Here is a 115,343-nt window from a genome sequence, read left to right on the forward strand (position 1 = left end):
GCCTCCTACTAGGCATGGCAACCGCACCGCACCCGACGCCCACCCGACATCATCATCAGAGGAGCCGCACATGCCACCTACTTGGGACCTTCACGCCTTGCGGATCGGCGTGCTGTTCGGCGGTGATTCACCGGAACGACCCGGTTCCATCGCGTCCGCTGAAGCGGCCGGCAAGTCCCTGAACAGTCAGGGCCTGCACGCCGAACTGTTCGACCTGTCCGGTATGGACTGGACCGCGTTACCCGGGCAGATCGACGTCGCGCTCCTGGCCTCACACGGCCTGGGCGGCGAGGACGGAAAAGCACAGGGCGTACTCGACCTGCTGGGCATCCCCTACACCGGCTCCGGGGTGAAAGCCTCCGCCGTCGGCATGCACAAGACGACCACCAAGCGCGCCCTGACAGCCGACATGATCGACACCCCCCGTTGGCTCGACATCCTGCCCGAGTACTCCACCGCCACCGCGGTGTCCGCCGCGCGCATGACCCTCGGCCGATTCCCGGTTTTCGTCAAACCAGTCTCCGGCGGCGGCAGCCTCGAAGCAGGCATCGCACACGACGAGATCCAGCTCGCTGCGCTCCTGGACCAGGCCCGCGAGCAGCCCTACGAGCAGTACATGATCGAGGAGTACATCACCGGCACCGCCTGCAGCGTCGGGGTCCTGGAGATCAACGGCACGCTTCGGGCCCTGCCGGTCCACGCGGTCGAAACCGACCGCGCGTTCTACGACTACGCCGCCAAGCACGACACGGCGCTACGCCGCGAACGCTGCCCGGCCGGCCTGCCCGGAGAGCAGGACCGGCGCCTGCAGCAGATCGCGGTGCGTGTCCACCAGCTCCTGGGCGCGCACGGCCTCTCGCGGGTGGACTTCCTCGTAGCCCCGTGCGGACGCACACCCGTCCTGGAGATCAACACGGTGCCGGGGCTATCGGAGCGCGGAAATCTGGCGACCATGGCGGCGGCCGGCGGGATCCCTTACGACGAGATGGTCCGACACATCCTGCGCACGGCGTTCACGAAACCGGCGTACGTGCCGTAGCAGACTGATCCGTCATGAACCGCTTACCTGTCACACACCAGGTCCCGTACTACGCGCAGTGGGAATCCGCTGCGCTGGTGCCGCAATTCATCTCCGGCACCAGCGCGGCGGACGACCCGCTGTGGCAGAAGTCCGGCGCCGACACCCGCGAGGAGTACGCCTTCTGGGCACCGCGGATGTGCGGCGTGGCGTGCCTGCGCATGGCGCTGGACTTCTGGGGCCATACGGTGCCGCCGTCGGTACCGTTGCTGCGCGAGGCAGTGGAGGCGGGCGCTTACGTGCGCCACGGCGACCAGGTACAAGGGCTGATCTACGCACCGTTCGCAGCGTTCGCCGGCCGCCGCTGGGGCCTGCACGCGCAGGCCGTCCCGGATCTTGCCCCCGAGCGGATCGCGGACGAAGTCGGCGCCGGGCGTCTGGTGCTCCTGTCGGTCCACAAGTCCATCCGCACCCTGGACCCGGACCCGCCGCAGCGCGGCGGGCACCTGGTGTTGGCCGTGGGGGTCAGCGACACCGACGTCCTGCTCCACAACCCGTCCGGGCTGCCCGGACGCTCCCAGCAGTTCGCCCCCGTGCCCTGGGCGCACCTCGGCCGGTACTACGCCGGCCGCGGTGTCATCCTCGGCCAGCACAAGGAGATCACCGCGTGATTGCGCTGACGCTCGCCGAAGTGGCCGACGCCACCGGCGGCACCCTGCACCAGGTCACCGACCCACAGACCCGCATCGAGGGACGCCTGTCCTTCGATTCCCGGCACATCGACCCGGGCGGGCTGTTCGCCTGCCTCGACGGACGCAGCCGTGACGGCCACGACTTCGCCGTCCAGGCTGTCCGTGACGGCGCGGCAGCCGTCCTGGCCACCCGGCCGGTCGATGCCCCGGCCATCCTGGTCACGGACGTTCTGACAGCGATGGCCGACATCGCACGCACCATCGCCGCCCGCTACACCGGCACCGTCATCGCGCTGACCGGATCAGCGGGCAAAACCACCACCAAGGACCTCCTGCACAGCATCCTTGCGCCCGTCGGTCCGACGGTGGCCACCGAGAAATCCTTCAACAACGAGATCGGTTTCCCCGTCACCGTCAGCCGGGTGACTACCGACACCCACTACCTGGTGCTGGAGATGGGCGCCCGCGGGCCGGGCCACATCGCCCACCTGTGCCGGGTCGTTCGCCCCGCCGTCGCCACCGTCCTGGGCATCGGCTCCGCCCATATCGGTGAATTCGGCAGCAAGGAAGCCATCGCAGCCGCCAAGGCCGAAATCGTCCAAGCCCTGCCCCACGACGGCGTCGCGGTGCTGTACGGCGACGACCCCATGGTTCTGGCCATGGCCGCCGCAACGCCAGCGCGAATCGTCACCTTCGGGACCGGGCCCGACTGCGACCTTCGAGCGCACGACATTGAAGTCGACGAGCAGGGGCGCCCGCACTTCACCATGCACTGGCAAGGCCAGCACGCTGCCGTGCAGTTGCCGGTCCATGGGCGGCACAACGTCACCAACGCGCTCGCGGCAGCCACCAGTGCCCTGGCGGCCGGCGTCACTGTGCCCCAGGTGACGGCCGGCCTGGCTCACGCGACGCTTCCCAGCGGCGGCCGGATGGAAGTCAACCGCCGTCCCGACGGGGTCACCGTCATCAACGACGCGTTCAACGCCAGCCCCGAATCCGTTCTCGCCGCCCTCGACGCACTCGCCGACATCGCCGGCCCGCACCGCCGCACGATCGCGGTACTCGGACACATGGCCGAACTGGGCCCTGACGCCGACACCTGGCACGACACCGTCGCCCGCAAGGTTGTCGCGACCGGCGTCCACCACCTGATCACCACCGGCGGCCCCCACGCCCAGGACATGACACGCACCGTCCTGCAAGCCGGCCTCGACGCCCGCGACGCCGACCCTCACACACCCCTGACCGCTCAGATCAACGCCTTCCTACGGCCCGGCGACGTCGTCCTCATCAAGGGAGCCAACGCGCTGAACCTGGAAGCCGTCGCCAGGGAACTCGCCTGCCCCGATGCCCCATGAAAACGGGGGATGACTCGACACCGATCCGCCACCCGCTGCTGCCCGCCGAACCGGACAAGGGTGTGCGGCAGCCTTGGCCCCTGCTCCTCGTCGTTGATGTCGAGGGCAACGGGGCCATCCAGCCGGAACTGGTGGAAGTCGCCATCATCCCGATCGCCGACGGGGTTCTTCATCCCGAGCATCGGCGCGAATGGCTCATCCGTCCATCAGCCCGTATCCCAGACCACATCGTCCGCATCCACGGCATCACCAACGAATCCCTGGCCGGCAAGCCCGTCTGGCCGGAAGTCGCCGACGACATCCAGGAAGCCCTGAAGGGCGCCTGGATCGTCGCCCACAACGCTTCGGTGGAGTACAACGCCCTCACCCGTCTCCTGCCCGGGTGGCAGCCGGCCGGCGTCATCGACACTCTGCGCCTGGCCCGCAAGACCTACCCCGAAGCCGGAAAGCACGGCTTGGACCCCCTCATTGAGCACCTGCGCCTGCCCGTGGCCGGCATCCCCGGCCAGCGCCACCGTGCCGGATACGACGCGCACGCCACCGGCCTTCTGCTGCTCGACCTTGCAGCCCACTACGACACCTGGGACGAGCTGACCGCCATCGCCGTCCCCGACAATATGCCGGGCCGCCGGAGCGCACCGCCCGCCTATCAGGAGGAGCCCCTGTGGTAACCACGCCACCCCATACGGATCGCTGTCTGCGGCGCCCACTTCACCGGCAAGACCACCGCAGGGACCTCACATCGCTCCCATCCCGGGAAACAGTGCGCCGGACCAACCGCCCGCCTGATGCGGGTCATCAAGATCGCTGAAGAACTGGGCGAAGTCTCCGAAGCCGTGGTGGGCGCCACCGGCGGCAGTCCCCGCAAGGGGCTGTCCCACACATGGGCTGATCTAGAGCGCGAACTGTGCGACGTCATCCTCACCGCCATGATCGCACTGCGAACGCTCACCCCGGATGCGCACGCGGCCTTCGCCCAGCACCTCGACACCGTGGCAGCACGAGACCTGAACCCCTGAAACACGGGTCGGTGTAACGGATCTTGTTGGGCTGGCGTTCTTCGGAGCGAGTAGGGAGCTGCTCTTACGTCAAGCTTCCGCGGAGCCCGACGGAGGCACGGTGACGACCACCACGATCGCCCTCGACCTGTTTGGTGAAGATCCTGCTGTCTGGCAGGAAACCCTCTTCATGACCACGGCGATACGGCGGCAGGCCAAGGCCACGCCTGAGCTCACGTTGCCCGTTCCGGAACCCGTAGACCTCTCTCACACCTGGGTCGTGGCGGCGGAAGTCGTGGTGGAGTCCCGAATCGCGAGCGTCGCCGACTTTCGTGGCAGTTTCAAAGCCACCCCGGGCATGCGTATCGACGCCTTGGAGGTCTACTGCAAGGGGTGCAGGCGCCCGTATGACGACGTCAACGGGCAGGACTGCGCGGAGAAGATCGACAACCGGCACCTGATCGGCGGTGACCAGAGTGTCCGGGCCAAGCGGAAGATCCCCACCCCGCCGCCCAACGCAAAGATCATTCCTGGCGGAACGATGCAGCGGCGCGGAGTCAACGCCTACGTAGCGGGAGTCTCCCGCCCCCGCTGAGCCCGCGACGCAAGCCCTAACCGGTCCTTAGCTTCCGGCGCGTGACCACATCCGATCAGCCTCAACCCTCCCCGCACCGGCGTCTCGCCCGCGAAGCCGGCGGCCTGCTCCTGATCTCCTCGGGCGGCGTGGGACTGGTCGCCAGTGTGTGCGCCATCAACCTCCTCCTCGGGGTCACCCTCGCCGGGATCAGCGCGGCCGCCTCCGGCCTGTGGACCCTGCAGACCACATCCGCGAGCGTGGTCCGGCGGCGAATCCTCGGCTACGGGCCCCTCATATGTGGTTTCCTCCTCGTTCTCACCTGCGCGTTCCTCGCGTTCCCACAGCTGGGATGGGTGCTGCTGTCGGGCGTGACCATCGCTGCGGGAATCTCGCTGTCGAGCGAGGTGCAGTGACATGCCCCGCGAATTTCTCCCCGCCCTGCGCGGACTCCTCGGCGTCCGCCCTGAAGCACTCACCGAACTGCCGGAAGTGAAATCAGCTGGCCCGATCGGCGGTACCTACACTTCGGTCACCTACGCCGGAACTACCAACGCGTGGGGCACCGAGGGCCGCGCGGATGGCTGGGACATGGACCGCGTCGTCTCGGAGGGGTACGAGAAGACCATCTGGGTCTTCAAATCCGTGGAGGCCATCTCCAAGCACGCCAGCTCGCTCCCCATCGAGATCGGCCGCGGCGGGGACGAGCGGCGCTTCGCGGAGACCCTGACCGACCACCCACTACTGCGGCTTCTCAACGGGCGGGCAAACCCTCTGGAGACCGGCGAGACGTTCCGCAAGCGGCTGTCCGCACAGGTCCTGCTCAGCAAGAAGGGCGCCTTCGTCGAAGTCACCCGCTCCCGCATGGGCACCATGACGCGCCTGGACCTCCTCCCCCCGAACCGGGTCCAGCCCATCCCCGACCCGCGCGGGGACTACATCAGCCACTACGAGTTCACGACCCTGGACGGCCGGATCCGGGAACTGGACCCGGAGCGGGTGCGCTGGGTCCGCGACCCCCACCCCACCGATCCGTTCTCCGGTGTGACCCCCCTGGAAGCCGCGGGGATCAGCGTCGACCTGGACCTCAAGGCGCGCCTGTACAACGTAAATTTCATCGACAATGACGCCCGTCCCGGTGGCGTCATGGGTATCGACGTTGACCAGCTCGACTCTCGGGAGATCGACCGCATTCAGCGTCGTCTCGGCCCCGGCGCCCAGCACGCCGGTGAGATGACCGTCGTCGGCACCGGGCCCGGCGGAATCACCTACGTCGACACCAGCGCCAAGCCCCGCGACATGGCCTACGAGACGACATCCCAGACCTCGAAGGGCGAAATCCTCGCCGCGTTCGGGGTACCCGAGAGCATCGTCGGCAACGCCTCCGAACGCACATACGCGAACGCCGACCGCGAAGAGTGGAACTTCTGGGCCCACACCGAGTTGCCGCACCTACGGCTGCTCTCCGGCGCCTTCTCCATCGACGTCGAGGATGGGTGGCAGACCCGCTACAACACCACGACCGTCGAGGCGCTGGAGTTCCCGCGCAGACTGCGCCGTCAGGAGGCGCGCGAGGAGTGGAACGCGGGACTGATCACCGCGGATGAATACCGGGAGCTGGCCGGCCGGACCATTTTCGACGTGGCACAGACTCGAGCGCTGTGGATCAGCCCCGCCAAGGCGCCCGTACCCGCCCGCCCCGAAGATGCGGCAGTGCTGGGCATCACCAGCCAGGACGGAGCCGCCAGCACCGACGGTCAGGCTGCCCAGCCGCAGCCTTCTGCGGATGCGGCTGCCGCGCAGGCCGTGGCCGATGCTCGCCAAGCCGAAGCCGGCAACCCGCCCGCCACGGCCGCCGAATCGGTTGCGCAGGCCCGCCCTCCACAGGGGAACGCAGACCCAGGAGAATCCGCTGGCCAAGCCGTCACGGACGCCCGCGGGGCTCAGACACAGGCCCTCCCGGACTATGCAGCCGAGGACGTGGCAGCAGCCCGCACCGGGCAGACAGAAGCACTCCCGGGGCTGGCGGCCGACGACGTTGCCGCAGCCCGCACCCTTGAATCGAAAACCTTGCCGAACGGCAACAGCACAGGTTATGAGGTCGCCGACGGGGACTTCGACACCGTCCACTCGGCGGTGACCGCAGCCCTCAGCGCCCTGTTCGCCCGGCACGAGGGCATCATCTCCGCCCGTCTGCGTGCCCCCAAAGTCCGCAAGGGCACCCGCTTCTGGGCGCCGTCCGGGCCTGATGACCAACGCAGCGGTGACGAGCCCCTGAATGGGGCCCGGGTCGTCAGCGCACAGCGGTGGGCCGATGAGGCAGAAGAGACCCTGTCGCCCATCCTGAACCGGGCCGCGGCCGCCACCGCCACGAGCACCACTCAAGCCCTGACCGGGGTCGGGACCGTGCCTCCCGCTGTTGCCGCGGCCGCGCTGCTGTCGGCGGCGGCCGCAGGCGAGGCGACGTTCCGATTCCTCCACGCCCTGGCCGCCGACCTCATGCTCGTCCAGGCCGACGCCACCGGCATCGACGATCTGACCGCGCGGGCACGTGTCTTCTACGACGCCCACGCGCCGGCCACGGTGAGCCGGATTGCGGAGGCGGCCGCGACCGCGACGGTCAACGGTGCCTGCGAGAGCGCCGCCGCGAGCATCGGGCCCGGCATCGTCCGCACCTGGACCACCCGTCTCGACGACCGGGTCCGGCCCGAGCACCGCGCCGAACAAGGCGTCACCCTGCCCGTCGCCGTGCCCTTCACCGTCGGCGGATTCGCCATGCGCTACCCCGCCGACCCCCTTGCGCCGGCCGATCTCACCATCAACTGCCGCTGCCGACTGCGCTACCAAGCGCTTACCGACGGGGAGACCCTCTGACCTGGCGACTGAGCACGCGACGCTAACCCTTCGCACTGTGCATGGTCCGCGACATGCTGAATCGTCCCGCTGCTGCCTCCGTCGCCGGTGCCCTGAGCCACGACCTCGAAGTGAAGGTCACTCACCGCCCCTGGAACCCCTCGCTGCACCCGCGCGACAGCAAGGGCCGGTTCATTGAGACGGGCGGCGTCGTCAAGCTGTGGGGTGGCGGTCTGGCCCGGGTCCTACGCGCTCTGCCCAATGACCGGGTGCTCGTCCAGGACCTGCAGGGCAACAACCGCCGCCACAGTATGAGCGCCAAGTGGGTCACGATGGTGACCCGTCCGGACGGCTCTCGGCCGACGAAGTCCAAGGACAAGGTCGAGCGCGAAGACCTCAAGCGCATCGCGGATGTCCGCCGCGGTGACGGTGCCGCCCTCGATGACGACGGCACCCCGGACAGCCGTGACGCCCCGCACACCCACGACGACGACAACCAGCCGATCGGCGACGACACCGGGGACGGCCCCCACGCGGAAGACGACCAGGACGCCCCGAAGCCCCTCGCCAACCGCCGCGCACAGGCCGGCGCCCGGTTCGCCGACACCGCCGCCGTACGACGGCACTGGACGGACCGGGCCAACGACACCTCCTTGCCGATCGAGGAAAAGCAGCGCAACGCCCTCAAGGCCATGGCCGAGGATCCCGACCTGGAGATCACCCGCTCCGGTCATTTCGCACTGCGCCGCCGCCAGGCGGACCACGGAGCACCGCTGACCTGGTACCTCACGGCCACCGGCAACGGCCTGATGCTCCCGAGCAGCGACTTCGAGAAGAAGAACGACGCCGAAGCAGCCGCCGACTTCCTCCACGCCAGGATGCTCGGGAAGGACGGCAAGCCGCTCGACTTCTCCGACCCGGACGTACCGCTCCTTACCTGGCGATCGGACCGTAACGAGGACGCCGGGGCCGCCCTGGAACGCGTCCGCAAGGACCAAGCGCGCCGCAACGGCGCCGGCCTGCCCCCGCAGGAGCCTGCGGCCGCGCGGTCCACCGCTTCCCCCACGCCAACGCCGTCCAGCGCCCCGTTCCGTACGGTCGCTGCGGTACGCCAGCACTGGGCGTCCGGCAGCCGGGACCGCCCTTGGGCGCGTGACCCGCGCACCAACAACGCGAACCGCGCTCTGCCGGGCGCCACTTCCTCCGACAAGACCAAAATCCGGCTGCGGCTCTACTCCGGCAAGGTCGGCTCCGACCTGCACGCCACCGCGCAGCTCTCGCGCGACGGGCACTTCGTCGTCAACCGCAGCGGTGCCGGCAAGTGGTACGTCTACCACTCCCGCTCCGGCCTCCTGATGAACGACCGGGCCGGGCACACTTCCAAACGCGACGCACTGGCCTTCGCCAACGACCTGGAAGACGCCCGCACCCCCAACGGCAAGCCCTTCGACTGGGACTCCCCGGACGTCGGGGACCGGCTGCGCATCTACGACGGCCCCGGCACCATGAACGCGGCCATCGCCCGCGGCCACCAGGACGACCAGGAGCACAACGAGCCCGCCGCCGCACCGGCCCCACCCGTCGCCGCCCCAGAGCCGCTGCCCAACCCGGACACCAACCCAGCCCCGGGGCCGGCGCACGACGACGAGTCCGGGCGAGACCGCAGCGACAACCCGAACCGGTCGGCCGCGGAGCCCACTTCAGGGGACACCACGGATGACTCCGACGGAGCAGCCACCTCCGCCACAGAGCCCTACAGCATCGGAGGCGACCTCCGGGACGCCGAGGACAAGATCCAGGACGCGGGCAAGCGGTGGCGCACCATGCCGGCGCACGCCGACATGATCAACGCCCCGGACGACTCCCGCGCACACCAGCACGCCAAGGCCCTGGACCAGGCCCTGCGCGGCGCGGGCCACAGCGCCAGCGTCAAGGAACGCGCCCGGGAGTGGAAGACCGTCTCCACCGTGGCCGACGTCGTTCTCGATCACCTCGACCGCTCAGAGACCCGCGACCGTGACGCCACTGCACGCCAGGTCGTCCAGGACATCCGCGACCAGGCCGTCATCCACCAGCAGCGTCTCAAGGCCACCCAGGAAGCGAAACGGGCCCGCCGCAAGGAGAAGCAGAACCGCACGTCACCGGCCGCCGCCGCGCGCCCGGATAATCAGGTCACCGCCAGCACCACGACCGATACGGGAGAGACCACCGATGGCAATGAACAAGATCGGACGGATCGCGCAAGCGCACTGGGCGACGTACCGGCCGGCGGCGTACGCGGAGCTGGGGACCGAGGAGGAGAAGACGGAGTTCTTCGCGGAACTCGGCCTGAGGGTGGAGCAGCAGATCGCGGACCGGGCGGAAGAGCTGCGGAACCGGCCGACCGGGGACGGGTACGAGGAAGCGGTGAGCGACCGGATGCAGGCCCGGAATCAGGCCCGGGAACTCGTCATGAACGACGAAGTGTTCCTGCCGGCCGAGCCCGGGCAGGAGAACGCGGAGCTGCCGAACCACGGCGAGGTGTAACCGCACCGCGGTTCCGCCCGGCCACCCAGGGCGACCTGGCCCCGTCGGGGGAGAAGGCCAAGGCCCGCGCGAACGTCGAAGCCGTCAAGACGCTGCGCCGTATCCAGGCTGAGGACCGCCCCGCCACGGCACAGGAGCAGCAGATTCTTGCCCGGTGGTCCGGGTGGGGATCCCTCCCGGTGGTCCTGTCGGACAAGCCCGTTCTGGCGTCGTTCCGGAGCAAGGGCGGCCAACCCGCCTTTGAACGCGCGCTCAAGCGGTGGGAGTCCTTCGCCGCGGAGCGCGCCACGGTCCGCGACCTGCTGAACGACCGCGAATGGGCGGCGGCCAGTCGCAACGTCCTGAACGCCCACTACACCGATGCCGGCCTCGTCCGGGCGATGTGGGACGCCGTCCGGGACCTTGGATTCGAGGGCGGCAACGTCCTGGAGCCCGGCAGTGGCTCCGGCAACTTCATCGGCACCGCCCCCGACGGCGCGCACATGACCGGGGTGGAGCTCGACCCGACCACCGCGGCGATCTCGCAGCTCCTGTACCCGGATGCGCAGATTCTCAACGAGTCGTTCGCGAAGGTCCGGCTGCCGCGTGACTCCTTCGACCTGACGATCGGCAACGTCCCCTTCGGTCAGACTCGCCTCCCGGACGCGCAGGACAACCCGGGCGAGAAGCACGCGATCCACGATCACTTCATCCTCAAGTCGCTGGCCCGCACCCGCCCCGGGGGCCTGGTCGCGGTGATCACCAGCCGTCACACCATGGACAACGAGAACGAATCGGCGCGCCGCAGCATGTGGCACATGGCCGACCTCGTCGGGGCGGCCCGGCTGCCCGAAGGCGCACACGAGAAGGCCGCGGGTACCCACGTCGTCAGCGATGTCCTGATCTTCCGTCGCCGGTTCGGCGACGAGCAGCCTGGTGACTCCTCCTGGCTGCGGTCCCAACCGATGGACCTGAACGGGCACCAGATCCGGTTCAACCGCTACTTCCAGGACCACCCCGAGACGGTCCTCGGAGAGATGACCACCGGCCGGGGTCAGTTCTCCGACCACGAACTCACCGTCAAGGGCGACAAGGACGCCGCCACCCAGCTCCGTGCCGCCCTGGGCCGCATCAACGCCAGTGCGTACGGGGACCGGCAGCGCTACGTCCCGCCGATCGACGCGCAGGACAAGAAGTTGGAACTGGACGGGGTCAAGCACGAAGGGGCGATCGTCCACCTCAGCGATGGCACGCTCGCCAAGGTTGACGAAGGCCGCCTCGTCCCCCTCGATGTCCACCCCTCGCAGCAGGAGCAGCTGCACAGACTGCTGCGTCTGCGGGACCTGACGAAGCAGCTCTTGACCCTGGAGCGGGAAACCGAGTTTCAGGGCGAGACGGCGGAGATGCGGGACCTGCGCGCCGATCTGAACGCCGCCTACGACGACTACGTGGGCAAGCACGGGGCGCTCGACAAGCCGGGCCAGGTCCGGGCGTTCTCCCCGCCCGGCATGAAGGAGCGCGCTCTCGCTCAGGGGTACAAGGACGTCCCGGCGTCCTGGAGGGTCCCCACGGCCCTGAGCCTGTTCGAAGACGACCCGGGATCGGCTGTCGCGTTCGGCCTCGACCAGTGGGACGCGAACGCGAAGAAGGCCCGCAAACTTGCGATCCTCGACCACCGGGTGCTTGCCCCCCGCAAGATCGCGGACCGGGCGGAGAACCCCGAGCAGGCTGTAGCCCTGGCCATGGAGCACGACGGCGGCCACCTGAACATCGCCACCGTTGCCCGCCTGCTGAACACCGACGAGCTCGACGCCCGGGAACAGCTCGGTTCCCTGGCCTTCGACGACCCGGCAAGCGGCCGGCTCGTCGACCGCTCCGAGTACCTGTCGGGCAACGTACGCGTCAAGCTCGCCGCCGCCCGCGCCGCAGCGGCCGGAGACCCGAAGTACGCGGCCAACGTCGCAGCCCTGGAACCGGCGATTCCCCGGGATCTCGACCCTGCGGAAATCAAGGCGAAGATGGGCGCGCCCTGGATCCCGGAAACGGACATCACCGCGTTCCTCCAGGACATTCTCGGCACGCAGCGGGTGCGGGTCGAGCACGGTGGCGGCTCCATGTGGGAGGTGTCCGGGCCACGGGAAGGCACGAGCGCCACCGTCGAGTGGGGCACCCCCAAGAAGCCGGCCCCGGACATTGCGCAGGCCCTCCTGGAGCAGCGCTCCGTTGAGGTCACCCGCCGCATCAAGAACCCTGACGGCTCGTACACCACCGTCAAGGACGCTGACGCCACCGACGCGGCGCAGGCCAAGTCCAAGGAAATGGCCCTCCGCTTCGGCGAATGGATCTGGGAGGACCCGGAGCGCGCCCAGCGCCTGGCCCGGGTCTACAACGACCGGTTCAACAACCTCGCCATGCGCGAGTACGACGACTCCCCGCTTGCGCTGCCCGGTGCCGACAAGGACTGGAAGATGCGGCCGCACCAGAACGCCGCGATTCGTCGCATCGTTCAGGAGCCCACCGTCCTGCTCGCGCACGTCGTGGGCGCGGGCAAGACCGCCACGATGGTCGCCGGCACGCAGGAACTGCGCCGCACCGGCCTGGCGAAGAAGCCGGCCATCGTCATCCCCAACCACATGGTCGGACAGTTCCGGCGCGAGTACCTGGAGCTGTACCCGGACGCGAACATCCTCGTCGCGTCGTCCTCCGATCTGACCGGCGACAAGCGCCGCAAGTTCGTGGGGAAGGTCGCCACCGGCAACTGGGACGCGGTGATCATCACCCAGCAGGCTTTCAAGTCGATCCCCATGCGCCCGGACGCCCAAAAGGCGTACATGGCCGAGGAACTGGACCGGCTGCGCGAGCAGATCAACAAGGCGAAGCAGCGTGACGGCAAGTCCCTGACTCTCAAACGGTTGGAGGCGATGCTCGACAACGCCGAAGCGAAACTGGCGAAGAAGCTCGACGGGCAGAAGGACCACGGGGCGGTCTACTTCGAGGACACCGGCATCGACTACCTGATGGTCGATGAAGCCCACCACTTCAAGAACCTGTACACGGTCAGCCACATTGAGGGCGCCTCCGTCCAGGGCTCTTCGCAGGCTTCTGACCTGCACATGAAGCTCGGATACCTGCGGGAACGCAACGCATCGGGCCGGGTGGCGACTCTCGCGACGGGCACCCCCATCGCGAACAGCGTCGTCGAGGCGTTCACCATGCAGCGCTACCTGCGCCCCGACATCCTCGCTGAAGCCGGCGTTGACGACTTCGATCAGTGGGCCGCGACGTTCGGTGAGGTCATTCAGAGCCTGGAACTGGCCCCAGACGGGTCCGGATTCCGGAAGAAGGCCCGCTTCGCCCGGTTCCACAACGCGGCCGAGCTGCTGCGCATGTACCGGCTGTCCACGGACGTGCGCACCGCCAAGGACCTCAATCTCCCCACCCCGCCAGTCCGATCCGGTGAGGACGGCAAGCGCGGCGAAGTCGTCATCGTCCCCATCTCCGCTGAGCAGAAAGCTTTCGTCACCGCCCTTCCGGACGAGCCGTGGGTCCGTAAACCGGGCGGGATCCTCAAGGCGATCGGCCTCGCCTCGCGGGCCGCCGTCGACATGCGGATGGTCGGCGGACATGGGGAAGACGGCGGCAAGATCCATGCCGCGGTGCGGAGCATCGCGGACATCTATGAGGAGAACAAGAACCGGGTCTACCCGGTCTCTGCGAAGAACCTCACCCCTCAGGAACTCCCCGGGGCTCTCCAGATCGTCTTCATGGACCTCGGGGTGCCCGACTCTGCAGCCAAGAACGCGTGGGACGGCTACGCCGAGATGAAGTCCTCACTGATCGACGAGGGCGTGCCGGCCGAGAAGATCCGCTTCATCCATGAGGCCAAGACCGACAAGGCCAAGGCGAAACTCTTCGAGGACGCCCGCAGCGGCAGGATCGCGGTCCTCATCGGGTCCACGTCAAAAATGGGCACGGGCACGAACATCCAGGACCGCGCGGTCGCCCTGCACCACATGGACTTCCCCTGGCGGCCAGCCGACATCAGCCAGCGAGACGGGCGTATCGAGCGCCAGGGCAACCTGAACATGCCCGAAATCCCGGGCACCGCAGACGACATCCGCATCCTCAGCTACGTCACCGAGGAGACCTTCGACGCGTTCAAACTGGGCACCCTGGAGCGCAAGGCAACCTTCATCGCACAGATGGACCGCAAGGACTTCGACCTGCGCGAAATGGAAGACATCGGCGACACCGCCGTGAGCTTCGGCATGATGAAAGCCATCGCGACCGGCGACACCACCGTCATGGACTACGCCCAGGCCAGTAGCGACGCCGTCGACCTCCAGCGCCTGGACCGCAACTGGCAGCGCGAGCAGAACTCCCGCCGCAACACCGTCGCCGACGCCACCAACGTCATCAACGCCCTCAACGACCTGCTCCCCGCATGGCGCAGCGCACTGGCCACCCGCACGGACACCACCGGCGACAACTTCCAGATCACCCTCAACGGTGAGGAACACGAGAACCGCGCCGACGTATGGCCGGGCCTGGCAGCAGCGGTGACCACCGCCGTGAAGAACATGCAGCTGAGCGACGGCGACCGGGTCCCGCTGGGCACCCTCGGCGGCCACGCCTTCCACATCGAAATCGGCCACGACAAATACGGCACCCGTATCGCGAAGGTCCGCTTCGACTACCCGGAGTGGGAGAACCCCTACGACCCCGACACCCGCGGGGTCTACTCCATCCGGCAGCTCGACGACATGTCCGGCCGCGGCATCCTCACCTCCCTGGAACGCCGCCTAGCCAACCTCGACGAACAGGTCACCACCGGTGAGAGGAACCTCGCCCATGCGCAGGACGAGCGGGACAAGGCCGCGCGCGGTATCGGCGGGACCTCCCCGTACGGCGAGCACCTGAAAACCAAGGAGCGCCAGGTCGGCCTCCTCGCCGACCTCATCACCGCCAATGAACGGCTCAAGAAGAAGAAGGAGCCGCAGGAAGGCGAGGACAGGAAGGACTACGACCAGGCACGGGCCCACGTGGCGGGCCTCAAGGAAGAACTCGCCACCGAGGACAAGAAGGAAAAGGTCCTCACCGACCGAGCCGCGGCCGCCAAGAAGAAGGCCCGCGCCGCAGCACCGGTCACCCTGGACCCTGCCGAAGTCCGGGACCAGCTCGACGCGATCCGCCCCGAAGGCGCGAGCGCGACCCGCGACCCGCGGATCACAGCCGACCGCCCCCCAACCAACGATGAGGGCGACACCACCCCTGAGCCGGTAGCCCCGGACCCGAAGCAGGCGGATGCCGACCTCGACGCGAGGCGCCCCGAAGACACCGACACCCCGAACCAGGGCAATGAGCCGACTGTGGCCGATGACACGGCCGTCCCGCCAACAGGCACCTCCGGGGACACGGTGACGCTCGACCCTGACGCGGTTCGTGCGCAGCTCGACGCGATCCGCCCCGACGCCTCGCCCGCAGACGCAGAAGGCGGCGCGAGCACCCCCGTCGCGGAACCGTCGGCACCGAACGTCGACCCGGACGCCCCGGCCGCCGGCGAGGACTGGCGGCGCATGAGCCGGTCCGACTTCAACGCCGACACTGACCTGGAACTTTTCGACACCGACCGGATGCGCCAGCAGCAGCCCCAAGGCCCCCGGCCGCCCGATCCTTTCGGCACTCCCGACCTGTTCGCCGACCAGGAGGCACAGGCCGCCCCGGACGCAACGCCCAGCCACAACGACGAAGGCGAGGCCACAGCCCCGGCCACCGCGGACCGAGAGCCGCAGGCCGATCCGGACGCGACGCCCCGCACCCACGGCGAAGGCGAGACGGCAGCCCCGGCCGCCGCAGATCAAGAAGGCGCGACCCCAGGATCACCGGAAACCTTCGACGGCCTCGCTGAGGGGGACGAGGTGATCACCCCCGAAGGGCCGGGCCGTGTCATCACCGTCCACAACGGCATCGCCCTGGTGCAGACGGACAAGCGCATGCACCCGTGGTCCTTCGCTGACCTGCGACACCCCGGCGACGAGGCGACACCCATCGTTGACGCAGCCACTGCGGACAGAGAACGCCAGAACCGCGCCGACCTGGCGCAGGCGTCCACACCCGAGGGTCTGGAGCTGCGCTACGGCAACGGGAACCGGCTCAAGGATCTCGACACCGTCTCTGGGCACGGAACGATCGTGGACCGTGACGGGAACACGATCGGCTGGGTCCGCGCGCGCATGGGCGACGACGGTAAGCGCTACTGGTGGGCGCAGGACGCCGCTGGTGGATCACCGGACAACATGCCCTTCCACGAGAGGCTCCCCGCCACCGCCGGCGTTCCCGCCGTCCGAGCGGCCGGCACCATTCGGACCGGCATGCCCGACACCCGCAAGTTCGACGGCACTGTCGATGAGAACGGGTCGCCCAACCTCATCGCCGTGCGCCACATCGAGCCCGACCGGGCACGCAAGGAAATCGTTCTCACCACCGCACAGGTCCGCGAACTGGGCAAGCTCACCGTGTCCGGTACCTACGCCGACGGCAGTCCTCTGCACACGCTGCCCTGGAACCCCGGACACCGCTTCTACAGCCCGGACACGGCCCAGATGAGGGCCTTGGCTGAAGCCGCCCGGAACGCTGCCGCCGAACTGGGCGACGACACCCCGGAGGAACGGCGCAACAAGAAGGTGCTGCTGGGCGCTGCGGCGAAGCTGGACTTCGAGCAGTACGACGCAGGCCGCCAGTTCGCGTCCATGCCGCAGCCGGGCGAGCCCGACCCGTACAGCCAGCCCTTCGTTCCGCGCCCTGACGACGTGGAGGACGCTGAGGGGTCGCTGTCCACCACGTCCGACGAGCGACGTTTCACCACGGTCGATGATGTGCGCGGCCACTGGGCCAGCGAGACCGTGCGCCCGGCGGCTCCGTTCAGCGCCCTGCACAAGCCTCAGCTTTCGGACACCGGCGCCTTCGTCATCGGAAGGGTGACCGGGAAGTCCGCCCGAGGAATGGATGGCTACTGGGCTCTCCACGCCGACAGCGGTCAGCGTCTTGGCATGCCGTTCAACACCCGGAAGCGCGCCGAAGCGTACGCCCGGGAACTGGAAGCCCTGTGGGTGGACGGCAAGCCGTTCGACTGGACAACACCAGGCTCTTACGACCGCCTCAACAATGAAGCCGTCGCCCAGGACGCTCTGGCCCGCAGCTCGAATGCCCGATCGACTGGCGCATCCTCCTTCCACACCAACGACGGATGGCGGCGCGCTCTCGGCGACGTTGAGTCGGCCTACAACTCGCTCAATCTTGCTGCCGCCCAGGTGTGGCAGGGCAACACGATGCCGGAAGAGGAGGGACGCATCCGCCGCGCGGTGAACACCGCCGTCGCAGCGCTGGAGGACAACGACCCGAGCGCCGCAGAGGCGTCTCTGAGCGGGGCGCGTGAACTGGCTGCGGCGCTGCTGGGCCGGCTGGACCAACGACAGCGCGAGGCGGAGCCCGCACTGCGCGGCTTCCTCGACGAGATCGACCGCTTCCTGAAAAGCCACCGTCTGACGGTGCAGCGCCGTGCACGCGAGGATGAACAACACCGCCGCGCAGACAGCGCCTCCCGGGCCCAAACCGAAGAGTTCCTGCGCAACCAACCGCAGGCCCCGAAGCCGGCTGGCCCCCAGGATGAGACCATCCCGGGCGGCACCGGCCCGGACGTCTCACCGACCCCGTCGGGCACCGGCGCTGGTGTGACGCAGCCCCGCTATGGGGGCGACATGGTCCCCACGGAGGAACTCTCCGAAGGTGACTGGGTATCGGTCCAGACAACCGAGAGGGGCGAGCCGGTTCGGATGGTGGGCCGCGTCCATGACATCCGTGTCGTCTCGCAGCCGAACGGCCCCGATGCCATTCAAATCAGCATCGAGAGCAAAAATCCCGGCGGCCGGGGAACGTTTGTCGAGCGCGCCTATCTGCAACCGGGTGACCTGGTGGAGCGGCTGCAGGAGGGGAACCCGGGCCGGGAAGACACCTCGGACCTCGCCCGCCGTCTGGTCGACATGGAACGGCGCCAGAAGGCCGCACGAGTCCGGGTGCCGGAAGGCTGGCATGCCCCCCAGGGGCACATCCTGCCGCACCCTGGCGACCGCTTCCGCATCGCTGTTCGCGACAGCCGCGGCGTGACCTACCGCGACATCGAGACGGGTGAATCCGCGGACTACCGGGGAGACGGCTACTGGTCGCGTGCAGGCGAGTCGTGGCGCTACCACCCGAGGGACATCGTGGCCGTCCCGGACGGCGCCGAAGTCCAATACGTCGACGGCCCGGAACCCTTCGACGCGGCAGACACGACCCGCAACGGATCGCCCCCAGTCTCCCGGACCAGCATGACCGAGGACGACATTCGAGACCTGCCTGGTGCGACGATCGAGTCCCCGGACGGTCCCGCCGTGGGCGACATCATCCGGGCCAAGACGCAGAACACCGCAGGCAACGTCGTGGTCCGTGAGGGGCACCTGCTCGACACGCCCACCCAGATCACCGCGACCCGTGACGGGAAGCGGGTCAAGGCGTGGCGCCTGTACCTGTCCCAGCACTCCGAGCAGGCGCCGGGTGACCAGCGCAACGCCGTCATGGTGCTTCCCGGCGACGCGATTGCCCGCCTGGAACAGCCGACCTGGGACGGCGCCCCCACAACGGTTCCGAACGCTGCGGATCTTCCGCGCACCACGGAACCGGACAGCAACAACGGACCCTCCGCGGGCACCCCGCCCGCCACCGCGCCGGAAGACCTCTCCGGCCGCGCCTTGGCCGAGGAACGCCACTCCCTGCACCAAGCGTTCCTGAACCGCGGCACCCTCGACACGTCTCCCGAAGGGATTGCTGATGAGGCCCGCCGTGCGGCCCTGGACGCCGAGACACGCCGTCGCTACCCGGACCCGGAGACGGCATTCGACGCGGACCGGGCCGAGAACGTCGCGCCGGAAGACCTTCAGGTCGGCGACCTGATCGGTGTCTCCCGCGGCGGAAGCCGAGGGCGCTTCGGGTACCTCCTCGCCGAGCCGGTCCGGGTCAACGACGGCGAGGGCGACAGTTGGCGGTTCGTCATGGGTGACAGCCCCGACACGAACCCCGAGCACCCTCACCTGCGGACGGATGTGTCTGCTGGGAGCCTGTCCCTGCAGCGCGACCCACAGGGGCACCGCGACGCAGAACGCTCCGAGCAGGCCGCAACTGGCGCTCCGGACCTCAACGCGGACGAGCCGCAGACGGACGACAGCCAGGTCCCGCAACAGGACGAGCGGCCTGCCGCTGGGAACGACGCCCCGGAGCAGACGAACCACAATGGTGAGCAGCACGACGACCCCGCCGACGAGGACCCGGCGGACCAGGGCGGCGAAGAGGAACGTCGTCGGCGCAGACGCAGGCGCCTCCGCAACCGGCCCGACGGCATCGGTCTCGACGGTCCCGGGCTGCCCGGTGCCCCCGGCCTTCCACTCCCCCACCTGCCCGCCGGAACCACCCCAACCGGTGGCATCAGCGACGACCGGTCGCCCCGGCTTGCAGGCGGTCATGACGTAGTGGAACGTCTGCGTGCTGCCGCACGCCGTGGCGAACTATTCGGCCCCACCATCGACCGCGCGCACCAGGCATTTATGCGCGACCTCGCCGAAAATCCCACCCTGGTCGCGACACGGGGCGGGGGCCTTGTCACCTGGTCCGACGACGGCCGCCTGTGGCACTTTGCCCACGCCCAGACCGGCCGCGCCCTTGTCCTTGGCGGCAAGGACCGCCTGTACTCCGCCACCCAGGCCGACGCGCTACGCCTCGCCGAGCAGTACGAGAACCTGCAGGACGCGAACGGGCAGCCCTTCGACTGGGCAGGAACCCTCGACCCCGAGCACGCCAAGTCGTGGCGCGACGCCCAGGGCAGGACCCTGTTGCAGGCCATCGGGGCAGCGAACCGGGACTTCCAGGACGCGCTTGACACAGATGCGGCCGCCAACGTCGACGGCCAGGACGCCGACACTCCGGCGGCCCTGCCTGACGACCTGACCAGCCTGTCCGACGAGGACATTGCCGCCGCGTGGAGCGCGGGTCTCAGCGCGCACGATGCTGCCCGCGCCGTGGACGAGATGGACCGCCGCGACGCGGTAGACGCCCGCGTGCGAGCCGTCGTGCCCGAGACGCCGCCCGCCAACGAGGATGAACAGTTCGCCCGTGGTGCCGCCATGGACGAGACCTTCGGATTCGGCACCGTCCCTATCGCCGATGGGCCCTCGCCTCGCCGCCAGACCAAGGACGAACGGCTGCGCCGGGAGTTCATGGAATGGGAAGAGTCGCAGTTTCAGCTCGCTGAGGACATCACCAACGGCTACATGCTCAGCCGCGAAGGGCAGAAGGCCGGGCTGTCGCACCGTGAGGTCTTCTCCAGCGGCCGGCTCTCCGGTGACCGGTGGCGGCCGTACGCCTCCGAGGAACTGATCGAGTGGTTCGCCCTCCACCCGCGCATGACGTACAACCAGTGGCGCGAGCGGCAGCGGGACAACGACCGCATCGACCGCGAGCGCTACGCCGACGACGTCGCGACCCCGGAGAGCCCCCAGGGTCCGGGCGAGACGCCGGAGCCCGACCTGCCCGCCGCCCCTGCCTATGATCCGAAGGTGCCGCGCTTCCACAGCGTGGAGGCGCTGCGCGATCACCTGCGCGCGGGCAACTTCGACGCCGCGGGTCCAGGCGATCGGTGGAACAACTTCGGCGACTCGACCCCGTGGAGGGATGTCGCCGACAGCAAAAAGCTGTTCCTGTCCCGCGACAAGCGGCTGGCAGTGTTCTACAACCCGGCCGCCACATGGGGTCACTGGTCTGTCGCAGTGCCCGGCAGCATGCGCCGCATCGTCAACGACACTGGGATGGACGGCGGCGGCGGCTTCAACTCCAAAACGACGGCGATGAAGGCGGCCAGCACCCTCGAAGGGATCAAGGACGCCGACGGCAACCCCTTCCCGTGGGATGCGCCGGACGCCCCAGAACGGGCTCTCGCTTTCCGCGGCCCGGACGGCGAAACGCTCGCCGAAGCCATGCTCCGCGCGATGCTGGGCGACCCCCCGCACGAGTACTTCGTGACGCATGCTGGTACCAGCCGTGTGAAGGCCCGCCGCGCTTTCCGGCACCACGCCCAGGACTGGTACGACTCGCAAGCGGCCGACGGCTACACGGTCCCCTTCGACTCGGCGGACATGCCGCAGGTCGGAGACGAGGTCTCCTTCGTCGCCGACGACCCGACGGGCAACACCCTCCTGTCGACTGCGCCGACCGTCAGCGGCACCGTGCGGGGGACTATCACGCGCGCCGGTCACGGATCGTGGGACAACAACGGTGTCGCTGCTCTGGGTTCCGATCCCGGCTGGTTCCTGAACATGGACGACGCCGTATGGACCGGGCCTGACGGCACCACCCACCCCTACCGGTATGTGCTTGCCCCGTGGCCTGAGGCGTTCCGCCGCCGCCCGCGCAGTGACGAACGCGCCGGAATTTTGACGCGCGACGACGGAACCGGCACGACGCCTACGGACGGATCCCAGCACGAACCGCAGCAGGCCAGCCTGGTCAGCACTCCCCCGTCGGACGGGCCCGCCGTACGGCCGAAGCCGGCCGACGAACCTCAGGCGGACCGCAGTACTTCGCCGGAAGAGAAGCCGGCTCCCGAACCGATCGGCGGACGCCCCGCCCAGTGGGCGCGCGTGGAAGACCTCGTCGCAGGCGACGTGGCCCGCGTCGAAGGCACCACCAAGGGGGGACGCCCCGTCACCCGGGCCGGCTTCGTCATGAGTCCTCCGGTGCGGATCGCGGTCACCCGCCGCGGCCACACCGAGGACATGTGGCGCACCCACATCTCCGAATCACCGGACGCCAAATCCGGAGTTCGGGGCGTGGTCTACACCCCGCTCGACGGCGCCGCGGCGAAGGTCGACGCGCAGGACATCATCCGCCCGCAGGGCGCCCCGGCCACCGGCGCCGAAGGCGACGTCATCGCAGGCAACATCGCGGACAGTGTGCCCGCCGACGCCGCCGGCCACGGGGTGTTCCCCGGTTCCACGGTCACCGGCACCGACGGGCGGGAGGGTGCCGTGCTCGGCGCCACCTCGACCTCCGCCGATATCCACTGGGCAGGAGACGACACCCCGGACGACGGGGTCGCTCCGACGACCCTGAACGTCACCGACGGCGGCGCTTCCCGCCCCACGGGCTGGACCAGCAACGGCCAGCGCGTGAGGCCCGGCCACGTAGTCTCCGAACCTGACGGCTCCCTGCTGGGCACGGTAGACGCCGTCGACGGCGACACCGTCACCGTCTCCACCCCACAGGGCATCCAGCACCGGCCGGCCAGCGGCGTACGCGTGACGGGCGAGGTACGCGACACGGCCCCGCAGGGAGCCCCAATCGCCGCCCTGGTGCCCGACACGGTCGGCGACATCAACGAGCACGATGTTGTCCTCCTGGACCTCGACGGACAGCCGATCACCGCGGAAATCACGGGAACGCACCGAGACGGAGACCGCGTCACCCTCGACTACGTGGACACCACCACCGGGGAGATGGGCACTCTCGAGGCCGATGCGTCGGCGGTCATCACCCGGGCCACCGGCCCGAACGGCGGCGCTCCCAACCTCGGACCCGCCGATGCCCCGGCAACCGGCGGCGACCTGACGGTGCACGAACCGCCGCACGCCATGGACTCCGTCACCGGCCCGGTCACCGACCCGCCCCTAACTCCGGCCGACCGGGACGCCATCGACAGCCACGGCGAGGCACCCGAGGACGACCCGGATGCACAACAGGCCGCGGCCCGGATCGCCGATGACCTCCCCATCACCGCACAGCAGGCCGGGGCACTCGCCGATTCGCTGCGCACCACCGCCGACCCCGCCACTGGTGAAGGCCGTGCTGCCCGCCGGGCCGCGGACCACCTCGACGAGGCCACGGGCCGCACCCCCGCCCCGGACAGCACTACCCCCACCCCGGGCACCGTCAGCGACATCACCGACGGCGACCTCGTCACCATTCCCGAGCCCGGCGCAGCCACCACCGAACCGGAGCGGATCGTGCGCACCGTCCCTGGCCCCGGTGGAACCCTCACCATCACCAGCGAAGACGCTGACGGCAACCGCACCAGCCGGACCCTGCCCGGCTCCACACCCCTGTTCCAACTCCCCGACCCGCAGGGGCCGCCCGCCCCGGCCGCACCCACCACCCGCGACCCGAACGCCACCCCGCCCCTCGACGACATCGTCCACAACCATGCCGGCGCGGTCATCCGCGCCCTGATCAACGCCGCCATCACCGGCACCCAGCAGCCCGGCACCATCCATGCCCTGCGCGAGCAGATCGCCCAGGCCCTGGACGCCGGCGCCGCTGCCGACCTGCGCCGCATCCAGCGGGACACCCTTCAGGCCCTGGACCTCGCAGGCATCCAAGGGGCAGACCGCGATGCCGCGATGCGTGCCCTGCGCGAGGCCACGGCCAAGGCCCGCACCGCGACCCGTCTCGCCGCAGTACGGACGCTGGACGACTTGGAGCCCCTGCCGGGCGAGACCCCGGAGGAGACGGCGGCACGCGCCGCCGACCTGCTGCGTCGAATCCCCGACAACATCGACGTGGCCGCCATCGCCCGTACCGGCCAGCGGCCGACCGCGCGGGTTCGTGCCGACAGCACCGTTGCCGGACACGTCAACGACGTCCTTGGCCGCGCCCTGGCAGACGCCGCCACCGCGGCGGGCGAACGCCGCCTGACCAACGCCCAGGTGGCCGTGATCGCCAACCGGGCCGTAGCGGACATGCAGGCAGCCCAGGCCGCTGCCGCGCGGCGCATCCTCGCGGGCGTGCCCGCCGCACAGCGCCAACGCCTCCTGCCCGGCATCCTCGCGCTTCTGGTGCGCATCGCCCGCAAGATCGGCGCAATCCTCATGGCCGCCCTACGGGCCCTGGTGGAGCGGTGGCGCAACCGGGACCGGGACCGTCTCGCACGGCTCCGCCGCCGCCTGGTCACGATGCTCCCGAAGTGGCCAGAGATGCGGGCCATGCGTCAGCTCCTGGACGGCGCCTCCGATCTGCAGCAACCGGACGACGGCCAGGACCTGGCCGGCCGGGTCGCGCACTGGGCTCACCTGCTGCCTGCCCCGGGCCAGTTCGGACGCACCCCGGTCCGGCGCCGCACCTTCCGCCCCGCACCGGTCGCCGACCTCCGCGCCGGGATCCTCCCGGCCACCGATGACCAGACCCGCTGGTCGATGGACCGCGACGCGGACGGCGGGCCAGGCCGAACCGCCCTACGGCACCTGGCCGCGCTGCGCGCCGCAGGCGCCGAGATCGACCAGGACGTTAGCCTCCGCATGCAGGCCGCCGCACCCGACCTCGGCGCGGACCCTCACGCCGCGGCACGGTTCGCCGCCCACTACGCGGACGCGGCTGAACGCCGTCTCGCCACCCTGATCGCCGCCGGCGAAGGAGGCGCTGACGCGGACCTGGAGATCGCGGCGGCACGCGCCGAAGCCCTTGCCGGGCGGGCCGATGCCGACCGGCTCACCGCGTCCTACCGGGCCGCGGCCGCGGATGCCGTCCTGGCGGCACTCGCCGACGTTCGCCCCATGGGCCCCGACGCAGAGGCCCAACTGCGCCTGCGCGGCGGCGCGACCGCACGGAACAGCATCGGCCGTGCCGCACAGTTGCTCCCCACGGACTGGGTGCGCGCTGTCGGCGGAACACGAGTGACGGCCGCCACCGCCGACAGCGGTTCCTACGACCCGCAGAGCGGCACCCTGACCGTCGCGGATCTCGGCGACGACGGCATGGGAACAGCCCTGCACGGCCTTGCCCAGTTGCTTCAGGACCGGCTGCCGGACGTCGCGGCCGCCCAGGAGCTGTACCGGTTCGCCCGCACCCACCAGGGACGACCCGGCCGGCGGCGCCCCGACCCGGACAACCCGTTCAGCCGCCTGTTCTCGCACCTGACGGAAGGACAGCAGGAAGACATTCTGGCTCGTGGTCTGCAGGCGATGTTCGTCGGCGACTGGTACGAGGACGATGACCTGCGCGCCTTCCTCCTCGGCCTTCTTGGAACCCGATGACAGGAGACTTCATATGCCCTTCACCGTGACCGGCGCCCTCGACGATGGCGCCGCCTACCGGGTGCAGGTCACCGGCCAGCAGGAGCGGCCGGTGACCGGCTCCCGGCGCATCCGGGCCCTGGTCCAACTATTCGAGGGGCGCTCCGTGATGCTCACGCCCACCGGGCCGCGACGGGCCCTCGATCCCACGGACGAGGCGACGGTGCTCGCTTTCCTGCGGCAGCACACACGTGTCCAAGAGACGGGTGCCGGAGCCCCACGCAACGCGCGCGTGAATTGATCAGAAGGTCACTGCTACGGGCGTGCTGGTTGGGCGGAGGTCCCTCGTACATGGACATCTCGATGATCCTACGGACTGGGACACAAGCGCAGCGCGTCCTTCAATCTCCGGCGGTGACCACATATGGATTCGCCACCAAGGCCCTGCCCCACCACCTGGACGAGGAGAGCGACGAGGAGAAGGCGAAACGGGAGGAACTCGACAGCGGAACGGCGCCGCAGGGCCGCCAGACTCTGTCCTCGGCCACGCCTACCAGCCCCACACCGCCAACACCGCCGGAGCCGCTGCCCGACGCTGCCACGCCAGGCACCCAGAAGCCACCGACGGACGACGCGGCGGCTGAACCCCCGCCCGCGGACGACGCCCGCCCGTGGGCCGGCGACGCGTACGACGAGGGCGACGAGACCGACCCCGCGCAGGCGTTCGCCGCCTACAGCGGCGACACGGGTGAGGAAGCCTGGCTGGATCAGGCGTCCGACGGCACACTCACCGGCTGGATCCGCGACAGCGACGGCCAGGTGTGGCGGTACGCCGACGCGGACGCATGGGCCATCGACGTGGACGACGCGCACATGACGCGTACACGCGGCGAGGACTCCGTCGACGCCCAGAACCCTGACACCAGCGCCGACCCGCCAGGTAATGATGTTCCCGACACCATGAACCTGACCAGCCAGTGAGGAGGACCCACCCCATGGAACTGAACCGCGCGAAGTGCCTGAGCTTGATGAACGAAGGCCGCGCCGCACAGCAGGCCGGCGCCGAATCCACAACGTGCCCGTACGACCAAAGGGGCGACACCGAGCAGCAGGTCAGCCACCGGTATTGGACCCGCGGCTGGGTTGATGCCCGCGAGGGCGCCCGAGGCACAGCAGGACAGTAACCGCCCGGGGGCGGCACGGTGCCGGGGCTCACCAGGCCCCGCTTCCGGAGAGGTACCACCGTGCCGAGTCCCCCGCCCCGCAAACCTGCGCCCCGGCAGGGAATCTGCCGCGCGATCTTCGCCGTCACCGGCCTGGTCGACGACGTCGGGGACATCATTCTTCCTGGCGCGTTCGCCGTCACCCTGGCCACCCGGCAGGTCAAGTACATCTGGCACCACGAATGGCGCCACCCCGTCGGCGTGGTCCTCCAGATCGAAGAGTGGAAGCCCGGAGACCCACGCTTCGCCGAGATCCCCGGCTGGCCGGCCGCCGCCGGGGCCCTGGTCGCCACCGTGCAGTTCAACCTTCGGACAACCCAGGGCCGCGACGCTTACGAGCAGGTCCTGCAGTGGCATGAGCACGGGCAGGCCCAGTTCTCCATCGGCTACAAGGTGCCGCTCGCCGGCGCGTCCAAGCGCGCCGACGGGGTCCGCATGATCCACCGCCTCGACCTGTACGAGGTCTCGCCCGTCTTGCACGGCGCGCACCCGCTGACGCGCTCCCTGGAAGTCAAGGCCGCCCCGGAGGCCGCCGGAATGGAGCACAAGACCACCTGGTCGTCCGTGGACCTCGAAGTGAAGACCGCCGAATCGAACGTGGACAACGGGGTCATGGTCGCCCTGTACCCGGCACGGGACATCGCCGCCCGGATCGCCCACCCCGACGGCACACCCCCCGCCGAACTCCACATCACGCTGGCCTACCTGGGCGATGCAGATCAACTCCCCGGCCACCCCGACGACCTCCCCGACCTTGTGCGGGCCGCAATCACCAACAGCGAACCACTTCAGGGCAGCATCGGCGGAATCGGCCGCTTCCCCGACACAGGATCCGGGGTCCCCACCTGGATTCCCATCGACGTTCCGGGGCTGACCGCGTTGCGGGAACGGGTGGCTGACGCGCTGGCCGCATCTCCACTGTCCGAAGCCGTCCGCACCGACCACGGATTCACCCCCCACCTGACCCTCGGCTACGACCTGCCCGACGTAGCGGACGTCCCAGCGATTCCCCTCCAGTTCAACACCGTGCATGTCGTTCGCGGCCACGACCGCATTCCCATTCGGCTCACCGGCCCGCCCGCTGACACGGAGATCGCGCCAGCGCAGACGCCCCCGCCCGAGCCGTACGCCGTGGAGGCGAAATCCGCCGCCGCGCTGGTCGCCGAAGCCAAGGCCCTTCGGCCGGCAGCCGCGTCGGCCCGCGCGGTCGTCACCGAAGCCAAGAGCCGATTCCCCGCCGTCTCCCCCGAGGAAGCCCCCGTGACCCCGTACCAGCCCCTCAGCGAGTCGTATGAGCAGATCCGCAGCCGCATCACGGCCGCCGCCCGCGAACTCCTGCAGGGCAACGAGGAGGACTCCTTCACCTGCGTCGAAGCGACGTATCCCGATCACGTCATCGTGTGCGTGCGGGACGGGCCGGGGGACGAGATGACGTACTCGGTGCCGTACCGGCTCGAAGGACGGGACGTAGCCCTGGGCACCCCGCAGGAGGTTGAACTGACGACCTTCGTCATTCCCGCACAGGACGGCGAACCGGAACGGGCCGCCACCGATGAGGAAGACCTCGACGCTCGTGTGGTTCAGCCGTCGGTTGAGTCCATCGGTGACGCTGCCGCCCGCATCAACCTCTCAGACGCGCGAGCGGAAGAGCTGGAGAAGATCAGACCCACCGTGATCAGCCTCCTTTCCGCTCTGTCGGCGAAGGGGCTCGACATCGAGCCGGACCCGGATCCTCAGCAGGCATCGCTCGGGCTGTGGGACGACGAAGACGATCTGCTCGACGACGAAGGCATCAACCCCGAGTCCCCGTACGACGAGGTCGACGCGGACGACGACCCGGATGAGGACGCGGGCCCTCAGCCCAAGGGCAGCGTGCGCCTGGATGCCGCAGAGGTGAAAGCACAGCTCGCTGCCCTGCACCCCGCATAGCCGCGGGCAGGTTCCCAAAGCGGCCGTCCAAACCCCCAAATCGCCATGGTGCTCCCTGCCCCGACTCCTGGGGTCAGGGAGCACGCGACGTTAAGGGTGCTCTCCCATTCCAATGCCTCACGCGTTGAGGCGTCCCGGTGCTGGCCGGGCGAGCGACGCACGTCAACTGCCTACCAGCATCAGGGAGAGAACCGACCATGGCAGACAAGAGCCTCCTGAAGAGCCTGCAGACCCAGCTCGCGGAGAAGAGTGCCGAAGCCGACCGCATCGCCTCCACCTTCAAGGTGGAAGACGGTGGTCAGTTCGTCGTATCGACCGAGCAGGCCGCCGCCTTCAAGAAGGTCTCCTCGGAGGCCACGGAGATCAAGTCTCTGATCTCCGCAGAGCAGGGCATGACGGAGATCAAGTCCTACCTGCAGGAGCCGGACGGTCCGTCGGCCGCGGGGCTCCACTACGGCAATCGTGGGGAGCTTGAGGCCAAGTCCCTCGGTGACATGTTCATCGACAGCGACGCGTTCCAGCGGGCTTCCGCGGGCGGCTTCGACGACCGGCCGTACGTGCGGGCCGCGATGGAGGGGAAGTCCATTTTCTCCCTGTCCGGAGGCACCGTCACGCACCAGACGCTCGGCTCCGCCCAGAACCTGGGCATCGCTGAGCGCGCCTACCGCAAGTGGCACATCCGGGATCTGTTCCCGAAGTCGTCCACCAAGCAGCCCGTGCTCTACGGGGCCCGGGAGACCGGTTGGACCAACAACGCCGCGCAGGTCAAGGAGCGCTACGGCGCCGACGGCACGTCTCCGGCGACCGGCGCTGACACCGACACCTGGGGCCGCGCCAAGCGCTCCAAGCTGTCGCTGACGCCGGTGATGTACCCCGTCGCGGAAGTCGCGCACCTGCTCGACGCGCACAAGAACATCCTGTCCGACGAACCACGCCTTCGGACCTTCATCAACACGCGCATGGTCGAGGGCGTCAAGTACGCCGAAGACTGGGACCTCCTGCACTCCGTCGGTGACGGACAGTCCCTAACCGGCCTGTTCAACACCCCCGGCGTCCAGCAGTACGCCGGTGCGCCCACCGACAAGTACTCGGTGCAGATCCGGCGCTCCATCACCAAGGCCATCCTCGCCGAGTACGACCCCACAGGCATCGTCCTCAGCCCCACCATGTGGGAGCAGGTCGAGGTCGAGGAGGACAAGAACGGCGCCTTCCGCGTCGCTCTCGCCGTCGCCGTTGGTGCGGAGAAGAAGGTCTGGCGGCTCAACGTCGTCGAGACCACGGCCATGGAGGACGGCAAGTTCCTCGTCGGCGCGTTCGGCCTGGGCGCGCAGCTCCACGACCGGGAGAACGTCTCCGTCACCGTCTCCTCGGAGAACGCGGAGAACTTCGAGAAGGGCCTGATCACCTTCCGCGCGGACGAACGCCTTGCGCTGGAAGTCCCGCGCCCGGAGTCCTTCGTGATCGGCACCTGGACACCTCCGACCGGCTGATCCCCGGCAACAGCGGCCGCGGCCGGCGCTCAGCGGAAACCATCCGCCGGGCGCCGGCCGCCCCCCGTTACCGGCCGCTCAGGACGCAAGAGCCAGCCGGCCCTTACGTTGCGGCCCCGAACGAACGGAGGACACCGGTGATCGAGAAGTGGACGGACCTGGCCGGGGAGCTGGACGCACTCGTCAGCGACCCCCCGGCCCGCAGAGGCAGCACCTGCACCGTAGGGCGGATCCTCGCCGGAGCCGACGAGAGCACCGCGGCCGCCCTGCAACGCATCCTGGACACCCCGACGGTGACAGCCCGACAGATCGCTGACGCCCTGACCAAGCACGGCCACGCCGTCAGCATGGGCGTGATCATTCGCCACCGCCGCCGCGGCGCCGAGACCGGATGCCTGTGCCCGCGATGACACTCACCAGCGACCTACAGGCGCTCCTCCAGCCCGCTGCCGCCGACCAGGCCGGACCCACCCAGATCCTTCGCCCCGCCACGACCGCCCCCAAGGGGTGGGAGGCCGGGGTGAAGTACGAACCGAACGGGGCGATGATCATCACCGCGCCCGCGGGTGAACAGCCTCCGCAAGACGAACCCGGGTGGCGCCATCACGTCGAAGACCTCGGTCTCACCGTCCCCGACGGGTTCCGGGTGCGCCTGGTCGAGGCCAAGCACGATCCGGCCGCCTGGCACCGTGACAACCAGGGTGACGACGCAGTGACCCGCGCGGTCTGGCGCTGCCGGTACAGCGTCGAGCCCTCCACCCCCACCTGGGCGTCCGCCGGCGATATCGACGCCTTGATTCGCGACGCGATGCGCCGCCGCCGCACCCCCCGCCCCGCCGTGGACACCACGGACCGGGCCCTCGTCGTCGTTTACGCGGACGCGCAGGCCGGGAAGGTCGGCCGCGACGGCGGAACCCCTGAACTCATCGCCCGCGTCGCGGACCGCTTCGACCGGCTCGACGACCACATCCGCGATCTCAAGGCCGTCGGCCGTGGCCCCACCGCGGCGTACTGGCTCGACGCCGGCGACTGCATTGAGGGCCAGGAGAACACCGCCCAGCAAGCATTCACCAATGACCTGACGATGACCGAGATGGTCCGAGTTCACCGCCGCCTCACCTTCGAGGGCCTGGACCGTCTCGTCGGACGGTTCGGCCGCGTCGTGGCCGCGACCTGCGGCTCCAACCATGGCCGCGTCCGCCGGGGCAAGGAAGCCATCGGCCCGCCGGTCGACGACTGGGGCATTGAAGTCCTGTCGCAGGTTGCGGACGCGTACGCCCGCAACGCCGACGCGTACGGCCACGTGTCGTTCGTGATCCCGGAACGCTGGCGCGACACCGTGTCTCTCGACGTTGCCGGCACCACTGTCGGCCTGGCACACGGCCACCAGTACGCGCGCCCCGACAAGGCCGGGGACTGGTGGCGAGGCCAGACATTCGGCCGGCAGCCCGTCGCCGACGCCTCGATCCTCATCACCGGCCACTTCCACCACTGGCGCACCCAACAGCTCGGCCAAGGGCGGCTTCACATCCAGGCCCCCACGCTGGACAACGGGTCCGACTGGTTCACGGTGCGGTCCGGTGAGGTCAGCACCGCGGGCCTGATGGTGTTCAGCGTCGGTCCGACCGGATGGGACGACCTCAGGCTGCTGTGAGCCGCTGGAGGTCAAGGAGCGCCCACAGGCGCCGCCCGTCCGGGGCGGTGTCCTCCCCGCAGGTGGTGACGCCCATTGCGGCGAGGCCCTTGAGGACACTGTCGTCGGCAGGTGCCAGACCGGCTTGGTGGCTGAGCACCAGGACGAGCGCCTGCTGGTCCTGGTCCGCCAGATGCAGGCTGACCCGCGAACCCCCGTCGCCCACCGCTGTGGTCACCAGGAACTTCGCCACTTCACCCACGGCCGGCCCGTTGCCGTATCCCCACTCGCGCAGCTTGGCCTCAACCCTGCGGGACGCGCCCAGGGCGACCCACGGTTGGGCTTCCATCGTCCAGTTGGCGCCGCGGCGGTTCGCCACGGTCAGACGCTGGCGGCGGGTCGATGCGATCCCCGCCTTGCCGATCGGGGGTCGCGGCGGCTGCACCGGCCGCTTGGGCGGCGGCGGGGTCTTCGGCGGGTAGCTCGGCGGGTCCGGAACCTGGTCAACGGACGGATTCACAACGGCCTCCCGACGCCGGGGCGGACAGGCGACTGCCCGTCACCCATCGTAGGCCCGCCCTCACTCCCCGCGCGACGCCTTCAGGTAACCAGGATCGCCCGCAGACCGCGACCTTAGGCCCGGCGCTCTCGCATCCTGCGACCACTACCAACCCCGAGGAAGGACACCACCATGAGCGGTCTGTACAAGGCGGACGGCACCCGCATCGCGAAGGCCAGCTTCCCGGCCGTGGCCGTCGCCGACCCGGAGAAGCACGTCACCGAGGACATCTTCGTCACCGAGGCGTACGGGCGCGGCGACGGGCGACCCGAGGGATCCCGCAGGCAACTGCTCTATCAGGGAGGCACCACGGTCCGGCAGTCCACCATCGACCGTCTCTACACCCTGGCGACGATCCTCACCACGTCTCCGGCCGGTGGTCCCGTCGCTGGCGGCACGGTCGTCACGATCACCGGCACCGCCCTGGACGGTGTCGCAGGCGTCAACTTCGGAGCGACCGCCGGCACGAACCTGCGGATCGACTCCTCCGAGCAGATCCGGGTCACCAGCCCGGCCGGCGGGGCGGGCGCCGTCAACCTCGTCCTGGCCGACGACGCGGGCACCGTCACCAAGACCGCCGGCTTCACCTACGCCTGATCCGCCCCTACCGAAGCCCCCCACGCCAATCCGCGCGGGGGGCCTCGCGCACGGCGGGCGCAGCGCGCGACGCAAGGCGATTGCAGCGGTCAAGGTTCGCGCGACCGGATCGACCGTAGGAGAGGACCTTCACCGTGGCCACCCGCACCCGTACACCGAACACCACGCCCGAGCAGGCCCATACATCCGCCCCGGAAGCGGCGGATACACCGGCACCCGATCAGACCAACACCGATTCAGGGCCCCAGGCACCCGACGTGGCGCCCTTGGAGCCGCCGCCTGCTCCCGAGCCCGCGCCCCCGGCTGCACCGAACTCATACGTCTCGCCCACAGAGGTCATCCCCGACGCGGAGCACCTGGCCGACGTGATCCTCGACGACGCCACCAAGCAGCCACCGGCCGACCTGGAGGCGGTATTCAGGCCGCTCACCGCGTACGGATCGACCTTGCAGTGCACCGTCCGGCTGGTGGAACGCACCTTCCTAGGCCCGCATGCGAACCCTATCGAGCGTCTGCTGCTCCCGGCCGGAGCTGTGGTGTCGGAACAGATCACCACCCGGATCCGCGAGCGGCTTGTCGCGCAGGCAGCCCGCTCTGCAGCCGGGCAGTAGGCCGCCCTGGTCGAGCGAGAAAACGCCCCCATGATCATTCCCCCCGGCATCGCCATCGTCCAGGTGACCGGAAGATTCCGGCACCCAGACGGAACCCCCTTCAAGGGAACGGTGGTCTTCGAGGCCCCAGCCGTCATCGAACTGGCCTACGCCAGGACCGTCGTCACCGGCCGGGCGACCGCGGTGCTGGATATCAACGGTGAGTTCGTCGTGCTCCTGGTCGCGACGGACAACGCTGGCATGCAGCCGACCGGCTGGGCGTACACCGTCACGGTGCTCCTGGACGACGGCGCACCGTCCCGGACCTTCTCCCTCGCACTGCCGTCGGCTGAGCCGGTCGTGGACCTGGCAATCAAGATGCCCGCGGATCCAAGCCGGCTGAACTACGTGCCAGTGCCGGGGATCAAGGGCGATGACGGCTCCAGCGTTCTGTCGGGGAAGGGCCGCCCTCCAGTCGGGGCGGGCCTGGACGGCGACTTCTGGATGGACACCTCCCAGCCCACCGTGTGGACCTTGTACGGGCCGCGCGAGAACGGGGTGTGGCCGGCCAGCGGCCTGAACCTCGGCGGGGATCCCGCTGGGCTCATCGGCGCGTTGAACGACCACCGCTCGGCCCCCGACGCGCACGGAGACCGAGCCTGGGCGACGGGCAAGTTCCTGGACAAGACGACTGGGGGCACGGTCACCGGCCCGGTTACGGTCGGCGCCCTGACCGCATCCAGCCTGACCCTGCCGCCCGGAACTGTCACCTCCAGCAAGACGGTGGTGTTCCCGTCCCCGACGGGTGCAACGGCCTACGCGGTGTGGCGGGCGTCGCAGCCCTGCACGGTCGTGGCGGTACGCGGTTACCGCGCCGGCGGCACCGGGGGCACGATCAACGCCCAGAACAATGCCTCAGACCTCCTGCCCACGGACCTTTCCCTGTCCGTGGCCGCGACGTGGATGTCCGGGCCTTCCCTGCAGAACACGGCGATGGCTGCTGGCGACACCCTCACGGTGAAACTCACCGGCGTCACCGGCTCACCATCCGCAGTGACTCTTCAAGTTGATGTGCAGGGCGCCTGATGGCCGCTGTACTGGTTGTTCAGGACGATGACACTCGATACTCGAAGCCGTCCACCGCCCTGACAACAACCGCGGTACCCGGTTCTCCAGCGCAACTGCAAGTCTCCGATGCTCAGGGGGTCCTCGCCACGCTGACAGTCGGGGCGAAGACCGTCACCCTGCGCGGCCCGTCACGGACCTTCACCGAGCAAAAGCGCCCGTTCGTCGACAACTTCACCCGCACATACAGCAACGGATGGGGCCTGTCGCCGGGCGGTGGCCAGTGGCTGAACCTGGCGGGCAGCAACGCTAACTTCTCCGTCAACGGCAGTCAGGGTGTGATCCTCCTCGACACGGTGAACACCGGCCGCTATGTGTCCCTGAACGACGGCGACATCGGCGACGTGAGCGTGACTGCCGCGATCACCTTCGATGAGGTACCCACGGGGGCGTCCTGTTCTGCCGCCATCACCTTCGGCTACCAGGACTCCAGCAACCACTACCGTGCCCGGCTCCTGGTCAACACCACGGGCACCGTCCAGTGCGCCTTGGAGGTCGTCATCGCAGGCGTTACCACCACCCTTGGCGCCGCCACCACCGTTGGAACGGGGTTCGCCGCCAGCCAGCTCTGGCACATCCGGGCCGAGCGGGCGGGCACCACTGTCCGGTGCCGGGCCTGGAAGGACGGGGCGGCCGAGTCCGGCACGTGGACCTACTCGGTCACCGACAGCACTTTCTTGACCGGGCGGATCGGGCTCCGCGCCCTGGCCTCCACCGGGAACACCAACATTCCCGTCAACACGATCATCGACGACTTCACCGTCACCAGCGCCACCTGGGCCCACCCGCCGGTCGTCACTCACGGCACGTGGGTGCGCGTCCTCGCGGCCCCGTACAGCGGCACCTGGACCAGTGCCCTCGCAGACCAGGTTCGGCAGTGGGCGGTCGACACGAGCCCCGACGTAATCGGCTACGCGATGATGTTCGCCTTCCAGGGTTCCACGGTCACCGACCCGGCACTCAGCGGGAAACGCATCTTTGGTGAGGCCCAGTACGGGCCGCTGGCTGCCGACGGGTCCCGCATCGAATTCTCCGACTGGAACGACTTCAGCGGGATGGGCTGGACGTACCCCAATGGCGAAGTTCGGACGTTCCCGCACGGGTCCGTCACCACCTCCGGGGGCATCGACTGTTCGGGGTTCCTGCGCTCCGTGTGGCGCCACATGGGCATCCCGCTCACGTTCGACCTGAACTTCGACGGCCTCAACCTCCCACGGCGGACACGGGACATCGGACCGTACGGCCCGGGAGTCATCGTCCAGCAGGCTACGGGCACCGCTCCGTCGCTGACCGGACTCCAGATCGGGGACACCGTGCTGTTCGACGCCGACGCTACCGAGCCCATCGAAGGGCAGATCGACCACAACGGGATCTACCTTGGCGTCGACAGCAACGGCAACAACCGGTTCATCTCCAGCCGTAAGACCGTCTCGGGGCCAACGTTCGCGGACCTCGGCGGCCCTTCGATCATCAACGGGACCGGAACGTTTGCCGCCCGGCTGCGGATCATCCGCCGGTTCTGACAAGCCCCGTCCACCCCCGCGACGGTAGACCAGCCCGCCCGGCACCCTGCACACCCACCATTCGAAGAAGGAGGCGACCGTGGGTTTGTACCACTACACGCCCGTCTGGGCGGGGGCCATCTGCGATCCGCTACCGGCCGGCGGCGAGGTCACACGCCTCGACCTGTATCCCACCCCGGCCCGCGACGGTGTTCCCCTGGCCGGCGCCGGCCCCTCCGTACGGGTGCGCCCTGAGGTGTACCGGTTCGATGTGCCGGACACCGTGCCGCCCGGCCGGTACTGGACCGTCGCGACGTTCACCCCGGCCCAAGGCGTTCCGGCGGTCGTTGACCGCAGCCGCCACGTCGACCTACCGCTCGATACGGGACTGGCCGCCTCCCCCGAAGCCGTCGCGGACCTCCTTGGCACGCCGCTGCCCCTGACCCCGGCGCAGCGGGAGCGCTACGCCGAGAGCATCGCCGACGCGCAAGCCGATGTGGCGGGCTACCTCGGCCGCCCCCTCGTTCCGCGCCGGTTGGTACTGACGGACGTGACACCGGCTTGGGGTATGCCGCTCGACGACCCGTCCGCATGGCCGACCGGGCATCTGGACGACTTCGTGACCGTGCTGACCTACGCGGCGCAGCCAGACGGCAGGTATCGCGTGGATGTTCTCGTGGGGCTGGACGCCGCACAGGAAGCGCCGATCCGCCGCTACGTGGCCGCACACGCCGCCGAGTCGCTGCGCAACAGGCCCGCGGACGGCGAGGACAGCACCGGTCGCCGTGTCTCCTCTGTATCGGCAGAGGGACAGTCGATCAGTTACGAGGCTGCCCCCGCGACCGGCCAAGCCGGGGCGCTGCCCGGCCTGGAATCCCTGTCCGGGTTCCGCAAGCTCACCTACCGGCCCATCACTAGTTCGCCCACCGCCCCCTGGCCCTACTCCAGCGGCCGCTACGGCCGCCGGTGACCCCGGCCAACACCGAAGGGAGGCCGACCATGGCCGTTCTGCTGGCTGACCGCTTGCTCTCCGTCCGGGTCCTGCCGCACCCCTGGACACGGGACGCCAACGGCACCCCAGTACCCCCGAATCCCGCCACCCCGCCGCAGATCCGCGGCACCTGGCCAGGAGCCGCCACCGAACAGCCCGACGGCTCCTGGTCCCTACGCCTGAACCCGGCGGCGTGGCCGGTGCGGGAAGGCGACACCGTCACCGACGATGCCGGCCTGTCCTGGACGGTGACAGCCGCCCGCAACCAGCGAGTGCCCGGCTGCACCGCAGCCGACTACGTGCAGGTGACCGCCACACTCAACCCGCCCAAGGAGCTGTGACATGGCCAAATTCACGGCCGTGCCCGGCTTGGACGAAGCGGTTGCCCTCATGATCGCGCCCCACGTCCGTCGTCTCGCGCAACAGGTCGAGACGGAGGCGAAGCGGTTGGCGCCCCCCACGAAACGTTGGGTGACCATGGGCGATGACAAGGTGCGACCCACCCACGTGGCCGCTCAAGGTCAGACCGTCCCGGACAATTTGCGGTTCACGATCAACTCGATGGACTGGGACCGCCACCACCGCGGTGTCGGCCCCTACACCTACATGCACGCCCCGAGAGACGAGTCATCACGAGCCGTAGCAAACCTCAAGAACTGCCGCTGCACGACCTACAGCGACCCCCACGGCATCGCCCGGCACATCAACACCAGCGAGCCGGTGATCACCGGCAAGAAGGTCACCGTCACCGTGTACGCGCAGGGCCCGATGGTTGTCGAAGCCGAGGTGGGAACGGTCTACCCCGGCAATCTCCCCGCCCCCGGCGTGCACTTCATGGCCCGCGCAGCACAGATCGTCGCCTTGCGACGGTGAACAGATTCCGGGTCTGCCCGGCGAGACTGGGCGGCGGCCCCCGGGAAGGTGGACACCGGAGGCCGCGGCGGGCCTCGCGATGCGGGGTGCGCGCGGGCCCTGCTACCGGCGGGGGCGCCTACCGGCAGGTTCTTCACCCTGCCACGGACAGTCCCGAACTGCAGGCTGGTTAGCCCATTTCAACGGGAAGGGCGCGACGCTAAGCACGTGACCGTCCACAGTGCCCGCCATGACGAACATCAAGAGCACTCCAGACGCAGGCAGCAGCAAGATCACTGCCGACACGGAACCCACGGAGCCGAAAGCGCCGCTCCCCCGTACCCCGGACGTCATCGGGCCCCCGCTGCCTGTTGGCGCGGAGCCCGAAACCGTTGTCCTGTCGCATCACCTGGCCATCGGTGGGAAGGACTACGCACCAGGGGCCCGGATCCTCATCGCGCCGGACTACGCACGCCGGCTGCGTGGCCAGGGATACGTTGCCCGCACCTGATGACCGACGCCTACGCGCTCGCAGACGCGGATCCTGTCTCTGCGGTCCTGTCCTGGCTGGCCGGTCACCCCAAGGTCGCCGACGCGCTCGGTGGCCCCGGCCGTGTGTCCGGGGTCGCCGAAGCACCGTGGCCGCACCTGATCGTCACCCACGGGCCGGGCGGTGATCTGCGTGACCTCACCTGGGCAACCGCCCCGCAGGTGAGCTTGGAGATCCACGGAGACCCCGGTGGCTGGCCCGGACGGGCCGAACTACGGCGCATCATCCTCACCTGCGCCCTGGCCGCCCGCGAACTCGTCGACGCAGACCCCCAACCCGCAGGGCCCGTCATTTCCGGGGTCCTCCCGACCGGGCAACTCATCTGGTCACCGCTGGTCGACGGCCAACCGCGCTGGCTGCTCGGCCTGTCCGTGACGCTCCACCCGTGAGCGCGCGACGTTAGCTCTGCCCACTCCTCACTATGGCCGCCCCTGAACCCCCGGCCCCGAGGAGCGCACCACCCATGGCAGGCGAACTCACCAACAGCAATCAGATCGTCGTCCCAGCCCGCACCCGCGTGTGGCTGGCACCCGTCGGCACCATCGCACCCGCAGACGCCACCGTCGTCATGCCCGTCGGGTGGCGTGCGGTTGGTCTGACCAGCGAGGACTCCCTGAAGTTCAATGAGGAGCCGAACTTCGAGAGCGTGAAGTCCGCGCAGACGGACTTCCCGTCCCGCACCTTCCAGACCGCGGACGCGGCCACGGTCGAAGTCGACCTGCAGCAGTGGTCCGGTGATAACTTCCGCGCGGTCTACGGCGGCGGCGAGATCACCACCATCACCCCCGCCGGCGGCGGCGCGACCGTGAAGCACTACAAGTTCACGCCCCCGCGGATCGGCTCGCGGACCGAGGTCGCCGCGTGCGTCGAGGTCATCGACGGCGGCAAGCACTACCGGTATGTCCTGCCGCGGTCCATGCAGATGGAGGGCGTCTCGAAGGACCTGAACAAGACCAAGGAAGCGCTGCTGCCGCTGCGGCTGGCGGTCCAGGGCGGCGATGACGTCGATGCCTGGTACATCCTCACCGACGATCCGAGCTTCGCTCCCGCCCCGTGATTGGGCACCGGCCCGGCCTGCGCAGATGGGCTCCGCCGGGCCGGCCGAGCGAGAACGCGACGCAATGCCTTCGGGCTGTCACTGTTCCCGCGCCACACCACCCGACCACAGGAGAGGCCCGAACCATGAGCGCCTTCATCGATCTGGACGCCGCCCGCCGCGAGTCCCGCTTCCCCGACGGCATCCCGGTCCGGTTCGGCGGCCGGGACTTCATTTTCCCCGCGGAGCTACCCGCCGACGCGCTTGACCCGCTGCTGTCCGACGACCTCGACCTCGTCGGGCTGCTCCGCGACTTGGTGACTTCCCCCGGGTCCACGGTGACCGGTGAAGTCTTCGACCTGCTGCTCAAGCGCCCGAACCTCCCGCGCGCCTTCCTCGACGCTGTCAAGGACGTCTACCTGTCGCTGCTGGGTCCTGAGCAGTTCGAGCAGTTCATCGCCGCGCGCCCGTGGGTGACGGACTACATCCGGCTGTCCAAGGCCCTGTCCTCGGTCTACGGGGTCACGTTGGGAAAGCTCTTTGGGCTGTCCGGCTCCTCCGAGAGCGATGGGGAGACGTCGAATCCGACCTCGCCCGCTTCTACGGACTCGACGCCCGAGGGATCTGGCGACGCCCCGGACAGCCCGGATTCCTCGGCCTCCGCCGCCTGATCGCCTTGATGGACGGCCTGCCTGAGGACTCGCGCACCCGCTCCAGTGCCATCGGCGGCTGGACCGTCCAAACCGAGCTGCTCGCACAGCTCATTGAAGAGGTCTCCCTCATCGCGTCCGAGCGGCGCAGGGAGACACCCCGGGAGATCCACCGCCCGTACCCGCAGGCGGAACGGGCTCCACGCGAACTGACTGGGCACCGCCAGATGCTGGCGGCGGCGCAGCGTAGAGGACAGGTGCGCAGCAGTGGCTGAGGGCATGCAGGCCGGCCGGCTCGAAGTGCCGGTCAGTGCTGCCCTGGAGGGTTTCGCCCGGGAGCTGCGCACCAAGGTCGAGGCCGCCGCTGAGGGTCTGGCGGTGAAGATTGCCGTCGAGGTCAGCAAGAAGGGCCTGCGTAAGCGGCTGGAAACGGTCGTCAAGGAGGCCGCGGCCGGCGTCAAGGCGACAGTCCGCGTCGATCTCGACCGCGATCACCTGCGCGGCGAGCTCGAAGAGGCCGCGAGCATCGCCCGGCACACCAACATTTCCGTACCGATCCGCGCGGACGGCGGGGACGGCCGCCGCGGCGGCGGGGGCGGGGGCGGGTTGGTCAGCCGCATTCGCAGCATGATCGGCGAGGCCGACGGCGAAGCACAACGGCGTCCGGTCCAGGTCCCGGTGAACCTGCGCATGCCCAAGGGACGCCGGGGCCTGCGCGGCCTACTGCTCCCCGCGATCGTCTCCCTTGCACAGCCCGCGGTCTCCGCGCTGATGCAGCTTGGTACTGGGCTCACAGCGCTGGTGAGCGCGGCGGCGCCGGCCGTGGGGGTCGTCGGCGCGCTGCCTGGACTGATCTCCGCCGCAGGCATGGCCGCCATTGGCACGGTCGTCGGTTTCAAGGGCTTCGGCGCGGCCCTCGACCAGTCCGCCCAGATGGCCCAGCGGCACGCGGCAGGTATGAAGGTCACAAAGTCGGAGCAGCTGAAGTTGAACGCTGCTCTGGTCGGACTCTCACCCTCCGCACGGATCGCGGTCGCCGCGATAGGGAGCCTTCAGGGCGCTTGGGCCAAGGTCCGCACCAGCGTCCAGGAGAAGCTGTTCTCCGGCTTTGCGAAGGACATCGAGCCCGCAGCAAAAACGATTCTTCCCCTGCTGTCCAAGTCCTTGGGGGACGCGGCAGGGCAGATGGGCGCCATGATCGGCCGGGGTGCGAAGTGGATGCAGACCGGCGTCTTCCGCAAGGATTTCGCGGCGATCAGCAGCACCAACAGCCGGGTGATCGGCAACATCACCGGCGCCCTGGGCAACCTCGGTCACACCACCGAAGACTTCCTCGTCGCCTCCGGCCCTTTCACCCAGCGCATCGGTCAGGCGGCAGAAGGCTGGACGCAGTGGCTGCGGGCCGCAACCGCCACCGGCCGCGCCGACGGCACCATCGAAGGGTTCCTCGACCGGGCCGGTAAGAAGGCCGCACAGCTCGGCCGCGCGACCGCCGACCTCGGGCACGGCCTGGCGGGCATGGGCCGCGCCGCCAACGCGGAGGGCGAGGCCCTACTCAAGGGCCTGGAGTGGCAGGCCAAGCGGTTCAACCTCTGGTCCAACAGCGACAAGGGCCAGGCAAGCCAGAAGGCATTCTTCGACCAGAGCCTTCCCGCCTACCGGGAAATGCTGGCCCTGATCGGCGACATCGGTAAGGGCCTGGCCCGGATGGCAACCGACAACGGCCTCGTCGACGTCATCCACCAACTGCGTACCGAGCTGCTCCCCGGTCTCGGAGGCTTCCTCAACGAAGTCGGCCGCGGGCTGGGTCCTCAGGTCATCTCCCTGCTCTCCAGCCTCGCCGCAGTTCTGCGCCAGGTCGCGGCGGCCGGCTTGGGCATCGCCCTGATTGCGAAGGTCTTCGCGGACGTGACCAGTGAGGCCGCCGCGCTGCTGCGGGTCGTCCCGGGCCTGTCCATGGGCCTGGCCACGCTCCTCACCGTCATGCTGAGCCTGAAGATCATGCGGTCGATCGGCGGGATCTTCGGCAGCCTGACAACGAACGTGCGTACCTCCGCCGCCGCCATGACAAGCATGGGCGGTGCGACAAGGGCCGTCACCGGTCAGACCCCGATCCTCGCGCGCATGCTCAATGCCTACCGGGGCGCCGCGAACAACGCGGGCACCTCCAACCGGGTCCTGGCCGGCACGACCGCCGCTGTGCGCGGGGGGATGCGTGGCCTCCAGGGCGTCGGCGGAAGCCTCTCGTCCTTCTTCGGCGGCCCCTGGGGGATCGCATTGGCTGCCGCGTCCATCGGCTTGAGCCTGCTCGCCAACCACCAGCGCGAAGCCGCACAGGCCGCACAGCAGCACCGCACCGACGTGGAAACCCTGGCGCAGGCCCTGCGCGACAGCGGCGGAGCGATCGACGCCAACGTCCGCGCTACCGCGGCGAAGCTGCTGCAGGACAACAATCTGTCGGAGTCGGCGGGCAAGGCCAAGGTGTCGCTGCTGGAACTGACGGACGCGGCCCTGGGGCAGGGCGATTCGCTGGAAGCCCTGGAAAAGCGTATGCGGGCCTACGCGAAGAGTACGGAGCACTGGGAGAGCAACGGCAAGATCGACCAGTTGAAGATGACGGAGGCCGGCCAAAACGCCAAGGACTTCGCGGATGCGCTGGCCGACCAGTCCGGGCTGCTGGACGACGCGGTCAAGAAGAACCGCGAGTACGGGCTGGCGGTCAACGGAGCCTCCGCCAGTGGTGCGACGGCCTACGGCCAGCTCAAGACCGCAGTGGCCGGGCTGTCCACCTCGACCGCCGACGCCGACACCCGCACCAAATCCCTGAAAGCCGCGCTGGACGCCCTCACCGGACGCGCCACCGACTTCCACGACGCGCAGACCCGCGTCAACGCCGCGGTCCTGGCCGCCGAAGACGTCATGACCGGCGCCATCGACAAGACCAAGGGCTACGGCGCCGCGCTTCTCGCGAGCGACGGCAGCGTCAAGACGTCGACCCGTAACGGTCAGCAGCTCAACAGCACGCTGGACGAGTTGCGGGACTCCGCGGTCAACGCCGCGACTGCCGCGTACGACATGGCCACCAAGGGCGGCAAGCCCATGACCGAGGCCCTGGCTGCTGCCCGCGGGGAGATGACGAAGAGCCGGGACTCGGCGATCAAGCTCGCGCAGTCCTTCGGGCTCGGCGAGAAGGACGCCGCCCGCCTGGCCACTCAGCTCGGCCTGGTCCCGGAAACCGTCGAGGTGCTCCTTCAAACCAAGGGCCTGAGCCAGTCCAACGCAGACCTCCTCACGCTGCAGACGCGTCTGCTCGGCCTTCCCCCCGGGCAGGAGATCCGGATCACCGCCCCCAATGAGGAGGCCGTCCAGGCGCTGCGCGCGGTCGGCATCGCGGTGAACTACATCCCGAAGTCCCACGAGGTGGTGATCGCGGCACCCACCGCGGCCGCCCGTAGCAACCTCGCCGCCCTGGTCAATTCCATCGGCAGCGTCCCGGACGGTAAAAGCGTCACCGTGGCCGCGATCGTCAGGCAGTCCATCGGCGACCTGCAGGCGGTCCGCGACAGTATCAACGCGGTCCCGGCCGGAAAGGACGTGCGGGTCACCGCCCCCACCGATCTGGCCAGGCGGGCGCTGACAGACCTGGGTTACGTCGTCGAGACGATCCCCGGTACGAAGGACGTGCGCGTCACCGCGCCGGTCGACCGGCCCATGGCCGCGCTCCAAGCTCTGCAGAACCGGATCGACAGTCTCACGGGCACCACCGTCCACAACACGGTAGTCACCGACTGGGTCAGCAACGGCACTGCGGAAAAGGTCAAGGGAGGCCGGTACGCCAACGGCGGCATCGTGCGCGCCTACGCGGACGGTGCGATCCGCCGCGCCTCCGGAGCGCTGAAAGCCTTCGCGAACGGCAGCGAGCGGCACATCGCGCAAATCGCACGCGCCGGTGAGATGCGGCTGTGGGCTGAGCCGGAAACCGGTGGTGAGGCGTACATCCCTCTCGCCCGCTCCAAGCGCGCACGCTCCGAGTCGATCTTGGAGTCCGTGGCCAACATGTTCGGCGGCCACGTCTCGTACTTCGCCAACGGCGGCGCCATGGCCTACCAGGCGTCCGCGGCCGCGGACCTGTACCGCAGCACCCGCTCCTCTTCCTCCCGGACCACAGCACCCCAAGGCGCGGCCGGCTCCCTGATCGGCGGGGACCTGAACCTGAACCTGACCAGCACCCCCACCACACCCGGCGAAGCACTGCAGGACGCCATGTTCGAGCTACGCCGCATCAAACGAGGGGGCGCCCATGTCGCAACTGGCTGACGGCCAATGGAACCTGTCGTACGCGGCGAACGGCCCCTACCCCGGGTCCGATTTCACCTTCGGCACGTTCGGCACCGGCTTCTACCTCCTGGAGCCGTATGAGATCACCTACGGCACGATCAACGAGGGCGAGGCCGCGTTGCCCCGCGAGGACGGGGTGCGCCTCGGCCAGGACTTCCGCTCCACCTCCACCATTACCTTCGAGGTCGGCGTGGACAGTGTCGATGACGCCCACGACGGGGCCGGCCGTCACAGCGCGAACCTGGGGGCGGTCTCTGCCATGGCTCAGGCGTGGCGGGCCGACGCGGTCCGGCGCCGCTTCGCCGCCCCTGCTGTCCTGCGCACGATGCAGGGTGGCCGGGCCCGGCTCTTCTACGGCCGCCCCCGCAAATTCGGTGCCACCGGATCCCGGCTGACACGGCAGGGCTACACCCCGGTCGTTGCCGAGTTCGTATGCGCGGATGACGCAGCCTATGACGATGTCGAGCAGACCATCCGGGTCGACGTGGTGCCTCCGCCGCACCGCGGGCTCATCGGTCCGTTGAAGACACCGCTGTCGATGGTGGGAGCCGGCGCCACCCGGCTTCCGGGGCAGATCCAGGTTTCTGGAACGCTGCCGACCTGGCCTGTCGTCACCTTCTACGGCCCGATCAGCCAACCCGCATGCGAGGTCCTGGGGCGATGGAACGTCGGCCTGGACCTCACGTTGTCGGCAGGCGAGCGTGTCACGATCGACCCACGGCCGTGGGCGCGCACGGTGTTGCGCAACGGCACCGCCTCCGTCGCCGGATCCTTGACGCGCAGCTCACCGCGTCTGGCTGACCTGCGGCTGCCGTTGGGCCGCCAGGACGCGATTCTGCGCGGTGCAGACGGCACCGGCACCGCCTACATGACGGTGGCCTGGCGCGGCGCCTACGCCTACTTGTGACCTGTCCGTCGTCGAGAACGGCAGGTCGAGACGCAAGGTGCGCCCGGAGGGAACAGTCCGCTGCTGCCCGGTACTCGACAGCAGGAGGAAAACATCATGGGGTGGGATTCGGTTCCGTGGTTCACCGAAGGGGGCGCCGAGCACTCGTCGGAAGTCGCCCGGCTGCTGGCCTACGCGGCGTTCTCCGGCAGCGAGGGCACCATCGGCTCAGCGGATTTGCAGGTGCGGGCGCTGGCGTCCCCGGCGGCGGCCGTGCAGATCCTGCCGGGGGCCTGCGCGATCCTCAATCGGGCTGCCGGAGCGACCTATCAGGCGTACGCGGGCCGCCTGCCGGTCGCGGAACAGATCCCGATCGCCGGCACCGGCGCCGCCGCGCGAAGCGACCTCATCGTGGCGCGGATCGAGAACCCGAACTCGTACGGCGAGACGTGGCCCAACCCGTCCAACCCGGCCACCGGCCCGTACGTGTTCACCCGGGTCATCTCCGGAGTACCCGCGACGACGAAGAGCGTGCGGCAGATTCGGCCCACCGACTCGGCGATCACGCTGGCCAGGATCGACATCCCCGCGAACACCTCCACCGTCACCGGGTCGATGGTGAAGGATCTACGGGAGATGGCCAACCCCCGCCGCCGGCGCGTGGTGCGCGCCGTGCGCGGAGTGTTCCCTGCTGATGAAGTCGGCAACGTCCGCAACCCGGAGTGGGAAGAATTCCCCAACGGCTGCCGGTGGCCCATTGAGATCCCGGAGTGGGCCACATCAGCGACCGTGATGGTGACGTGGGCCGGCCTCAACCAGCGCAACGCGAAGGACTCCTACGGCTACCTACGGGGCAACCTCGGTGGACTACTGACCCCCAACTCCGTCTATGACGTGAACTGGGTCGGGAACCCGATCCGGGTGCACTGCATGGCCGGCGGAAGCGTGAGCATCCCCGCCGCCATGCGCGGCACCGTCCAGGACCTGGTGATGGAAGGCTCCGGATACGCGGGTACCAACATCCAAGGCGTACTGGAAGCCAATACCGGGTCGTCGATGTTCGCCGACGTGGAGTTCGTGGAGAGCGCCCAGGAAGACAGTTTCTGATGGCGGCCGGCTGGCGGTTCATCGCCCAGCGCGCCGTCGGAGCCGAGATCCTGGACTGGGACGTGCCCCTGACCCTGTCCTCGAACCCGCGCCGGGACCTGTCCGGGCCCGGCTCCCTGTCCGGGGCCATCGACCCCGAATACGCCCGCATGATCGGTAGCGACGGCATCCCGATCCTCCAGGACTGGGGCACAAAGTTGTTCGCGGAGGTCGACGGGCACATCCGCTGGGGCGGCGTGGTCACCGACACCGGCTACGAGGGATCGAAGTACGCGATCCAGTGCGAGGGCTTCACCGCCTACCCGCACGGCATCCCGTACGAGGACTACATGGTCTCCGGGCCGCTGATCACCCCGAAGGACCCGTACGCCGGACGCGACAAGAACCACGACGGCTACATCGACTTCTCCAAGCCGAAGCGGAAAGTCCCACCGGCGCCGAAGCCGTACGGCGGGGCCCGCTTCGACACCTACGACGCGGTACGCACCCTGTGGGCGCACGTGCAGGGCAAGCCGTACGGAAACCTCGGCCTGGTCGTCGACGGCCACCGGCTGGGCAAGCCCCTGGGCGCACAGGACGGATCGGACCCGTGGGAACTGGCCTGGTGGGACACCCCTGACGTCGGGGACACCATCGACCGCCTGGCCCGCGACACCCCGTTCGACTACGTCGAGGACCACTCCTGGGCCGACGGGACGAGCAACACCATCGTGCACCGGCTGCGCCTGGGCGCCCCGCGCCTGGGCCGCAAACGCGATGACCTGCGCTTCGCGGAAGGCGAGAACATCACCGCCACCGCGAAACCGGAAGGGATGGGCGACGACTACGCCAACGAGGCCATCGTCCTGGGCCGCGGTGACGGCCGGGCCATGAAGCGCGCCCAGCTCTACCGGTACGACGGCCGACTGCGCCGCGTCACCGTCGTCGCCGACAAGACCCTTGCCTCCGATGCCGCACTTCGCACCCGCGGGGAGCAGGAGCTGGCCGGCCGCACGAAGGCTCTGCAGATCCCGGCAATTGAGATCCGCGATCACCCGAACGCCGCGCTCGGTTCCTGGGCGCTGGGCGACGACATCCGCCTGCAGGTGACGGTTCCGTGGGTCGGCGACGTGGACGTGTGGCACCGGATCGTGGCGGATGAAATCTCCGCCACCGGCACGTGCGTCCTGACCCTCAAGCGCACCGACTCGTTCCACTACTGACCTGACCTGGCTGGTCAGGGCGCGACGTTAACCGGTGCTCTCACGCATCGTGCCCGGCCATGAGCAACGACCTGGACCAACAGATCGCGGCCCGCCGGATGGCGACCCTCCTCGACTCCCTCGACCGCCGCCTGGTTGCCCTGGAGCGGTCCTCGCAGTCCTCGCACACGTCGATCGAGGGCGGGGCCGTCAAGGTCTTCGACTCCGACGGCACGCTGCGCGGCTCCATCGGTGTACAGCCGGACGGCACGGTCGGCATGGTCCCGGTCAACTCCGCCCCACCCCCGACCACGGCCGCACCGGTCCTGGAGCCGGTCCTCGCCGGTCTGATCGTCACCTGGGACGGCACCTGGGCAAACGCCAACGCGGCCCCGCTCGATTTCGCCCGCGTTCAGGTCCACGTCGGCGGGACCGCGGACTTCATCCCCGACGCGACGACGATCGCGTCGTCCATCAGTAACCCAGCCGGCGCGAACGTCACCCTCGCGCTCGACGGGTACAGCGCGGTGTGGGTGCGCCTGGTCGCGGTGAACACTGCCCAAGTCACCGGCATGCCCTCCGCCGCAGTGACTGGTGTTCCCAAGCAGGTCGCGAACCCGGATCTGTCCGCGCTGCTGGACCTGGCCGCCGCCCTCAAGGACGAGTCCGTTCCCGGCAGCAAGCTCATCAAGGAGACCATCGGCGCCGATCGGATCGCCGCCAATGGCATCACCGCAGGAAAGATCGACGCCGGGGCTGTCACAGCCCGCGAGATCCAGGCCGCCGCCATCCAGACCGACCACATCTCAGCGGGCGCGATCGACACCACCAAGCTCAAGGCCGGCGCGATCACGGCCAACAAACTGTCCGCCGACGCAATCGACGGCAAGACCATCAACGGCGTCGTGATCAACGGCGCGACTCTGCGCACCGCGTCGACCGGCAGCCGGGTCGAGATCACCTCGGTGCCGGGCACCGATCAGCAACTCGCTTCGGGCCGTGTCCGCTTGTTCTCCGGGTCGCCGCAGGAGAAGAGCCCAGCCGCCGCCTACGCCACCTATGACGCCGCTGCCAACACCAGTCGCCTCACGTTGATGTCCGCCGAGCTGACCGATCCTGTGTCGCCCGCCGGCACGGTTCACGCGTTCTCCGGTGGAGCGTCGTGGCCCATGGCATCAGCGGAACTGTGGTCCGACGCAAACACCGCACACATCGACCTCAACGCCGAGTACGTGTATGCCAGCGGAGCCCTCGATGTGCGCTACGTCCTCGATGTCGGCAGCAGCCTGGAAATTCACTCCACCTGCCCACCCGTCACGCCGGTCGGCGGCAACTGGAACTTCATCCCCAGCAACCAGTCCTTCCCCCACCTCCGGATGGGCAGCAACGGCATCGTGGCCGCCCATGACGGCCAGTGGGAAAAACTGCTGCTGAACGCCAACCTGACGGTCACTGAGAACGGGTGGATCGCCCGCACCGGGCACGAGGCATGGGCAACCATCGCCTTCGGCACCGGCTGGGGCAACTGGGGCAGCGGCTACGACCTGGTCGCCACCAAGCTGTACCCCGATCAGACCGTTGGCCTGCGGGGCCTGTGCAAGCGCACGGCCAAGACCACCCCCGTCACTGGGGAGATCCTGTTCACCCTGCCCGAGGGATTCCGGCCCCTGACCTACATCCAGCAGTTCGCCGTCATCGTGCCGAACAACGGCTCCTCGCTGACCCTGAACATCAGCTCGACGGGCACGGTCGCACTGGGAAGCCTCACCGCCGGTGCGGTCACCGCCCTGACCGCAGGCAACGGCTACCTCGACCTGGGAGTGATCCGATTCCCCATCGACTGAGGGCAGGGGTGGACGCGACGTAAGCCGCTGGGAGCAGACACATTTCGCCGTGCGGGGAGCCGCGGGCCGTCACCGGCCCCGGCTCCCGCGCACCCCCACCCGACCCACCAGACGAGGAGTCCGTCCATGACGGCCATGACCTCATGGGCTCCGATCCTCGCGCCGGCCATCACCACCGCTGGCGTCCTGGTCGGCGCCTGGCTGGCCTATCGCACCAACCGCCGCACCGGTGACAACGCCGCCATGACCGCGCTCGCCGAGGGCTTCAGCAAGCTCGTCACGATGCAGGACCAGGCGCAAGACAAGATGGCCCGCCGGCTGTCCGTGCTGGAGTCGAAAGTTGATGTTCTCGAAGAGCAGCAGCGTGTCGACCGGCGTTGGAAGGCCGCGGCCCTGCGGTACATCCGCGACCTGGTCCGAATTCTGCGCGGCCTGGAACACATCACGCCCCCACCCCCGTCGGAGATCGCTGAGGATCTCGCAGGCCCCGCCTCCGGCGACTGAACGTCTGCCCGAGACATAAGCCCACCCCACCGTGCAAGGTCCCGCATGTCCGCATGAATCGACAGACACAGGGGATCCCCACCATGACCAGCACGCTCAGCACCGTCAGAACCGGCGCGGAAATCGGCGCCCTCCTTCCGCTCCTCACCGCCGTTGTCCAGCGGCCGGCCTGGTCCGCGCCGATCAAGCGCGTCGTCGCTGTCGTAGTCGCCCTCGTCGCCGGCGTGATCGCCGTCCTGGGCACCGGCGGTCTGGCCCAGCTCACCCACGGCATCCCTACGATGGCCACGATCATGGCCGTGCTTGCCGCCTCGCAGGCGTCCTACGACCTGGTGTGGAAGCCCGCGGGGGTGGCGCCGACCATCGAGTCAGCCACCAGTCCGAAGGCGGTAGAGGCCGGATAGCAGCCGTTCCAGCGGTAGCCACATAACCGGGCGGGTATCATCCGCAGGAGGTGGCCGCTTCGCCGCCGAACTCACTACGTCGAGTCGCCCCCACCGGTTTCAGGTCTTTCGTCCTGGGTGGCCGGTGATCAGGGCGACGAGACCACTGAGCGCGTGTAGAGCGCTCAGGGCCGGGGAGCGGATGCTCCTGCGTTGATCCGGCACACGCAGTGGGTTCGGTAGCAAAGCGGCCACCTCTATGCCGATCACGCCGCGCATGCGCGAGGTGCCCGTCACCCGAGAGCAACGGGCCGAGATCCACAGGAGGGACCACCCAGCATGGCGGATTCGCTGATCCCCGAGCAGGTCGACGCAGAGATCAAGCGTCTCGTCGGCCTCACTCACAAGGAATTCGCCGAAGACTGGGCGGCCTTCGTGCTGGGAGAGCACCGCCGTCAGGGGCCTGACCCCGCCGTATGGGCCGCTGCATTCCGCTCCCCGCAGGTTGTGGGCCGCACCCTGGACACGGTGGATAAAGTCCGTCGCGGCCTGGAGACCTACCTGCCCCCAGAAGCTGACGAACCAGACCGTGAATACCAGAATCGGGTCACCGACTTCCGCAGTCGGATCAAAGCCGCGGCGCAGCCACTCGAAGCAGTGATCGCGGAACTGGCAGAGGACGAGATCGAATACCTGCAACAACTCGACGATAAGGCGTTCGCCGAAGAGTGGGCGGGGTTCGTACAAGACCGCTCCGGGCGCACCCGCCCCATCCCTCGACGCGCACAGGCACTCGCCTTCCGCTCCTTTGCCCTCGCGTTTAGGGCGCGCAAAGCATCCGAGCGCATGGTGAAAGAGCCCGCCCCGTATCTTCCGGCCGCAGACGGGGACTCCCGCAGCACCACGGAAGCGCGCGTCCGGGATTTCCGCAGCCGGCTGGAAAGCGAGATGCGGTTCCTCCAGTTCGTTATCGACGCGGACAGCGCCCGCCAGGGCCGCATGCCTGCCGCACCGAACTTCCGCAATCAGGCTATGCGCCTGCTCGCGAAGGAGAACCCAAAGCGGTTCCTCGAACTGCTCGCCAACGTTAGGGAGGAAGCGCGCGTCAAGCGGGAGGAAGACCGCAAGCGCGCCCGCAGGAACAAGCGCGCCGGCGACGCACCGCCCGCCGCGCCTGCGTCCGATCGCCGATCGGTTTGATCACCGCGCGCCCACCGATCGCCCCCTCACGCCCGTGATGAAGCGCGCCCTCCAGGCGCGCTTCTTGCGAGCGCAGGCGCGCCCGCGCACGCGCGCGTGATCGCGCGCGGTCACGATCGGATCGGATTCCAAGCGCGCCCGCCGGTCATCTCAAGGGCACGCCCGGCTGGAGCGCCGATCGACGGGGCGCGCCCTGACCGTATGGGCGCGCACCGCGCCGGCGCCCGCCACATCCGGGGCGCGGTCCGCGTGGCGCGCCCGTTCGGCCTCCGAGGCGCGCCACTGCTCAGTGGCGCTCCGGGCGCGCTTGGTGCGCTCGCGCGGACGACGGACGGCCCGGTACGGGGCGCGCCCCGCGCGCCGTGGGACGAGAGGACCGCCCCCTGCCGCGCGACCGGTCGGCGCTCCCTCGATCGTTGCCGGGTGCCTACGCTGAAGTGGGCGCGCTCCGGTATGACGGATCCGGGGCGCGCCCTCAACGCGACCGCCCTCTGGAGCGGCGCGCCCTGGTGATCAGGCGAGCGCGCCTGTTGCGGACCGACGCAACGCATCGCCCATCCGTGGTGCGCGGCGCGCCAGGTGACGTGACGTGACGGGCAGTCCCGGGCGTGCCGCGCGCGCCCGGGACCGTGATGACCAACCGGGCGCGCGTCACGTCACGTCACGCCGCGAGCATCGCGCACTCGGCGAAGACCACCGCAACGTTCGGATCCGGGAACGGTGCATTGGTGTAAGCGTTGGCGGTCTTCATATCTCCAGATTTGATGAGCACTCCGACTACGTCGGATTTGGCGGCCTTCGCGAAGGCGTACAGATCGAATACCTCGATGCTTTCGGGACCCGCGCCTTCTTTGATGAGGGGGGCCAGATGCTCTTGCAGGGGCAGCGACAGGACGCGTGCTTGTAGATCCGCCTCGGCCAAGAGGGCGGCCATGGCCTTGTCCTGGTTGCGGATCCTTTTCGGCGGCGGTGGTGTGGCAGGTTGGACGATCTGCGGCTCCTCCCCTGCAGGGACGCTATCGGCATCGTCGGGGTCGTCGCGGATATCGGCCTGCGGGTCCGCCGGCACCTCTTCGTCGCTGAGCGGCGCCTCTTCCGACAGTTCCGGCGGGTCGGACGGTTCCGAGACGGAAGCGCCGCTCTGTCCGGCTTCGGGGCCGGGCGGCGCCGGGACGCTGGGAGTTGCCTGACTGGCCCTTTCGCTCAGATGATTCAGCGACCTGGAGATGAGGGAATTGGCGCTCATGATGCCCCATTTGGTGTTCGTCTTGACCTGGCCCAAGAGGAGAGTCCCAAACCGTTCGCGAAGTGCGAGCAGGGCATCCTTCGGATCCGCGGAATCGGTCAACGCGCTTCGGATGAGGTTCGCGGCTTCGTCGGAAGTCAGCACGGGACGGTCTTGGCTACGCGGAGCTTCCGGCTCCGCCGCCCGCTGCTTCTCCGCTTCCTGCGCGTACTCCTCGATATAGGCATCCGGACGGATCTCGGTCTGTGACCGTGAGACCGCGGCCTCTTGCAGTCCTAGGTCGCGAAGGAGCTTGTCGATGCTGAAATTGGCGTACCTGCGGTTCTCGTCCGGGCGGTAGGGCAGGCGCAGGGACCGAACACCGGTCAGGTGCGCCTGACCCAGGCCGCGCAGTTGCACGATCGCGTCGACGACAGCCGGGAGGTTCTTCTCGGCCTTGACCTTCCACACGCTGTTGCGGGTGGGCCGGTCGTTCTCGAACGCGGTGACCTCTTCCAGCCGTGCGCACAGGATGACGGGACCGTCGTGCCGCCGTAGGAGCCACAGCACTTCGCCCCATCGGTCCTTCGCCCGGTTCCACAGGTCGTGGTCGATGGTCACCGGGTCGTCGAGCCCCGGTGCTGCCTGCTTGTTCTTCGCGGCCCTGTTGTTCGCCCGGCGGCGCGCGAAGAGTGCCTGCTCGTCACCGAGCAGGTCCCACAGGGCGGTCACGGAGTCGATGACGATCATGTTCGGCCGGCCATCGTCACCTCGCGGTTGTGCGACGGCGAAGCGAATCGCGTCGAGGAGGTCCTGATAGCTCCCGTCGTGGGGGACGATCTCGTACCGGGCACCAGGTACGCCGCCGTAGTAGTGGGCGGTGCTCTCGCCGAACTCGATCCACAGGGTGCGGCCGATCAGTTCCGATGCGGAGCCGAGTGCGGCCTCGTACGACTTGCCGGTCTTCTCTCCGCCCGCGAGGAGCACGATCGGGGGGTTCGGCTTGCCGGTGGGGACGATGGTGGTGCGGGGTCGTTGGGGCGCGATGATTCCAGCCATGACAGGGCCTTTCGTACGGGTGTTCCCGGGTTGCTCTGCCGGGATGGTGCGCCGTACGAGGGCCTAAGCTCTCGCGGTGCTCACCGCTGTACAGTATAGCAGTGCTGGGGTTGCTGGATCAACACTGCGGGAGGAGAACGGCCGCGGAAGCACGCGCGGCGGGCAACCGGTCATGGGTCTCGGAAGTCCAGGTGGTCAGGTGGTCAGGTGGTCATCGGCGGTCCGCTCACGCAAACGGCGGGCGCCCCAGTGGGTGCGCCCGCCGCCGCGGTGGACAAGGGAGAGCGTCAGGAGGCGCGGGCTGACCCGGAAGGAAGGTTCGTCCGCTCAACCCCATGTCCAGCGGCTTCGGCGGCCTCTGCCTCATAGCTACTCTCGAAGCGAATTTTGCGCTTGCGGCCGTTGCCAGCCGACTGATTCATGCGCTCGCCCAGCGCGGTCCCAGTGAGATCGCCACCCGGCTCGAACCGGTGGGACTCGCCGACGATCCGCGCTTGCTTGTACTCCGCGTACAGCTCTTCCTCCGACGGGACGACAATCGCCGATGCCGTGGCCTCGCTCGCGAACTGCGGCTCCGGCCGCGGCAGGGGGATCGTGGCGGTCGTCGGCGCAGGACTCGTCACCTCGACGGCGGGCGACGCCTTCTTCAGCGGAGTCACCGCCCCCTGGGCGGAGACCGGGCGTACCGCGGGGGTGCTCACGGGATCTACCAGGGCCGCGCTGCCAGCGCTGTCGGTCCAGTCCGCGCCTGCGCCGTGCGCCCGGACAAAGCCGGACACGTGCAGACCAAAGGACCCGCCAAGGGGAACCATCGCTGCGATCGCGGCGCCGACGACGAAGAGGACCGCCTTGTGCTCGGATACCAGGACGGGCAGTTCGCCGGACTCCAGCTTCGCGGACAGGAAGATCAGTGCGTGGCCCACGTTGCCCGAGATGGAGATCATGAGTAGGAACGCGAAGATCGCCCACAGGGACCAGTAGTAGCCCTTGGCGCCATTGGACTTCGGCTTAGGGATGGTGGTGACGGCCGTCGCCACGCAGGCGAGGAGTATCTCCAGTGCCAGGGCCACAGCGCCGCCAGCCGGCCGGGGGAAACCGATCATGACCGCCGCCCAGTACAACTGGAAGAAGGAGGCGAGCATCATGCCGAATCCAGAGGCGGCGGTGCCCCATTGCAGGTACTGATGCCATTCGTTGAGGCTGCGCTCGCCCATGGTGATGAAGCGAACGGTGGGAGTTTTAGGCACAAGAGACCTCTCGGTTCGGGTGTACCCGGCGGCCTATGCTCATCGACCATCGAGTCGACCAAACGATAAAGCAATAGGGCCCTGTCGCGCCTCAACTAACCGGCGCCATGATGCTAAAGCCGCCCAGGCCATCGGCATCTGACGGCTTTGCACCATCTGGTCACCAATCCAGGGGCTTGCGTGGAGCGCGGCGATCCGGCCCCTCGATCTTCACCAGGTGGGCTCGGTCCTCGATCCTCGACAGCAGGCGCTCGCCGAGGACCGCGGTGATCTGCTGCCGGTTCAGGTTGGTGGAGAACGCGGTGGGGCGGCCTGCGGACAGGCGCGAGTCGATGAGGTCGACGGTCTCGCGCCGCACGAACTCCGTGGCCAGTCCGTCCATTTCACCGCACAGCTCATCCAGGATCAGGAGATCGCATTCGACGTGCTGCTTGCGGACCCGGTATCCGGTGGATTCCCCCGGCGCCCCGTCGGGACGGCGCCACGATACGTAGGTGGGGTGCTTGATGAAGCGGACCAGGAGGCCCGCGGCGCTCGCCTCGTTCCCCAACGCGGCGAGCGCGGTGGTTTTGCCAGTGCCGATGCGGCCGGGCGCAATCAGGTGGAGGGTGCCGGGCCGGCCCTTGCGTTCCTTGGCCTCTACCAGGGAAGTGAGCCACCCACGCAGCACGTTCGGCTTCTGGGCCGCGTCCAGGTCGGCCAACCGCCAGTTCAGGTAGTCGTGGTGCGAAGCTTCCATCACGCTGTTCCTCCAAATCGCCGCACGCGCGCGGGCCTGGGGCTCGGCAACATCGGTCCACAGCGGCCCGGGTTCCTCCGCGGTCGCGGGTACCCCGAGCTGCGCCAAGTCCGCGCCGCCTCGGCGCATGGCGTCGAGCATGCGTTGGGAGACGATCGCGCCCAGAGGGCGCGGTTCGCGTTCAGGGATGATGCGGTCGCGGTCCAAGGTCATCGTCACGGGATACATCTCCGTTCTCCGGTCAGGTGGTTACGACGGCGAACTGCACGTCGTCCTCATCGGGGGCGGGCACCTGGGCGAGCCGAGGGACCGAACCGCCCCACGTCGCGTCGTCGCTGTACGCTGCGGCGCGCCCACCGCTACGTGCCGCCGGGATCTGGCGGCCGGTGACCGTCGACAGCGCCTTCTGCCACTGCTGAGCGCTGGGGAAGTGCTGGCCCGCTTCTCTCAGGGCGTCCGCGCACTGCCGCGCCGTGTACTGCTTCTCCAGCGCCCGCTGCACCATCTTCCGCATGCCCACGTAACCGCCCTTGGCTCCGACGTAGGCGCCCATGCGTCTCTCGGCGTCTCCCCACCACCAGGCCGCCACCTGCTCCGCGGTGGCGGCGAGGGATTCGCCCTCCTCCTGCTGAACGCCCTTCGTGTGCTTCGCGGCAGCGGATGCGACGGCCGCCGGCGGCGTCTTCCTCCCGGCGGCCTCTCGCGACGCGGTAGGAGGCTTCTGGGCGGGTGCGGCGTTGACGGGTTTCATTACCGGGGCTGCGGCTTCGACGGTGAACCCGTCAACGCCGTGGGAGCCGTCGGGGTACACCACCAGCCAGGTGCCGTCCCTCTGCTCGATCACGGGCGCTTCGAGCTTCTTGCCGAAGGTGAGGTAGTCGGCTACCCATTGGGCAACGGGGTACTCGCTGATGGCGGTGCCCATGGCGTTGGTGCCGTCGAGGTAGCGGCGGCGCTCAAGCCGGTAGTAGCCGGACGCTGCCAGTTCGTGCAGCACCTTGCGGATCGCGTCACGGCCCTCGCGCTTGCGGCCGGACGCGAGGTTGTCGGAACGGACCTGCCACTCCTCGGCCTGATCGAGGAGGTACGTCAGCACGCCCAGGGCCCGGAAGGAGATCCCGTCATCGCGGACGGTGGCACGTTCTACCTGAACGAAGCGGTGCCGCCGGTTGATGCGGGGAGCTGAACGACTCACGCCGGGCCCCCTGCATCGGTGAGGCGGACGGAGACCTGCGAGGTCCGTCGACCGCTCGCGCCGGTTACGTACTTGCGCTGCGAGCGGATTAGTCCAGATCCCCGCAGTTCGGCGAGCGATCCGCGCACCTGGTGGTTGCTCATGCCCACGCACTGGGCGACCGCCGACACGCTGGTCCACTCCGTGCGGCCGTGCAGGACGAGCGAGGCGTACAGCCGGAACGCGCGGTCGGACATGGTGTGCGCGAGTGCGGGGTCAAGGCGGGTGTGAGCGGGAGGCGGATTGATGAGCGTGGCATCCATGCGTGGTGTTCCTTGGGTGCGGCCCGGCCGCGCCGCCCAGGGGGCGCGGCCGGGAAGTTCACAACGGGGCGAGGGGGAGGTCACTCGCCCGTAGGGGCAGGGAGCATGGGCACATCCCGCAGAAGGCGGTTGAGTTTGCCCGCCTGGATGGCCTCGTACAGGGTGTCCTTGCCATCGGTCTTCCAGGAGAACGTCACGCCCTTGGGCGTCCCACCGGGGACGTACGTGATCCCGGGCAGGATCTCGCCGGTCTGCTTGTGCACGACCGTGCCGGTGGACTTGTCCCACGCCGCGGCTTTGAGCATCGCTTCGACGAACGCGGGCCTCACGCGGACGATGATTTCCATCTCGCCGTGCTCGGTGGCCAGTGCCTCAAAGGCACCCATGTCGCCGATCTGGAACTTCGGGCGGGTCAACGCCACGGTGTAGGTGCCGACGGCGACCCCGTCGACCTTGGCGTCCACGCTCTTGGTGGCGTCAGGGCTGTCGTACGCGTCCAGGAGCAACGCCCGGGGTGCGTCGGTCTTCGCTGACAGGACGGGGGCGATGTGCTCGCCGAGGAGCTTGGTGGCGGCGGCGATGATGGCGTGCTCGCCAAGGCTCAGGTCCGTGTCAGGGGTGGTGCTGTCGTGCGACATGACGTCCCTCTCGTCCCCGGGGTGGGATCCCGGAACTGGGTGGTCCGGGTGGGGATAACGGGGCACTCATACGTACGTCGAGTAGCCCAAAGGCGTTACACCTAGGCCCGGCTGGCTGAGTTGCTCTCTCGGCCAAAACGAACCATACAGCACCGAGCGCCGCACGAGGTAGGAGCAAGCAACCGGACACAAGCCCGTCCGTCGCTCTACCGTCCGCGACGGCTCCGCCTCCCTGCCGACGGCCTGGCATCCCGAGACGGAACCCCGGCATCACCCCATCCGGAACCGGGGCGTTGCCGGGCCGGCTGCTGACGGGGCCCGGCCATGACGGCATACCCCGAACGCGAGACGGGGCGCCGCGGTAGAAGTCCGCGGGCTCGCGGACCCCGCCAGCAGCCGGCCACCCCCGATACCGAAAGGACCCGTTCGCGCCGTGACCGCACCCCGCTGGATCGCCTACGTCCCCCTGGCCGATCTCCACCCGGCCGAGCGCAACCCCAAGAAGCACGAACTCGAACTCCTCATCGACAGCATCCGGTTGCACGGCTTCGTGGAGCCCGCGGTCGCCGACGAACGCACCCAGCGCATCATCGCCGGCCACGGCAGACGCGAAGCCTTGATCGAGCTCCAGATCCGCGGCAACCCCCTGCCCGACGGCCTACTCCTCGATGAGGACGGCGGCTGGCTCGTACCCCTCCTGCGCGGCTGGAACTCTCGCACCGACGCTGAAGCCGAAGCGCTCATCATCAAGCTCAACCGCCTGACCGAACGAGGCGGCTGGTACCCGAAACCTCTCGCGGCCATCCTCGAAGACCTGGTCACCAACGACGCCGCCCTGTTCGACTCCCTCGCCATCACCGACGAGGAGATGGACGACCTGCTGCGCCAGGTCGACCCCGAAGCCCTGCCAGGTGCCATCAACCAGGACGCGCCCGCACCGGTCTTCGACGACGCCGACGATGACATCCGCGGCCTCAGCCCCGACGACGACGGGCGGACACGCATGGTCTGCTGCCCCGAATGCAGCCACCTGTTCGCGCCCGGACGCTGACCCCCAACACCGCTAGGTTCCCGCCATGTCTCGACGCCGCAAGCCGCGCAGGCCGCCCGTACAGAGACGGCCCCGGATTCTGTCCGAGGACGTCGAAGCACGGCTGGTCAACGCCTCCCGCATGGGCGTTGCTGTGGAGGTCGCCGCCGAAATGGCGGGTGTTTCCCGCAGCAGCTTCATGGGCTGGATGCAGCACGGCCGCGTCGAGTCCGAAGCCCGCGAGGCCGGCGGCACACCCGACCCGGACATGGACGCCTACGTCGAGCTGTTCGAGAAGGTCCGCCAGGCCCGCGCCGCCGCCGCCGTCCGCGCAGTCGCCAACATCCGCCGGGTCGCCGACGGCGGCATCGTCACCAAGGTCGTCACCCGCCGCCTGCGCGACCCCATCACCAACCAGGTCGTCGAGGAGATCACCGAGGACCGCACGGCCCCGGACTGGCGCGCTGACGCCTGGTACCTGGAGCGCCAACACCGAGAGCACTACGGCAAGGACGCCATCGTCACGTTCATCAACGCCAGCGACCAAGGCCCGCTGCAGAACGACCCCGACGATGACGCCAGCGACCTCGCGGAACGCCTCGCAATCAGCCTGCACGCCATCACCTACCCGGAACTCGACGCGCCGCCGATCGCGGACGCGGAAATCCTCGAATAGGCAGCCCGCGACCTAAGCACCCCGGCCCCTGCATCGTGCACCTCCGCCAACGGACACACACGATGCGAGGACTCCGACATGCAGTTCGTCACCCGATCCCAGTGGGGCGCCCGCGCCTCTCGATATGACCTGGTCTACATCGCCAACACCAGAGGCGTGAAGGTCCACTACGAGGGCACCAACGTGCCGGCCTCCCTCGCACGCCCGGAGAACCACACCCAGTGCGCCGGCCGCGTCCGCGCTATCCAGGCCAGCCACCTCGCCAACTCACAGGAGGACTACTCCGACATCGCGTACAACGCGATGGTCTGCCCGCACGGCTACGTCTACGAAGGCCGCGGCGCACACAAGAAGACCGGCGCCAACGGCAATCAGGATTTGAACAAGGCGCACTACGCGGTGTGCGCCATGGTCGGCGATTCGGGCCTCACCTCTCCGACGACCGCACAGCTCAGCGGCCTGCGTGACGCCATCGAGTGGCTGCGCGCCAGCGGCGGTGCGGGCAGCGAGATCCGCGGCCACCGCGATGGCTACGCCACCGACTGCCCCGGCGGCCCGCTGTACGCCTGGGTACAGAAGGGCGCCCCGCGGCCGGGCGGCACTCCGACGCCGACCCCCACTCCGACACCTCCGCCCTTCCCTGGCCGCGACAAGTTCGGTCCCGGCGCGAACAACGCCTTCGTCACCCAGCTGGGCAAGAGGCTGGTCGCCAAGGGCTTCGGCAAGCACTACGTGCAGGGCCCGGGGGCCAAGTGGTCGGACGCGGATCGTGAGAACGTCGCGGACTTCCAGCGGTCGCGCAGTGAGCTGCGTGGTGACGCGGACGGCCTGCCCGGCCCGCTGACCTGGAAGATCCTTTTCTCCTGAGCCCCGCCCCCCACCGAAGGAAGGAACGGCATGTCAGGTGAGACCGTCATTACCGTCGTAGGGAACCTCGTTGATGACCCCGAGCTGCGGTTCACCCCGGCGGGCGCGGCGGTGGCGAAGTTCCGCATGGCATCGACTCCTCGCACGTTCGACCGGCAGTCCAACGCGTGGAAGGACGGCGACGCCCTGTTCCTGACGTGCTCGGTGTGGCGGCAGGCCGCGGAGAACGTCGCCGAGTCGCTCCAGCGCGGCATGCGCGTCATCGTGCAGGGCCGCCTCAAGCAGCGCTCCTACGAAGACCGCGAAGGCACCCGTCGCACCGTGTACGAACTCGACGTCGAAGAAGTCGGCGCGAGCCTGAAGAACGCCACCGCCAAGGTCACTAAGGCCAGCAGGCAGCCCTCAGTCCCCGCCCCGGCCGCGGGCCTGGTCGCCGACGACCAGTGGGCCACCGAACCGCCCTTCTGAACACCTCCGACGACAGACGCGCCGCGCAGGGTCTCCCCTGCGCGGCGCGTCCCGCTATGCGGCCGGTGCGATCCAAGCTTGCGGCAGGACCAGCAACTCCCCGCCGTCCTCCTGGTCCTCACCGTCATCAGCCGCTCCGCCCGCGGGCGGCTGCTCTCCCGCGTCGGGTGTCTCTCCAACCGGGGCGCCGCCGTCCACGGCGGGGGGCAGCGGCTCAGCGGGGTCCGGCTCCTGGGGCGGCGCCGGCGGTTCGGTGACCTGCGGCGACGGGTCAATGGGAGCCGTCACCGGCTCCTCCGGTTCAACCGGCTTCGTCGGCTGTTCAGGCTTCGGATCCTCCGGCTTGGGGGCCGGGTCCGGAAGCGGCGCAGGCTTCTCCTGGTCCGGAGGCTTTGTTTGACCGCCGTCGGTCGGCTGCGGATCAGACGTAGCGATCGGCTTCGGGGCCGTGGGTTCCGGCGGCTCGTTGGACGAGTCGACCTTCGCCGGAACCGGATCGGAGACGATCTGCACCACACCGCCGCCCCCACGCGGCACCGACCCGTTGTCCGAGCCGGGCGGCCCATCCAGCCCAGCCGCGATCGCCACAATGTCGTCGGCACCCGGTTCCGCGGGTCGCATCCCGTCGCCCACGCCCAGCACGGCGCGAGCTGCGATCTGCACGGGGCCGTCGCCGGCAGAACCCTGAGGAGCGACCAGGATCGCTTGCACGTCGGACTCGTCCAGGCCCAGCGTCCCGAGCGTGAGAGCGGCCAACCGCGGCGGCAGCGGATCCGCGAATCCCAGCGTTCTCCTCGCTGACGATGTGTTCAGCAGCTCCAGGTACTCCGCGATCCGCGCCTTATCTGTTCCCCACAGCACGTACCGGCCCGAGCGGACCATGTTCGGGTACAGCTGCTTGGACGCGTCCTGCTGGCTCCAGGTCTCGGCGTACTTGGCATCCCCGAAGATCCGCAGCACCAGGCCTTCGGACCCGTAGCTGAAGGTGAAGATCGTGCTGTCCGGACCGGTAGCGGCTTTGGTCGCCATCACCATGCCGTCGGAGTCGGTGCACTCCGCTTCGAGGTTGTCGATGGGGTTGCAGTCGATCTTCCCCGCGTCGGAGAAAGCCGTGAAGTCGCGGGCCGTGAACGGCTCGGGCCCAAGGTTCTTGTCGGCAAACGAACTGTCTCCAGCTCTCGCGGCCGGCGTGTTCGCTGCTGTCGGCGCCTCATTACTGCCGGTGTAGTGGCCCAGTGCCCAGGCGCCGACGAGGGACGGCAGCAGAGCAGCGGCGACGGCCCAGTTCTTCGCCCGGCCAGCGCCGACGCGGGCGGGGGCCGCAGGCGCCTCAAGAGAAGACGGTGGCTGATCGACCGGCGGAGCGGGCTCAGCGGGAGATGCCAGCAGCTCGTCGAAGTCCTTGAAGTCACAGTGGTCGCGCACGAGGCGCTCGACCTGCTCGATCGGCAGGTCTGGCATGGCGGCGCTGACCTGTCGCACGGCCGAGTAAAAGCTCTGCGGGCTCAGGAACAGGTGACGTTCGCCGTCGAGGGTGACCACGCCCACATCGGTGAGCGCAACATCGTCGCCGTTCTCGTCCGGGTCCAGAACGTGGATCTTGATGGGCGGCAGGGAACCAGTCACGACCGCTTCCCCTCGGTCGGGCCGCCGGATATGGCGCTGGTCAACTCAGCCGATCTCTTTCTTCACTGCCCTGGAGAATGCGCGCGATACGGGCCCGCGTCGCCTCGGCCCGCTCGGGGGTGATGGCTTCGATGTCGCTGAGGACGAGCTGGCCGCCCCCGGGCAGGTCAATCTCCTGGCGGTGGATCTCGGGCTCCTCCAGGCCATCGTCCGTGCCGGCATCGTCCCGAGCCTCCGGCGGATTCTGGGCATGCGCATACGCACGAAGCATGGCTTCCTTGGCGGCCCGAACCCGCGCGGGATCGCGTCGCTCGTCGGGCTGCAGCGTGCCGGCAGCGGCCAGCATCCGCTGGGTCTCCTCATCGTGAGGAATAGGCCCGCCGTCCAACGCCCTCTCCAGGCGATCGCTCTGGTCAGCGCGTCGCGACATGCGCCCTAGCCTCTCGTGTTTCAACCCGTGTACCAACAACTTTGCCTCTGCCCACTGCCGCGGTCAGTAGCTCCTCAACCACCTGAGAGGAGGATTCCCCGGTCGGCATGACCTCGGCGAGCTTACGCAGCGACCGTACCGTCAATGTACGCACAGCTCCGTCCGTCTTCCCCATGATCTCCGCGGTACGCCCGGAGCTCTCCCCCTCGAAGAACCGCAGGACCAGGACCTGGCGCTGCTCAGGCCGCAGCTTGTGCAGGTGCGTCGCGACAGCTTCAGCCAGCGCACGCCTCTCCGCGTACTCCTCGGGCCCCTGCCCAACACGAGGCCGGTCGAGCTCAAGGTGATCGGCGTACAGAACCTCGGAGGGGCGACGCTGCACTGCCCGCAGGTAGTCGAGGGCAGTGTTCTTAGTGATCGTGCGCAGCCAGGCATGGAAGTTCGATCCGGCTCGGTACTTACCGACGTTCTGGGCGACCTTCAGCCACACTTCCTGGCTCAGGTCTTCCGCAACGTGAGCATCCCGAACGTAGAAGCGGACCCAGTTGTAGACGGTGCCCGTCAGCTCGTCGTACAACGCCGCGATGGCGTCGGCCCCGTCCGCGCCGCCTGCTGCGGCGCGTTTCACCAGGGCTTCCAGAATATCGTTCACGCGCGATGTCCCCCCAAGAGCCAGTGCTGCGCTGATCCACTGCGCCGCCCCCCGGGACCGCCTCTACCGCTCCTTCACAGGAGGAGGACGATCTTCCGATTCGGCGCCGAGCCAGCATAACCGGCGATCTTCGACCCAAGTAGAACGAGTGCACGAATTTTCGCGACGCGAGCCGTGCTATACGGTGCGAGTGGCCGTCGGGAGAGCAACCCGATGCCGCCAAGACCCGAAGCGAAAGGATCCACCCCCATGAGTGCGACCGACCGGGCGCTGATGCTCCTGCCGTTCGAGGAGTGGATCTCCCTCGACGATGTCGCCGCCCAGCACATCAGCGTCGACGCCCAGGCCGCCACTCTCCTCGTGCGCGAGGGACGCCGCCGCGGCGTCCTGCGCACCCGCGGTAAAGGCCCGACCCAAGAGGTCATTCGCATCTACCCCAACCCGCGCCGGCACCCAGCGAGCCCGCAGACGTAGCAGTCAGCCGTCCACACCATCCGGCCGCGCACCGATCGCCGGGCCACCCCACTCCCTGAGCCGCCAGCCCAGTCGACGCCCTTGGTCGCCGCCAAGACAGCGTCGCGACGCTGGACTCCCCCTGGGTGTAACAGATTTCGGTGACGCACGTACTTACCGGTGCCGGTCTGAACGAAACCGGCTCCGTCCGGCCGTAACGGTCCGTCCGGGTGCGCCTTCGAGTGGATAAGGACAACCATGCCCCGCGGTGGTTCCAACGTGTTGCTGAGTTTCGAGACGATCGCCGAGCGGATGGAAATCCCCAAACGCACCGTGGTCGACAACTACAGAATATGGTCCATCCCCGTCGTACGCGTCAGCGACCGCATTCTTCGCGTCCGGGAGCGCGATTTCGAAGCATGGCTCGATGCACGTACGGAGTGATTCCGACCTCCCGAGCGGACGCTATTGCTGCAAATAGAAGGTCTCGCCGACCGGCCTGCCCCCCGCCCCACGGCTTGACGAGCCATGGATGCACCTACGTACAGTCCAACTCCCCTGGCCAGGGAGTCACCTGAGTTTCGACGAGATCGCGAGAGGCATCCCGTGGCACGCAAGCCCACTGTCTACAAGCGGTGCGACTGCCCCGACCAGAACAGGCCAAAAAAGGGTGGATGTAGCCATAGCTGGGCTTACAACCTCACCAACGGTGAGGGCAAACGCACGCGAGCCTCGATTCTTGATTCAGCCGGCCTGACTCAAGCCCAAGCCCAGGCCGTTCTGGACGGAATGACTCCCGGCATGGCCCCAGAGCCTGTCGAAGCGAACCTCACCTTCAGGCAGTGGGCGGCTGACTGGCTCAGCAGGCGCCGCGCAAAGGAGACCAGCCTGGAGCAGTACGAGATAGCCATTCGCCTGCACCTCAACCCGCGATGGGGCACACAGCGCCTGAAGACCATCAAGAAGGCCCAGGTCGAATCCTGGATCCAAGAGATGGAGGCCCGCGAAAGCATCGCCAACTCCACGGCCGAGGGCCACTGGAAGGTCTTCCAGATGATCATCAAGGACGCCCTCCAGAACGGAAAGATCACCGCCAATCCGACATACGAGGTCGACGGACCCTATGTGGGCGAATCCACCGCGTACGTCTTCACCCCGGACGAGTGCTGGGCGATCCACGACGAGCTCCCGGCGCCCTACCGCCTCATCCCCATGATCGGTTTCGGCTGCGGCACACGGCAGGCAGAGGCGTTCGCTGTGTGCAACGACGTCATCGACTGGAACCGAAGCCTGCTCACCGTGCGCCGACAGCTCCTCAAGACCAAGGAGACCGGCTACAAGCGCCTCCTGGTGAACCGTCTGAAGACGAGCCCACGCCTCAACTCGAAGGACGTGCCCACACCCGCCTACCTCCTGGAAGCCGTGGCGGAGCACATAGAGCGCTTCCAACCCAGGGAGACAGAGGTCGTCTTGTGGGAACACAGGAAGAAGATCGCCGACTGCAACCGCGGCTCGGCACGAGCGCTCTTCTGGACGCCGCGGGGCAACCTCATGTGCCGCAACTACTTCAACGAGGACTTGTGGAAACCCGCGCTGCGGAAGCTGGGCATCAAGGATGAAACCGGGAACCTTCCGACCTTCCACGACCTCCGGCACACCTTCATCTCCACGTGTCTCCAGAACGGGATCCCCGAGCACACGGTGGCCGCTTGGGTCGGCGACTCCGTCGACGAGCTACGGCGCACCTACAGCCATCTCCTGAAGGACCACGCCGAGACGCACGGCGCAGTGGCCGCCAGCCTGACGGCGCGGCCAAAGCTGTCCCTCGTCCCCAGTGCGGCGTGACGACCCCAACCCGCCCTAGCTGGCTCCGGCCTCGGTACCGGTGGGCTCGCGTATTCAACTGGCGCCAGTTCCCTGAGGAGGTGACATCGAAGGCGCTGAGCAGGGGCTCGCCCTGCTAGTGTGCCTGCGGCAGCCACGCACGCCACTCGCTGTGCTGAACCCCGCCCGCGCCGGGTCAGCCCTTCGGCCAAGGTCTTCCGAGATCCGTGCCCTCCGTACCGGCAGAACCGCCTACGGACAGGCGCGGGTTGTCCGGGAAGGCACACGATGCCCAAGCGTCCCACCGCCGCCCAGCGGGCCCGCGAGGTCCAGCAAGCTACCGGCGTGAACTACACCACCGCGCTGCGAGGCCCGCATCGGCGCCCGTTGCGGCCCTCCGAAGTGCTCTACGCCGCAGTGCGCGCCGCGGGTCTCGCGTGGGCGGTGAGCCGGCTGGACGACATCTTCCGGGCCGAGCGGGCGCGAGCGCCCTATCTCGCCGAGGCGGAGCGCCTGGACGGGCTGATCTACAACAACGATGGCCGCCTGTCCCGGACCGAGCGGCAGGCCATCCAGGAACAGGCCGACATTGCGTGGAGGCTGGCGGGCGCCTACGACGACGACCCGTGGGACGAGGCACGGGAAGTGCTGTGGGTGGCGGGAACGGCTCTCGCGCGCGCCGGCAGTCTCCCCGACGGCCGTCGACTGGCGGAAGCGGCCGCCGAAGTGCTCGGCCAGGACGACCCCGAGGTGCTCTCCGATTGGGTGCGCTGCCCGGGACGTTTGTCTCAGCCGGGGTGTTCTTTCGTTGGCTGCGAGTGCGAGGCCATGGACACGAACCTGACGGGCCCGGACACCACATGGGCGCAAGAGGCCCGGGCAGCGGTGCGGGCCCTGGCCAGGGCAGCCCGGGTGCCGTACACGGGCAACGACGAACAGCGGACCGAGGCAGCTGACCTGCTGGAAGAGGCCCTGTACCACACCCGGAAGGCGGCAGGCCTCCCCGAGCCCGGCGCCGGAGACGGATCGCCCCGCCCGTGAACGTGGTCCCGGCGTGCGGCGCCCGGCAGTGTCCCCCGTACGGGCACCCAGCACGCTAGGGCCGCGCACCCGGTTGCCGGGTCCACGGCCTCGACATCGGTGCAGCCGTGCCGGGCAAGATCGCCAACAAGGGTGACCTCAGTGGGGCTGAGGCCGGCAAACGGTCCCGGCCCCGCTGCTGTTGCCGACCCCCTTGCTGCCCGTCGCCGTGCGGCGGACCCGGGGAGTTCTCTCCGTCCGGCAAGCTAACGGAGAGGTACAAGCTGTAGGGGTTGCACTGCAGACCCAGGCAGGGCGGCGGGGAGCACAATCGGCCCAGGACAGAGGCCATCTGCCTCAAACTTGGTCGCACCGTTGCCCATCTCCGGCCTCACTCGTCCTGGCTACTCTCATGGCTACGTACGTAGCCGCGTGAGCCGGTTTGAACCGGTGTGGACCGGGGTGAGGCCAAGTCCCCCGACCCACCAAAAAGGCCCCCTGACCAGCATGTTCGCTGATCAGAGAGCCTTGGGGGCGGACGAGTCGGCCTGTACGCCGGGTTCTGTCTCCGCTCCGTTGATCGGCGTGGCCGCTTCGAGCTACTGAGCCTTTTCCAACCTGCGTCAGCAGTCCGCCCGTTGGGCTGACAACAGGGTGAAGCCCCTGGTAGATGAGTTTTCGACCAAGAGAACCGTCTCCACCAGAGGCTTCGCATGCTGGTCTACCCGTCCGCGTCGACGTGTCCAGCTCCACGCTGCGCTTCCTCGCGCAAAAACTGCGGCGGCACCGCCGTGCGATCGGGTCCAGGTGGCGGCGGCTGAGCGCGGGCCGCCGAGCCCTGCTCGCACTCGCCCACCTGCGCGTGGGACACACCTACGCCCAGCTCGCTGCCGGATTCGGCGTCGGAGTCACGACCGCCTACCTCTACGTCGCCGAGGCCATCGACCTCCTGGCCGACCTCGCGCCCGCCTTGGCCGACGCCGCCCGCACCGCGTCGACGAAAGCCTTCGTCCTGCTGGACGGCACGCTGCTGCCCATCGATCGCATCGCCGCGGACCGCCCGTACTACTCCGGCTGTGAGTATGGGTGTGCCGTCCCGACGCGGGGCCTGACTCGTATTCTGGCTGGCCCTTGGTGCCTGGTGTTTGATCTGTCGGCCTCCGCCTTCGTTCAAGCCGTCCCCACCCTGCGCCCAGCCAGCTCAGAGCGATGATGGAAAAGGCTCACTGTCATCGGCTACCGATACACCTTGCTCGGAACTTCGCAGAGGCTTGCTTGAGTGGCATTTCATGGATCATGCCAGGTTATGGTGCTTTCGCCGGTTGCCCGCTTCAGGAGATTGGAGATCATGGCGAGGCGGATCATGCTCTCGGAGTGTGCGGGTTTCCTCTCGTAGTCCCGTGCCAGTCGGCGGTGCATCATGATCCAACCGAAAGTTCGTTCCACCACCCAGCGTCTCGGGACCACGGAGAGCCCTTGACCTGGGTGTTCCGCGGGACGACGTCGACATCGATGCCCAGGGCCGCTCCGCGTTCGATGGCTCGGGTCTTGTAGCCGGTGTCGACCCAGGCCTTGGTGATCGTGGGGTGGGCGACGGCGATCCGGGTGAGCAACTGCTTGCCGGCGTCGTTGTCCGAAACACTGGCTGCGGTCACTGTGACCAGCAGTAACAGGCCGAGGGTGTCGACGACGATGCTCCGCTTGCGGCCCACGGTTTTCTTCCCGACATCGATGCCCTGCGTGCTGCTGGGCACGCTGTGGGCGGTCTTGACGCTCTGGGCGTCGATGACGCAGGCGGTCGGCTCGGCAGTGCGTCCCACCTGCTCACGGGCCCTCCGACGCAGCCGGACGCCGAGGTTCTCGATCGTGCCGTCGGCGGTCCAGGTGCTGAAGTAGAAGAAGACGGTGCTGGGCGGCGGGAAGTCGTGCGGCAGGTAGCGCCAGGGGATGCCCGTGTGGTTCACGTAGAGAATCGCGTTCATGACTTCGCGCAGGTCGGTGACCTGACCGCCCAGTCCGAGCGAGGTCTTCTGCCGTTCGGCCCTCCATGCCGTCATGGTCGGTTCCATCAGGGCCCAGCAGGCATCGGTAAGGTCGCTGAGGTAGGCGCTGCGGTTCGGCTGACTGGCCATAAGTGCACTGACCCACAGTGCACTTGGCAGGGATATCGCTCGTTCGAGTGAGACCAAAGCCTCGTTCGCGGCATCCTCGAACCGGATAGGAGCTATCAGGCTAAAGGTGGTCGAACCATACAGCCGGGCGCGCTCGAACAGTCGCGACTTTCTCCTTGAAGGCCCCACCCAGGGTGATTTCGGTCAGGCTACAGATCTACCTAAATCGAGACATGGGCGGTGTGAATGTCCTCTCATATCCGAGGCGATAAACCGGGACATGACGCCCCGTCCGACCGGCGCCGCGACCGAAGGGACTCCCCCGCCCGTGACCGGCCCTGCCGCACTCAACCGCACCCTTCAACTACACCGACGACATCACCGCCGCCGACACCGAGGCCATCGACGCATTCCTCGCCCCGCGCTTGGCGGACCAGCGCGACGACCACTACGGCACACCCGGCTACAAGATGGCCTTCGCCCTGGACAGCCTCGTGCAGGACGCGGCCAACACCGCCCACTGGCAGCTGGACAAGCTGGCCAAGGACATCTTCCTCGACAGCCGTGACCGCCTGAGCTCCCGGCAGGACCTGCAACGCGCGTGGAACCGGCTATGGAGCGCGGTCTACCCGTGGAACGCCGACACCGGCTACGACACGGCGCGCTGGAACCACCTGGACTATCTGGACCCGCAGGACCGGGCCCGCCAGGAGGCGATCGCCGCACAGGCCGAAGCCGAAATGACGCCGAGACCGCAGCCACTCGGGAAGGGGGGCGTGGATGAGTGCTTCCAGGTATCGGCCCTCGATGTCGGGGTCGGGGACTTGGCGTGGACGTACGCGTCGATGGCCAGGCACACTGCGGCAGTGACCCGGCATGCCCCGCGCGCGGTCCGGAGGGCGCTGCGGGACGTTGGGGCAGGTGTGATGGCCGACTCCTTCGTTGTCTGCGGCGACGGCCGACGGGGCCGGGATTTCTCAGCGGACGGTGAGGGTGCCCTTCATGTACTGGTGGATGTTGCAGATGTAGCTGTAGTTCCCCGCTGTCGCGGGGGCTTTGAACGTTGCGGACTTGCCGCCGGCGATGGTGCCGGTGTCGAAGGCCTTGGAGTCGGTGGCCGTGGCGGTGTGCGGGGTCTTGTCCTCGTTCAGGACGGTGACCACGGTGCCCGGTGCGACGGTCAGCGAGGCCGGGTTGAACAGGAAGTCCTTGATGACGATACGTGCCGCTGCTCCGGACGCGGTGCCCGCCGGAGGTGAGGTCGGCGTGGTGGTGGAGGACGAGCCGCCGGAGCTGGAGCTGGAACAGCCCGTCACAGCGAGCAGTGCGCAGATGGCACTCGCGGCGGCCAGGCGTCCGCGACGGGGACGTACTCGGTTGGCGTTGACGTTCATCTGCGGGCCCCATCCATCGACGGCAATGACTGACATGGGATAGCGATATCAAGGAGGTAGTGCGCCCCGGACTCCGACACGCTGGGAGTCCGGGGCGCACCATGCATCATCAGACCGTCAGTAGGGTGGTGCTGGCGGCCTTGTCCACGGGCAGGAAGTCGTCCGGGACGGGGTACTGACCGAGCACGTAGTGCAGGATCGCGGCGTGCATCGCCTCGACGGGGGCGATGGTGGCCGCGGTGCTGATCCCGGCAGGGCTGATGACGTTGTAGGTCGCGAACAGGTACGTCTGTGCGGCCTGGTCCTCCAACTGCAGGGCCAGTTTGGCGACGGAGCCGACATCGGTCGCCTTGCCGAGTGCGGCGGTGACGTCGGCCTGGTTGGACAGCGGCACATTGGTGATGGCGGGCTTGCCGGCGCCGGTCAGGACCGCGTTCCAGGCTTTGGCGTGGTCGGCGTGCTGGGCCATCGCGGTGGTGACGAACGTCGCCACCGCGGGCGGTACGGTGCCGAGTTTGCCCGCCTTGGCTGCGGCCAGGGTCGCTTGGTAGGCGCCCACGGCCTGGTTCTCCAGTGCGGTGGCCAGCGCGACGACCTTCAGGTCCCCGGTGTACTGACGGCTGCCCGACGCCGCTGCGGAGGACGACGGAGACGCCGACGCGTCCGACGTCTTGTCGTTGCTGGAGCAGGCGGCCAAGGCCATCGCCGCCGCGACACCTCCGGCTCCGAGCAGGAAGCGGCGCCGCCCCAGGTTCGTTCGCTCCGCGGTCCGGATCTCTTCGGCCAGGTCGACGACGCCGGCCCGCATCGCGGGCAGCGTCTCTCGATGAGCCTCTTCCATGTCGTGGGTCAGACGGGCGAGTTGCTGCTCGCTGATCTGCAGTTCCCAGCCGTTGCGTGCAGTGCTCACTTCACGGCTCCTTCGGAGATCGGCGAGGCGTCCTTGGTCGGGTAGAAGGCGTCGGGGAACCCGACACTGCCCGCGGCGGCGGGCAGCTTGGCCACGTCCGTCGGGATGGCGATGAGGTCGGGAAGATTCCCGGCCAGCAGCGCCTGCACGGCCAGCAGCGTCGCGCGGTGCTGAGCTTCGACCGGAGCGACCGAGGCGAAGAGCTTACGCAGTTGTGCGTCGCTGACCTGGCCGACGTTCTTGGTGTAGGTCTGTGCGGCGACGTTCTCCAGCGTGATCGCCAGCGCGACCACGTCGGCCGGAGTCTTGATCGTGGGCAGAGCTTCCTTGACCACGGCCGCGTACTTCGGGTCCGGGCCGGTCTGGGCCTTGCCGCCCGCCTGGGTGGCGGCGGCGTTGAACGCCTTGGCGTGGGCCTGGTGCTGGCTGGTGGTCTTGGCGATGAACGCCGCGACGGTCTTGTTGCCGTCCTTGATGAACGGCAGCCCCGCAGCGGTCTGGTAGACGCTGATGGCGAGATTCTCCAGGGACGCCGCGGTCTGCAGCGCCATGATGTCGTCCGCGGTGGTTGCCGCCGCGGCCCGCACGGACGACAGCACTGCCGCCGCCCCCGCCACACCGGCCAGCGTCCCCGACCGCTGCCACCAGCGGCGCGACCGGGGCGCGGTGGCCTCGGTGAAGTCGTCCAACGCGCTGCCGGTGATGCGCAGTGCGTCGCTGTTGAGGTCCTCGGATTGCTCGGTGAGCTCTTCCAGCAGCCGGGTGTCGATGCGCTGTACGCCCATCACGCCCCATCTCTCTCGGCGCCCACTCCGTCGCAGGCACGTCCACAGCCCCTTCGGTGCCACGGCCCCAGCGGATTGCTCGGACCACCCGTACACCGGCGAGGTTCACCCTCCCGGGTGAACAGGGGGATCCCTGAAGGACCGGCCGAGGCGTCGGCGACGGAGGGTACAAGCGGGCCGCTGCCTCGCGTAAGCGGTACGTGCGCGAAACTCCCGTGGGCATCCGCTCCGCTCGGGTCGAGGGCATCATCACCCTCGTGTGACCTGAGGTACGGAGGAGGGAGGTGCGTCTGGCCGTCTCACCGAGCAGGGCGCCCCGGGCCAGGAACGGCCGGACATCCCCTCGGCGCAACCGCTGAAGCCCCGACTCGTCGCCGGGGCCACGCGGGGCGGCAGGACGGATTCGGGGCCGTCCTGCGCATCAACGGCAGTACTCCCCGATTGGTCCGAGCGCCCACCCGTCAGTAACCGTAGCCGTGCGCGTACTCCTTACGGTGCAGAACCCTCGTACGGGTAATGGAGCCTCGGAAGGCTTACGCGACCGCTGGGACGGTGGTGCTCTGAGGCCTCGGGGGACCGTGAGAACCGGAACAGAGGATCCCTGGCGCCGCCAGATGATCGGAGTCAGCTGTTCTACGGCTCTGACGTCCCATCGATGCCGGATGCCGTGGGCCACTTGCGACATGGTGGACTGGGCAACGTCCAGCCGCCGTAACCTCTGCCGGCAAAGGCCCCTAATGGGCGGATCCGCCGTACTCGGCGTGCTGGGTATGAACCGCGTGCTCTCGCTCTTCCGCACATGTGGGCGCCGGGAATGCTGTGCGCCGTATGCGGGCAGCGGCCTCGGCTACGATCTTCTCGAATTCGCTCCTGGTCATGAGACACAGCCCTTCTGGGGGTGCCGGTGCAGCGGCCGACCGGTTGCTCCGGCGTGAGGACCCGGACCCGGGATCAAGATCCTGTACTCGGTGCGGCCCTCCCACTAGTCATTCGTTGCCGGCTGATGACTGGATTGGTGGCCGGACATGCCGCTGGTGGCCAGCTTGCGCGGGCTCAGGTTGAGGTTGTGGGGGCGTTGCCCGCAGGCGGGGCCGGCGCGGGGGCAGTCTTGCGCCAAGGGGCGTCGGGGTCGGCGAGGGTGTCGAATCTCCAGGTCCGGCAGCAGCGTAGCCGGGCCGACGGATGCCCAACGAGCGCACCTGGCGGGGTTCCTGGGTGAGCAGGCCCCCGAGAACGCTGGAGAGCATAAAGTCGAGCCTGCACTACTGGCGAGGGCAGTACACGGCCGAGAACGGGCAGCAGATCGAGGACGACCCGCAAAGCTGTTCACCGAGGCGGTGCTGCACGGGCTGCGCGCCCGGCTGTGCGACGACGTCGACGCGCTGGACAGCTACCTGACGCCCGACGTGGCGCAGCTGGCGCGGAAGGTCGCCGGGGTGCTGGAGGAACCACAGCCGGCACCCGCGTAACACCGCGGTCGCGCATCGGCTGGACAGCGCGACTTCAGTTCAGCCGGGCCCCGGGTTCCCAGAGCCGGCCCCTGGGGCCTGCGGCGCTGTCCGCTCCCAGAGATCCGCCGCCAGGTCAGCCTCACGCCACGCGCTCACTGCTCTGAGCCAGCTGCCCGTGGCTTCGACAGACCAGCGTGGTGCAGTGGACTTTCACCCCCCAACCCCTGCACCACGCTGGCCGGCCGGCAGCCTCGACGCCTCCGCCGCCCGGGACTGTTGGACCAGTCGGTCGTCGGGGGCCGTGGAAGATCAGCCTTCCGCCCGGGGTAGTGGTGGTGTCGGTTCTCGTGGAGAAGCCGACGCTGCGGGCGCGCAGGTCGGCGACCATGGCAGGTCCTTCAGCGAACGGGACAACCGGTCCAGGGAGGGCACCGCGAGGGTGTCGCCTCGGCCATGAACGCCAGGCACGCCTTCAGCTCGGGGCGCTGATCGTTGTTGCTGGACTTCTTGTCCGCGAAGACGCGCCGGCAGCCCGGGGACCCGTTCAGCGCGTCGAGCTGTCGGTCGATCTTCTGTGATCCGGTGCTGACCCTCGCGTACCCGATGCGGATGTCAGTCGGCACGCGCGGCCACGCGGCGAGGAGATCGTCGTCGGCGCCGCCCAGGGCATCGGTCAGGGTGTCCAGGTCGGTCCTGCCATCACCCTGCCGGGATGGCCGCGCGGCATTTAGCGCGGCCATTTCTCGGGCCGTGGCGTGGGCATCCAGGGCGTCGGCGGCGGTGGGGTAGGAGGGCATCAGCGTGCTGATGCCGGTGAGGTCGAGCATCCGGGCAAGCCGGTTGGGGACGGCGGCCAGGGAGAGGGAGCCGCCGGCGTCTTTCGCGCAGCGCATGATGCCGCCGATGAGGCCGCTGAAACCGGAGGAGTCGCAGAAGGTCACCGCTGTCAGGTCCAGGATCAGGCGGGGGTGGCCCTGGGCGATGAGGTTCAGCGCTCCCGTGCGCAGAGCGGGGGCGTTATGCAGGTCGATCTCGCCGGCGACGCGGACCAGGGCGAGGGGGCCCTCGGCGTCCGTCGTATCTCACCTGGGACCCCCGTGCTAATCGCTGGGCGCAGACCCACCTCATCGGTCTCGCCCTGCTGCTGGCCTCCCTGACTTAGAGCGCGTCTGAGATCTGCCGTGTCGGCTGTACGGGTGACTCGTTGAGTGGTGTGTGAGTGCTGCGCGGGACGGTTACCCGTCCGATCTGACTGATGAACAGTGGGCTTTGATCGAGGAGTTGCTTCCGCCGCCGCGTGTCAGCTCGAAGGGTGGGCGGAGGGAGAAGCATCCGCGGCGTCGGATCGTGGATGCGATCGTGTATCTGGCCAGGACCGGCTGCCAGTGACGGTACCTGCCTAAGGACTTCCCACCCTGACCGACGGTGTACTGGTACTTCACGCAGGCAAAAAGACCAAGGGCCGCAAGCGGTTCATCGTCACCGACACCCTCGGACTGCTCCTGGCCGTCCACGTCGTCGCAGCCAGTGTCCAAGACCGCGACGGCGGCAAGCGGCCATTGCTGTGGACCCGTCTGGATCACCCCACCGTGCAGAAGATCTGGGCTGATCAAGGCTTCGCCGGCCGCCTGGTGGTCTGGGCCGTCGACACCCTCAAACGCGACCTGGACATCGTCCGCAAACAACCCGACCAGCGCGGCTTCCAGGTCCAACCCAAACGCTGGGCGGTCGAGCGCACCTTCGCCTGGATCACCATGCGACGACGTCTCGCCTGCGACTACGAACGCAAACCCGCCCACTCACAAACCATGATCCGCTGGGCCATGACCGACGTGATACTCCGCCGACTCACCCGCGGCGGACCGGCGACTCGCTCCGGACCAAGACCCCTTCGCCAAGCCCGCTGAAACGATCCCAGACACGCTCTGAGCGCTTACGCAAAGCGAACCGGCACGACCCACACCTGCACCGCCAGACGGGACAGGCGATGCTCCTACGGCAGTACGTCTTGGGGAGAATTTGGGGAGTGCGAGCGCCTCTGGGGAGCGCGTGGGGAGTATCAAGAGACGAAAATATGTGGTTGCGGGCCCGTCCGGCTGGGTCTACCTCGCCTGCAGTGAACGACGCCTGCGGCCCGGCACGGGGCCTCGCAGCCGTCCCAGCACGATCCCAGCACGGTAGAGATGATCAGGGGTGATGACAGGTGTCGAAGGGTGAGTTATCCCAGCACCATCCCAGCACGGGAAAAACCAGGGGCCCGGCTTCGGAAAAACCAGACCCCTCTTGACCTGAACGTTTGCCAGGTCATCGTCGCAATGCTAAGAAGCCCGATTCAGCGCCCCTGGAGGGCCTTGACGTTGTTCCCGAAGGTCCATCCCTTCGAGCCGTCCCAGTTGATGGACCAGGTCATGAGCCCCTTGAGGCCGCCGCTGTACTTGTTCCAGGCCTGGGACACCAGGTTCGGTGCCATGTACCCGCCTCCGGCGCCCGGTTGGGCGGGCAGTCCCGGGACCTGCTTGTCGTAGGGGACCTTGATGGTGGTGCCCTGGACGACGAGTCCCTTGTTCAGACAGTCGGTCTGCGCGGTGAACCCCGCGACGGTGCCGGCGGAGTAGGAGTCGCCGGAGCACCCGTACATGCTGCCGTTGTAGTACTGCATGTTCAGCCACCACAGCCGGCCGTTGTCCGCGTACTTCTTGACGATGGGCAGGTACGCGCCCCAGATCGAGCCGTAGGCCACGCTGCCGCCGGTGACGTAGGCGGTCTCGGGCGCCATGGTCAGACCGAAGTTCGAGGGCATCTGGGCGAGGACGCCGTCGATGATGCGCACGAGGTTGGCCTGCGAGGCGGACAGCTTGGTGATGGTGCCGCTGCCGATGAGACCGGTCTCGATGTCGATGTCGATGCCGTCGAAGTTGTACGCCTTGAGGATCGGCACCACGGTCGCGATGAACCGGTCCGCGACAGCGGTGGAGTTGAGGTCGATCCCTGCCGCCGCACCGCCGATGGACATCAGAATCGTCTGACCGGCAGCCTTGGCCTGGCACATCTCGGCCGGGGTCGGCACCTTCACGGTCGAGTCCATCCCGTCCTGCCACAGGACGGTGCCGTCCGAGTGGATGACGGGGAACGCCGCGTTGATGACGTTGTAGCCGTGATCATGGATGCGGGCGTCGGTGATCGGGATCCAGCCGAGCGGGGGGTGCACACCGTTCGCGGCGCCGTCCCAGTTCTCCCAGTACCCCTGGAGTACCTTGCCCGCCGGCTTCGACTTGACCGCGCACACGGTGGCCTGGGGTGCGGCGCTCGGCGCCGCGGCGACGAGCATCTGGACGGCGAAGGCCGTCGCCAGGCCGACTCCCAGCAGACGTGATGTCCGACCGATCATGTTTCGCTCCGTCTCTCCATGAACACCATCACCGGGTCCACATGGCGTCCACGGGCGCAGGACAGTGGGTGAGTTGGCAGAAGGCACAGGACTCGTCGCGAGCGTCGCCCACGGTAGATTGGTCCAGACCTACCGTCAATAGGTCTGGACCAACTTCAGGCGGCTACCTGATCCTTGAGTGCCGCTACCCCACGTCAGACCCGCAGCACCCGGACGCCGCACTCGACGATGGCCTGCTCCCGCGCTTCGTCGAGGCTGTCGTCGGTGACGAGATCGTCGATGTCGGCGAGCGGGCAGATCTCCGCGAAGGTCACCCGGCCGATCTTGGTGCTGTCCGCGACGACCACGGAGCGTGCACTGTTGCGCAGGAAGGCCCGGTCGGTGTGGGCCTCCATCTCGTCGTGCGTGGTGCAGCCCTCGCTCGCGGTCAGGCCGTCCACCCCAATGAAGGCGATGTCCAGGTTGTACTGGGCGAGCATCCGCTCGGCCGCCGGTCCGACCAGTTCGTAGCTGGCCGTCCGGGCGTTCCCGCCGACGACCACGAGACGGATCTCGGACCGGGCGATCAGGTCGGCGGCGATGTTGACCGCGTTGGTGACGACGGTGATACCGCTGCGGTCGGCCAGCGCCCGGGCGATCTCGGTGACCGTGGTGCCCCCGGTCATCCCCACCACCGCTCCGTCCGGAACCAGACGGGCCGCGGCGAGCGCGATCCGCCGCTTCTCGTCCTGCTGGCGTCCCGCCCGGTGGCGCAGCGGCAGTTCCAGATTGAACGTGCCGGTCACCGCGCCACCGCGGGTGCGGTGCAGGAGCCCCTGCTCGTGCAGCGTCTGCAGATCGCGCCGGACCGTCGCCCCTGACACTCCGAGCAGCTCGGTGAGCACATGGACGTCGGCACTGCCCTCCTTGGAAACGTGATCAAGGATCCGGGCGATTCTGTCAACTTTGAGCATGGGGGGAGTCTAGCTCCAGGTCAGAGCAGTGAGGTGAGCATTCCCGCCGCCGGCGGGACAGTCGGGAGAGCACACGACAGAAGGGGTCCGCGGCGTTGGACATCGCCGCGGACCCCGTGGGCCGGACCGGTCGCCGTCAGGTCAGGCGGCGGGTGGAGCGTTGAAGGGAGCCGCCCAGGTCTGGTTGGTCTGGAGCGAGCCGGGTGCGGTTCCGCAGGTGTACAGGTCAACGGGCGTGCCGCTCGTGGTCGTCGCCCCGCCGTAGCTGTCGAGGCACTTGGTGGTGCCACTGAGCTTGAGGTTTCCGTCCCGGTTGTACGTCCAGGTCTGGTAGCCGGCGGCGGACCCGCACGGGGCGACGCCCGCCCACTGACCGGACTTCCCGTTGATCGCCCCGGTGGTCGTACCGCTCTGTGCGGTCAGACAGAGGTTCGTGGTGCCGGACTGCAGCAGCTGGACCGTGCCGTCGGAGTTGCGCCGCCACTGCTGGTTGGAGCCACCGGTGCAGGGATAGAGGTCGACCGGGTTGTTGGTGGCGGTGCCGGAGCGGTAGTTGTCGAGGCACAGCGACGCTTTGCCCCAGTTGTCGCGTGAAGCGGTGATCTGTCCGCTCGGGGTGAAGCTGCCGCAGCCGGCGTGCGGAGTGATCTTGAGCATCGCGTTGTCGTGCGCGCCGAGCGTGAGCGGCACCGACCCGGTCGACGTGCTGCTGCTGTGTGCCCACAGGTCGCGGACGTCGTAGCCGCAGCCCGCGGCGCTGAAGCCGAGACCGGCGAGGGAGAGCGAGTAGTTGGTGGCCGCGGAGCCCTTGTTGAGCACGACGACGGCCTTGCTGCCGTCGGCGAGGGGCTTGAGGACGACGTCGACACCGGTCGTGGCGGCCGGGGAGCCGTCCGCGTCGGCCCCACCGCCGGAGACGCGGTAGCCGCCGGCGCCCAGCGGGTCCTGGTCCACCGCGATCACTTCGGAGTTGCCCAGGATCGCGACGGACGCGTTCAGGTGCACCGCTTCCGCCGGGTGGGCGGCGATGTACGACGGCTGGAACTTACGGGCATCGGTGCTGATCACCAGGGGTGCGGCCAGTGCGGAGAACAGTGCCATCTGACTGCGTTCCTCGGCGGTGGTCATACCGTTGTCGCCGATCAGCAGCATGTCGGCGTCGTTCCAGTTGCCCGGCCCCTGGTAGCGGCTGAGCTCCAGGGTGTTGTCGAAGCTCTGGTACGCGCCGAAGTTGTAGCCGGCCAGCGGCACGTTCCACGGATTCTTGCCGTCGCCGTAGTTCCAGATGTCCGGGCCCACCCGCCAGAGCTGGCCGAGCCCGCGCACCCAGTTCATCGCGGCGAACTTCGTGGAGCCGTTGCCGTAGCCGGCCGGGGCGGAGATGTTGAACGTGATGTTGGGCGTGATGTTGGGCGTGGCACCGCTGCCGGCCGCGGAGGTGACCGCGGTCCGCAGGTCGTTGGACATGCGGGTGTCGAGCGTCTGCACCGGCTCCTCGTCGCCGCAGTTGTCGTACTTGAGCTGGTCGACGCCCCACGAGACGAAGGAGTCGGCGTCCTTCTGCTCGTAGTACTCGCTGCCGTTGGGCAGGTTGGGTGCGGTCGGCGTGGCGGTGCTGCAGGTGTGGGTGCCGGAGGTCTCGTAGATGCCGAACTTCGCGCCAAGGCTGTGCAGGTAGTCGCCGTAGGCCGTCAGTTCGTAGTCGAAGCCGGGCTGCTTCGCGGGGTTGCGGACGTCGGTGGCGCCGCCCCAGTTGAGCCCGCCGTGCAGATAGCCGGAGCTGTTGCGGTACATCCAGCAGTCGTCGACGGTGATCGTCCGATAGCCCTTGGCGATCAGACCGGTGTCGGCCAGCCCTTTGGCGTTGTCCTTCATGTACTGCTGGAAGGAGTAGTCCAGCCGGTTGGAGCCGTCCAGCGGCGCCTGGGGCGCGCACGTCGAACGGGACCAGTTGTTGAAGCCCATCGGCGGGAGGGCGGCGATGGGCGTGCTGGGCGTCGCCGCGGACGAGTAGTTCGCCGCCGGCTGGCTCACGCCGTCGTTCGCGGCGGCCGGGCCGGTGCCCAGGAGACAGCCGGCGGGTATCAGGGCGGCGCTCAGGACCACGGTGAGCGGTCTGCGGAGTCTGGTTGCCACGGTGGGTGGCTCCTTCGGGGTGGGGGGTCGCCGTACGGCACGGGGGCGGGGCGCTACGAGCGATTGACATAATCTGCTCAGACTCGCTGGCGAGTCAACAACTGTGCGCATGCAAATCAGGCCCACCGTGCAAGCCGCAGACACCGGCGACTACCGGCTTCACGCCGCCCAACCTGGCCAGTAAGCGCTCTCCACCTGCCGATTCGCAACATTCGAGTAACGGCGGCTGGACCTGGGCGCCCAGCTCGTGAATACTCCGCGAGACCAGCAGAGTCGCTCATATTTGCTCGAACAAGGCATGATTGAATCAGTTTCGATCATCCCTCCCCCGAGTGCCGTCGTCACCAACTCTGAAGGAAGCGTCGTATGCCCAGCGCCACCCCCTCCCGTACCTCCGTCGAGATAGCCACCCAGCCCGCCTGCTGGCGGCAGGCGGCCCGATCGCTCCCGGCCCATGCCGCCGCACTCCCCCGCCGGGGCGAGCGCGTGGCGGTCGTCGGCTGCGGCACCTCCTGGTTCATGGCGCAGTCCTACGCGGAACTGCGCGAGAGCGGTGGCCACGGCGAGACCGACGCCTTCGCCGCCTCGGAATTCCCGGCCGGACGCCGCTACGACCGGATCCTCGCGATCACCCGTTCCGGCACCACGACCGAGGTGCTGGACCTGCTCGGCCGGGCGCGCGCCGCGGGCGTGCCCACGACCGCGATCACCGCAGACCCCGCGACTCCCGTGATGACCGCGGCCGACGCCCTGGTGGTCCTGGACTTCGCCGATGAGGAATCGGTCGTACAGACCCGGTTCGCCACCACCGTGCTCGCCCTGCTCCGCGCCCATCTGGAGGCCGAGGGCGCGCTGCCGCCAGGGGTGCGCTCCGTCGCCGAGGCCGCCCAGGACGCCGAGCGGGCCGTCTCCGAGGAACTGGCCGCCGAAGTGTGCGGCGCCGAGCAGTTCACCTTCCTCGGGAGTGGCTGGACCTACGGTCTGGCGCTGGAGGCGGGGCTGAAGATGCGCGAGGCCGCGGGCGCGTGGACCGAGGCGTACCCCGCCATGGAGTACCGGCACGGCCCGATCAGCATCACCGGACCCGGGCGCGTGACGTGGATGTTCGGCTCGCTGCCGCAGGGGCTCGAGGACGATGTCGCCCGGGTCGGCGGCACGCTCGTCGCCCACTCCCAGGCCCGGACCCAGGACCAGCACGGGGCCAGGGCCGGGGATCTCGACCCGCTGGCCGACCTCGTGCGCGCCCAGCGGCTGGCGGTCACCATCGCCGAGGCCCGCGGCTACGACCCGGACCGGCCGCGCAACCTCACCCGCTCCGTCGTTCTGGAGGGCCGCCATGCGTGAGGGACAGGACGCCGGCGAGTGCGTGATCGCGCTGGACGTCGGCGGCACCGGTATCAAGGGCGCGCTTCTCGACCGGGAACTGCTGCTGGCCACCGTGCGCCGGCCGACCCCCCGGGCCGCGGGACCGGAAGCGGTGGTGGACGTCATCACCGAGACGCTCCAGGCGCTCGCCCGGCAGGCCCGTGACGAGGGACTGCGGGTCCGCAGGGTCGGCGTGGTGGTCCCCGGCCACGTCGACGAGGACCTCTCGCACGCCGTCTACTCGGCCAACATCGGCTGGCGCGACCTCCCGCTCGCGAACCTTCTCGAACGCCGCACGGGGCTCCCCGTGACGCTCGGGCACGACGTCCGGGCCGGGGGGCTCGCCGAATGCGTCCTGGGGGCGGCCCGCGGCGCCCGCGATGTGCTCTTCGTGGCCATCGGCACCGGCATCGCCGCCGCCGTCATCAGCGACGGGCGGCCCGTCCGGGCCGGCGGTCACGCGGGCGAACTCGGCCATGTGGTCGTCGATCCCGACGGCGCCAAGTGCCAGTGCGGCGGCCGCGGTTGCCTGGAGACGGTGGCCTCGGCGGTCGCGATCAAGGCGGCCTTCACCGCACGGACCGGCCGTACCCTTCAGGGCGCCGACGAGGTGGCGGCGCTCGTGGCGCAGGGCGACGCCGACGCCGTGGCGGTCTGGGACCGCGCGGTCGACGCGCTCGCGTCGGCCCTGGCGACCGCGTCCTCGCTGCTCGGCCCCGAACTCGTCGTCCTCGGCGGCGGCCTCGCCCAGGCGGGCGACACCCTCCTGAAGCCGGTCCGTGCCCGGCTGGCCCAGCGGCTGACGTTCCAGCGCCGGCCGGCCGTCGTGCGGGCGGCCCTGGGCGACATGGCCGGCTGCCTGGGCGCCGGACTGTACGCGTGGCAGGCCGTGGACGCCGCGACGCGCGGCACCAGCACGGGCACGGGCACGGGAGACGGGGAGTTCGCCATGCGCGGCGCCACCGTCGGTTCCGCGGGGGTCGGGTCACGGTGATCCTGACCGTCACGCTCAACGCGGCCCTCGACGTCACGTACTTCGTCGACAGCCTCGTGCCCCGCACCTCGCACCGGGTCGACACCGTGCACGAGCGCGCCGGCGGCAAGGGCGTCAACGTCGCCCGGGTGCTCGCCACGCTGGGCTGGCCGGCGGTCGTGACCGGACTGTGCGGCGGTGACACCGGCGTCCGGCTGCGCGGTGAACTGCGGGCGGCCGGACTGCGGGACGAACTGGTGCCCGTGTCGGGCGAGTCACGGCGCACCGTGACGGTCGTCTCCCGCGAGGACGGTGACGCCACCGTCTTCAACCAGACCGGGCCGTCCGTGACGACCGGCGAGTGGGAGGCCTTCACCGCGCGGTACACACGACTCCTTCGCGACGCCGATGTGGTGGTGCTCTCCGGCAGCCTTCCGCCGGGCCTGCCCGCCGACGCGTACGCACACCTCGTCACCCTCGCCCGCGACAAGGGCGTCGCCACGGTCCTGGACACGAGCGGCCCCGCACTGCGCGCCGCGCTGGCCGCCGGCCCCGACGTGGTCAAACCCAACACCGATGAACTCGCCGCCGTCACCGGCCGTGAGGACGTCGCGGCCGCGGCTGCCGGACTGCGGGCGATGGGCGCCCGTACCGTCGTGGCCTCCCGCGGTCCCGACGGGCTGCACGCGATCACCCCGCAGGGCTCCTGGCGTGCGACGCCGCCCGAGCGGCTGACCGGCAACCCGACGGGGGCGGGCGACGCATGCGTCGCGGCGCTCGCGGCCGGGCTCGCCACCGGGGCACCGTGGCCCGCCGTCCTGTGCGAGGCCGTCGCCCTGTCGGCCGCAGCCGTCCTGCGTCCCACGGCGGGCGACTTCGACGCCGACGCCTACCGCCGTTTCCGTACCGCCGTTCCTGTGGAGGAAGTCCATGCCGCTCGCACCCACCCATGAGATCGCCGACGACGCGGCCGGAAGGGTCGCGGGCGTGGGCGCGTTCAACGTCGTCCAGTTGGAGCACGCCCAGGCCATCGTCGCGGGCGCCGAGGCGGCCGGGCGTCCGGTGATCCTGCAGATCAGCGAGAACACCGCCCGCTACCACGGTGCCCTCGAACCGATCGCCCTCGCCTCGCTGGCCATCGCGCGGGCCGCGAGCGTCCCCGTGGCCGTCCATCTCGACCACGCGGAATCGGCGGGCCTGGTGCGGGAGGCGGTGGAACTCGGCTTCACCTCCGTCATGTTCGACGGAGCCAAGCTCCCCTACGCCGACAACGTCGCCGCCACCCGGGAGATCACGGCGCACTGCCACAGCCGGAAGGTGTGGGTCGAGGCCGAGCTCGGCGAGGTCGGCGGCAAGGACGGCGCGCATGCCCCGGGCGTCCGCACCGATCCTGACGAGGCGCGGGACTTCGTCGCCGCCACCGGAGTCGACGCGCTCGCCGTGGCGGTGGGCAGCTCCCATGCGATGCACACCCGCGACGCCGTCCTCGACTTCGAGCTGATCACCCGGCTGCGCGACGCCGTCAGCGTCCCGCTCGTCCTGCACGGCTCGTCCGGAGTCGGCGACGCGGACCTCATCCGGGCGGTGGCGGCGGGCATGACGAAGGTCAATATCTCCACCCACCTCAACAAGACGTTCACCCGGGCGGTCCGGACGTACCTCGACGCCGATCCCGGTGTCTCCGACACCCGCAAGTACCTCGGCCCGGCCCGCGACGCGGTCGCGGTGGAGGTGGCACGCCTGCTGCGTGTTCTGGCCGGCGGGTCCTGAGCTCTCTCGAACCGACCGGCGGGTCCTCATCCCCCTCGGCCCCACCGGCGGATCCTGATCCGCCTCGAACCGACCGGTGGGTCCTGAGCTCCCTCGCCCGACCCGTGAAGTGATGACGCCCGCGGCCGAACATTGGCCCGCCTCGCCGGAGTTGGCGTTCAAGAGTTGAATTCTGCGCATCGTCTTGACGGCTCGCCGCTGCCACTCAACACTGCCTAAACAGATCCAGTGTCTCGGCGATCCGTAGATTGAGAGCGTTTTCAATAGCTTGAATCAAAGGCTAATTGGTCTCACGTAACTCTCATCCGCAGTTTTGAGACCACCTTCACCTTTCTTCCGCGCCGACTCGGTGTTCACTTCACGAAACCAGGCGAAAGGACCCCCCACCCATGCGCAGCACCGCCCTTCCCGGCCGCATGCGTCCGCCACCACGTCTCCACCAGCGCAGCGTCGCCTTCCTGAGTGCGCTCGTGCTCGTGCTGACCGGGCTGCTCGGCCTCAGCCAGCTCGCCGGTCCCGCCTCGGCTGCCGCGGCCGACTACACCCAGAGCGTCACGCAACTGAACGCGACGCAGGCGCAGATCTCCTTCACACCCACCACGGCCGCGCTCTACGTCGATGTGCACTACCTCGTCAACAGCGCCGGCCAGCAGAACGTCCGTATGGCCAACAGCGCGGGCACCTGGACCCAGACCGTGAGCTCACTCACCAACGGGTCGGTCCTGGAGTACTGGTTCACCTACGAGAAGAGCGGCCCGCAGTACGACACGCCCCACTTCACGTACACCCAGGGCGGTGGCGGCACCGGCTCGGTGGCCACACCGACCTTCAATCCGGCGGGCGGCAGCTACACGTCGGCCCAGAGCGTGACGCTCGCGGACGCGACCGCCGGCGCGAGCATCCACTACACCCGTGACGGCTCCACCCCCACCGCCGCGTCCACGCTGTACAGCGCGCCGATCAGTGTCACGGCCACCACCACCGTCAAGGCCATCGCCGTCAAGTCCGGCCTCACCGACTCGGCCGTAGCCAGCGCGACCTACACGATCGGCGCATCGGCCGGCTGCCCCACACAGTCGGACACGCCGAACTTCGGCCCGAACGTCCACATCTACGACCCGAGCATGGCCAGCGCCACCATCCAGGCGCAGCTCGACGCGCAGTTCGCCCAGATGAAGGACACCAACACCGCGCAGTTCAGCTCGAACCGCGTGGCACAGCTCTTCAAGCCGGGCACGTACGCCGTCAACGACAACGTCGGCTTCTACACCTCGGTGGCCGGTCTCGGGCAGAACCCGGACGACGTGACGATCAACGGTCACGTCACCGTGGACGCCTTCAACGCCTCCGACGCGGGCAACGCGACACAGAACTTCTGGCGTTCGGCCGAGAACCTGGCGATCAACCCGGTCGGCGGCAACCGCTGGGCCGTCGCCCAGGCCGCCCCGTTCCGCCGCATCGACGTCCACGGCGATCTGCAGCTCTACCCGGCCAGCTACGGCTGGGCGAGCGGCGGCTATGTCGCCGACACCAAGGTCAGCGGCCAGGCCGCGTCCATCTCGCAGCAGCAGTGGTACACCCGGGACAGCAACCTGGGCAGCTGGGCCGGCGGCGTGTGGAACATGGTCTTCTCCGGCACCACCGGCGCTCCGGCGAACACCTTCCCCAACCCGCCCGAGACGACGCTGGCCACCACCCCCGTCTCCCGTGACGTGCCGTACCTGTACGTCGACGGCACCGGCAAGTACCGGGTGTTCCTCCCGTCGCTGCGGACCAACGCCTCCGGCGCGAGCTGGGCGAACGGCAGCACTCCCGGCACCTCGCAGCCGATGAGCCAGTTCTACGTGGTCAAGGCGGGCGACACCGCCGCGACCATCAACAACGCGCTCTCGCAGGGCTGCAACCTGTTCGTCACCCCGGGCGTCTACCACCTGAACCAGACGCTCAACATCAACCGTGCCAACACCGTTGTCCTCGGCATCGGCTACCCGACCTTCGTTCCGGACAACGGCGTCGACGCGATCCAGGTCGCCGACGTGGACGGTGTCCGGCTCAAGGGCCTGCTGATCGACGCCGGCACCACCAACTCGGCGGCGCTGCTGACCGTCGGGCCGGCCGGATCGTCCGCCAACCACGCGGGCAACCCGACGACCATCCAGGACGTGTTCTTCCGGATCGGCGGCCAGATCGCCGGCAAGGCCACGACCAGCCTGATCGTCAACAGCAACAACACGATCATCGACCACATCTGGGCCTGGCGGGCCGACCACGGCAACGCCGGCACCATCGGCTGGACGACCAACACGGCGGACACCGGCGTGATCGTCAACGGTGGCAGCGTCCTGGCGACCGGACTGTTCGTCGAGCACTACCAGAAGCACGAGGTCATCTGGAACGGCCAGAACGGCAAGACGATCTTCTTCCAGAACGAGATGCCGTACGACGTGCCGAACCAGGGCGCGTGGATGAGCGCGGCGGGAGTCAACGGGTACGCCGCGTACAAGGTGGGTGCGGGTGTCACCACGCACGAGGCCTGGGGACTCGGCAGCTACTGCTACTTCAACGTCAATCCGGCGGTGAACAGCTACCACGCCTTCGAGGTGCCCAACACCCCGGGCGTGCGGTTCCATGACGCGCTGACCGTGTCACTCGGCGGCGTGGGCACCATCACCCATGTCATCAACGACACAGGGGCGTTGACCGCCTCGAACACCACTCCCAGCAACGTGGTCGCCTACCCATGACCCGGTGGCGGTGACCTCACGTGAACGCCGGCCTCGGAGCCCTTCGCGGATGCGTGAGGGGCGCCGGGGCCGCTGTCACATCAACCGACGGCGAGTCGGCCCGGACCGGAAGGAGCTGGCAGATCGTGGCCGGGAGCGCTACGATCACCGCGATGATGACTCACTCTGTTCACAGATTGGGGGACCCGTCCGCGCAAGGTGAGTGCTGATGCTCACTGAGACCGCGAACAGGGATTCCCGCCTTTCCTTCTGGCTGCGCGTGCGTGAGTTCGCCGTGCCGCCGTCCATGATCGAGACTGCGACCGCCCGCCGCCGTGCCGGGGACTGGGCAGGGGCCTGCGCTGCCGCAGGCATCGACGTCGATCTCCGTCTGCGTTCCGTGGCACGTACGCACGGCCACGCCATCGCGTCCCAACTCCGGGCCGACCTCCGCCATCTGGTGCCCGACCTGCTGCGCTGGCACATGCCGCGCATCGCTCCCAACGGGCTGCTGCGCCCGGGCCTGACCATCGCCCTGGCTCGGTACGACGACGCGGGGCGTGACGGCGCAAGGCCAGTGCACCTCGTGGCCCGGACTCCGCCGGCCTGGGCGGACGCGGGTCAGCGGATCAGCCTCGCGCTGTGGGACGGAACCCACTCCGAGGCCGGCACCGCCCGCCATCCGCATCCCCATCCCAACCGGCGGTTCCGCCTCGATCTGCACCGCCACCTGTGGGACGCGCGCAGGACCGGTGAACTGCGGATCCGGTCCGGGGCCGATCGGTGGACCGCCGACGGCCACCCCGCGCCCGAACACGCTGTGATGGACGCGGAGTTGACCGGTGCTGAGCAGCCGGGGACTCAGCTCCTGGGGAGCGAGCTGCTGTCGGTAGTACCACCGGGGCGCCACTGCGCTGTTGACCGGTGGGCTGCCGAGGCCGGCATCCTGCTCCACGCCGAGCGGCGGCCCACCGGTCCCGTCGCCGTGCGGTTCGGGGCCCGGCATCGGCTGGTCCTGGACCTCGTCGCCGACAGGGACGGAGGCGGGCCACCCACGCTGCGGATCGCGGCGGCGACCATGGATGGCGGGGATCCCGCGCTGCCGGTCCTGCCCGACGCGGCGGCCTGGGTGCCACCCGACCTGGAACTGATCCGCACCGGTTCGATCCACGTCGACCGGCTGCATCCGCTGGTCGCCTCGGCGCTGGTACCGGATCATGCGCCGGCCGGTCCGTCCCCGTCTCCGCACCGGCCAGGACAGCCGCGCCTCGTGCAGTGCCGGGGAGCTCAGCACCGGATCGCCCTGGTCGACGGGGTACTGGCCCCACTGGACCACGACCCGGCAGAGATCCGGCGGGAGGAACTGCTGGTCGCTCTGACCGGCACTCCGCTTCCCTGTCTGCAGGCCATCGATGCGGCGCACCGCCGTCCTGACTGCCTCACCGGAGTCCGCGAACGCCTGGACCACGGCGACACCGCCGGTGCGCTGGCCGTCGTCGAGGGCCTGTTGGGCCCCGACGCGCTGCTACGCGCCGGTGCGCTGCGCGACGAACTGGAGACGGCGGCGCAGCGGCGGATCACCTACGGGCTGTACCGGTCGGGGTTGATCGGCCCCGGATCCGGCCGCATCCCCCCGAATTCCCCGGATCGTCTGCGTCCCCGCGACAGCCGCTCCCACCCGCGCCACATGACGCTCCGCTGACCTCGGGGATCGCCCTCCCCTGCCCCCCGCTCGACCCCTCACGAACCCAAAGGTGATCAAACATGCCCACATGCACTCCGTTCGCTGCCCCCGACACCCTTTCCGACCCGGTTCGCGCCCCCCAACTCGATGTCGCCGGCGACCTGCTGACGTTGCTGCGCGACGCGACGACCGAACCGCGCCCCGACAACCAACTGGAGGCCCTGACCCTTGCTGTCGCCGCCGACCTGCCCGTCCTCCTGTGGGGCGAGCCGGGTATCGGCAAGACCGCGGCTCTCACGCAGCTCGCCGCGGCTCTGGACCTGCCACTGACCACGGTGATCGCCAGCGTGCACGAGCCGTCGGACTTCTCCGGCCTGCCGGTCATCGGAGACGATCCCGCGGAGCAGGGGGTCCCGATGGCCCCGCCGGACTGGGCCGTGCGGCTGGTACGGGCCGGTCGGGGGCTGCTGTTCCTGGACGAACTGTCCACCGCGCCGCCGGCCGTCCAGGCCGCGCTGCTCCGCCTGGTGCTGGAGCGGCGGATCGGCTCCCTGCAACTGCCTCCCGGGGTCCGGATCGTGGCCGCCGCCAATCCGCGCTCCTCGGCCGCCGACGGCTGGGAGCTGAGCCCGCCGCTGGCCAACCGTTTCGTCCACCTTCAGTGGACGCACGACCACGAGGTCGTGGTGCGCGGCCTGGGCGGGACCTGGCCCCGGGCGACCCTGCCGCTGCTCGACCCGGACAGGCTGCCGGAGGCGGTGGACTTCGCCCGTCGCGCGGTGTGCGGGCTGCTGTCCGTCCGCCCCGCGCTCGTGCACCGGCTGCCCAGCAGTGAGACGCGCCGCGGCGGTGCCTGGCCGTCTCCCCGGAGCTGGGAGATGACGCTGTGCCTCATCGCCTTCGCGACCGCGGCCGGCTCCTCCCGGGAGGTGCTCTCCCTGCTGGTCAGAGGCACCGTGGGAGACGGTCCGGGGCTGGAGCTGCTGGCGAGCCTGGACCGGATGGACCTCCCGGACCCCGAGACGCTGCTCGCCGACCCCGCGAGTGCCGTGCTGCCCGAGCGGGGGGATCTGCGTCAGGCCGTGCTCGACGGTGTGGTGGACGCGGTCCGCAAGCGTCCCGAGAAGTCCCGCTGGAACGCGGCATGGGAGCTCCTGGCCCGGGCGGTGGAGACCGGGGCCCCGGACCTGGTGGTCGTCCCCGCGACCACCCTCGCGTCGCTGCGCCGCGCGGACTGGGACGTTCCGGCGTCGATCGAGGGGCTCGCCGGAGCGGTGACCATGTCCCGGCGGGCGGACCAGGCGGCGGCCCGGGCCTCGGTCACCACGAAGGCAGGCCGATGATCCCGGACACAGCGGGGACCCTGGACCTCGACAAGCTCTTCACGGCCCGGCTGCACGCCGCCCGGGCTCGGCCGTACCTGGCGACCGCCCTGTTCGCCCTGCACCCCGTCGAGTCGCAACGGGTACCGACCATGGCCGTCGACCGGCACTGGCGGTGCTACGTCTCGCCGGGATTCGTGGACCGGACGCCGGTGGAGGAGCTGGCAGGGGTATGGGTGCACGAGGTCTCGCACCTCCTGCGCGACCACCACGGGCGCAGCGACCGGGTCGCGCGGGAACAGGGACTCACCGGCCCGGGGGAACGGCTGCGGATGAACATCGCCGCGGACTGCGAGATCAACGACGACGCGTTCGGTGACGGACTGGTCCGGCCCGAAGGTGCTGTCGAACCGGTCTCCTTGGGGCTGCCGGAAGGCAAGCTCATGGAGGACTATCTGCCCCGGTTCAGCCTCGGGCCGCTCACCCTGGCCGCGGCCTGGCTGGACTGCGGCAGTGGCGCCGACGGGCTGGACCGGGAGTGGGACCTGGGACCGGACGGCGCGCACGGACTCAGCGAGCAGGAGCGGGACGCGGTCCGGTTCCGGGTGGCGGAGGGCATCAACGGCCGTCCGGGGAACGCCCCGCAGGGGTGGAAACGGTGGGCGGAGGAGGTGTTCCACCCGCCGCAGCCGTGGCGGGAGTTGCTGGGCGCGGCGGTCCGCTCGGCCGCCTCCAGTTCCGGCGCGGGCGAGGACTACAGCTACGGCCGGCCGTCGCGGCGCTCGGCCGGGGTGCCCGGCACCGTGCTGCCGAGCCTCCGGCGCAGACCGCCCCGGGTCGCCGTGGTCATCGACACGTCCGGGTCGGTCAGTGACGCCGAGCTGGGCAGCGCGCTCCTCGAGGTCGCCGCCATCTCCCGTGCCGTGGGCGGCCGTCGTGACCTGATCACCGTGGTGCTGTGCGACGCGGCGGCCCGCATCGTGCACCCGCTGTGCCAGGGCGAGGGAATCCCGCTGATGGGCGGCGGGGGGACGGATCTGCGCTCGGGCTTCGCCAAGGCGCTCCGGGCGCAGTCCCGGCCGGACGTCATCGTGGTCCTGACCGACGGGCAGACGCCCTGGCCGAGCTCACGGCCGCCGTGCCGGACGGTGGTGGGTCTGTTCCCCCGGCAGCGTTCAGCCCGGTCCTGGGCCCGGCAGGACGATCCCGACTACGTACCGGACTCTCCGCCCGACTGGGCACGCGTGGTGAACATCGGGGCCGCGTGACGTCCCGGTGAGCCCCACCGCGCTCAGCTTCTGCCCGCCGCCTCCGCGCAGGCGGCGTGACCCCAGCCGCCCGCCACCTTGGCGATCAACTCGCCCTTGGCGTAGGAGCCGGAGCAGTGGCACCGTCCGGGGTACCTCGCCTCGATCGTGCCGGACGAGGCCTTGCCGGTCCGCGGCTTCGACGCGGCGGCCTTGCGACCGGAGCGAGCGCCGTCCGGGGCCTGGGTCACGGCATCCGGCACGGGGAGTTCGGCGCCGGTTCCGCTGCTCGGCTGCTGGCTGATCGCGGCGTCGCTGGCGGCCTTGTCGGCGATCGCGTTGAGCGGATCACCGTTCACCTGGTGCGCGGGAACGTACACGAACTCGACGTCGCGGCCGGTCAGCAGGGCGTCGATGCGCTGAATGATCTCCCGGTTCGCCACCGGCTTCCCGGCGGCCGTCTTCCAGCCGTTCTTCTTCCAGGCGACCAGCCACTTGGTGGCGGCGTCACGGGTATAGGTGGAGTCCAGCCGGACCTCCAGGGGCACGGCCGGATCCGTCGCGGTCAGCAGCTGCTCCAGTGCCGTCAGCTCACCGACGTTGTTCGTCGAGTGTCCCAGCGGCCCCGCCTGCCAGCGCTGCGGCCGTCCCTGGGCGTCCGCGACCACGAAGGCCCACGCCGCCGGGCCCGGGTTCCCCTTGGCGGCTCCGTCACATGCTCCGATAACGCGTTCCATCCCCTGATGATGTCAGGTGTTCCGCCACCCGCCGAGCACGGCGCATACGGCCGGCCGGGGCCCTCCCCGCCAGGGCCCCGCCGACCCGGCCCGCCCCGGAGGGACGACACGGCGTTCCGGATCCTCCCTCCCGTAGCCGGCTACTCGGTGCGCAGCGCCGTCGCGGTGCGGGTCCCGGCCGCCCATCCGGCGGGGAGAAGTGCGCCCGCGGTCGCGATGACCAGTCCGCCCAGGAGGAGCGGGACCAGCACGGGAAGGTGGTAGACCGCGAGGTCCTGCGCCGGGAACCTCGTACCGGCGGCGTCACCCATCACCGGCAGCACGTAGTCGTGCAGCGCGATGCCGATCGGGACCCCGACCACACCGGCGACGAGTCCGATCCCGGCGACCGAGGTGATGACCATCGTGATCGTCTGCCTCGGCGACATGCCGAGCGCCTTGAACACCCCGAAGTCATGGACGCGTTCGCGGGTGTCGAGGACGACCGTGTTCAGTACGCCCAGGCCCGCCACCGCGACCAGCATCAGGGTGAGCATCGCGGCCAGCGTGTCCATGGCGACCACCGTGCTGCTCGTCTGTGTGGAGTTGCGTTCGGCGGTGATGCCCAGCGGCTTCAGGGCGGTGTTGAGCGATCGCAGATAGCCCTGCGGGTCGGTACCCGGCGCGAGGTCGATGTGGAACTCGACCGACTCCGGGGCGACGACGGCGCCGAGTCCGGCCAGGGACGCGTTGTCGGTCAGGATGCTCATCCCTTCGTCCCGCAGGTCGAGGGCCTCGCCGACGATCCGTACCGGGGCGTTGCGGCCCTTGTTGGTCAGGGTGATGGTGTCCCCGACGTGGGTCCCGGTGGCGTTGAGGAAGCCGGACGGGACGACCGCCTGGCCGCGGCCGTCGAACCAGGATCCGGAGATCATCCGGTACGAGCCCCAGGACGAGGCGCCCTGGTACGAGATCACGGTCGTCCGGCCGGCGAGCCCCGCGACGCCGACCTTGGTCTCACCGGTGCTGAAATATCGCCGGGTCCCCGATTGCGCGCCGATCTTCGCGGCGATCGCGGCGGGATCGGCCAGGGCCGGAGGCCCGTTCCCGGCCCTGGCCGGTCCCGCGTCCCCTCCGGCGTCGTCGGGGGGCGCTCCCATGGTCCGGACGAGGACGTCGCCGGCCGTTCGCTGGTTGAGGCCGCTCTCGATGCCGTTGAGCGACAGGGCGAGCCCGACGCCGAAAGTGACTCCGACCGTTCCGAAGATCACGGCCGCGGCCATCGTGCCCGACCGCCCGGGACGGGCGAAGGGGTTGGCCAGGCCCAGGCTCACCGGACGCGGCAGCGGCAGCCGGCCGAGCAGCTGCCGGACCACCCGCCCGCGCCCGGCCCGCGGGGCCCGGCCGACGGCGATCGCCTCGACCGTACGCAGCCGCCCGGCACGCAGTGCGGGGGCCAGCGCGGTGGCGACGACCGCGGCGAGGGCGACGGCGGGCACGGCGATGTCGATCCACGGGGCGACCGTCATGGTCCCGGTGCCGTAGGCGCTGCCCTCGATGCTCATGACCGGGATCGCCAGCAGATTGCCGAGGACGACGCCGAGCGCGGCACCGACCGTCGTGGGGATCAGTGCCTGGCCGATATAGGCACGCACGACCTGGCCCGGAGTGAAGCCCAGGGACTTCAGGATGCCGATCCGCCGGGTGGCGGCGCCGACCGCGCCGCTGACCACGATCCCGATGATCAGGACCGACATGAACAGACCGAGCACACCGAAGGCGACGACGAACGGCACGAACGTCGCCGACGTCCTGTCCGCGGCCAGTTTGATCGTCAGGTACGACGCCGCCGCGGTCATCGATCCCGGTGGCACCACGGCGGCGACCGCGGCACGATCGGCGCTGATCTGGGCGTCCGTGGCGGCCTTCGTGAAGCGGTAGAGCATCTGGTATTCGGGCCGGGCTCCGAGTGCGGTCAGCTGCGTGAGCTGCGCCGGCGACACCCACGCCTCGGCGCTGTCGCCCACCGAGGTGGCCAGCCCGACCACGGTCAGCGTCGGACTGCCCGGCAGCTCGGGGAAGGTCATCCGGTCGCCCACGCCGAACGGCGAGTCGAGGGTGCGCAGCACGGTCTCCCCCAGCCCGGTGGCCCATCTGCCGTCGACGAGGTCGAGGTCGTCGACCGCCCCGCCGGCGTCCGCACGACCGACGAACGTGAGCTCCGGCATCCGGTCGCCCGGCGGCATCCCGGAACCGTTCTCGCCGATGTGCGGGCGCAGCGAGAGGACGGGATACGGGCCGCCGGCGGCCGTCACGCCGGCGACGTGCGCGGTGGCCGTGACCTGTGCTGCGGTGACCTTCGCCGCGTCGAACTGCGCGGTCAGGTGTGCGCCGTTCTGGCGGGCGAAGGCATGGTCGAACGGCGCCTGCGACGCTACGACCAGCCCGCCGGCCAGTACCGACGCAGTAACCGCCATCATCGTGGTCAGCATCATCACCAGGGTCTGGACCCGGCGCCGTCCGACGCCGGCGCGCACCACCTTGCCCAGTGCGCTCATCGGACGGCCCCCGCTCCGCTGTTCCGGTCGAGGGCGACATGCCCGTCGACCAGATGGACGGTCCGGCCCGCGCACGATTCGGCGAGATCGAGGTCGTGGGTGACCAGCACGATGGTCTGCCCGCCCCGGTGCAGATCGATCAGCAGTTCACGGACGTCGCGCCCGGACGCCATGTCCAGCGCACCCGTCGGTTCGTCGGCGAGCAGCAGCGCCGGGCGGTTGATCAGCGCCCGCGCGACCGCGACGCGCTGGCGTTCGCCTCCGGACAGCCGGCCCGGGTAGGCCCGGGCGTGCTGGTCGATGCCGAGGGTCTCCAGCAGTTCGTGCGCGCGGGTCGCCGCCTTGCCCCGGGCCGTACCCGCCAGTTGGGCCGGCAGCACGATGTTGTCCAGGACGGTGAGGTCGTCCAGCAGATTGAAGAACTGGAACACGATCCCGATGCGCTCGCGGCGGAAGCGCGCCAGCCCGCCCTCCCCGAGGTTGTCGATCCGTGTGCCGCCGACGGTCACGGTGCCCTCCGTCGGCTTGTCCAGCCCGGCCACCAGGTTCAGCAGCGTGGACTTGCCGCTGCCCGACGGCCCGGTGACGGCGACGGCCTCACCCTCTTCGACGGTGAGCGTCAGCGGGCCGAGCGCGGGCCCGTCCGCGTTGTCGTAGCGTTTGACGGCGCCACGCAGTTCGATCACGTTCCCCATGGAGGTGTCGGTCCTTCCGGTCGCAACGGCCGCGTCCTCGGGGGGACTCCCCCGGGCGGCCCGCTGGCAGGACCGAAGCTAGGTGCGCCCGCTGCGGAGGCGCGTCGGCCGGTGCACCGACATCGGGTCGCCCACGAGGAGGACCCGGCCGCGGCGTCATCCTTGCGAAGTACTCCGCACGGCCGGAGCCCTGATCGCTGAGGCCGATGTGCCCAGGGCGGGCGGCGCCGACAATGTGCTGGTGGAAACGGATGAACGACAGGGATGGCGCCGGCAGGTGCGCGACGCGCTGCGCCCGGACGGCCAGGCTCCCCGGTTGTCGAGGCGGGCTGTCGTCACCGATGCCGCGCTCGCGCTGGCCCTCACGGCGCTGGTGCTGTTCGCGGTGTCCAGGCTGCACTTCGACGCCGGCTGGCCGGCAGGGCCCGATCCGGCGCTGAACCCCTGCTCTCTGCCCGGCCGGCCCCTCCCGCCCGAACGGCCGCCCTTCCCACCCGGTGCTCCCGTGCCGGGCACCGAGTTCCACCCGGCGATACAGGCCTACGTCCTCGGGGCGCTGACAGCGCTGCCGCTGGCGGCGCGCCGGCGGTTTCCGCTCGCCGTCTTCTGGGTGGTGATGTGCGCGACGCTGGCCGGTCCTGACTACACGACCAGGTTCACCCTCGTGGTGTGCCTCATCGCCGCCTGCAGTGCCCTCGTCCACAGCCGCAACCTGACGTCCACGATGGGCAGTTTCGCGCTCGCGGCGGTGCTCGCCGCCACCTTCGACCGGACCACCGACCCCGCACTGCCGTTCTGGTCGGGCCGGCTCTTCGTCCTGCTGGTCGTCGCGCTGATCGCGAGTGTGGTCCGTTACTGGCAGCTGCGGCTCAGAGCCACCCAGCTGCGGTTCGCCGAACTGCAGGTGGCGCAGGAGAAGGCGATGCGCGAGGCCATCGACGAGGAGCGCTCCCGGATCGCCCGCGAACTGCACGATGTGGTGACCCACAACGTCAGCGTGATGGTGATCCAGGCCGGGGCGGCGCGCAAGGTCATGGACACGGCGCCCGAGCAGTCGAAGGAGGCCCTGCTCGCGGTCGAGGCGAGCGGCCGGGCCGCGATGAGTGAACTGCGCCATGTCATGGGCCTCATCGCGGCCTCGGGCACCGGGCACTCGGAAAGCACCGGCGACGAGCTCGAACCCCAGCCGGGACTCGACCAGTTGGACGACCTCGTCCGACGTGTCCGCGCCGCCGGGCTGCCGGTGACCGTCGCCCTGTCTCCCCCGCCGGAGCCGCTGCCACCCGGCGTCGATCTGACCGCCTACCGCGTCGTCCAGGAGGCGCTGACCAACACCATGAAGCACGCCGCCGGCTCGACGGCGTCCGTCACCATAGGCCACGACGACGCGTGGCTGGAGATCGAGGTCACCGACACCGGCGGCACGCAGGGGACGTACGCGCAGGGCGGCAACGGGCGCGGGCTGATCGGTCTGCGGGAGCGGCTCGCGGTCTATGGCGGAACGCTCGTGGCTGGGCGCAGAATCGGCGGCGGATACAAGATCGAGGCCCGAGTTCCGTGGAGAGCCGTATGAGCGCGTGGAGAGCCCTATGAGCCAGCAGCCCCTGCGTGCCGTCATCGCCGACGACCAGGCACTGGTGCGCACCGGGTTCCGGATGATCCTCGCCGCCGACGGCATCGAGGTGGTGGCCGAGGCGGCCAACGGCGCCGAAGCGATCGCGGCCGTCCGGCGCACCCGGCCCGACGTCGTGCTGATGGACATCCGGATGCCGCAGATGGACGGCCTCGAAGCCACCCGGCAGATCCTGGGCGACGGCGAGGCCGGCACCCGCATCCTCATCCTGACCACGTACGACCTCGACCACTACGTCTACGCCGCGCTCACCGCGGGCGCCAGCGGCTTCCTGCTCAAGGATGTGTCTCCCGAGCATCTGGTGGCCTCGGTACGCCTGGTGCAGTCCGGCGACGCGCTGCTCGCACCGACGATCACCCGCCGGCTGATCGAGCGTTTCGCCCACCGCGACGAGGTCAGGTCCGCCGTCCACCGCGACCTGTCAGGGCTCACACCACGCGAGCTCGAAGTGCTGTGCCTGCTCGCCACCGGCCTGAGCAACGCCGAGCTCGCCGAGCGGCTGACCCTCAGCGCGACCACGGTCAAGACGCATGTCGCGCGCATCCTGTCGAAACTCGGGCTGCGCGACCGGGTCCAGGCCGTCGTCCTCGCCTACGAGACCGGCCTGATCTCCCCGGGCGCGGCAACCCCATGAGGTTGCGTCCTGCGGAGTGATGACGGCGCGGCCGGCCTCCGCTGCAACGGAGCCCGGCAGTTCCCCTGTTGACGAGTGGCAACGGCCGGGGTCAGCCATGAAAACGACCGCTATCGGCCTTCGGCACCGACTCGGGTGCCGCACAAGGCTTTGATCCGGTGGACCCGGATTCAGCGCGGTCTCATCAACAATGTCAGCAGATCATTTTGCTTCGCGCAAGCCCTTAACCCCATGGATGCCGCGGTCGAGCAGGTCGGCCGATATGCGACACGAATGCCCATCACCCCCTGCGACCTGCCCTGTTGACGATTCGATCTACGAACCGCGGCAATGAATGGCCGAAAAACCCCCCTCCTCGCCCGGGGATCAGCGTCAATTCGCGATATCCGGTGGACGGCCCTTTCCCCGGCGCCCCATTCTTCTGAGAAGCCCTACGGGCGGAAGGCTGCAACCCTCCGTCCGACGTATTCAGGGCCGACGAGTGGCAACGAGCCAGGGAGGTACCCGCCGAGTGCCCATACACAGGCACACTGACCAACCCACCTGCGAACACCACCACCAGCCCCACCGCGGATTCCGGCTGCGAGGAGCACTCGTCCTGCTGCTCGCCGTCGCCATCCTCGGCGCCGAGCTGGCACCCCGCATCCACCTCGACATCGCCTTCCCGGCACCGACCCTGCCGGCCCTGATCGCCGCCGAACTGATCCGCCGGTTCGTCGGCGCATTCCTCACCAAGGACCACTGATCACGCGAGACCACGCGAAACGCCGGCCGGGACCGATCCTCCCGGCCGGCGCCACGCACGCTGCCGGATGAGGCTCGAACCGGGCCCGGTTGCGACCTGCGCGTCCCACGGGGGCGGTCGGGGCCGGTGTTGCGCCTGGGACCGAGTCAGGTGTTCGACCGACGGAGCTGGAACGGCCCGTATCGGCGGGCAGGCGCCAATGCCGGTCCGAACACGGCGAGATCCCGAGAATATCCGACGGTTCCCATAACTTCCTGATGCGTTTTGCGGGACACTCTGAGCAACCACGACGGCGGGGCGCGGACTGCCTGTGGCGAGCCAGGGACGGAAGCCGTGAACAGGGGGCGGAGTGCGGACTCCGATAAGTGATCCGCTAATGGTGGGGCCTTACCGCATTGTCGGTCGGCTCGCCTCGGGCGGTATGGGGTGGGTGTACCTCGGCAGGTCTGCGAGCGGCCGGGCGCTGGCCGTGAAGGTGGTGCGTCCCGAGTTCGCCGCCGACGCGGAATTCCGGCTCCGCTTCGCCCGGGAGGTCGAGGCGGCACGAGCGGTCAGCGGTGCCTTCACCGCGGCCGTCGTCGACGCCGACACCCAGGGCGATCCGCCGTGGCTGGCCACGCTGTACGTCCCCGGTCCGTCACTCGCCGAGGCGGTACGGGCGGACGGGCCGCTGGCCGAGTCGGCGGTGCGGGTGATGGCTGCCGGGCTGGTCGAGGCGTTGCAGGCGATCCATGCCGCGGGCGTCGTGCACCGCGACCTCAAGCCTGCCAACGTCCTGCTGGCCGAGGACGGCCCCCGGGTCATCGACTTCGGGATCTCGCTGTTCGGCGCCGCCGCGAACACGATCACCCAGGTGGGAACGGTGATGGGCACACCGCCGTTCATGTCCCCGGAGCAGTTCAGGGGCGAGGTGGCGAAGCAGGCAAGCGACGTCTTCTCCCTCGGGGCGGTGCTGGCCTTCGCCGCGACCGGGGTCGCACCGTTCGGCTCGGGCGTCGGCGTGATGTACCGGATCATCCATGAGCGGCCGGCGCTGGACGGTGTCCCTGAGGGGCTCCGCCCCCTGCTGGAACGCTGCCTGGCCAAGTCCCCGCAGGACCGGCCGGACCTAGCCGCGCTGCTGGACGAGGTCCTCCCCCGCGAAACGGCACCGGACGCGCCGGAGCCCGATCCCGAACCGGGCCCCGTCCCCTCGTGGCCGCCGCCCGCCGTCGCCGAGGGCATCCGGGTACGCACCGACGACCTCAACGCGCGTAACCACAGCCGGGGATCGGTGACGTCCGTACCGTCCTGCCTGCTGCTCCACGCGCAGACCCTCCTCGATGCCGGGCTGACCGACCGCATGGTGGCAGAGGCGGTGGGCCGTGGCGGATTCTGAGTCCGCGCCCACCGGCGAGATGGAGCTCGGGTCCAGCTGGCGGAGGTTGGTGCGTGCCTGGGCGGACCGGAGCCACTACCGGTCGACCGAGGACGATGCCGCGATCTCGCTGGAGTTCGACCTGGCGGGCTCGGACCACCCGGTGACCGTGCGCTTCATGGCGACCAGGGATCTGCTGGTGGCCTTCATGACGGACGGTCACATCCTCAAGCCCGACCAACTGGCTCTGGCCGCCGCGGCGTCCAATGCCTGGAACACCGAGCAGCTGATCCCCATGCTCTCGGTCTGGGACGTACGAGGGCCGGGCCCGTGCCTCGCCGGCGTCTGCACTCTTCCCCTCACCTGCCGGATGAACCATCAGCAGTTCGGTGTGCTCGCCACCAAATGGACCGAGCACGCACGCCAGATGTTCACCCGGTGCCACCGCGTCTTCGAACTGTAGAAATCCGCGAGTAGAAGGAGCTGGGGAGCCTCTCGTGCCATCCGACACGGCGCAGCGCGGTCGTCCGATCGCCATGATCCTCACAGCGGTGCTGCTGCTCGGCCTCACGGCCGCCGTGCCGGCGGCAGCGGCACCCGCCGACCCACCGGCGCCCTGCACGACGGCCCCGGCGAAGCCCGCCGACCCGAAGGCGCACTGCCCGGCCACGTCACCGACCTGTGTGACGCCGTCCGCGGGCGGGACCGCGCCCAGGACGACGACGCCCGCCAAGCAGCCGCCCGGCGGCAAACCGACGACCGGCAAACCGGCCACCACCAAACCGGGATCCAGCTCGACAAGCCCCTGCCCGGGCGAGAAGACACCGGCCGGCGAGCACACCAACTGGCTGCTCATCGGCTCCATCACCGCCCTCCTGGGGGTGCTCCTCGCCCTGCTCGCGGTGGCCGTCCGCCGTTCGGGCACCGGCCGCCACTCCGCCCACGCCCCGGCACACCACGACGCCCCGGCATCCCGCCACGAGGCCGATCCGATGGCATCCCGCGCCCCCACCGTGCCCACGCACCTGCCGGGAGCCCGCCGGGCACCGCGGCCGGGAAACCTGCGTCGCGCCACGGTCGCCACCGACCTCCATCCGCAGGGCTACGTCGAGATCGACGAGTGTCTGTTCCGCGCGGTGTGGTCGGAGCCCGCGGAATCCGCGCCGGGGACGGGCGAGCCCGTCGACGTGGCACGCCCCGACCCCCATGACGATTCCCACGACCCGCACGTCCTGCTCGCCTTCCCGGCCGACACCCGACGGAGAGACCATGCGCGATAACACCCACCCCATGACCGTGCGCGTGAACCAGCAGGCCAGCACCCTGCCGTACCAGTACGCGGACATCGAGATCGAGAACAACGCGCAGCGCCTCCCGCTCGTCCTGTGTCTGGACACCTCGCACTCGATGCTCGGCGCGCCCATCGCCTCCCTCAACGAGGCGCTGCGTGACTGGACCCGGGAACTGCACGACGACGTCAGCCTCAGCTACAGCGTCGAGGTCGCCGTCCTGACCTTCGGCGACGCCGGGGTGAGTGCCTGGCAGGGCCCCAATCTGCTGCCGTACAACAGCCCGGTCAGCCCGTTCGTCCCCGCACACCTGTTCCAGCCGCCGCAGCTGAAGGCGGCCGGGGTCACGTTGATGGCCGAGGCGCTGGAGCTGTCGATGCAGATCGTCGCTGCCCGCAAGGCCGAACTGCGCCAGCTCGGCCTGCAGTTCTACCGTCCGCAGATCTGTCTGGTCACCGACGGCCTGCCGACGGACGCGACCGGGCACCCCACCGATGCCTGGCGGCGCGTCGTCCCGGTGCTCACCGAGGAGCAGCGGGCGCGGCGGTTCCGGCTCTACGCGATCGGCGTCGGCGGTATCACCGACCGGGGCGAGGAGGTCCTGCGGGCCTTCGCCCCGACGTTCAACGCCCGGCTGCACGGATTCCCGTTCCGCGAGCTGCTGCAGATGATGTCGGCCAGCGCCAACGCCGAGCAGAGGGGCGCGGGGGACGAGGTCTTCGAGAAGATCTTCAGTCAGTTCAAGACCCAGCGGCCCGCCTGGGAATCCTGATCCGGACCGGAACCGACGGGACCTGAAGAGTACTGACGGGTACTGGGAGACGACACATGGACGATGACAGCAGCGGCGGCCCCGGCGCGCAGTGGCGGGTCCGCGGCGTCAGCGTCGAGGGCTACCGCCACCGGCGGACCGGCACCCCGTGCCAGGACTCCTGGCTGTACACGGTCTCCGGACCGCCGGAGGATTCGGTGACGGTACTGGCCGTCGCCGACGGAGCGGGCAGCCGCGCCCGCTCCGACGAGGGCTCGGCGCTCGCGGTGCAGCTGGCCGTCGAGTGCTTCACGCGGCGTTCCGCCGAGTTGCCCCCGACCGCCTCCGGCGTGCGCGCGGCGCTGCGCGAGGCGTTCCTGGACGTCCGCGACGAGTTCCTGCGGCGCACCGGGGACGAGTCGAACGACTTCGCCACCACGCTCACGGTGGCGGTGCTCACCCCGCGATGGATCGGCTATCTCAGCGTCGGCGACGGCTTCGTCGTCCTCAGGGCCGGGACCGTGGACGGTGTGCCGCAGTTCCATCTGCTGCCCCAGCCGGCCGCGGCCAGCGAGTACAGCAACGAGACCGTGTTCCTCACCTCGACGGACGCGGAGCGGTGGGTGCGTACCGCCTGCGTCCGCGACCCCGAGGTCGACGGTGTGCTGCTGTCGACGGACGGACTCGCGCAGATCGCCCTGACCTGGGTGGACGGGCAGCCGCACCAACCAAGGGCGTCCTTCGTCGCCGCGATGCTGCGGACGCTCGACTCCCCCGGTGACGACCCTGACGAGGATGACGAGGCGCTGGCCTTACTCCTGCGGTCGGACAAGCTGACCGCGGTCAACGCCGACGACAAGACGCTGCTGAGGGCGGTGCGCCCATGACCGGGCACAGGATTCTGCTGAACGGCCTGCCGGTGGAACTCTCCGAGCAGCCGCTCAAGAGCGGCGGCGAGGCCGCCGTGTACACCGTGGTCGGCAACGACGGGATCGTCGTCAAGCTCTACCGGGACACCCCCGGACCCGAGCAGGAACGACGGCTGGCCCGGATGCTGACGATGACCCCGCTGGGCGGCCGGCCCACCGACCGCGCCCAGCCGTCCGAGCTGGCCTGGCCGACGGCTCCGGCGCGCAGCCCCGGCGGAGACTTCCTCGGCTACGCCATGAACCGGTTCGGCGAGCCGCAGCACATCCGCCTGGTCGGGCTGTTCACCCGCGCGCAGCGGCTGCGGCTGTTCCCCGAGCGGGTGGACTGGCGATTCCTGCTGGGCGTCAGCTGGAACCTGGCCTTCATGACCGCCCGGATGCACCACGAGGGCCTGGTCGTCGGAGACTTCTCCAGCAACAACGTCGTGGTCGACGCGAACGGCTTCGTCACGTTCCTGGACTGCGACTCCATCGCCTTCACCGATCCCGCCACCCAGGAGTACTTCCCCTGCCTGATGCAGACCGCGGACTACTGCGCCCCGGAGCGGCAGAAGGGCGGGCCGGCCACTCCGGCCAGCGACGACTTCGCGCTCGCCGTGCTCGTCTACCAGTTGCTGACGGTGGGGAACCATCCCTTCGGGGGTGTGCCGCACGACAGCGACTCGCAGTCGACGGTCAAGGACAACATCGCCGCCAGCTGCTCGTACGTGGTCCAGCCGGAGCGGATCATCGTCCCGCGCGGGGTCATCGACCCGGCCGTCCTGCCGCCGACCCTGCTGAACCTCGCCCGCGCCGCCTTCGGCCCCGGCGTGTCGAACCCGCAGGCCCGTCCCTCCGCCGAGGACTGGCTGCGGGCGCTGGACCACGAACGCGGCCGGGTCCAGAGCTGCCCCGTCCGGCCCCGCCACACCTACAGCTCGCATCTGCACGCCTGCCCCTGGTGCGAGCGCGCGGGGCGTACCGGCCAGGACGACTTCAACGTCGTTCTGCCGCCTCCACCGCCGCCGCCGGCGATTCCCAAGGAGTCGCACGCCCTCCGCAACTCCATGATCATCGTGGCGGCGCTGATCGTCCTCCTGATCCTGCTGGGAGCGCTGGCCAACTGACCTCGTGATGTGATGTGGCACAGCAGCGAGCCCGCGGGAGCGGGCCAGGACGATCGCTGCCGTACCGATCGCACTACAAGGAGAGTCGATGGCCAGCCGGGTCCACCAACCGATGGAGAACGAGGAGTTCGACTTCATCCTCGCGAGGGCCGACGGACCGGTGCTCGCCTACTTCTGGGGGATCTGGTCGGAGGCGTGCAAGGAGATGGACCCCATCGTGCGCGAACTGGCCGGCGCGTACGGGGACCGTCTCACCACCGTGAAGACCGACATCACCCGCTGCCCCGCGGCCACCAAGCGCTACGGCGTGACCGGCGCACCCACCTTTCTCCTGCTCGTCCAAGGAGAGGTGACGGCGACCGGGACCGGACCGATGACCCGCGAGCAGCTCACGGCGTTCCTGGACGCGCACCTCTGAGCGCCCCGCGGCCGGGCCGTACTGACCGGACGGGAAGCACCGGGTCCACCGCCGGACACTCCGGCAACGAAACGGCACGCATCTTCTGACAGTGCCGGTCGACCTCACCGGCTGATGCGCCGGCTGATTCGTCAGCTGATCTCTTGCGGGAGGTCGGGAGGTTCGGCCCGTCCGCCCGGAGCGCTCAGCGCATCCGGGCGGACGGGATCCGGGGATCCGACGGTCTCCCTGGCGCCGCTCACGCGACGCCGTTGGACAACGGCCGGCTACTGCTGACGGCGCTGGCGGCGGGTTGCCACCACGAAGACACCACCGGCGACCAGGCTGGCGGCCGCGGCGATCTCCAGCCCCAGCTCGTTGCCACCCAGACCCGTTTCGGCGAGCCCGCCGGTCGTCCCACCATGGCTGCCGCCGGTCGTTCCACCGTGGCTGCCACCGGTCGTTCCACCGTGAGTGCCACCAGACGTACCGCCCGTGGACGTGCTGCCACCGGTGGTGCTGGTGCCGCCCGAAGAGGAGGAACCGCCGGAGGACGAGGTGCCACCGGATGACGACGAGCCGCCGGAGGACGAGGAACCACCCGAGGACGAAGTGCCACCGGACGACGAAGTGCCGCCCGAGGACGAAGTGCCGCCGGAGGACGACGAGCCACCGGACGACGAGGAACCGCCCGAGGACGTGGTGCCACCGTGCGTCCCACCCGTCGTTCCGCCATGGGTGCCGCCGGTCGTCCCACCGTGGGTACCGCCGGTGGAACCGCCCGTGGACGTGCTGCCACCGGTGGTCCCGCCGTAGGACCCACCGCTGGTGCCACCCGAGCTGCTACCGCCCGAGGACGTGGAGCCGCCGGTCGTTCCACCGTGCGTCCCGCCGGTGGTCCCGCCATGGGTGCCACCCGAGGATCCGCCGCTGGACCCGCCGGACGAACCGCCGGACGATCCGCCCGTGGTGCTGCCGTAACCGCCGGTCGTCGAACCACCGGTGCTGTGGCCGCCGGAGGACCCGCTGGAACCGCCCGACGAACCGCCGCTGGAACCGCCCGAGGTGCTGCCGTAGCCGCCCGAGCTGGAGCCCCCGGTGCTGCCACCGGAATCGCTGCCGTAGCCGCCCTTCGCGTGCTCCTCCTTGTGAGTGTCACCGGCGTGACCGGTGGGCCCGCACGGACCGTGGCCGCAGTCCTTCCAGAGGTTCCAGTCGCTCCACCCGTACCAGTCGGTCCAGGAGGTGTCGCCGTGGCCGGAACGGGGGAGCACGCTGCGGTGATGGGAGGAGCCGGAGTCGGTGACCAGGGGTACGGCGATGGCCACGGTGGGGGCCATCGCCGCAGCGGCAGTGAGACCCAGGACGAGGGCACTTCGAATTTTCTGCATGCCAGACCTTTGCTGTCGTGCTGTATGGGCTTCGGCTCGGGACGGTCGCATCGACACGGGCCGTCGAGCGGGCAACGTTCCACCGGCAGGCACACTCGGACCACTCATGGGGCGAGGCACACCCTCATGCAGGACAGATTTCACCCGGACAGGTCAGCCTTCGTGACATTCGACGAACCCATGGCCGCACTCCGGTCACACATCCCCGGAGGGCAGAACGGCATCGACCACAGCAAGAATTTCGGGCGCATTCCGCGGCCCTGACCAGTGACGTTGCATCCGGCGGCCTACCGGCGGCCGGATGGCGCCCCCAACCTCTGTGCGCGGCGGGGAATCTGCGGCAGGCTGATGCCATGAACTCTGCCAGACATGCCAGGGAACAGCTGATGAGCTGGCCTGGTCTCACCGGTGGCCGGGCCAGTTGCGGCAGTGAGTACTGCGTGCGCACAGGCGCCCAGGAGATAGTCCATTTCCACAGCGCGCAGGAAGCCGAGGTGCACCTGTCCCGCACCATGGTCGCCAAACTGCTGCCGGCGCTGAGCGAGTCCACCGCGCTGAGGGTGCACCACGGTTCCGGCTGGGTGACCGTCCGGCTCGACTGCCGCACCGACATCGACCTGCTCATCACCCTGGTCAGCGCCGCGCTCCAGGCCGGTCCGGCCGTCGCGGAGGAAGAGCTCTCGGGACTCGCCGCGGATCCCTGCACCCATCAACGTCAATACGCCGCCTGACAACACCTCAGCACGCAGGATCCCCGGCGCCCCTGGGACTTGGACTCCAAGTCCCAGGGGCCCCTTTCGTTTGCCTCCATACGGGTGAAGCCCCATAACCAAATCCGCGCGGGACAGTTGATCAGGCAGACCCGGTACCAGGTCAATTTCGCACAAAAAGGACTTGTGATGATCAAGAAGTTCCTCGCCACGGCCGCGGTGGCTGTCACCGTCGTCGGCGCCACCGCCGCGATGGCCGCGCCCGCGATGGCGATCGGCGACTCGGGCGGTGCCAGCACCACCAACGGCAACGGTTCCGAGCAGTCGTACGGCAACACCTACACGAGCGGCTACATGAGCCCCTCGTTCGGCCTCATCCAGGGCTCGCTCAACAAGCCCTGCATCGGCCTGCCGGCGAAGGCCAACGTCGGTTCGCTCGTCGGCCTGGTCCCGATCAGCGTGCAGGACATCAACGTCCTGTCCTCCCCGCAGAACCAGCAGTGCACCGAGAACTCGTCGCAGATCAAGGGCGACGAGCCGCTGTCGCACATCCTGGACCAGATCCCGGTCCTGTCGGGCAACGGTGTCGCGAACCACTGACACACCCCGCTCGAACGTTCTGGCCGCCGGTGACCACCGGCGGCCAGTGCCGTTTTCCCTGCCGTTTCTCAGGGGCGTTCAGGGGGCGTTTTCAGGGGCGGGGCGCCAGGTTCCGCACCGGCCGCAGGCTGAACCGCGAGAGGAAGCGCCGCAGAAGGAGCCCCGCGATTCCGAGGGGGACCATGACGGCGGAGATGGCCAGCAGAACCACGTCCAACGAATTCCGGACGAGTGAGTTCCAGTAGCCGAGGTCCGAGGGGCGGGCGACGACGGCCGTGTCCTCCGGGTCGTACACGATCGCCATGGCCGTGCCGTCGCCCACTCGCTCCGTCTTGAAGGCGAGTGACGATTCGACGGAGTGCCCGCCGGGCGGGGTGAACCGTACCCAGCACGTGACGGGTTGCTCCGTACCGCTCTCGTCGGTAGTGCCCTGCTGGCACCTCGTCACCGTCCCCTGAGCCTGAACTCCGCGACTTTTCAGGGACGACGCGACCTTGGTGTGACCGGGGATGGTGAACACCAGGGTGATGATGAATCCGCCCAGCCCCACGACGATCATGACGACGGACATGACGGTCAGATAGCCGAAGGCCTTGGGCGGACGTGCCGACCGCGTGCTCATCGGCTCCCCGTCGTGCTTGGTATCAGGACGAACACCCCTCCAGCCGGTCCGGGGCATCAGCATCGCAGGGATGATCACTTCGGTGCCAGGCTCAGGTCGGCGTCCCGTCAGGGCCAGGCCGGCGGCGGTAGGTGCCGAACCATTGGCCGTACGCCATCTCGCGGGCGACCTTGGCGTCGTCCTCCACGTCGCCGGTCGTCACCTGACGGGCGATGACCTGCTCCCCGCCCCAGGCGAGCACCTGTCCGGCGGTCACCGGGTCGACGTCCGCGGAGAGCCGGCCCTCGCGTTGCTCCTCCTCCAGCAGCGACGCGATGTGGTGCGCGAAGCGCTCGATCTCCTGCGCCCTGGCCTCGCGAACGACCGGATCGTACGCGGCGACCTCCGCGACGGCGGCCAGCAGTGGCGCCCGCTCCCGGCAGTACGCGAGCCGGCCCGCGTAGACGGCGGCCAGCGCCTCGGGTCCGCCGCCCGGACCGGTGGGGCGCCAGGCCGCGCCCCTGCTGAAGAGTTCGTCCTTCATCGTGGCGGTCAGCCGGATCAGGGCCTCGGTCTTGTCCTGGAAGCAGAGATAGAAGGTGGAGCGCGCGATCCCCGCTTCGCTGGCGATGCGCCGAACACCCAGTTCGGTGAAGCACTCCCCCGCGTCGAGGAGGCGCTGCACCGCGGCGAACACCACGCGCTCGGTGCCGGCGCGCCGCTGGGACTGCTGCGAACGGGGACGGGTGATCGAGGCCATTCCTTCCTCCTTCCGGTCCTTCCGGTCCTTCCGGTCCTTCCGGTGAGGTGCGTTTCCGAATCGCACTCCCTCCAGATCGGACATTTCCTAAGCTAATGGCGGTCGGACACGGTGTCCAACATCGTGTCGGACACCCTGTCCGGTGGAGGCCGCCAGCACGGCACGGCAGAACCTACACATAACGGCAACTTAGGCGCACAATGGACTCGCGGTAGATACCGCAAACGCGGTCAGACTTGCATAAGCCGAAGGAGGCGAGTCGTATGGCCGACGTGTCACACCGCCCGGGGGATATCGCAGCACATCCGGACGTATCGGAAATGCGTGATCGCTACGCCCGCGTGCTCGGAGGCCGGGGGATCGTAGGAGTCGACGGACTGCTGCTCCTGGCCGGGCTGTACGCCGCCATCTCGCCCTGGACGGTGCACTTCGCGCCCACGTCCCCGCAGTTGGCACAGAACAACCTGATCATGGGCATCGCGGTCGCCGTGTTGGCGCTGTGTCTGACCATGGCCCCGGATCGCATGCAGGGCATGAGCTTGGCGTGCGCGGCGATCGGCGTCTGGCTGATCGTCTCCCCGTGGGTGGTCATCCGTCACCCCGAGACCGGCGCGATGTGGAACAACATCATCACCGGCGCCGTCATCTGCCTGCTCGGCCTCGCGGCGGCAGGAATGATGATGAGGAACAAGAGAGAGTCCTGACGCCGGGACCACATCCGACGCGGACAAAGTACTGATGGTCGTCCTGGAGGGGCCGGCGAAAGCCGGGGACGGCCATCCGTGCGCGCGGCGGAAGCCGGCCCGATCACCCTGGACACGCCCGGCCGCGGCCGGGCGTCCATTCGTGGGGACGTGGCGTCCGCGGCGGCGTCCGCTCCTGGATTGCGGGTACCAGGACAGCGTGAGTGGATGCAACCAGGAGGTGTCGCCCACCATGACCGCTTCGGATCAGGACCACGCGTCGCAGAACCGCCCGTCGCAGGACCACCCCCAGGGTCCGCACGAGATCAACCAGCACGGGGCGGAATTCAACGCCAACGCCGAGAAGCGCCGGCACGACGAGGCGCAGGCGCACGAGATTCACACCGTCGCGACGGACGCTCTCATCGCCCGCAGCCGCGCCCTGCGGGCCACCCTGCAGGACCTGCACAGGGTTCCCATGGGCGCACCGGAGGGCCTGCCCGCGTTCCGGGAGGCGTTCCGGGCGCACTACGCGGAGAAACAAGCGACGGTCCACCCGCTTCTGGAGCGGCACGACAAGGCCTCCGTGGCGGTGGTGCGCGATCGCGAGGACGGTGCTCAGCTGCTGAGCCGCCTGGACGACGTCATCGCCGGCAAGGTGGCCGTCGAGGGCATGACGCTCACCACGCAGCTCGTGCTCGGCGAGATCGACCAGTACCTCCTGCACGAGGAGCGCGACCTCGTGCCGTGGATGCAGCGCAGTCTCCACTAGGCCGGGCTCCACCAGGTCGGACGCGGCCGTCCGGGGGCCGCCAGGCTGCCGCGCGAAACAATATCGGCGCGACCATCGGCGCGACCGATGAGTTCCGCGGCGCCATGCCGTCTACCCCTTCGTTGCCACGCATACTGCGAACACGCGCCGAAGGAGTCACTCCCATGACAGCGATGCTCGACCTCGGTCCCGCGGCCCAGCGACTGGCGGACCTGCTGGGCGCCATCCCCGACGAACAGCTCACCGCGCCGACCCCGTGTGCCAAGTACACCCTCGGCGACCTCCTCGACCATGTCGACGGCCTCTCCCACGCCTTCCTCATCGCCGCCCGGAAAACGCCGCTCAGCGAGGGTTCCCAACCGCCCTCCCCCGACGCCTCCCGGCTCGGCGCGGACTGGCGCACCCGCATCCCCGAGCAGCTCACCACCCTCGCCGAGGCCTGGCGCGATCCGGCCGCCTGGGAGGGGATGACGGAGGTCGGCGGTGTCACGATGCCCGCCGGCATGATCGGCAGGGTGGGCCTCAACGAACTGACCATCCACGGCTGGGACATCGCCCGCGCCACCGGGCAGCCGTTCTCCGCCGACGTCCAAACGCTCGAAGGCTGCCGCGAGTTCGTGGAGCCCCTGGCCGCCCCGGGACAGTCCCCCGCCCGCCAGGGCATCTTCGGCCCCGCCGTCGCCATCCCCTCCGACGCCCCGCTCCTCGACCGCATCGTCGCCCTCACCGGACGCGACCCGGCATGGGCCGCCGCCTGATACAGGGAGGCGGGAAGCCCTGGCAGTAGGCGTCAGCGGGGCGGGGATACGAGGCCGAGTTCGTACGCGATGATGACGAGGTGGACGCGGTCGCGGGCGGCGAGTTTGGTGAACAGGCGGGCGACGTGGGCTTTTGCGGTGGAGACGCTGATGACGAGTTCCTCGGCGATCTCGGTGTTGGACAGACCGCGGCCCACGAGTGTCAGGACCTCGCGCTCGCGGTTGGTGACGCCATCCACCGGGGCGGGGTGCGGGGTGGTGGGCTCGGGGCGGCCGGCGAACTCCGCGATGAGGCGGCGGGTGACGCTGGGGGCGATCAGGGCGTCACCGGCGCCGACGACGCGGATCCCGTCGAGAATGGACTCCAGCGGCATGTCCTTGACGAGGAATCCGCTCGCTCCGGCGCGCAGCGCGGCGTAGACGTACTCGTCGTCGTCGAACGTGGTGAGGACGAGGACGCGCGTCGGCAACTGCGGGTCCTCGGTGATGAGTCGCGCGGCTCCGATGCCGTCCAGCACGGGCATGCGGATGTCCATGACGGCGACGTCGGGGCGCAGTTCCGTGGCCAGGGACACCGCCTCGGCGCCGTTCGCGGCCTCCCCCACGACTTCGATGTCGGGGGTGTCGGCGATCAGGACGCGCAGGCCGGTGCGGACCAGGGGCTGGTCGTCGGTGAGGATGACGCGGATCATCGGGCGGTCACCCCGGCCATCCCGGCCCCGGCGGGCACCGGGAGCCGTGCGGCGACGCGGAAGCCGCCTTCGGGCCGCGGGCCGGCGCTGAATTCGCCGTGCAACAGGCTGACCCGCTCGCGCATACCGACGATGCCGTACCCCGCTCCCCCCTCGCCGCCGCAGCCGAGGTCGACGACCTCGATGGACAACTCCTCGTCCCGGTAGTCGACGCTCACGCTGCAGTCCCGGGTGCCGGAGTGCCGCACGACGTTGGTGACCGCCTCCTGGATGATGCGGAAGGCGGAGAGGTCGATGTCGGCGGGCACGGGTCTGCGTTCGCCGCGCCACCGGACGTCGACGCGCACACCGGCTTCCCTGGTCTTCGCGACCAGTTGTCCGACGTCGGCCAGTCCCGGCGCCGGGTCGAGGGGCGCCGAGTCCGCATCCGACTGGCGCAGCGCGCGCAGCGTCCGCCGGAGCCCGGACAGGGTCTCGCGGCTGGTGGCCTCGATGGCGTCGAGTGCTTTGCGGGTCTCGTCGGGCTGGGTGTCCATGACGCGGCTGGCCACACCCGCCTGGATGGCGATGATGCCGATGCTGTGCGCGACCATGTCGTGCAGTTCGCGGGCGATCCGCAGCCGCTCGGCGGTGACCGCCTGTTGGGTGGCCCGGGAGCGCAGCGTCTCGGTGTAGGCGCGGCTCTGGTGGATCGTGTTGCCGATCAGCCAGGCGATGACCGCGGTCGACGCGACGGCGGCCTCCGCCGCGATCCCGGCGTCCCCTTCGCGTATCAGCCGGGTGACCGTGAAAGCCGTCACCAGAACGACCGGCAGCATGGCGGCGAGGATCGAGATCCGGCGCGAGCGGGTGGCCGCGATATAGCCCACCACTCCGTCGGCCAGCAGGAAGACCACGATCGGCGCCTCCACCACACGCGATCCGAGGGCGACGACGACGCCCGCGAGCGCCAGGCCGAGTGACGCCAGCGGCGCGCGGAACAGCAGCAGGGCACCGAAGGTGGTGACGACCGCGACGATGAGCAGCGGGCCACCCTCGATGTTGCCGTCGAGTTCGGTCAGATGACGGAACTCGTCCGGCCGTTGGAAGGAGCGCACAAGGATGAGCGTCGACCAGAAGGCGCCGACCCACACGCCCATGGGCAAGCGCTTCAGCAATGGAGGACGGTGGGTGACGGTCATGGCCCGATCGTAGGTCACCGGCCTCCACCTGCGCATTGGCCCGTGGATGTAGTCCCCGGGGCCACCTCGGCACTTGCGGAAGGTGGCCGTCGGCCCGATGCGGCACCGGTTGCCGGACCGGCACCGTTGGCATCGTGATTGAAGCCGACCGACTGACCAAGAGCTACGGCGACACCCTCGCCGTCGACACCCTGACCTTCACCGTGCGACCTGGACAGGTGACCGGATTCCTCGGCCCGAACGGTGCGGGCAAGTCCACCACTCTGCGGATGATCCTGGGACTGAACACCCCGACCGGCGGGTCCGTCACCGTCGACGGGGTCCCGTTCGCGGACCGGCCGCGCGGACTGCGCCATGTCGGCGCGCTGCTGGACGCGCAGGACGTGCACGGCGGGCGCAGCGCCGCGGCGCATCTGTCCGCCCTGGCGCGCAGCAACCGCATCCCCCTGCACCGCGTGGACGATGTCCTGGCGGAGGTCGGACTTGCCAAGGCGGCGCGGCGCCGCATCGGCGGGTTCTCCCTCGGGATGAAGCAGCGGCTGGGCATCGCGGGCGCTCTGCTCGGTGATCCTCCGGTGCTGCTCTTCGACGAACCGCTCAACGGCCTGGACCCGGAAGGCGTGCTGTGGGTGCGCGGCCTGTTCCGACGGCTGGCGTCCGAGGGCCGCACCGTGTTCGTCTCCAGCCACATGATGGGCGAGATGGAGCACACCGCCGATCATCTGATCGTGATCGGTCAGGGCCGGCTCATCGCCGACCAGAGCCTGGAGGACTTCTCGGCCCGCAGCACCGGCACGGGCGTGACCGTGCACACGCCCGAACTCGACGCGCTGGCAACCGTACTGACCGCCGAGGGCGCGTCGGTGCGTCATGAGAGCGGCACGGTGGGGCGGGTGACCGGACTGAGTGCGGCCCGGATCGGCGAACTCGCCCACCTGCACCGCCTCACGCTGCACGAACTCGCGACCCAGACCTCTTCGCTGGAGACCGCGTTCATGGAACTCACCGCCGGCAGCGTCGAATACCTCGCAGGAGATCCCCGATGAGCACGATGACCTCGACCGCCGTAACGCCGCCGGCACGAATGACCGATCCCGCGGTGCGGTTCGTGAACCTGCTCGCGGCCGAGTGGATCAAAATGCGGTCGCTCCGGTCGACCTACTGGGTGCTGGTGGTCAGCGCGTTGGTCGCCATCGCGGTCAATCTCAACGCCGTCCACACCGACCTGACCTACATCGACCAGTCCGCGAGGCCGGGGATGCCCCCGTACCGGTACGACCCGCTCTTCCACGGTCTCAACAGCATCGCCGTCTACCTCATGATGCTCGCGGCGGCCAGCGTCGGCGCCATCTCGATCTTCGGCGAGTACGCCACCGGAATGGTCCGTACGACGTTCGCCGCCGTACCCGACCGGCGAGCGGTGGTGGCGGCCAAGGTGGTCGTCGTCACCGCGGTCACCCTCGTCATGGGCGTGATCATCTCGACGGCGTCCTTCTTCGGCACCAACGCCATGCTGGCCTCACGCCATGTCGGCCTCTCCATCAACGACCCCGGCTGTCTGCGCGCCGTCACGGCGTACGCGCTGATCGTCCCGGTGTCGGCCCTCATCGGCATCGCCTTCGCCGCCGTCATCCGGCACGCCACGGCCACGATCGTCGGCCTGGTGTCCCTGCTGTTCATCGCTCCCCTGATGTTCGGCGGTGACCGGTACAAGCTCCTCAAGGAGATCGGCCACTGCCTGCCCATCGCCGCGGTGGACCGGCTGAAGCAGAACCCGGACAACCCGTACTTCGACCCGGGTAAGTACCCGGCAACGATCACCGGGTCCTGGATCGCCCTCGGCTGCTGGGCGTTGGTGTCGGTGGTCGTCGCCATCGTTGTCGTGCGGCGCCGGGACGTGTGAGCCCCGGGCGCATCGGGCCCGTTGTCCTCGCCGGTTCATTTACGGATCGATCCGTTTCGTTTATGCTGAGGCCATGAACCGAGGACGTCCGCGGGACGGCAAGGTCGACGCGGCGGTCAGTGACGCCGTACGGGGGATCCTGGACGAGGTCGGGTACCAGCAGTTGAGCATCGACCGCGTCGCGGCCCGGGCGGGGGTCGGCAAGGCGGGGATCTACCGGCGGTGGCGGTCCAAGGCCGAGATGGTGTTCGTGGCCGTGGTGCACGGGACGGAGATCGCCCCGCCCGCCGACCTCGGCGGTCTGCGGGCCGATCTGACCGCTCTCGTCGAGCAGATCATCGTCCTGCTGTCCGCGCCGCACGCGCGGAAGGCGCTGCCGGGGCTGATCGCCGACATCGCCGCCGACCCGGAGTTGGCGACCCGGTTCGCCGCCACGTTCATCGACCGTCAGCAGAACGTACTGGCCCGGATCCTCGAACGGGCCACCCAGCGGGGTGAGATCCGCAGCGGGTCCGATCCGGTACTGGCGCACGCGCAACTGCTCGGCACCGTCTTCGTCCATCTGTTCATGCTCGGCGGCACACCGCCGTCGGACCTGCCCCGGCGGCTGGCCGACGCGGTGGCCGCCGGGCTCGACACTCCGGAGTGACCCGATGGAACTCGACCGCCTGCTTCCGGTCCACGACTTCCGCTCCTGTTTCACCCGGCGCATCGCGGCGGACCCCGCCACCGTATGGCGGGCCCTGCTCGACGTCACCGCCGAGGAACTCCCGGTCTCGCGCCGGCTGATGCTGCTGCGGACGACCGGCCGGAACCGGCTCAAAGGCCCGTTTCTCGACACGTTCCCGACGCCGACCCTCAGCACCGTGGAGGGAGCGGAGCTGGTCAAGGGCATGGTCGCCAAGTTCTGGCGGCTTCGGCCCCCGTCCGCACCGATCGAGCCGGGCGACGCCGATGCCTTCGCCCGATTCGCGGAGCCGGGGTGGGCGAAGGCGGCCATGAGTCTGCGGGTGGTGCCCGACGGTGACGCCACCGTCGTCTCCTTCGAGACCAGGGTGCGGGCCACCGACGCCCGCTCGCGACGGATCTTCCGCCCCTACTGGCTCTTCATCCGGCTGGGCGGTGCCGCGTTCATCAGGCTCGAGGTGCTGCGCGCCGTCGCGCGCCGGGCCGAGCGTACCGCCGCCGAGGCCGCCGATGCCGACGGAGCCTCCGGCTGAACGGCTCATCGGCATCGCTGACGTGACGGCTCGCTCGCGAACGCTCAGGGTGAGGTCGAAAACCCGCCGGATCGCAGCGGGCTGCGACTGTTCCATGGGCCCATGGCCTTGCGAACGAACACCACCGAACAGGGGTGATGGGTGTCCTGAGCATCGCGGTGCTGATCGCGCTGACCGTCCTGCTGCCGCCGCTTCCCGCTGTCCAGGTGACCCGGCCCGTCTTCACCTACCGACGGGGGCGAGGCGAGTCCTAAGGGCAGGGGATCACTGCGCCAAGCGCCGGAGCTTCAGGGTGTTGTCCGTGCGGGTTGCGGGCTGCCCGTCGGGACCGGTCATCCCGCTCTC

General features: G+C 69.4%; 97 protein-coding genes and 4 pseudogenes (1 of these 101 running past the window's edge). 74 read left to right on the forward strand and 27 right to left on the reverse strand.

Annotated elements, in window-relative coordinates; all coding sequences use genetic code 11:
- Nucleotides 1–70: 70 nt before the first annotated feature.
- The 16 genes from G3I60_RS05205 to G3I60_RS05280 all read left to right on the forward strand — a co-directional run bounded on the left by G3I60_RS05205 (nt 71) and on the right by G3I60_RS05280 (nt 31,380).
- Complete coding sequence (locus G3I60_RS05205) at nt 71–1,039, forward strand: ATP-grasp domain-containing protein (protein ID WP_164606644.1); 969 nt, start codon at nt 71–73, stop codon at nt 1,037–1,039.
- Between the two features lie 14 nt (nt 1,040–1,053).
- Entirely contained in the window at nt 1,054–1,689 is a 636-nt protein-coding gene (locus G3I60_RS05210) for a C39 family peptidase (protein ID WP_164606646.1), read from the forward strand.
- Nucleotides 1,686–3,068 carry a UDP-N-acetylmuramoyl-tripeptide--D-alanyl-D-alanine ligase gene (gene murF, locus G3I60_RS05215; protein WP_164606648.1) on the forward strand — a complete coding sequence of 461 codons (1,383 nt, stop codon included), beginning with the start codon at nt 1,686–1,688 and terminating at the stop codon, nt 3,066–3,068. The genes G3I60_RS05210 and murF overlap by 4 nt, the downstream gene beginning before the upstream one ends.
- A complete protein-coding gene (locus tag G3I60_RS05220) occupies nt 3,065–3,739 on the forward strand; it encodes a 3'-5' exonuclease (RefSeq protein WP_164606650.1) in 675 nt (224 codons plus the stop codon). The genes murF and G3I60_RS05220 overlap by 4 nt, the downstream gene beginning before the upstream one ends.
- A gap of 12 nt (nt 3,740–3,751) precedes the next feature.
- Nucleotides 3,752–4,087, forward strand: coding sequence for a MazG-like family protein (locus G3I60_RS05225; RefSeq protein ID WP_343241925.1), 336 nt, complete (start codon nt 3,752–3,754; stop codon nt 4,085–4,087).
- A 100-nt stretch (nt 4,088–4,187) separates the two neighbouring features.
- Nucleotides 4,188–4,661 carry a hypothetical protein gene (locus tag G3I60_RS05230; RefSeq protein ID WP_343241920.1) on the forward strand — a complete coding sequence of 158 codons (474 nt, stop codon included), beginning with the start codon at nt 4,188–4,190 and terminating at the stop codon, nt 4,659–4,661.
- Nucleotides 4,662–4,702: 41 nt separating this feature from the next.
- The gene (locus G3I60_RS05235; protein WP_164606654.1) at nt 4,703–5,056 is read left to right on the forward strand and encodes a hypothetical protein; all 354 of its coding nucleotides are present in this window, start codon (nt 4,703–4,705) and stop codon (nt 5,054–5,056) included.
- A gap of 1 nt (nt 5,057) precedes the next feature.
- Nucleotides 5,058–7,514 (forward strand): phage portal protein, encoded by a 2,457-nt coding sequence (locus G3I60_RS05240; RefSeq protein WP_164606656.1) that lies wholly within the window; start codon nt 5,058–5,060, stop codon nt 7,512–7,514.
- 53 nt (nt 7,515–7,567) lie between these two features.
- The gene (locus tag G3I60_RS05245; protein WP_164606658.1) at nt 7,568–25,105 is read left to right on the forward strand and encodes a DEAD/DEAH box helicase family protein; all 17,538 of its coding nucleotides are present in this window, start codon (nt 7,568–7,570) and stop codon (nt 25,103–25,105) included.
- Between the two features lie 13 nt (nt 25,106–25,118).
- Entirely contained in the window at nt 25,119–25,385 is a 267-nt protein-coding gene (locus G3I60_RS05250) for a hypothetical protein (RefSeq protein ID WP_164606660.1), read from the forward strand.
- Nucleotides 25,386–25,498: 113 nt separating this feature from the next.
- Nucleotides 25,499–26,065: a hypothetical protein gene (locus tag G3I60_RS05255; RefSeq protein WP_164606662.1), complete on the forward strand. Its 567-nt coding sequence runs from the start codon at nt 25,499–25,501 to the stop codon at nt 26,063–26,065.
- Nucleotides 26,066–26,079: 14 nt separating this feature from the next.
- A complete protein-coding gene (locus G3I60_RS05260) occupies nt 26,080–26,268 on the forward strand; it encodes an Rmf/CrpP family protein (RefSeq protein ID WP_164606664.1) in 189 nt (62 codons plus the stop codon).
- A gap of 60 nt (nt 26,269–26,328) precedes the next feature.
- Entirely contained in the window at nt 26,329–28,236 is a 1,908-nt protein-coding gene (locus G3I60_RS05265) for a 2'-5' RNA ligase family protein (RefSeq protein ID WP_164606666.1), read from the forward strand.
- Nucleotides 28,237–28,433: 197 nt separating this feature from the next.
- A complete protein-coding gene (locus tag G3I60_RS05270) occupies nt 28,434–29,726 on the forward strand; it encodes a phage major capsid protein (RefSeq protein WP_164606668.1) in 1,293 nt (430 codons plus the stop codon).
- A 137-nt stretch (nt 29,727–29,863) separates the two neighbouring features.
- Complete coding sequence (locus G3I60_RS05275; RefSeq protein WP_343241921.1) at nt 29,864–30,136, forward strand: hypothetical protein; 273 nt, start codon at nt 29,864–29,866, stop codon at nt 30,134–30,136.
- Nucleotides 30,133–31,380 carry a hypothetical protein gene (locus G3I60_RS05280; protein WP_239069562.1) on the forward strand — a complete coding sequence of 416 codons (1,248 nt, stop codon included), beginning with the start codon at nt 30,133–30,135 and terminating at the stop codon, nt 31,378–31,380. The genes G3I60_RS05275 and G3I60_RS05280 overlap by 4 nt, the downstream gene beginning before the upstream one ends.
- Here G3I60_RS05280 and G3I60_RS45140 read toward each other — a convergent pair.
- Complete coding sequence (locus tag G3I60_RS45140) at nt 31,367–31,879, reverse strand: hypothetical protein (RefSeq protein WP_164606671.1); 513 nt, start codon at nt 31,877–31,879, stop codon at nt 31,367–31,369. The genes G3I60_RS05280 and G3I60_RS45140 overlap by 14 nt on opposite strands.
- A gap of 171 nt (nt 31,880–32,050) precedes the next feature.
- Between G3I60_RS45140 and G3I60_RS05290 the strand changes: the two genes are divergently transcribed.
- The 20 genes from G3I60_RS05290 to G3I60_RS05385 all read left to right on the forward strand — a co-directional run bounded on the left by G3I60_RS05290 (nt 32,051) and on the right by G3I60_RS05385 (nt 51,254).
- Nucleotides 32,051–32,515 carry an IPT/TIG domain-containing protein gene (locus tag G3I60_RS05290; protein WP_164606673.1) on the forward strand — a complete coding sequence of 155 codons (465 nt, stop codon included), beginning with the start codon at nt 32,051–32,053 and terminating at the stop codon, nt 32,513–32,515.
- Between the two features lie 134 nt (nt 32,516–32,649).
- Complete coding sequence (locus G3I60_RS05295) at nt 32,650–33,126, forward strand: hypothetical protein (RefSeq protein ID WP_164606676.1); 477 nt, start codon at nt 32,650–32,652, stop codon at nt 33,124–33,126.
- Nucleotides 33,127–33,156: 30 nt separating this feature from the next.
- Nucleotides 33,157–34,191: a hypothetical protein gene (locus tag G3I60_RS05300; protein WP_164606678.1), complete on the forward strand. Its 1,035-nt coding sequence runs from the start codon at nt 33,157–33,159 to the stop codon at nt 34,189–34,191.
- Entirely contained in the window at nt 34,191–35,753 is a 1,563-nt protein-coding gene (locus tag G3I60_RS05305; protein ID WP_164606680.1) for an NlpC/P60 family protein, read from the forward strand. The genes G3I60_RS05300 and G3I60_RS05305 overlap by 1 nt, the downstream gene beginning before the upstream one ends.
- Before the next feature lie 79 nt (nt 35,754–35,832).
- Nucleotides 35,833–36,702 (forward strand): hypothetical protein, encoded by an 870-nt coding sequence (locus G3I60_RS05310; RefSeq protein WP_164606682.1) that lies wholly within the window; start codon nt 35,833–35,835, stop codon nt 36,700–36,702.
- Between the two features lie 29 nt (nt 36,703–36,731).
- The gene (locus G3I60_RS05315; RefSeq protein ID WP_164606684.1) at nt 36,732–37,064 is read left to right on the forward strand and encodes a hypothetical protein; all 333 of its coding nucleotides are present in this window, start codon (nt 36,732–36,734) and stop codon (nt 37,062–37,064) included.
- A 1-nt stretch (nt 37,065) separates the two neighbouring features.
- Nucleotides 37,066–37,596 carry a hypothetical protein gene (locus G3I60_RS05320; protein WP_164606686.1) on the forward strand — a complete coding sequence of 177 codons (531 nt, stop codon included), beginning with the start codon at nt 37,066–37,068 and terminating at the stop codon, nt 37,594–37,596.
- Nucleotides 37,597–37,825: 229 nt separating this feature from the next.
- A complete protein-coding gene (locus G3I60_RS05325; protein ID WP_164606688.1) occupies nt 37,826–38,086 on the forward strand; it encodes a hypothetical protein in 261 nt (86 codons plus the stop codon).
- Complete coding sequence (locus G3I60_RS05330) at nt 38,086–38,514, forward strand: hypothetical protein (protein ID WP_164606691.1); 429 nt, start codon at nt 38,086–38,088, stop codon at nt 38,512–38,514. Before G3I60_RS05325 ends, G3I60_RS05330 begins: the two co-directional genes overlap by 1 nt.
- A 74-nt stretch (nt 38,515–38,588) precedes the next feature.
- A complete protein-coding gene (locus tag G3I60_RS05335; RefSeq protein ID WP_164606693.1) occupies nt 38,589–39,182 on the forward strand; it encodes a hypothetical protein in 594 nt (197 codons plus the stop codon).
- Between the two features lie 125 nt (nt 39,183–39,307).
- Nucleotides 39,308–39,832: a hypothetical protein gene (locus G3I60_RS05340; protein WP_164606695.1), complete on the forward strand. Its 525-nt coding sequence runs from the start codon at nt 39,308–39,310 to the stop codon at nt 39,830–39,832.
- A gap of 8 nt (nt 39,833–39,840) precedes the next feature.
- Nucleotides 39,841–40,086: a hypothetical protein gene (locus G3I60_RS05345; RefSeq protein ID WP_164606697.1), complete on the forward strand. Its 246-nt coding sequence runs from the start codon at nt 39,841–39,843 to the stop codon at nt 40,084–40,086.
- Complete coding sequence (locus tag G3I60_RS05350) at nt 40,079–44,128, forward strand: hypothetical protein (protein ID WP_164606699.1); 4,050 nt, start codon at nt 40,079–40,081, stop codon at nt 44,126–44,128. Before G3I60_RS05345 ends, G3I60_RS05350 begins: the two co-directional genes overlap by 8 nt.
- Nucleotides 44,112–45,056 carry a hypothetical protein gene (locus G3I60_RS05355; RefSeq protein WP_164606701.1) on the forward strand — a complete coding sequence of 315 codons (945 nt, stop codon included), beginning with the start codon at nt 44,112–44,114 and terminating at the stop codon, nt 45,054–45,056. The genes G3I60_RS05350 and G3I60_RS05355 overlap by 17 nt, the downstream gene beginning before the upstream one ends.
- Before the next feature lie 96 nt (nt 45,057–45,152).
- Entirely contained in the window at nt 45,153–46,142 is a 990-nt protein-coding gene (locus G3I60_RS05360; RefSeq protein WP_164606703.1) for a hypothetical protein, read from the forward strand.
- Nucleotides 46,142–47,344 carry a hypothetical protein gene (locus G3I60_RS05365; protein ID WP_164606705.1) on the forward strand — a complete coding sequence of 401 codons (1,203 nt, stop codon included), beginning with the start codon at nt 46,142–46,144 and terminating at the stop codon, nt 47,342–47,344. The genes G3I60_RS05360 and G3I60_RS05365 overlap by 1 nt, the downstream gene beginning before the upstream one ends.
- A 59-nt stretch (nt 47,345–47,403) precedes the next feature.
- Nucleotides 47,404–49,167 (forward strand): hypothetical protein, encoded by a 1,764-nt coding sequence (locus G3I60_RS05370; RefSeq protein ID WP_164606707.1) that lies wholly within the window; start codon nt 47,404–47,406, stop codon nt 49,165–49,167.
- Between the two features lie 126 nt (nt 49,168–49,293).
- Nucleotides 49,294–49,671 carry a hypothetical protein gene (locus tag G3I60_RS05375; RefSeq protein ID WP_164606709.1) on the forward strand — a complete coding sequence of 126 codons (378 nt, stop codon included), beginning with the start codon at nt 49,294–49,296 and terminating at the stop codon, nt 49,669–49,671.
- Between the two features lie 83 nt (nt 49,672–49,754).
- Complete coding sequence (locus G3I60_RS05380; RefSeq protein WP_164606711.1) at nt 49,755–50,075, forward strand: hypothetical protein; 321 nt, start codon at nt 49,755–49,757, stop codon at nt 50,073–50,075.
- Nucleotides 50,076–50,393: 318 nt separating this feature from the next.
- Nucleotides 50,394–51,254, forward strand: coding sequence for a hypothetical protein (locus G3I60_RS05385; protein ID WP_164606713.1), 861 nt, complete (start codon nt 50,394–50,396; stop codon nt 51,252–51,254).
- Between the two features lie 661 nt (nt 51,255–51,915).
- Here the strand turns inward: G3I60_RS05385 and G3I60_RS05390 are convergent.
- The 6 genes from G3I60_RS05390 to G3I60_RS05415 form a co-directional block, all read right to left on the reverse strand.
- Nucleotides 51,916–53,538, reverse strand: coding sequence for an AAA family ATPase (locus G3I60_RS05390; protein ID WP_164606715.1), 1,623 nt, complete (start codon nt 53,536–53,538; stop codon nt 51,916–51,918).
- Between the two features lie 287 nt (nt 53,539–53,825).
- Nucleotides 53,826–54,752, reverse strand: a complete 927-nt coding sequence (locus G3I60_RS05395) for a hypothetical protein (protein ID WP_164606717.1) — start codon at nt 54,750–54,752, stop codon at nt 53,826–53,828.
- Between the two features lie 193 nt (nt 54,753–54,945).
- Complete coding sequence (locus tag G3I60_RS05400; protein WP_164606719.1) at nt 54,946–55,743, reverse strand: hypothetical protein; 798 nt, start codon at nt 55,741–55,743, stop codon at nt 54,946–54,948.
- Between the two features lie 22 nt (nt 55,744–55,765).
- A complete protein-coding gene (locus G3I60_RS05405) occupies nt 55,766–56,719 on the reverse strand; it encodes a hypothetical protein (RefSeq protein WP_164606721.1) in 954 nt (317 codons plus the stop codon).
- The gene (locus tag G3I60_RS05410; RefSeq protein ID WP_164606723.1) at nt 56,716–57,021 is read right to left on the reverse strand and encodes an Rrf2 family transcriptional regulator; all 306 of its coding nucleotides are present in this window, start codon (nt 57,019–57,021) and stop codon (nt 56,716–56,718) included. The genes G3I60_RS05405 and G3I60_RS05410 overlap by 4 nt, the downstream gene beginning before the upstream one ends.
- Before the next feature lie 80 nt (nt 57,022–57,101).
- The gene (locus G3I60_RS05415; RefSeq protein WP_164606725.1) at nt 57,102–57,659 is read right to left on the reverse strand and encodes a hypothetical protein; all 558 of its coding nucleotides are present in this window, start codon (nt 57,657–57,659) and stop codon (nt 57,102–57,104) included.
- Between the two features lie 433 nt (nt 57,660–58,092).
- Between G3I60_RS05415 and G3I60_RS05420 the strand changes: the two genes are divergently transcribed.
- The 4 genes and pseudogenes from G3I60_RS05420 to G3I60_RS05435 all read left to right on the forward strand — a co-directional run.
- A complete protein-coding gene (locus tag G3I60_RS05420) occupies nt 58,093–58,710 on the forward strand; it encodes a ParB N-terminal domain-containing protein (RefSeq protein ID WP_343241922.1) in 618 nt (205 codons plus the stop codon).
- Between the two features lie 25 nt (nt 58,711–58,735).
- Nucleotides 58,736–59,365 (forward strand): hypothetical protein, encoded by a 630-nt coding sequence (locus G3I60_RS05425; protein ID WP_164606728.1) that lies wholly within the window; start codon nt 58,736–58,738, stop codon nt 59,363–59,365.
- Between the two features lie 78 nt (nt 59,366–59,443).
- The gene (locus tag G3I60_RS05430; protein ID WP_164606730.1) at nt 59,444–60,232 is read left to right on the forward strand and encodes a peptidoglycan-binding protein; all 789 of its coding nucleotides are present in this window, start codon (nt 59,444–59,446) and stop codon (nt 60,230–60,232) included.
- Between the two features lie 30 nt (nt 60,233–60,262).
- A pseudogene (locus tag G3I60_RS05435) lies at nt 60,263–60,625 on the forward strand (single-stranded DNA-binding protein); the annotation flags it as partial.
- Nucleotides 60,626–60,754: 129 nt separating this feature from the next.
- Here G3I60_RS05435 and G3I60_RS05440 read toward each other — a convergent pair.
- The 3 genes from G3I60_RS05440 to G3I60_RS05450 form a co-directional block, all read right to left on the reverse strand.
- Entirely contained in the window at nt 60,755–62,326 is a 1,572-nt protein-coding gene (locus G3I60_RS05440; protein ID WP_164606732.1) for a hypothetical protein, read from the reverse strand.
- 40 nt (nt 62,327–62,366) lie between these two features.
- Complete coding sequence (locus tag G3I60_RS05445; RefSeq protein ID WP_164606734.1) at nt 62,367–62,672, reverse strand: hypothetical protein; 306 nt, start codon at nt 62,670–62,672, stop codon at nt 62,367–62,369.
- Between the two features lie 67 nt (nt 62,673–62,739).
- Nucleotides 62,740–63,408 carry a sigma-70 family RNA polymerase sigma factor gene (locus G3I60_RS05450; RefSeq protein ID WP_164606736.1) on the reverse strand — a complete coding sequence of 223 codons (669 nt, stop codon included), beginning with the start codon at nt 63,406–63,408 and terminating at the stop codon, nt 62,740–62,742.
- A 249-nt stretch (nt 63,409–63,657) separates the two neighbouring features.
- Here G3I60_RS05450 and G3I60_RS05455 point away from each other — a divergent pair, with 249 nt between their 5' ends.
- From G3I60_RS05455 to G3I60_RS05475, 5 genes and pseudogenes are all read left to right on the forward strand, one after another.
- On the forward strand, nt 63,658–63,882 hold the full coding sequence (locus G3I60_RS05455) for a hypothetical protein (RefSeq protein WP_164606738.1): 225 nt from the start codon (nt 63,658–63,660) through the stop codon (nt 63,880–63,882).
- A gap of 258 nt (nt 63,883–64,140) precedes the next feature.
- Complete coding sequence (locus G3I60_RS05460) at nt 64,141–64,305, forward strand: DNA-binding protein (RefSeq protein WP_164606740.1); 165 nt, start codon at nt 64,141–64,143, stop codon at nt 64,303–64,305.
- 162 nt (nt 64,306–64,467) lie between these two features.
- Nucleotides 64,468–65,706 (forward strand): tyrosine-type recombinase/integrase, encoded by a 1,239-nt coding sequence (locus tag G3I60_RS05465; RefSeq protein ID WP_164606742.1) that lies wholly within the window; start codon nt 64,468–64,470, stop codon nt 65,704–65,706.
- A 267-nt stretch (nt 65,707–65,973) separates the two neighbouring features.
- The gene (locus G3I60_RS05470; protein WP_164606744.1) at nt 65,974–66,726 is read left to right on the forward strand and encodes a hypothetical protein; all 753 of its coding nucleotides are present in this window, start codon (nt 65,974–65,976) and stop codon (nt 66,724–66,726) included.
- A gap of 692 nt (nt 66,727–67,418) precedes the next feature.
- Nucleotides 67,419–67,780: pseudogene (locus tag G3I60_RS05475) on the forward strand (transposase family protein); the annotation flags it as partial.
- A gap of 212 nt (nt 67,781–67,992) precedes the next feature.
- Here G3I60_RS05475 and G3I60_RS05480 read toward each other — a convergent pair.
- The 4 genes and pseudogenes from G3I60_RS05480 to G3I60_RS05495 all read right to left on the reverse strand — a co-directional run bounded on the left by G3I60_RS05480 (nt 67,993) and on the right by G3I60_RS05495 (nt 71,905).
- Nucleotides 67,993–68,837: pseudogene (locus G3I60_RS05480) on the reverse strand (IS5 family transposase).
- A gap of 956 nt (nt 68,838–69,793) precedes the next feature.
- Nucleotides 69,794–70,246 (reverse strand): cupredoxin domain-containing protein, encoded by a 453-nt coding sequence (locus G3I60_RS05485; RefSeq protein ID WP_239069563.1) that lies wholly within the window; start codon nt 70,244–70,246, stop codon nt 69,794–69,796.
- A gap of 73 nt (nt 70,247–70,319) precedes the next feature.
- Nucleotides 70,320–71,120 (reverse strand): ferritin-like domain-containing protein, encoded by an 801-nt coding sequence (locus G3I60_RS05490; RefSeq protein WP_343241005.1) that lies wholly within the window; start codon nt 71,118–71,120, stop codon nt 70,320–70,322.
- Nucleotides 71,117–71,905 (reverse strand): ferritin-like domain-containing protein, encoded by a 789-nt coding sequence (locus tag G3I60_RS05495; protein ID WP_164293828.1) that lies wholly within the window; start codon nt 71,903–71,905, stop codon nt 71,117–71,119. The genes G3I60_RS05490 and G3I60_RS05495 overlap by 4 nt, the downstream gene beginning before the upstream one ends.
- A gap of 1,337 nt (nt 71,906–73,242) precedes the next feature.
- On the opposite strand from G3I60_RS05495, the gene G3I60_RS46265 reads away from it, so the two are divergent.
- Nucleotides 73,243–73,374 carry a hypothetical protein gene (locus G3I60_RS46265; protein ID WP_275405906.1) on the forward strand — a complete coding sequence of 44 codons (132 nt, stop codon included), beginning with the start codon at nt 73,243–73,245 and terminating at the stop codon, nt 73,372–73,374.
- Between the two features lie 380 nt (nt 73,375–73,754).
- Here G3I60_RS46265 and G3I60_RS45145 read toward each other — a convergent pair whose 3' ends face one another.
- Nucleotides 73,755–74,408, reverse strand: coding sequence for an anti-sigma factor antagonist (locus G3I60_RS45145; protein WP_275405914.1), 654 nt, complete (start codon nt 74,406–74,408; stop codon nt 73,755–73,757).
- Between the two features lie 163 nt (nt 74,409–74,571).
- Here G3I60_RS45145 and G3I60_RS05510 point away from each other — a divergent pair.
- A pseudogene (locus G3I60_RS05510) lies at nt 74,572–75,263 on the forward strand (transposase).
- Nucleotides 75,264–75,688: 425 nt separating this feature from the next.
- On the opposite strand, the gene G3I60_RS05515 reads toward G3I60_RS05510, so the two are convergent.
- The 3 genes from G3I60_RS05515 to G3I60_RS05525 all read right to left on the reverse strand — a co-directional run bounded on the left by G3I60_RS05515 (nt 75,689) and on the right by G3I60_RS05525 (nt 79,833).
- Nucleotides 75,689–76,744 carry a chitinase gene (locus tag G3I60_RS05515; protein ID WP_138354429.1) on the reverse strand — a complete coding sequence of 352 codons (1,056 nt, stop codon included), beginning with the start codon at nt 76,742–76,744 and terminating at the stop codon, nt 75,689–75,691.
- Between the two features lie 194 nt (nt 76,745–76,938).
- Nucleotides 76,939–77,697 (reverse strand): DeoR/GlpR family DNA-binding transcription regulator, encoded by a 759-nt coding sequence (locus G3I60_RS05520; RefSeq protein WP_138354428.1) that lies wholly within the window; start codon nt 77,695–77,697, stop codon nt 76,939–76,941.
- A gap of 141 nt (nt 77,698–77,838) precedes the next feature.
- Nucleotides 77,839–79,833, reverse strand: coding sequence for an alpha-galactosidase (locus tag G3I60_RS05525; protein ID WP_164293830.1), 1,995 nt, complete (start codon nt 79,831–79,833; stop codon nt 77,839–77,841).
- A gap of 366 nt (nt 79,834–80,199) precedes the next feature.
- Here G3I60_RS05525 and G3I60_RS05530 point away from each other — a divergent pair, with 366 nt between their 5' ends.
- From G3I60_RS05530 to G3I60_RS05565, 8 genes are all read left to right on the forward strand, one after another.
- Nucleotides 80,200–81,177: an SIS domain-containing protein gene (locus G3I60_RS05530; protein WP_164293831.1), complete on the forward strand. Its 978-nt coding sequence runs from the start codon at nt 80,200–80,202 to the stop codon at nt 81,175–81,177.
- A complete protein-coding gene (locus tag G3I60_RS05535) occupies nt 81,170–82,192 on the forward strand; it encodes an ROK family protein (RefSeq protein WP_164293832.1) in 1,023 nt (340 codons plus the stop codon). Before G3I60_RS05530 ends, G3I60_RS05535 begins: the two co-directional genes overlap by 8 nt.
- Complete coding sequence (locus G3I60_RS05540) at nt 82,189–83,124, forward strand: 1-phosphofructokinase family hexose kinase (protein WP_164293833.1); 936 nt, start codon at nt 82,189–82,191, stop codon at nt 83,122–83,124. The genes G3I60_RS05535 and G3I60_RS05540 overlap by 4 nt, the downstream gene beginning before the upstream one ends.
- The gene (locus G3I60_RS05545; protein ID WP_138354423.1) at nt 83,102–83,941 is read left to right on the forward strand and encodes a class II fructose-bisphosphate aldolase; all 840 of its coding nucleotides are present in this window, start codon (nt 83,102–83,104) and stop codon (nt 83,939–83,941) included. Before G3I60_RS05540 ends, G3I60_RS05545 begins: the two co-directional genes overlap by 23 nt.
- Nucleotides 83,942–84,330: 389 nt before the next feature.
- Nucleotides 84,331–86,685, forward strand: coding sequence for a chitobiase/beta-hexosaminidase C-terminal domain-containing protein (locus tag G3I60_RS05550; RefSeq protein ID WP_239069564.1), 2,355 nt, complete (start codon nt 84,331–84,333; stop codon nt 86,683–86,685).
- 208 nt (nt 86,686–86,893) lie between these two features.
- Nucleotides 86,894–88,366, forward strand: coding sequence for a hypothetical protein (locus G3I60_RS05555; RefSeq protein WP_164293834.1), 1,473 nt, complete (start codon nt 86,894–86,896; stop codon nt 88,364–88,366).
- 62 nt (nt 88,367–88,428) lie between these two features.
- On the forward strand, nt 88,429–89,691 hold the full coding sequence (locus G3I60_RS05560; RefSeq protein ID WP_164293835.1) for an AAA family ATPase: 1,263 nt from the start codon (nt 88,429–88,431) through the stop codon (nt 89,689–89,691).
- Nucleotides 89,688–90,938 (forward strand): VWA-like domain-containing protein, encoded by a 1,251-nt coding sequence (locus tag G3I60_RS05565; protein WP_164293836.1) that lies wholly within the window; start codon nt 89,688–89,690, stop codon nt 90,936–90,938. The genes G3I60_RS05560 and G3I60_RS05565 overlap by 4 nt, the downstream gene beginning before the upstream one ends.
- Nucleotides 90,939–90,961: 23 nt before the next feature.
- Here G3I60_RS05565 and G3I60_RS05570 read toward each other — a convergent pair whose 3' ends face one another.
- The 3 genes from G3I60_RS05570 to G3I60_RS05580 all read right to left on the reverse strand — a co-directional run bounded on the left by G3I60_RS05570 (nt 90,962) and on the right by G3I60_RS05580 (nt 94,886).
- Entirely contained in the window at nt 90,962–91,654 is a 693-nt protein-coding gene (locus tag G3I60_RS05570; RefSeq protein ID WP_164293837.1) for a ribonuclease H, read from the reverse strand.
- A 140-nt stretch (nt 91,655–91,794) separates the two neighbouring features.
- A complete protein-coding gene (locus G3I60_RS05575; RefSeq protein ID WP_164293838.1) occupies nt 91,795–94,191 on the reverse strand; it encodes an ABC transporter permease in 2,397 nt (798 codons plus the stop codon).
- Complete coding sequence (locus G3I60_RS05580) at nt 94,188–94,886, reverse strand: ABC transporter ATP-binding protein (protein WP_138354417.1); 699 nt, start codon at nt 94,884–94,886, stop codon at nt 94,188–94,190. The genes G3I60_RS05575 and G3I60_RS05580 overlap by 4 nt, the downstream gene beginning before the upstream one ends.
- Nucleotides 94,887–95,127: 241 nt before the next feature.
- On the opposite strand from G3I60_RS05580, the gene G3I60_RS05585 reads away from it, so the two are divergent.
- The 10 genes from G3I60_RS05585 to G3I60_RS05630 all read left to right on the forward strand — a co-directional run bounded on the left by G3I60_RS05585 (nt 95,128) and on the right by G3I60_RS05630 (nt 103,748).
- The gene (locus G3I60_RS05585; protein WP_164293839.1) at nt 95,128–96,459 is read left to right on the forward strand and encodes a histidine kinase; all 1,332 of its coding nucleotides are present in this window, start codon (nt 95,128–95,130) and stop codon (nt 96,457–96,459) included.
- A 16-nt stretch (nt 96,460–96,475) separates the two neighbouring features.
- On the forward strand, nt 96,476–97,153 hold the full coding sequence (locus tag G3I60_RS05590; protein WP_164293840.1) for a response regulator transcription factor: 678 nt from the start codon (nt 96,476–96,478) through the stop codon (nt 97,151–97,153).
- Nucleotides 97,154–97,664: 511 nt separating this feature from the next.
- Nucleotides 97,665–97,898: a hypothetical protein gene (locus tag G3I60_RS05595; protein WP_138354414.1), complete on the forward strand. Its 234-nt coding sequence runs from the start codon at nt 97,665–97,667 to the stop codon at nt 97,896–97,898.
- Between the two features lie 376 nt (nt 97,899–98,274).
- Complete coding sequence (locus G3I60_RS05600; RefSeq protein ID WP_198357571.1) at nt 98,275–99,276, forward strand: serine/threonine-protein kinase; 1,002 nt, start codon at nt 98,275–98,277, stop codon at nt 99,274–99,276.
- Complete coding sequence (locus tag G3I60_RS05605) at nt 99,263–99,718, forward strand: hypothetical protein (RefSeq protein ID WP_244809647.1); 456 nt, start codon at nt 99,263–99,265, stop codon at nt 99,716–99,718. The genes G3I60_RS05600 and G3I60_RS05605 overlap by 14 nt, the downstream gene beginning before the upstream one ends.
- Before the next feature lie 34 nt (nt 99,719–99,752).
- A complete protein-coding gene (locus tag G3I60_RS05610; protein WP_138354413.1) occupies nt 99,753–100,535 on the forward strand; it encodes a hypothetical protein in 783 nt (260 codons plus the stop codon).
- The gene (locus G3I60_RS05615) at nt 100,525–101,316 is read left to right on the forward strand and encodes a hypothetical protein (protein ID WP_239069565.1); all 792 of its coding nucleotides are present in this window, start codon (nt 100,525–100,527) and stop codon (nt 101,314–101,316) included. Before G3I60_RS05610 ends, G3I60_RS05615 begins: the two co-directional genes overlap by 11 nt.
- A 56-nt stretch (nt 101,317–101,372) precedes the next feature.
- A complete protein-coding gene (locus G3I60_RS05620; protein WP_164293841.1) occupies nt 101,373–102,182 on the forward strand; it encodes a PP2C family serine/threonine-protein phosphatase in 810 nt (269 codons plus the stop codon).
- On the forward strand, nt 102,179–103,330 hold the full coding sequence (locus tag G3I60_RS05625) for a hypothetical protein (protein ID WP_164293842.1): 1,152 nt from the start codon (nt 102,179–102,181) through the stop codon (nt 103,328–103,330). The genes G3I60_RS05620 and G3I60_RS05625 overlap by 4 nt, the downstream gene beginning before the upstream one ends.
- Nucleotides 103,331–103,418: 88 nt before the next feature.
- A complete protein-coding gene (locus tag G3I60_RS05630) occupies nt 103,419–103,748 on the forward strand; it encodes a co-chaperone YbbN (RefSeq protein ID WP_138354410.1) in 330 nt (109 codons plus the stop codon).
- A 266-nt stretch (nt 103,749–104,014) separates the two neighbouring features.
- Here the strand turns inward: G3I60_RS05630 and G3I60_RS05635 are convergent, their stop codons facing one another.
- Complete coding sequence (locus tag G3I60_RS05635; protein ID WP_164293843.1) at nt 104,015–105,118, reverse strand: hypothetical protein; 1,104 nt, start codon at nt 105,116–105,118, stop codon at nt 104,015–104,017.
- 353 nt (nt 105,119–105,471) lie between these two features.
- Here G3I60_RS05635 and G3I60_RS05640 point away from each other — a divergent pair, with 353 nt between their 5' ends.
- Nucleotides 105,472–105,849, forward strand: coding sequence for a luciferase family protein (locus tag G3I60_RS05640; protein ID WP_138354408.1), 378 nt, complete (start codon nt 105,472–105,474; stop codon nt 105,847–105,849).
- A 168-nt stretch (nt 105,850–106,017) separates the two neighbouring features.
- Nucleotides 106,018–106,428, forward strand: a complete 411-nt coding sequence (locus tag G3I60_RS05645) for a rodlin (RefSeq protein WP_138354407.1) — start codon at nt 106,018–106,020, stop codon at nt 106,426–106,428.
- Nucleotides 106,429–106,519: 91 nt separating this feature from the next.
- Here G3I60_RS05645 and G3I60_RS05650 read toward each other — a convergent pair whose 3' ends face one another.
- Both G3I60_RS05650 and G3I60_RS05655 read right to left on the reverse strand, forming a co-directional pair.
- Nucleotides 106,520–107,050 carry a DUF3592 domain-containing protein gene (locus tag G3I60_RS05650; protein WP_164293844.1) on the reverse strand — a complete coding sequence of 177 codons (531 nt, stop codon included), beginning with the start codon at nt 107,048–107,050 and terminating at the stop codon, nt 106,520–106,522.
- 91 nt (nt 107,051–107,141) lie between these two features.
- Nucleotides 107,142–107,789, reverse strand: coding sequence for a TetR/AcrR family transcriptional regulator (locus tag G3I60_RS05655; protein WP_164293845.1), 648 nt, complete (start codon nt 107,787–107,789; stop codon nt 107,142–107,144).
- 263 nt (nt 107,790–108,052) lie between these two features.
- Here G3I60_RS05655 and G3I60_RS05660 point away from each other — a divergent pair, with 263 nt between their 5' ends.
- The 3 genes from G3I60_RS05660 (at nt 108,053) to G3I60_RS05670 (ending at nt 110,002) form a co-directional block, all read left to right on the forward strand.
- Nucleotides 108,053–108,493 carry an SPW repeat protein gene (locus G3I60_RS05660; protein ID WP_138354404.1) on the forward strand — a complete coding sequence of 147 codons (441 nt, stop codon included), beginning with the start codon at nt 108,053–108,055 and terminating at the stop codon, nt 108,491–108,493.
- A gap of 232 nt (nt 108,494–108,725) precedes the next feature.
- Nucleotides 108,726–109,244, forward strand: a complete 519-nt coding sequence (locus tag G3I60_RS05665; protein WP_164293846.1) for a hypothetical protein — start codon at nt 108,726–108,728, stop codon at nt 109,242–109,244.
- Between the two features lie 164 nt (nt 109,245–109,408).
- Nucleotides 109,409–110,002, forward strand: coding sequence for a TIGR03086 family metal-binding protein (locus tag G3I60_RS05670; protein WP_164293847.1), 594 nt, complete (start codon nt 109,409–109,411; stop codon nt 110,000–110,002).
- A 32-nt stretch (nt 110,003–110,034) separates the two neighbouring features.
- Here the strand turns inward: G3I60_RS05670 and G3I60_RS05675 are convergent, their stop codons facing one another.
- Both G3I60_RS05675 and G3I60_RS05680 read right to left on the reverse strand, forming a co-directional pair.
- Nucleotides 110,035–110,694, reverse strand: coding sequence for a response regulator transcription factor (locus G3I60_RS05675; RefSeq protein ID WP_138354401.1), 660 nt, complete (start codon nt 110,692–110,694; stop codon nt 110,035–110,037).
- Nucleotides 110,691–111,875: a sensor histidine kinase gene (locus G3I60_RS05680; protein WP_164293849.1), complete on the reverse strand. Its 1,185-nt coding sequence runs from the start codon at nt 111,873–111,875 to the stop codon at nt 110,691–110,693. The genes G3I60_RS05675 and G3I60_RS05680 overlap by 4 nt, the downstream gene beginning before the upstream one ends.
- Nucleotides 111,876–112,009: 134 nt before the next feature.
- Between G3I60_RS05680 and G3I60_RS05685 the strand changes: the two genes are divergently transcribed.
- The 4 genes from G3I60_RS05685 to G3I60_RS05700 all read left to right on the forward strand — a co-directional run bounded on the left by G3I60_RS05685 (nt 112,010) and on the right by G3I60_RS05700 (nt 114,998).
- A complete protein-coding gene (locus G3I60_RS05685) occupies nt 112,010–112,921 on the forward strand; it encodes an ATP-binding cassette domain-containing protein (protein ID WP_164293850.1) in 912 nt (303 codons plus the stop codon).
- On the forward strand, nt 112,918–113,778 hold the full coding sequence (locus G3I60_RS05690; protein WP_164606746.1) for an ABC transporter permease: 861 nt from the start codon (nt 112,918–112,920) through the stop codon (nt 113,776–113,778). Before G3I60_RS05685 ends, G3I60_RS05690 begins: the two co-directional genes overlap by 4 nt.
- Before the next feature lie 73 nt (nt 113,779–113,851).
- A complete protein-coding gene (locus tag G3I60_RS05695) occupies nt 113,852–114,427 on the forward strand; it encodes a TetR/AcrR family transcriptional regulator (protein ID WP_138354397.1) in 576 nt (191 codons plus the stop codon).
- Between the two features lie 4 nt (nt 114,428–114,431).
- The gene (locus G3I60_RS05700) at nt 114,432–114,998 is read left to right on the forward strand and encodes a hypothetical protein (RefSeq protein ID WP_164293852.1); all 567 of its coding nucleotides are present in this window, start codon (nt 114,432–114,434) and stop codon (nt 114,996–114,998) included.
- A 264-nt stretch (nt 114,999–115,262) separates the two neighbouring features.
- Here the strand turns inward: G3I60_RS05700 and G3I60_RS05705 are convergent, their stop codons facing one another.
- Nucleotides 115,263–115,343, reverse strand: partial view of a bifunctional 2-polyprenyl-6-hydroxyphenol methylase/3-demethylubiquinol 3-O-methyltransferase UbiG gene (locus tag G3I60_RS05705; RefSeq protein ID WP_164293853.1) — the end only. Its footprint extends 561 nt past the window's final position; 81 of the gene's 642 nt are visible here — the last part of the coding sequence; its start codon lies off the right edge, out of view — the gene reads right to left on this strand; it ends in the stop codon at nt 115,263–115,265.

Source organism: Streptomyces sp. SID13666 (assembly GCF_010548325.1).
Lineage (GTDB): Bacteria > Actinomycetota > Actinomycetes > Streptomycetales > Streptomycetaceae > Actinacidiphila > Actinacidiphila fildesensis.

Bases quoted from the DNA above. Each gene is read 5' to 3' on its own strand.
- G3I60_RS05340 (WP_164606695.1), top strand. From the start codon at position 39,308: ATGAGCGCCTTCATCGATCTGGACGCCGCCCGCCGCGAGTCCCGCTTC.
- G3I60_RS05550 (WP_239069564.1), top strand. From the start codon at position 84,331: ATGCGCAGCACCGCCCTTCCCGGCCGCATGCGTCCGCCACCACGTCTC.
- G3I60_RS05695 (WP_138354397.1), top strand. From the start codon at position 113,852: ATGAACCGAGGACGTCCGCGGGACGGCAAGGTCGACGCGGCGGTCAGT.
- G3I60_RS05625 (WP_164293842.1), top strand. From the start codon at position 102,179: ATGACCGGGCACAGGATTCTGCTGAACGGCCTGCCGGTGGAACTCTCC.
- G3I60_RS05655 (WP_164293845.1), bottom strand. From the start codon at position 107,789: ATGGCCTCGATCACCCGTCCCCGTTCGCAGCAGTCCCAGCGGCGCGCC.
- G3I60_RS05380 (WP_164606711.1), top strand. From the start codon at position 49,755: ATGACCAGCACGCTCAGCACCGTCAGAACCGGCGCGGAAATCGGCGCC.
- G3I60_RS05455 (WP_164606738.1), top strand. From the start codon at position 63,658: ATGAGTGCGACCGACCGGGCGCTGATGCTCCTGCCGTTCGAGGAGTGG.
- G3I60_RS05365 (WP_164606705.1), top strand. From the start codon at position 46,142: ATGGCGGCCGGCTGGCGGTTCATCGCCCAGCGCGCCGTCGGAGCCGAG.
- G3I60_RS05670 (WP_164293847.1), top strand. From the start codon at position 109,409: ATGACAGCGATGCTCGACCTCGGTCCCGCGGCCCAGCGACTGGCGGAC.
- G3I60_RS05270 (WP_164606668.1), top strand. From the start codon at position 28,434: ATGGCAGACAAGAGCCTCCTGAAGAGCCTGCAGACCCAGCTCGCGGAG.
- G3I60_RS05300 (WP_164606678.1), top strand. From the start codon at position 33,157: ATGATCATTCCCCCCGGCATCGCCATCGTCCAGGTGACCGGAAGATTC.
- G3I60_RS05600 (WP_198357571.1), top strand. From the start codon at position 98,275: ATGGTGGGGCCTTACCGCATTGTCGGTCGGCTCGCCTCGGGCGGTATG.
- G3I60_RS05410 (WP_164606723.1), bottom strand. From the start codon at position 57,021: ATGGATGCCACGCTCATCAATCCGCCTCCCGCTCACACCCGCCTTGAC.
- G3I60_RS05220 (WP_164606650.1), top strand. From the start codon at position 3,065: ATGAAAACGGGGGATGACTCGACACCGATCCGCCACCCGCTGCTGCCC.
- G3I60_RS05565 (WP_164293836.1), top strand. From the start codon at position 89,688: ATGATCCCGGACACAGCGGGGACCCTGGACCTCGACAAGCTCTTCACG.
- G3I60_RS05385 (WP_164606713.1), top strand. From the start codon at position 50,394: ATGGCGGATTCGCTGATCCCCGAGCAGGTCGACGCAGAGATCAAGCGT.
- G3I60_RS05315 (WP_164606684.1), top strand. From the start codon at position 36,732: ATGGCCGTTCTGCTGGCTGACCGCTTGCTCTCCGTCCGGGTCCTGCCG.
- G3I60_RS05375 (WP_164606709.1), top strand. From the start codon at position 49,294: ATGACGGCCATGACCTCATGGGCTCCGATCCTCGCGCCGGCCATCACC.
- G3I60_RS05260 (WP_164606664.1), top strand. From the start codon at position 26,080: ATGGAACTGAACCGCGCGAAGTGCCTGAGCTTGATGAACGAAGGCCGC.
- G3I60_RS05590 (WP_164293840.1), top strand. From the start codon at position 96,476: ATGAGCCAGCAGCCCCTGCGTGCCGTCATCGCCGACGACCAGGCACTG.
- G3I60_RS05425 (WP_164606728.1), top strand. From the start codon at position 58,736: ATGTCTCGACGCCGCAAGCCGCGCAGGCCGCCCGTACAGAGACGGCCC.
- G3I60_RS05355 (WP_164606701.1), top strand. From the start codon at position 44,112: ATGTCGCAACTGGCTGACGGCCAATGGAACCTGTCGTACGCGGCGAAC.
- G3I60_RS05615 (WP_239069565.1), top strand. From the start codon at position 100,525: ATGCGCGATAACACCCACCCCATGACCGTGCGCGTGAACCAGCAGGCC.
- G3I60_RS05515 (WP_138354429.1), bottom strand. From the start codon at position 76,744: ATGATCGGTCGGACATCACGTCTGCTGGGAGTCGGCCTGGCGACGGCC.
- G3I60_RS05545 (WP_138354423.1), top strand. From the start codon at position 83,102: ATGCCGCTCGCACCCACCCATGAGATCGCCGACGACGCGGCCGGAAGG.
- G3I60_RS05555 (WP_164293834.1), top strand. From the start codon at position 86,894: ATGCTCACTGAGACCGCGAACAGGGATTCCCGCCTTTCCTTCTGGCTG.
- G3I60_RS05335 (WP_164606693.1), top strand. From the start codon at position 38,589: ATGGCAGGCGAACTCACCAACAGCAATCAGATCGTCGTCCCAGCCCGC.
- G3I60_RS05240 (WP_164606656.1), top strand. From the start codon at position 5,058: ATGCCCCGCGAATTTCTCCCCGCCCTGCGCGGACTCCTCGGCGTCCGC.
- G3I60_RS05520 (WP_138354428.1), bottom strand. From the start codon at position 77,697: ATGCTCAAAGTTGACAGAATCGCCCGGATCCTTGATCACGTTTCCAAG.
- G3I60_RS05650 (WP_164293844.1), bottom strand. From the start codon at position 107,050: ATGAGCACGCGGTCGGCACGTCCGCCCAAGGCCTTCGGCTATCTGACC.
- G3I60_RS05690 (WP_164606746.1), top strand. From the start codon at position 112,918: ATGAGCACGATGACCTCGACCGCCGTAACGCCGCCGGCACGAATGACC.
- G3I60_RS05665 (WP_164293846.1), top strand. From the start codon at position 108,726: ATGACCGCTTCGGATCAGGACCACGCGTCGCAGAACCGCCCGTCGCAG.
- G3I60_RS05560 (WP_164293835.1), top strand. From the start codon at position 88,429: ATGCCCACATGCACTCCGTTCGCTGCCCCCGACACCCTTTCCGACCCG.
- G3I60_RS05630 (WP_138354410.1), top strand. From the start codon at position 103,419: ATGGCCAGCCGGGTCCACCAACCGATGGAGAACGAGGAGTTCGACTTC.
- G3I60_RS05470 (WP_164606744.1), top strand. From the start codon at position 65,974: ATGCCCAAGCGTCCCACCGCCGCCCAGCGGGCCCGCGAGGTCCAGCAA.
- G3I60_RS05620 (WP_164293841.1), top strand. From the start codon at position 101,373: ATGGACGATGACAGCAGCGGCGGCCCCGGCGCGCAGTGGCGGGTCCGC.
- G3I60_RS05415 (WP_164606725.1), bottom strand. From the start codon at position 57,659: ATGTCGCACGACAGCACCACCCCTGACACGGACCTGAGCCTTGGCGAG.
- G3I60_RS05645 (WP_138354407.1), top strand. From the start codon at position 106,018: ATGATCAAGAAGTTCCTCGCCACGGCCGCGGTGGCTGTCACCGTCGTC.
- G3I60_RS05345 (WP_164606697.1), top strand. From the start codon at position 39,841: ATGGACGGCCTGCCTGAGGACTCGCGCACCCGCTCCAGTGCCATCGGC.
- G3I60_RS05570 (WP_164293837.1), bottom strand. From the start codon at position 91,654: ATGGAACGCGTTATCGGAGCATGTGACGGAGCCGCCAAGGGGAACCCG.
- G3I60_RS05700 (WP_164293852.1), top strand. From the start codon at position 114,432: ATGGAACTCGACCGCCTGCTTCCGGTCCACGACTTCCGCTCCTGTTTC.
- G3I60_RS05640 (WP_138354408.1), top strand. From the start codon at position 105,472: ATGAACTCTGCCAGACATGCCAGGGAACAGCTGATGAGCTGGCCTGGT.
- G3I60_RS05445 (WP_164606734.1), bottom strand. From the start codon at position 62,672: ATGCTGGCCGCTGCCGGCACGCTGCAGCCCGACGAGCGACGCGATCCC.
- G3I60_RS05430 (WP_164606730.1), top strand. From the start codon at position 59,444: ATGCAGTTCGTCACCCGATCCCAGTGGGGCGCCCGCGCCTCTCGATAT.
- G3I60_RS05280 (WP_239069562.1), top strand. From the start codon at position 30,133: ATGACACTCACCAGCGACCTACAGGCGCTCCTCCAGCCCGCTGCCGCC.
- G3I60_RS05245 (WP_164606658.1), top strand. From the start codon at position 7,568: ATGCTGAATCGTCCCGCTGCTGCCTCCGTCGCCGGTGCCCTGAGCCAC.
- G3I60_RS05580 (WP_138354417.1), bottom strand. From the start codon at position 94,886: ATGGGGAACGTGATCGAACTGCGTGGCGCCGTCAAACGCTACGACAAC.
- G3I60_RS05635 (WP_164293843.1), bottom strand. From the start codon at position 105,118: ATGCAGAAAATTCGAAGTGCCCTCGTCCTGGGTCTCACTGCCGCTGCG.
- G3I60_RS05250 (WP_164606660.1), top strand. From the start codon at position 25,119: ATGCCCTTCACCGTGACCGGCGCCCTCGACGATGGCGCCGCCTACCGG.
- G3I60_RS05660 (WP_138354404.1), top strand. From the start codon at position 108,053: ATGGCCGACGTGTCACACCGCCCGGGGGATATCGCAGCACATCCGGAC.
- G3I60_RS05290 (WP_164606673.1), top strand. From the start codon at position 32,051: ATGAGCGGTCTGTACAAGGCGGACGGCACCCGCATCGCGAAGGCCAGC.
- G3I60_RS05320 (WP_164606686.1), top strand. From the start codon at position 37,066: ATGGCCAAATTCACGGCCGTGCCCGGCTTGGACGAAGCGGTTGCCCTC.
- G3I60_RS05370 (WP_164606707.1), top strand. From the start codon at position 47,404: ATGAGCAACGACCTGGACCAACAGATCGCGGCCCGCCGGATGGCGACC.
- G3I60_RS05330 (WP_164606691.1), top strand. From the start codon at position 38,086: ATGACCGACGCCTACGCGCTCGCAGACGCGGATCCTGTCTCTGCGGTC.
- G3I60_RS05530 (WP_164293831.1), top strand. From the start codon at position 80,200: ATGCCCAGCGCCACCCCCTCCCGTACCTCCGTCGAGATAGCCACCCAG.
- G3I60_RS05210 (WP_164606646.1), top strand. From the start codon at position 1,054: ATGAACCGCTTACCTGTCACACACCAGGTCCCGTACTACGCGCAGTGG.
- G3I60_RS05495 (WP_164293828.1), bottom strand. From the start codon at position 71,905: ATGGGCGTACAGCGCATCGACACCCGGCTGCTGGAAGAGCTCACCGAG.
- G3I60_RS05535 (WP_164293832.1), top strand. From the start codon at position 81,170: ATGCGTGAGGGACAGGACGCCGGCGAGTGCGTGATCGCGCTGGACGTC.
- G3I60_RS05205 (WP_164606644.1), top strand. From the start codon at position 71: ATGCCACCTACTTGGGACCTTCACGCCTTGCGGATCGGCGTGCTGTTC.
- G3I60_RS05575 (WP_164293838.1), bottom strand. From the start codon at position 94,191: ATGAGCGCACTGGGCAAGGTGGTGCGCGCCGGCGTCGGACGGCGCCGG.
- G3I60_RS05485 (WP_239069563.1), bottom strand. From the start codon at position 70,246: ATGTCAGTCATTGCCGTCGATGGATGGGGCCCGCAGATGAACGTCAAC.
- G3I60_RS05305 (WP_164606680.1), top strand. From the start codon at position 34,191: ATGGCCGCTGTACTGGTTGTTCAGGACGATGACACTCGATACTCGAAG.
- G3I60_RS05680 (WP_164293849.1), bottom strand. From the start codon at position 111,875: ATGACCGTCACCCACCGTCCTCCATTGCTGAAGCGCTTGCCCATGGGC.
- G3I60_RS05675 (WP_138354401.1), bottom strand. From the start codon at position 110,694: ATGATCCGCGTCATCCTCACCGACGACCAGCCCCTGGTCCGCACCGGC.
- G3I60_RS05390 (WP_164606715.1), bottom strand. From the start codon at position 53,538: ATGGCTGGAATCATCGCGCCCCAACGACCCCGCACCACCATCGTCCCC.
- G3I60_RS05325 (WP_164606688.1), top strand. From the start codon at position 37,826: ATGACGAACATCAAGAGCACTCCAGACGCAGGCAGCAGCAAGATCACT.
- G3I60_RS05395 (WP_164606717.1), bottom strand. From the start codon at position 54,752: ATGGGCGAGCGCAGCCTCAACGAATGGCATCAGTACCTGCAATGGGGC.
- G3I60_RS05360 (WP_164606703.1), top strand. From the start codon at position 45,153: ATGGGGTGGGATTCGGTTCCGTGGTTCACCGAAGGGGGCGCCGAGCAC.